This is a genomic window from Kineococcus endophyticus (assembly GCF_040796495.1).
GTDB lineage: Bacteria > Actinomycetota > Actinomycetes > Actinomycetales > Kineococcaceae > Kineococcus > Kineococcus endophyticus.
This window is the reverse complement of sequence record NZ_JBFNQN010000017.1, coordinates 1-114,709: the sequence shown is the minus strand read 5'-3', so window position 1 is coordinate 114,709 and position 114,709 is coordinate 1. Positions and strand designations below refer to the sequence as shown.

112 protein-coding genes, 5 tRNA genes, 1 rRNA gene, 1 pseudogene and 1 riboswitch (1 of these 120 cut by a window edge) are annotated in these 114,709 nt (G+C 74.7%); of the genes and pseudogenes, 35 read left to right on the top strand and 84 right to left on the bottom strand.

What is annotated here, in order from left to right; all coding sequences use genetic code 11:
• Together AB1207_RS21930 and AB1207_RS21925 are read left to right on the top strand one after the other, a co-directional pair.
• Positions 1–710, top strand: partial view of an aldehyde dehydrogenase family protein gene (locus AB1207_RS21930; RefSeq protein WP_367640731.1) — the final stretch only. The gene continues 763 nt to the left of window position 1, outside the view; the window shows 710 of its 1,473 coding nt (coding positions 764–1,473); its start codon lies off the left edge, out of view; the stop codon is at positions 708–710.
• The gene (locus tag AB1207_RS21925) at positions 683–1,993 is read left to right on the top strand and encodes an MFS transporter (RefSeq protein WP_367640729.1); all 1,311 of its coding nucleotides are present in this window, start codon (positions 683–685) and stop codon (positions 1,991–1,993) included. Before AB1207_RS21930 ends, AB1207_RS21925 begins: the two co-directional genes overlap by 28 nt.
• A gap of 33 nt (positions 1,994–2,026) precedes the next feature.
• Here the strand turns inward: AB1207_RS21925 and AB1207_RS21920 are convergent, their stop codons facing one another.
• Positions 2,027–2,665, bottom strand: coding sequence for a GNAT family N-acetyltransferase (locus AB1207_RS21920; RefSeq protein ID WP_367640728.1), 639 nt, complete (start codon positions 2,663–2,665; stop codon positions 2,027–2,029).
• 258 nt (positions 2,666–2,923) lie between these two features.
• Between AB1207_RS21920 and AB1207_RS21915 the strand changes: the two genes are divergently transcribed.
• Positions 2,924–3,595 carry a hypothetical protein gene (locus tag AB1207_RS21915; protein ID WP_367640726.1) on the top strand — a complete coding sequence of 224 codons (672 nt, stop codon included), beginning with the start codon at positions 2,924–2,926 and terminating at the stop codon, positions 3,593–3,595.
• 205 nt (positions 3,596–3,800) lie between these two features.
• Positions 3,801–4,502, top strand: coding sequence for a pentapeptide repeat-containing protein (locus tag AB1207_RS21910; protein WP_367640724.1), 702 nt, complete (start codon positions 3,801–3,803; stop codon positions 4,500–4,502).
• A 3-nt stretch (positions 4,503–4,505) separates the two neighbouring features.
• On the opposite strand, the gene AB1207_RS21905 is transcribed toward AB1207_RS21910, so the two are convergent.
• Complete coding sequence (locus AB1207_RS21905; RefSeq protein WP_367640723.1) at positions 4,506–5,180, bottom strand: MBL fold metallo-hydrolase; 675 nt, start codon at positions 5,178–5,180, stop codon at positions 4,506–4,508.
• Between the two features lie 81 nt (positions 5,181–5,261).
• Between AB1207_RS21905 and AB1207_RS21900 the strand changes: the two genes are divergently transcribed.
• Positions 5,262–6,863 (top strand): DUF349 domain-containing protein, encoded by a 1,602-nt coding sequence (locus AB1207_RS21900; protein ID WP_367640721.1) that lies wholly within the window; start codon positions 5,262–5,264, stop codon positions 6,861–6,863.
• A gap of 95 nt (positions 6,864–6,958) precedes the next feature.
• On the top strand, positions 6,959–7,591 hold the full coding sequence (locus AB1207_RS21895) for a hypothetical protein (protein WP_367640720.1): 633 nt from the start codon (positions 6,959–6,961) through the stop codon (positions 7,589–7,591).
• Here the strand turns inward: AB1207_RS21895 and AB1207_RS21890 are convergent.
• The 7 genes from AB1207_RS21890 to ruvA all read right to left on the bottom strand — a co-directional run bounded on the left by AB1207_RS21890 (position 7,563) and on the right by ruvA (position 15,956).
• Positions 7,563–10,013 carry a RelA/SpoT family protein gene (locus AB1207_RS21890; protein WP_437179002.1) on the bottom strand — a complete coding sequence of 817 codons (2,451 nt, stop codon included), beginning with the start codon at positions 10,011–10,013 and terminating at the stop codon, positions 7,563–7,565. The two genes, AB1207_RS21895 and AB1207_RS21890, sit on opposite strands and share 29 nt — an antisense overlap.
• 89 nt (positions 10,014–10,102) lie before the next feature.
• Positions 10,103–10,654: an adenine phosphoribosyltransferase gene (locus tag AB1207_RS21885; RefSeq protein ID WP_367640768.1), complete on the bottom strand. Its 552-nt coding sequence runs from the start codon at positions 10,652–10,654 to the stop codon at positions 10,103–10,105.
• 2 nt (positions 10,655–10,656) lie between these two features.
• The gene (gene secF / locus AB1207_RS21880) at positions 10,657–11,655 is read right to left on the bottom strand and encodes a protein translocase subunit SecF (protein ID WP_367640718.1); all 999 of its coding nucleotides are present in this window, start codon (positions 11,653–11,655) and stop codon (positions 10,657–10,659) included.
• On the bottom strand, positions 11,655–13,610 hold the full coding sequence (gene secD / locus AB1207_RS21875; protein ID WP_367640716.1) for a protein translocase subunit SecD: 1,956 nt from the start codon (positions 13,608–13,610) through the stop codon (positions 11,655–11,657). Before secD ends, secF begins: the two co-directional genes overlap by 1 nt.
• Before the next feature lie 100 nt (positions 13,611–13,710).
• Positions 13,711–14,097, bottom strand: coding sequence for a preprotein translocase subunit YajC (yajC, locus tag AB1207_RS21870; RefSeq protein WP_367640715.1), 387 nt, complete (start codon positions 14,095–14,097; stop codon positions 13,711–13,713).
• Positions 14,098–14,256: 159 nt separating this feature from the next.
• Positions 14,257–15,345 (bottom strand): Holliday junction branch migration DNA helicase RuvB, encoded by a 1,089-nt coding sequence (ruvB, locus tag AB1207_RS21865; protein WP_367640713.1) that lies wholly within the window; start codon positions 15,343–15,345, stop codon positions 14,257–14,259.
• The gene (gene ruvA, locus AB1207_RS21860; RefSeq protein WP_367640711.1) at positions 15,342–15,956 is read right to left on the bottom strand and encodes a Holliday junction branch migration protein RuvA; all 615 of its coding nucleotides are present in this window, start codon (positions 15,954–15,956) and stop codon (positions 15,342–15,344) included. The genes ruvB and ruvA overlap by 4 nt, the downstream gene beginning before the upstream one ends.
• 112 nt (positions 15,957–16,068) lie before the next feature.
• Between ruvA and AB1207_RS21855 the strand changes: the two genes are divergently transcribed.
• Positions 16,069–16,773, top strand: a complete 705-nt coding sequence (locus tag AB1207_RS21855) for a dienelactone hydrolase family protein (RefSeq protein ID WP_367640710.1) — start codon at positions 16,069–16,071, stop codon at positions 16,771–16,773.
• On the opposite strand, the gene ruvC is transcribed toward AB1207_RS21855, so the two are convergent.
• Genes ruvC through pdxT form a run of 3 tightly spaced genes read right to left on the bottom strand, consistent with a single transcriptional unit; the run spans position 16,704 to position 18,814 of the window.
• Positions 16,704–17,324, bottom strand: coding sequence for a crossover junction endodeoxyribonuclease RuvC (ruvC, locus tag AB1207_RS21850; RefSeq protein WP_367640708.1), 621 nt, complete (start codon positions 17,322–17,324; stop codon positions 16,704–16,706). The two genes, AB1207_RS21855 and ruvC, sit on opposite strands and share 70 nt — an antisense overlap.
• Positions 17,325–17,382: 58 nt before the next feature.
• Positions 17,383–18,144: a YebC/PmpR family DNA-binding transcriptional regulator gene (locus tag AB1207_RS21845; protein ID WP_367640706.1), complete on the bottom strand. Its 762-nt coding sequence runs from the start codon at positions 18,142–18,144 to the stop codon at positions 17,383–17,385.
• 43 nt (positions 18,145–18,187) lie between these two features.
• Positions 18,188–18,814: a pyridoxal 5'-phosphate synthase glutaminase subunit PdxT gene (gene pdxT, locus AB1207_RS21840; RefSeq protein ID WP_367640705.1), complete on the bottom strand. Its 627-nt coding sequence runs from the start codon at positions 18,812–18,814 to the stop codon at positions 18,188–18,190.
• A gap of 74 nt (positions 18,815–18,888) precedes the next feature.
• Between pdxT and AB1207_RS21835 the strand changes: the two genes are divergently transcribed.
• On the top strand, positions 18,889–20,853 hold the full coding sequence (locus AB1207_RS21835) for a beta-propeller domain-containing protein (RefSeq protein ID WP_367640704.1): 1,965 nt from the start codon (positions 18,889–18,891) through the stop codon (positions 20,851–20,853).
• Positions 20,854–20,862: 9 nt separating this feature from the next.
• On the opposite strand, the gene AB1207_RS21830 is transcribed toward AB1207_RS21835, so the two are convergent.
• The 11 genes from AB1207_RS21830 to AB1207_RS21780 form a co-directional block, all read right to left on the bottom strand.
• A complete protein-coding gene (locus AB1207_RS21830; protein WP_367640703.1) occupies positions 20,863–21,396 on the bottom strand; it encodes an NUDIX hydrolase in 534 nt (177 codons plus the stop codon).
• Positions 21,393–22,310: a pyridoxal 5'-phosphate synthase lyase subunit PdxS gene (pdxS, locus tag AB1207_RS21825; RefSeq protein WP_367640702.1), complete on the bottom strand. Its 918-nt coding sequence runs from the start codon at positions 22,308–22,310 to the stop codon at positions 21,393–21,395. Before pdxS ends, AB1207_RS21830 begins: the two co-directional genes overlap by 4 nt.
• 48 nt (positions 22,311–22,358) lie before the next feature.
• Entirely contained in the window at positions 22,359–22,910 is a 552-nt protein-coding gene (locus tag AB1207_RS21820; RefSeq protein WP_367640700.1) for a hypothetical protein, read from the bottom strand.
• Positions 22,907–24,043, bottom strand: coding sequence for a glycosyltransferase family 4 protein (locus tag AB1207_RS21815; RefSeq protein WP_367640698.1), 1,137 nt, complete (start codon positions 24,041–24,043; stop codon positions 22,907–22,909). Before AB1207_RS21815 ends, AB1207_RS21820 begins: the two co-directional genes overlap by 4 nt.
• Positions 24,044–24,046: 3 nt before the next feature.
• Positions 24,047–24,958, bottom strand: a complete 912-nt coding sequence (locus AB1207_RS21810; RefSeq protein ID WP_367640697.1) for a phosphatidylinositol mannoside acyltransferase — start codon at positions 24,956–24,958, stop codon at positions 24,047–24,049.
• Positions 24,955–25,578, bottom strand: a complete 624-nt coding sequence (gene pgsA / locus AB1207_RS21805) for a phosphatidylinositol phosphate synthase (protein WP_367640696.1) — start codon at positions 25,576–25,578, stop codon at positions 24,955–24,957. The genes AB1207_RS21810 and pgsA overlap by 4 nt, the downstream gene beginning before the upstream one ends.
• A 20-nt stretch (positions 25,579–25,598) precedes the next feature.
• On the bottom strand, positions 25,599–26,183 hold the full coding sequence (locus AB1207_RS21800; RefSeq protein WP_367640695.1) for an HIT family protein: 585 nt from the start codon (positions 26,181–26,183) through the stop codon (positions 25,599–25,601).
• A complete protein-coding gene (gene thrS / locus AB1207_RS21795; protein ID WP_367640694.1) occupies positions 26,180–28,162 on the bottom strand; it encodes a threonine--tRNA ligase in 1,983 nt (660 codons plus the stop codon). The genes AB1207_RS21800 and thrS overlap by 4 nt, the downstream gene beginning before the upstream one ends.
• 39 nt (positions 28,163–28,201) lie before the next feature.
• Entirely contained in the window at positions 28,202–28,795 is a 594-nt protein-coding gene (locus AB1207_RS21790; RefSeq protein ID WP_367640693.1) for an MOSC N-terminal beta barrel domain-containing protein, read from the bottom strand.
• A gap of 17 nt (positions 28,796–28,812) precedes the next feature.
• Positions 28,813–28,884 (bottom strand) — tRNA-Val (locus AB1207_RS21785).
• A gap of 72 nt (positions 28,885–28,956) precedes the next feature.
• Positions 28,957–29,610 (bottom strand): TIGR02611 family protein, encoded by a 654-nt coding sequence (locus AB1207_RS21780; protein ID WP_367640692.1) that lies wholly within the window; start codon positions 29,608–29,610, stop codon positions 28,957–28,959.
• A 301-nt stretch (positions 29,611–29,911) separates the two neighbouring features.
• Here AB1207_RS21780 and AB1207_RS21775 point away from each other — a divergent pair, with 301 nt between their 5' ends.
• From AB1207_RS21775 to AB1207_RS21750, 6 genes are all read left to right on the top strand, one after another.
• Entirely contained in the window at positions 29,912–30,340 is a 429-nt protein-coding gene (locus AB1207_RS21775; protein ID WP_380175476.1) for an SsgA family sporulation/cell division regulator, read from the top strand.
• Positions 30,341–30,475: 135 nt separating this feature from the next.
• A tRNA-Gly gene (locus AB1207_RS21770) sits at positions 30,476–30,548 on the top strand.
• A gap of 31 nt (positions 30,549–30,579) precedes the next feature.
• Positions 30,580–30,653, top strand: a tRNA-Cys gene (locus tag AB1207_RS21765).
• 34 nt (positions 30,654–30,687) lie between these two features.
• Positions 30,688–30,762, top strand: a tRNA-Val gene (locus AB1207_RS21760).
• Positions 30,763–30,955: 193 nt separating this feature from the next.
• The gene (locus AB1207_RS21755) at positions 30,956–32,200 is read left to right on the top strand and encodes a glycosyltransferase (protein WP_367640691.1); all 1,245 of its coding nucleotides are present in this window, start codon (positions 30,956–30,958) and stop codon (positions 32,198–32,200) included.
• A 38-nt stretch (positions 32,201–32,238) separates the two neighbouring features.
• Positions 32,239–33,171, top strand: a complete 933-nt coding sequence (locus tag AB1207_RS21750) for a hypothetical protein (protein ID WP_367640690.1) — start codon at positions 32,239–32,241, stop codon at positions 33,169–33,171.
• Between the two features lie 12 nt (positions 33,172–33,183).
• Here the strand turns inward: AB1207_RS21750 and AB1207_RS21745 are convergent, their stop codons facing one another.
• Complete coding sequence (locus AB1207_RS21745) at positions 33,184–34,344, bottom strand: YihY/virulence factor BrkB family protein (RefSeq protein WP_367640688.1); 1,161 nt, start codon at positions 34,342–34,344, stop codon at positions 33,184–33,186.
• A 187-nt stretch (positions 34,345–34,531) separates the two neighbouring features.
• On the opposite strand from AB1207_RS21745, the gene glgX reads away from it, so the two are divergent.
• The 5 genes from glgX to AB1207_RS21720 are packed head-to-tail and all read left to right on the top strand — an operon-like array spanning position 34,532 to position 42,665.
• On the top strand, positions 34,532–36,673 hold the full coding sequence (glgX, locus tag AB1207_RS21740) for a glycogen debranching protein GlgX (RefSeq protein ID WP_367640687.1): 2,142 nt from the start codon (positions 34,532–34,534) through the stop codon (positions 36,671–36,673).
• Positions 36,674–36,690: 17 nt separating this feature from the next.
• Positions 36,691–39,120: a malto-oligosyltrehalose synthase gene (treY, locus tag AB1207_RS21735; RefSeq protein ID WP_367640686.1), complete on the top strand. Its 2,430-nt coding sequence runs from the start codon at positions 36,691–36,693 to the stop codon at positions 39,118–39,120.
• A gap of 47 nt (positions 39,121–39,167) precedes the next feature.
• Positions 39,168–40,907, top strand: coding sequence for a malto-oligosyltrehalose trehalohydrolase (gene treZ, locus AB1207_RS21730; RefSeq protein ID WP_367640685.1), 1,740 nt, complete (start codon positions 39,168–39,170; stop codon positions 40,905–40,907).
• Positions 40,904–41,560: an NUDIX hydrolase N-terminal domain-containing protein gene (locus AB1207_RS21725; RefSeq protein ID WP_367640684.1), complete on the top strand. Its 657-nt coding sequence runs from the start codon at positions 40,904–40,906 to the stop codon at positions 41,558–41,560. Before treZ ends, AB1207_RS21725 begins: the two co-directional genes overlap by 4 nt.
• 43 nt (positions 41,561–41,603) lie before the next feature.
• Positions 41,604–42,665: a HoxN/HupN/NixA family nickel/cobalt transporter gene (locus AB1207_RS21720; protein ID WP_367640682.1), complete on the top strand. Its 1,062-nt coding sequence runs from the start codon at positions 41,604–41,606 to the stop codon at positions 42,663–42,665.
• A 12-nt stretch (positions 42,666–42,677) separates the two neighbouring features.
• Here AB1207_RS21720 and zapE read toward each other — a convergent pair whose 3' ends face one another.
• Entirely contained in the window at positions 42,678–43,739 is a 1,062-nt protein-coding gene (zapE, locus tag AB1207_RS21715) for a cell division protein ZapE (protein ID WP_367640680.1), read from the bottom strand.
• Positions 43,740–43,892: 153 nt separating this feature from the next.
• Between zapE and AB1207_RS21710 the strand changes: the two genes are divergently transcribed.
• From AB1207_RS21710 to AB1207_RS21695, 4 genes and pseudogenes are all read left to right on the top strand, one after another.
• Positions 43,893–44,807 carry a sulfurtransferase gene (locus AB1207_RS21710; RefSeq protein ID WP_367640679.1) on the top strand — a complete coding sequence of 305 codons (915 nt, stop codon included), beginning with the start codon at positions 43,893–43,895 and terminating at the stop codon, positions 44,805–44,807.
• A 53-nt stretch (positions 44,808–44,860) separates the two neighbouring features.
• Positions 44,861–45,283, top strand: coding sequence for a SufE family protein (locus AB1207_RS21705; protein ID WP_367640764.1), 423 nt, complete (start codon positions 44,861–44,863; stop codon positions 45,281–45,283).
• 71 nt (positions 45,284–45,354) lie between these two features.
• Positions 45,355–45,945 (top strand): annotated as a pseudogene (gene ribA, locus AB1207_RS21700) (GTP cyclohydrolase II); the annotation flags it as partial.
• Between the two features lie 3 nt (positions 45,946–45,948).
• A complete protein-coding gene (locus tag AB1207_RS21695) occupies positions 45,949–46,701 on the top strand; it encodes a RibD family protein (protein ID WP_367640677.1) in 753 nt (250 codons plus the stop codon).
• Between the two features lie 22 nt (positions 46,702–46,723).
• Here the strand turns inward: AB1207_RS21695 and AB1207_RS21690 are convergent, their stop codons facing one another.
• Genes AB1207_RS21690 through AB1207_RS21680 form a run of 3 tightly spaced genes read right to left on the bottom strand, consistent with a single transcriptional unit; the run spans position 46,724 to position 49,533 of the window.
• Positions 46,724–47,152 carry a PPOX class F420-dependent oxidoreductase gene (locus AB1207_RS21690; RefSeq protein ID WP_367640676.1) on the bottom strand — a complete coding sequence of 143 codons (429 nt, stop codon included), beginning with the start codon at positions 47,150–47,152 and terminating at the stop codon, positions 46,724–46,726.
• Entirely contained in the window at positions 47,149–48,672 is a 1,524-nt protein-coding gene (locus AB1207_RS21685; RefSeq protein ID WP_367640675.1) for a cryptochrome/photolyase family protein, read from the bottom strand. Before AB1207_RS21685 ends, AB1207_RS21690 begins: the two co-directional genes overlap by 4 nt.
• Before the next feature lie 48 nt (positions 48,673–48,720).
• Complete coding sequence (locus AB1207_RS21680) at positions 48,721–49,533, bottom strand: MBL fold metallo-hydrolase (protein WP_367640673.1); 813 nt, start codon at positions 49,531–49,533, stop codon at positions 48,721–48,723.
• Between the two features lie 41 nt (positions 49,534–49,574).
• Here AB1207_RS21680 and AB1207_RS21675 point away from each other — a divergent pair, with 41 nt between their 5' ends.
• The 3 genes from AB1207_RS21675 to AB1207_RS21665 are packed head-to-tail and all read left to right on the top strand — an operon-like array spanning position 49,575 to position 51,314.
• A complete protein-coding gene (locus tag AB1207_RS21675; RefSeq protein WP_367640672.1) occupies positions 49,575–50,081 on the top strand; it encodes a hypothetical protein in 507 nt (168 codons plus the stop codon).
• A gap of 1 nt (position 50,082) precedes the next feature.
• Entirely contained in the window at positions 50,083–50,514 is a 432-nt protein-coding gene (locus AB1207_RS21670) for a DUF2243 domain-containing protein (protein WP_367640671.1), read from the top strand.
• Positions 50,511–51,314, top strand: coding sequence for a cytochrome c oxidase assembly protein (locus AB1207_RS21665; protein WP_367640669.1), 804 nt, complete (start codon positions 50,511–50,513; stop codon positions 51,312–51,314). The genes AB1207_RS21670 and AB1207_RS21665 overlap by 4 nt, the downstream gene beginning before the upstream one ends.
• On the opposite strand, the gene AB1207_RS21660 is transcribed toward AB1207_RS21665, so the two are convergent.
• The 3 genes from AB1207_RS21660 to gcvP are packed head-to-tail and all read right to left on the bottom strand — an operon-like array spanning position 51,311 to position 55,789.
• Positions 51,311–52,378 carry an SPFH domain-containing protein gene (locus tag AB1207_RS21660; RefSeq protein ID WP_367640668.1) on the bottom strand — a complete coding sequence of 356 codons (1,068 nt, stop codon included), beginning with the start codon at positions 52,376–52,378 and terminating at the stop codon, positions 51,311–51,313. The two genes, AB1207_RS21665 and AB1207_RS21660, sit on opposite strands and share 4 nt — an antisense overlap.
• Positions 52,379–52,397: 19 nt before the next feature.
• Positions 52,398–52,892, bottom strand: coding sequence for an NfeD family protein (locus tag AB1207_RS21655; RefSeq protein WP_367640666.1), 495 nt, complete (start codon positions 52,890–52,892; stop codon positions 52,398–52,400).
• Between the two features lie 26 nt (positions 52,893–52,918).
• Positions 52,919–55,789 (bottom strand): aminomethyl-transferring glycine dehydrogenase, encoded by a 2,871-nt coding sequence (gcvP, locus tag AB1207_RS21650; protein WP_367640664.1) that lies wholly within the window; start codon positions 55,787–55,789, stop codon positions 52,919–52,921.
• Positions 55,790–55,868: 79 nt separating this feature from the next.
• Positions 55,869–55,965: riboswitch (glycine riboswitch) on the bottom strand.
• Positions 55,966–56,067: 102 nt separating this feature from the next.
• On the opposite strand from gcvP, the gene AB1207_RS21645 reads away from it, so the two are divergent.
• Both AB1207_RS21645 and AB1207_RS21640 read left to right on the top strand, forming a co-directional pair.
• Positions 56,068–56,850, top strand: a complete 783-nt coding sequence (locus tag AB1207_RS21645; protein WP_367640663.1) for a ParA family protein — start codon at positions 56,068–56,070, stop codon at positions 56,848–56,850.
• Positions 56,851–56,971: 121 nt separating this feature from the next.
• Positions 56,972–57,661, top strand: coding sequence for an SMI1/KNR4 family protein (locus AB1207_RS21640; protein ID WP_367640662.1), 690 nt, complete (start codon positions 56,972–56,974; stop codon positions 57,659–57,661).
• Between the two features lie 188 nt (positions 57,662–57,849).
• Here the strand turns inward: AB1207_RS21640 and AB1207_RS21635 are convergent, their stop codons facing one another.
• The 9 genes from AB1207_RS21635 to clsA form a co-directional block, all read right to left on the bottom strand.
• Positions 57,850–58,461 carry a MerR family transcriptional regulator gene (locus tag AB1207_RS21635; protein ID WP_367640660.1) on the bottom strand — a complete coding sequence of 204 codons (612 nt, stop codon included), beginning with the start codon at positions 58,459–58,461 and terminating at the stop codon, positions 57,850–57,852.
• Positions 58,462–58,621: 160 nt separating this feature from the next.
• Positions 58,622–59,101, bottom strand: coding sequence for a bifunctional nuclease family protein (locus AB1207_RS21630; RefSeq protein WP_367640659.1), 480 nt, complete (start codon positions 59,099–59,101; stop codon positions 58,622–58,624).
• Between the two features lie 70 nt (positions 59,102–59,171).
• Positions 59,172–59,855, bottom strand: a complete 684-nt coding sequence (gene ftsR / locus AB1207_RS21625) for a transcriptional regulator FtsR (protein ID WP_367640762.1) — start codon at positions 59,853–59,855, stop codon at positions 59,172–59,174.
• 41 nt (positions 59,856–59,896) lie between these two features.
• The gene (locus AB1207_RS21620) at positions 59,897–60,412 is read right to left on the bottom strand and encodes an FHA domain-containing protein (RefSeq protein ID WP_367640657.1); all 516 of its coding nucleotides are present in this window, start codon (positions 60,410–60,412) and stop codon (positions 59,897–59,899) included.
• Between the two features lie 206 nt (positions 60,413–60,618).
• On the bottom strand, positions 60,619–61,002 hold the full coding sequence (gene gcvH, locus AB1207_RS21615) for a glycine cleavage system protein GcvH (RefSeq protein WP_367640656.1): 384 nt from the start codon (positions 61,000–61,002) through the stop codon (positions 60,619–60,621).
• Between the two features lie 40 nt (positions 61,003–61,042).
• Positions 61,043–61,795 carry a DUF881 domain-containing protein gene (locus AB1207_RS21610; protein WP_367640654.1) on the bottom strand — a complete coding sequence of 251 codons (753 nt, stop codon included), beginning with the start codon at positions 61,793–61,795 and terminating at the stop codon, positions 61,043–61,045.
• Positions 61,795–62,127 carry a small basic family protein gene (locus AB1207_RS21605; protein WP_367640653.1) on the bottom strand — a complete coding sequence of 111 codons (333 nt, stop codon included), beginning with the start codon at positions 62,125–62,127 and terminating at the stop codon, positions 61,795–61,797. Before AB1207_RS21605 ends, AB1207_RS21610 begins: the two co-directional genes overlap by 1 nt.
• Positions 62,128–62,138: 11 nt before the next feature.
• On the bottom strand, positions 62,139–63,026 hold the full coding sequence (locus AB1207_RS21600; RefSeq protein ID WP_367640651.1) for a DUF881 domain-containing protein: 888 nt from the start codon (positions 63,024–63,026) through the stop codon (positions 62,139–62,141).
• Entirely contained in the window at positions 63,023–63,607 is a 585-nt protein-coding gene (gene clsA, locus AB1207_RS21595) for a cardiolipin synthase ClsA (protein ID WP_367640650.1), read from the bottom strand. Before clsA ends, AB1207_RS21600 begins: the two co-directional genes overlap by 4 nt.
• 151 nt (positions 63,608–63,758) lie before the next feature.
• Here clsA and AB1207_RS21590 point away from each other — a divergent pair, with 151 nt between their 5' ends.
• Positions 63,759–64,514, top strand: coding sequence for an SDR family NAD(P)-dependent oxidoreductase (locus AB1207_RS21590; protein ID WP_367640649.1), 756 nt, complete (start codon positions 63,759–63,761; stop codon positions 64,512–64,514).
• 285 nt (positions 64,515–64,799) lie between these two features.
• Here the strand turns inward: AB1207_RS21590 and AB1207_RS21585 are convergent, their stop codons facing one another.
• From AB1207_RS21585 to AB1207_RS21560, 6 genes are all read right to left on the bottom strand, one after another.
• The gene (locus AB1207_RS21585; RefSeq protein WP_367640648.1) at positions 64,800–65,222 is read right to left on the bottom strand and encodes an Hsp20/alpha crystallin family protein; all 423 of its coding nucleotides are present in this window, start codon (positions 65,220–65,222) and stop codon (positions 64,800–64,802) included.
• Between the two features lie 109 nt (positions 65,223–65,331).
• Positions 65,332–69,531, bottom strand: a complete 4,200-nt coding sequence (hrpA, locus tag AB1207_RS21580) for an ATP-dependent RNA helicase HrpA (RefSeq protein WP_367640647.1) — start codon at positions 69,529–69,531, stop codon at positions 65,332–65,334.
• A 106-nt stretch (positions 69,532–69,637) separates the two neighbouring features.
• A complete protein-coding gene (locus AB1207_RS21575) occupies positions 69,638–71,041 on the bottom strand; it encodes an NtaA/DmoA family FMN-dependent monooxygenase (protein ID WP_367640646.1) in 1,404 nt (467 codons plus the stop codon).
• Positions 71,042–71,057: 16 nt separating this feature from the next.
• The gene (locus AB1207_RS21570) at positions 71,058–72,152 is read right to left on the bottom strand and encodes an ABC transporter substrate-binding protein (protein WP_367640644.1); all 1,095 of its coding nucleotides are present in this window, start codon (positions 72,150–72,152) and stop codon (positions 71,058–71,060) included.
• Positions 72,153–72,189: 37 nt separating this feature from the next.
• Entirely contained in the window at positions 72,190–72,963 is a 774-nt protein-coding gene (locus tag AB1207_RS21565) for an ABC transporter permease (RefSeq protein ID WP_367640643.1), read from the bottom strand.
• Positions 72,960–73,802, bottom strand: a complete 843-nt coding sequence (locus AB1207_RS21560) for an ABC transporter ATP-binding protein (RefSeq protein WP_367640642.1) — start codon at positions 73,800–73,802, stop codon at positions 72,960–72,962. Before AB1207_RS21560 ends, AB1207_RS21565 begins: the two co-directional genes overlap by 4 nt.
• A 96-nt stretch (positions 73,803–73,898) precedes the next feature.
• On the opposite strand from AB1207_RS21560, the gene AB1207_RS21555 reads away from it, so the two are divergent.
• The 3 genes from AB1207_RS21555 to AB1207_RS21545 are packed head-to-tail and all read left to right on the top strand — an operon-like array spanning position 73,899 to position 76,015.
• On the top strand, positions 73,899–75,065 hold the full coding sequence (locus AB1207_RS21555; protein WP_367640640.1) for a glycerol dehydrogenase: 1,167 nt from the start codon (positions 73,899–73,901) through the stop codon (positions 75,063–75,065).
• Positions 75,066–75,067: 2 nt separating this feature from the next.
• Positions 75,068–75,406 carry a YnfA family protein gene (locus tag AB1207_RS21550; RefSeq protein WP_367640639.1) on the top strand — a complete coding sequence of 113 codons (339 nt, stop codon included), beginning with the start codon at positions 75,068–75,070 and terminating at the stop codon, positions 75,404–75,406.
• Between the two features lie 42 nt (positions 75,407–75,448).
• Positions 75,449–76,015 (top strand): TetR/AcrR family transcriptional regulator, encoded by a 567-nt coding sequence (locus AB1207_RS21545; RefSeq protein ID WP_367640637.1) that lies wholly within the window; start codon positions 75,449–75,451, stop codon positions 76,013–76,015.
• A gap of 79 nt (positions 76,016–76,094) precedes the next feature.
• Here the strand turns inward: AB1207_RS21545 and AB1207_RS21540 are convergent.
• The 24 genes from AB1207_RS21540 to xerD all read right to left on the bottom strand — a co-directional run bounded on the left by AB1207_RS21540 (position 76,095) and on the right by xerD (position 97,837).
• A tRNA-Pro gene (locus AB1207_RS21540) sits at positions 76,095–76,168 on the bottom strand.
• A gap of 42 nt (positions 76,169–76,210) precedes the next feature.
• Entirely contained in the window at positions 76,211–77,713 is a 1,503-nt protein-coding gene (gene der, locus AB1207_RS21535) for a ribosome biogenesis GTPase Der (RefSeq protein WP_437179001.1), read from the bottom strand.
• Positions 77,710–78,474, bottom strand: a complete 765-nt coding sequence (locus AB1207_RS21530; protein ID WP_367640635.1) for a lysophospholipid acyltransferase family protein — start codon at positions 78,472–78,474, stop codon at positions 77,710–77,712. The genes der and AB1207_RS21530 overlap by 4 nt, the downstream gene beginning before the upstream one ends.
• On the bottom strand, positions 78,471–79,217 hold the full coding sequence (gene cmk, locus AB1207_RS21525) for a (d)CMP kinase (RefSeq protein WP_437179004.1): 747 nt from the start codon (positions 79,215–79,217) through the stop codon (positions 78,471–78,473). Before cmk ends, AB1207_RS21530 begins: the two co-directional genes overlap by 4 nt.
• 100 nt (positions 79,218–79,317) lie before the next feature.
• Positions 79,318–80,430: a prephenate dehydrogenase gene (locus AB1207_RS21520; protein WP_367640631.1), complete on the bottom strand. Its 1,113-nt coding sequence runs from the start codon at positions 80,428–80,430 to the stop codon at positions 79,318–79,320.
• A 15-nt stretch (positions 80,431–80,445) separates the two neighbouring features.
• Entirely contained in the window at positions 80,446–80,808 is a 363-nt protein-coding gene (gene aroH / locus AB1207_RS21515; protein ID WP_367640630.1) for a chorismate mutase, read from the bottom strand.
• Positions 80,809–80,855: 47 nt separating this feature from the next.
• Positions 80,856–81,851: a pseudouridine synthase gene (locus tag AB1207_RS21510; RefSeq protein WP_367640629.1), complete on the bottom strand. Its 996-nt coding sequence runs from the start codon at positions 81,849–81,851 to the stop codon at positions 80,856–80,858.
• The gene (gene scpB, locus AB1207_RS21505) at positions 81,848–82,600 is read right to left on the bottom strand and encodes an SMC-Scp complex subunit ScpB (RefSeq protein WP_367640758.1); all 753 of its coding nucleotides are present in this window, start codon (positions 82,598–82,600) and stop codon (positions 81,848–81,850) included. The genes AB1207_RS21510 and scpB overlap by 4 nt, the downstream gene beginning before the upstream one ends.
• Positions 82,601–82,641: 41 nt before the next feature.
• Positions 82,642–83,547, bottom strand: a complete 906-nt coding sequence (locus tag AB1207_RS21500; RefSeq protein ID WP_367640628.1) for a segregation and condensation protein A — start codon at positions 83,545–83,547, stop codon at positions 82,642–82,644.
• 52 nt (positions 83,548–83,599) lie between these two features.
• The gene (locus AB1207_RS21495) at positions 83,600–84,496 is read right to left on the bottom strand and encodes a LysM peptidoglycan-binding domain-containing protein (protein ID WP_367640627.1); all 897 of its coding nucleotides are present in this window, start codon (positions 84,494–84,496) and stop codon (positions 83,600–83,602) included.
• Positions 84,493–85,641: a hypothetical protein gene (locus tag AB1207_RS21490; RefSeq protein ID WP_367640625.1), complete on the bottom strand. Its 1,149-nt coding sequence runs from the start codon at positions 85,639–85,641 to the stop codon at positions 84,493–84,495. The genes AB1207_RS21495 and AB1207_RS21490 overlap by 4 nt, the downstream gene beginning before the upstream one ends.
• Positions 85,641–86,240 (bottom strand): hypothetical protein, encoded by a 600-nt coding sequence (locus AB1207_RS21485; protein ID WP_367640623.1) that lies wholly within the window; start codon positions 86,238–86,240, stop codon positions 85,641–85,643. The genes AB1207_RS21490 and AB1207_RS21485 overlap by 1 nt, the downstream gene beginning before the upstream one ends.
• Positions 86,237–86,713 (bottom strand): pilus assembly protein TadG-related protein, encoded by a 477-nt coding sequence (locus tag AB1207_RS21480; RefSeq protein WP_367640622.1) that lies wholly within the window; start codon positions 86,711–86,713, stop codon positions 86,237–86,239. Before AB1207_RS21480 ends, AB1207_RS21485 begins: the two co-directional genes overlap by 4 nt.
• Entirely contained in the window at positions 86,710–87,126 is a 417-nt protein-coding gene (locus tag AB1207_RS21475; protein WP_367640620.1) for a TadE/TadG family type IV pilus assembly protein, read from the bottom strand. Before AB1207_RS21475 ends, AB1207_RS21480 begins: the two co-directional genes overlap by 4 nt.
• On the bottom strand, positions 87,123–87,530 hold the full coding sequence (locus tag AB1207_RS21470; RefSeq protein ID WP_367640618.1) for a TadE/TadG family type IV pilus assembly protein: 408 nt from the start codon (positions 87,528–87,530) through the stop codon (positions 87,123–87,125). Before AB1207_RS21470 ends, AB1207_RS21475 begins: the two co-directional genes overlap by 4 nt.
• Positions 87,527–87,778 (bottom strand): hypothetical protein, encoded by a 252-nt coding sequence (locus AB1207_RS21465; RefSeq protein ID WP_367640616.1) that lies wholly within the window; start codon positions 87,776–87,778, stop codon positions 87,527–87,529. Before AB1207_RS21465 ends, AB1207_RS21470 begins: the two co-directional genes overlap by 4 nt.
• A 63-nt stretch (positions 87,779–87,841) precedes the next feature.
• Positions 87,842–88,804 carry a type II secretion system protein gene (locus AB1207_RS21460; protein WP_367640614.1) on the bottom strand — a complete coding sequence of 321 codons (963 nt, stop codon included), beginning with the start codon at positions 88,802–88,804 and terminating at the stop codon, positions 87,842–87,844.
• The gene (locus AB1207_RS21455) at positions 88,801–89,676 is read right to left on the bottom strand and encodes a type II secretion system F family protein (RefSeq protein WP_367640612.1); all 876 of its coding nucleotides are present in this window, start codon (positions 89,674–89,676) and stop codon (positions 88,801–88,803) included. Before AB1207_RS21455 ends, AB1207_RS21460 begins: the two co-directional genes overlap by 4 nt.
• A complete protein-coding gene (locus AB1207_RS21450) occupies positions 89,673–90,995 on the bottom strand; it encodes a TadA family conjugal transfer-associated ATPase (protein WP_367640611.1) in 1,323 nt (440 codons plus the stop codon). Before AB1207_RS21450 ends, AB1207_RS21455 begins: the two co-directional genes overlap by 4 nt.
• On the bottom strand, positions 90,992–91,831 hold the full coding sequence (locus tag AB1207_RS21445; protein WP_367640610.1) for a hypothetical protein: 840 nt from the start codon (positions 91,829–91,831) through the stop codon (positions 90,992–90,994). The genes AB1207_RS21450 and AB1207_RS21445 overlap by 4 nt, the downstream gene beginning before the upstream one ends.
• A 3-nt stretch (positions 91,832–91,834) precedes the next feature.
• A complete protein-coding gene (locus tag AB1207_RS21440; RefSeq protein WP_367640608.1) occupies positions 91,835–92,605 on the bottom strand; it encodes an SAF domain-containing protein in 771 nt (256 codons plus the stop codon).
• A gap of 148 nt (positions 92,606–92,753) precedes the next feature.
• A complete protein-coding gene (locus AB1207_RS21435) occupies positions 92,754–95,363 on the bottom strand; it encodes an AMP-binding protein (RefSeq protein WP_367640607.1) in 2,610 nt (869 codons plus the stop codon).
• A gap of 198 nt (positions 95,364–95,561) precedes the next feature.
• On the bottom strand, positions 95,562–96,428 hold the full coding sequence (locus tag AB1207_RS21430) for a ParA family protein (protein ID WP_367640757.1): 867 nt from the start codon (positions 96,426–96,428) through the stop codon (positions 95,562–95,564).
• 338 nt (positions 96,429–96,766) lie between these two features.
• On the bottom strand, positions 96,767–97,837 hold the full coding sequence (gene xerD, locus AB1207_RS21425; protein WP_367640606.1) for a site-specific tyrosine recombinase XerD: 1,071 nt from the start codon (positions 97,835–97,837) through the stop codon (positions 96,767–96,769).
• Between the two features lie 115 nt (positions 97,838–97,952).
• Here xerD and AB1207_RS21420 point away from each other — a divergent pair, with 115 nt between their 5' ends.
• Both AB1207_RS21420 and AB1207_RS21415 read left to right on the top strand, forming a co-directional pair.
• The gene (locus AB1207_RS21420) at positions 97,953–98,498 is read left to right on the top strand and encodes a PAS domain-containing protein (RefSeq protein ID WP_367640756.1); all 546 of its coding nucleotides are present in this window, start codon (positions 97,953–97,955) and stop codon (positions 98,496–98,498) included.
• Positions 98,495–99,421 carry a methyl-accepting chemotaxis protein gene (locus AB1207_RS21415; protein WP_367640604.1) on the top strand — a complete coding sequence of 309 codons (927 nt, stop codon included), beginning with the start codon at positions 98,495–98,497 and terminating at the stop codon, positions 99,419–99,421. Before AB1207_RS21420 ends, AB1207_RS21415 begins: the two co-directional genes overlap by 4 nt.
• 12 nt (positions 99,422–99,433) lie before the next feature.
• Here the strand turns inward: AB1207_RS21415 and AB1207_RS21410 are convergent, their stop codons facing one another.
• From AB1207_RS21410 to AB1207_RS21350, 13 genes are all read right to left on the bottom strand, one after another.
• Positions 99,434–100,108, bottom strand: a complete 675-nt coding sequence (locus tag AB1207_RS21410) for an NUDIX domain-containing protein (RefSeq protein ID WP_367640603.1) — start codon at positions 100,106–100,108, stop codon at positions 99,434–99,436.
• The gene (gene pyrG, locus AB1207_RS21405) at positions 100,105–101,823 is read right to left on the bottom strand and encodes a CTP synthase (RefSeq protein WP_367640601.1); all 1,719 of its coding nucleotides are present in this window, start codon (positions 101,821–101,823) and stop codon (positions 100,105–100,107) included. Before pyrG ends, AB1207_RS21410 begins: the two co-directional genes overlap by 4 nt.
• A 60-nt stretch (positions 101,824–101,883) precedes the next feature.
• On the bottom strand, positions 101,884–102,960 hold the full coding sequence (locus AB1207_RS21400; RefSeq protein ID WP_367640600.1) for a glycosyltransferase family 4 protein: 1,077 nt from the start codon (positions 102,958–102,960) through the stop codon (positions 101,884–101,886).
• 14 nt (positions 102,961–102,974) lie between these two features.
• Positions 102,975–104,600 (bottom strand): murein biosynthesis integral membrane protein MurJ, encoded by a 1,626-nt coding sequence (gene murJ, locus AB1207_RS21395; protein ID WP_367640598.1) that lies wholly within the window; start codon positions 104,598–104,600, stop codon positions 102,975–102,977.
• Positions 104,601–104,607: 7 nt separating this feature from the next.
• Positions 104,608–105,462, bottom strand: coding sequence for a hypothetical protein (locus AB1207_RS21390; protein WP_367640597.1), 855 nt, complete (start codon positions 105,460–105,462; stop codon positions 104,608–104,610).
• Positions 105,459–106,436: a copper transporter gene (locus AB1207_RS21385; protein WP_367640596.1), complete on the bottom strand. Its 978-nt coding sequence runs from the start codon at positions 106,434–106,436 to the stop codon at positions 105,459–105,461. The genes AB1207_RS21390 and AB1207_RS21385 overlap by 4 nt, the downstream gene beginning before the upstream one ends.
• Positions 106,437–106,482: 46 nt before the next feature.
• Positions 106,483–107,700, bottom strand: a complete 1,218-nt coding sequence (gene steA / locus AB1207_RS21380; protein ID WP_367640595.1) for a putative cytokinetic ring protein SteA — start codon at positions 107,698–107,700, stop codon at positions 106,483–106,485.
• A 13-nt stretch (positions 107,701–107,713) separates the two neighbouring features.
• A complete protein-coding gene (recN, locus tag AB1207_RS21375; RefSeq protein ID WP_367640754.1) occupies positions 107,714–109,537 on the bottom strand; it encodes a DNA repair protein RecN in 1,824 nt (607 codons plus the stop codon).
• Positions 109,538–109,545: 8 nt separating this feature from the next.
• Complete coding sequence (locus AB1207_RS21370; protein ID WP_367640594.1) at positions 109,546–110,502, bottom strand: NAD kinase; 957 nt, start codon at positions 110,500–110,502, stop codon at positions 109,546–109,548.
• The gene (locus AB1207_RS21365; protein ID WP_367640593.1) at positions 110,499–111,311 is read right to left on the bottom strand and encodes a TlyA family RNA methyltransferase; all 813 of its coding nucleotides are present in this window, start codon (positions 111,309–111,311) and stop codon (positions 110,499–110,501) included. Before AB1207_RS21365 ends, AB1207_RS21370 begins: the two co-directional genes overlap by 4 nt.
• A 1-nt stretch (position 111,312) precedes the next feature.
• Positions 111,313–111,534: a hypothetical protein gene (locus AB1207_RS21360; RefSeq protein ID WP_367640592.1), complete on the bottom strand. Its 222-nt coding sequence runs from the start codon at positions 111,532–111,534 to the stop codon at positions 111,313–111,315.
• 81 nt (positions 111,535–111,615) lie between these two features.
• The gene (locus tag AB1207_RS21355) at positions 111,616–112,776 is read right to left on the bottom strand and encodes an HAD-IIA family hydrolase (RefSeq protein ID WP_367640591.1); all 1,161 of its coding nucleotides are present in this window, start codon (positions 112,774–112,776) and stop codon (positions 111,616–111,618) included.
• Positions 112,773–113,189 carry a tetratricopeptide repeat protein gene (locus AB1207_RS21350; protein WP_367640589.1) on the bottom strand — a complete coding sequence of 139 codons (417 nt, stop codon included), beginning with the start codon at positions 113,187–113,189 and terminating at the stop codon, positions 112,773–112,775. The genes AB1207_RS21355 and AB1207_RS21350 overlap by 4 nt, the downstream gene beginning before the upstream one ends.
• A 78-nt stretch (positions 113,190–113,267) precedes the next feature.
• Between AB1207_RS21350 and AB1207_RS21345 the strand changes: the two genes are divergently transcribed.
• Positions 113,268–114,476 carry a DUF1015 family protein gene (locus tag AB1207_RS21345; protein ID WP_367640588.1) on the top strand — a complete coding sequence of 403 codons (1,209 nt, stop codon included), beginning with the start codon at positions 113,268–113,270 and terminating at the stop codon, positions 114,474–114,476.
• Positions 114,477–114,588: 112 nt separating this feature from the next.
• Here the strand turns inward: AB1207_RS21345 and rrf are convergent.
• Positions 114,589–114,705, bottom strand: a 5S ribosomal RNA gene (gene rrf / locus AB1207_RS21340).
• Positions 114,706–114,709 lie beyond the last annotated feature (4 nt).

The following is a 114,709-nucleotide window of genomic DNA, read 5'->3' as shown; positions in this document are numbered from 1 at the left end:
GCCCGCAGGTGGTGTTCGCCGACGCCCTCGACGGTGCCGGCGCGGCCGAGACGGACAGGGTGCTCGACGCGGTCGCCGAGGCGGCGTTCCTGTCCGGTGGCCAGAACTGCACCGCCGGTTCCCGCGTCCTCGTCCAGGCCGACGTCGCCGAGCAACTGCTCGACGGCCTCGCCGAACGGGCGGCCGCGCTGATCGTCGGGGACCCCGCCGATCCGGCCACGCAGATCGGCCCGCTCGTCAGCGCCGCCGCGCGCGAACGCGTGCGCGGTCTGGTCGACCGGGCCCGGGCCGCCGGTGCCGTCGTGCACACGGGCGGCAACTCCCTGCCGGGCCCCGGCTTCTTCTACCCGCCGACGGTCCTGGCAGGGTTGCCGGCCGACGCCGAACTCGAGCAGGAGGAGGTCTTCGGGCCGGTCGTCAGCGTCTCCACGTTCTGCACCGAGGCCGAGGCGGTCCAGCGGGCGAACGACACCCGGTACGGCCTGGCCGCCTCGCTGTGGACGCGGGACGGTGACCGCGCGCTGCGCGTCGCCCGGGCCCTGGACGCGGGCGTCGTCTCGGTGAACTCCTACAGCGAGGGGGACATCACGACCCGGTTCGGTGGGTTCAAGCAGTCCGGCTTCGGGTCCCCGGAGAAGTCGCTGGACGCGTTCGACCTGTGGACCCGGCGGAAGGCCGTCTGGTGGCACGTCTCCCCCGGCGCGCGCTGAGCCCCGTCCCGGCGGTTCCGGCCGCCGGGACGGACGGTGCCACCGGCACCGCCGGAGATCCCTGGAAGCGGTGGACCGGGGCCCTCGTCCTGGCCTGGCTGGGCCTGTGGGTCGCCCAGTTCGCCCCGCTGCAGGTCCTGCTGCCGCAACTGACGGCACGGCTGGACACCGGCAGCGACTGGCTCGGGGTCGTCCGCGACTTCGGCGTCGTCGCGGGCGCGGGCGGGCTGGTCGCCGCGCTCGCCCTGCCGCTGGTGGGGCGGGCGCTGGACAGGACCCCGTCCGGCGCCACCCACCGCGGCTGGTACGTCGCGTCGGTCGCGCTGTGCGCCCTGGGGCTCGTCGTCCTCGGCGTCCAGTCGACGCTGCTCGGCGCGGCCGTCGCCTGGAGCCTGACCCTGCTCGGGCTGTGCGCCGCCGGGACCGTGCTCACCGTGGCCGTCACGCGCCGCGTGCCGCCCGGACAGCGCGGGACGGTCTCGACGGGCGTCGCCGCCGCGAACGCCCTCGGCATCGTGCTCGGCACCGCCCTGGCCGCGTCCGCCGGCCAGGACGCCCGGACGGGCGGGCTGCTCCTGGCGGGCGCGGTCGTCGCGGCCTGCGTCCCCTACGCCGTGGCCAGGCCGCCCCGGCCGCTGGCCCCGGCCCTCGCCCTCGCGGTCGACCCGGGGACGGCGCAGCCCGCGCTCGAAGGGTCCGGCCGCGGATCCTCCCGGCCCCTGCTGGCGGGGTTCGGGGTCCGCGGGCTGCTCGTGCTGGGCAACGCGCTCGGCACGACGCTGCTGCTGTTCTTCTTCACGTACCGGCTGCGGCTGGCGGACGCCGAGGAGTTCCTCGTCCAGGTCGTCCTCGTCTACGTCGTGGCCACCGTCCTGACGGCCGCGGTGTGCGGGCCCCTCTCGGACCGGTGGCGGGCGCGGCGGCGCTTCCTCGTCGCCTCCGTCGTGCTGCAGGCCGGCGCGGCCCTGGCCCTGGCGCTCGTCCCGGACCGGACGACGGTCCTCGTCGCCGGTGTCGTGCTCGGCATCGGCTGGGGCAGCTTCATGGCCGTCGACCAGGCGGTCGTGGCGACGGTCGCGGCCCGCACCGAGCGTCCGGCGGCGGCCGTCGCGCTGCTCGGCATCGCGGCGTCGTTGCCGCAGAACCTCGGTCCGCTGGCCGCGGCGCTCATCGTCACCGGGACCGGGGGGTTCGCGCCGCTCTTCGTGGTCGCGGCCGCGGTCGTCGGGGCGGCCGGACTCCTCGTGGCCGCCCTGCCCCGGGAGCGGGTCACCGACCGGTGACCCGCCCCACCGGTTGGACGGCGGGCCCACCGGCTAGACGGCGGGCCGCCACATCGACGACGGGCTGACCCCGGCACCGAGGCCGCGGATGGCCGCGAGGTGGCGGAAGCCGAAGGTCTCGTAGAGCGCCCGGCTGCGCGGCGTGGACGCCTCGAGGTAGGCCGCGTCGCCCCGGGCGTCGAGCTCGCGCAGCCGGGCGTCGAGGAGCCGGGACCCGACCCCCAGCCCGCGAGCGCCGTCGCCGACCCCGATGGCCGTCAGGTACCAGTGGGCCGGCCGGGGCCGGTGCTCGGCGAGCACGGACTGGTTGCGCAGGGCGCGCCGGATGCCGCGCAGGCCGAGGCTGGCCAGGAACAGCGGGAGCCGGCGCGCCTGGGCCAGCAGGTGTCCCGAGCCGCCGGGGGCCTCCCAGGCCGCCGCGCCGAGGACGCGACCGTCGGCGTCGACGGCGACGTCGACGGCCCCGTGACGGGCGGGGCCGGACAGCAGGACCGCGCGGAAGAAGCCCTCGAGGCGGGACCGACGGTCCCCCTGCCCCTCGACGAAGGTCGCCATGACGGGGTCGGCGGCGAAGGCGGTGGCGAGGACGCGGCTGACCGCGGGCAGGTCGGCGGTCCCGGCGGGGCGGACGGTGACGGCGGCGCTGCCGGTGGGGGTGGGCGTCTGGGTCACGGGAGCTCCCGGTGGGTCGGCGGGCGGGGCCCGCGGGGACGAGGTGTCGTGGGGGGGTACGAGGACGACAGTACCCGCGATCTGGTCAAGTGACCAGATCCGGTCACCTGACCAGACGAGCGCTCATCCCACCGGGTTGTCACCGGACGACCAGGACGGTTCACTGCTGGGAGCGCTCAGACGCCGAACAGGGGTGGACTGCGGTCGCGACCGTGAGGACAGGCGTCCAGCAGGGGGCGCCGACGAGGGAGGTCGGCGGTGCCGGACGCGCTCAGTCGAGAACACCACCTGCGCCGCAGGGCCGAACGGGTCCGCGAGGCGCTGGAGACGCTGTGGGGTGACGAACTGCCCGACGCCCCGGATCCCGTCCTGACCGTGCTGGTGGACGCCGTCGCGGTCGACGACCAGCAGGGCGTCGAGGACCGCGTGGTCGTGCAGGGCGACGGCCTGGCGTACGAGGCCCTGGCCCGCGTCCTGGCCGACGTCCGCTCCACCTCCACCCTCCACCTCGTCCCGCCGGCCCTGAGGGCCCGTCTCGCGGGGATGCTCCCCACCGCCGGACGCGTCGTGGACCTGCGCGTCTCCGGCGAGGCGGCCCTGCCCAGCGAGACCACCGGCGCCTGGGAGTACGACGCCGAGGAGGACTCCGTCGCCTGGGACGCGCGCAGCGGAGCGCTGTACGGCCTGGGGCAGGAGGCCGGACACGCCTCGCTGCCGGAGTGGCTGCAGCGCACGGTGCACGGCGAGGACCGTTCGCTCGTCTCCTCCGCCCTGCGCTCCTCGGCCTCCACCGGGCTGCCCTACGACGTGCGCTTCCGCGTCGCGCCGCCGCGGCACGGGGTGGTCGTCGCCCGGGGCCGGGTCCTGGCGTCCGCCGACGGCCGGGTGCGCGTCCTGGGCTTCGCGGCGGAGGACCTCGCCGTCCACTAGTGGTCTGACCGGAGAGTTCGTGACCACAGGCGCGTCCTGAGTGCGTGCATCGCAAGGCGTGGAAGCGAGGGGATGGCAGCGTCATCTCGAGCGACCACAACGCAGCGAGGTGCGTGCTCAGGGCGCGAAGGGGGGCATGAACTTTCCGGTCAGACCACTAGCGGTGCACTGACCGTCCGGCGGGCACCTGTGCCAGGCTGCCGCCGTGCCGACCCCCCGCCGGGTCCCCGCCGGGCCCGACGCCAGCCGCTACGCCCCGGGCCTGCCGGACCCCGACCTGCCCGCGGACGAGGAGGAGCTGCAGCACCGGACGCAGCCGCCGCTCACCGGCGGCGACCACGACGGCGAGCTGTTCCCCGCCGACCTGGACCTGTCCGGGGTCGACGCCCGCGACGCGCGGTTCCTGGGCTGCGTCGTGCGCTGCGCCCGCGCCGACGCCCTGCAGCTGGCGGGCGCCCGGTTCGTCGACTGCCGCATCACCGGTCTGGGCGCGACCGAGGCGCCGTGGCGGGCGGGGACGTGGCGGGACACGGTCGTGGAGGGCTGCCGCATCGGGGCACTGGACCTGTCGACCGCCTCGTGGAACCGCGTGCTGGTCCGGGGCGGGCGCGTCGACTTCGCCAACCTCCGCGGGGCCGAGCTGGTCGACGTGACCTTCGACGGCGTGGACCTGCGGGACCTCGACCTGGGCTCGGCCAACCTGCGGCGCGTGCGGTTCTCCGGCTGCCGGATCGGCCGTCTCGACGTCACCGGCGCCCGGCTGGAGGCGGTCGACCTGCGGGGCAGCGACATCACCGATGGCCTCGACGGCGTGGGCGACCTGCGCGGGGCCGTCGTCAGCTCGAGCCAGCTCCTCCAGCTCGCCCCGCTGATGGCCGCCCACCTGGGCGTGGTGGTCGAGGACTGACGCTCAGCGCAACGCCAGCAGGTGGGGGTTGCTCACCCGCTCGCGGCCGACGGTCGTCGCGGGTCCGTGCCCGGGCAGCACGTCCACGTCGTCGGCGAGGGTCAGGACCTTCTCGACCAGGCTGCGGCGCATCGCCGACGGGTCCCCGCCGGGCAGGTCCGTCCGGCCGATGGACCCGGCGAACAGGACGTCGCCGGACAGGACGAGGTCGGGGCGGCCGGGCCGGTCGACGGTGAACAGGACCGATCCCTCGGTGTGCCCCGGGGCGTGCGTCACGGTCAGCTCCAGCCCCGCACCGGACCAGCGCTGGGCGTCGTGGACGGTGACGACCTCCTCGGGGTCGGCCCACGTGACCCGGCCCGTGGTGGCCTCCAGCGCCGCCCGCAGCGGTCCGCCCAGGGTGCTCAGCGGGTCGTGCAGCCGGTAGGCGTCGTCCGCGTGGATGGTGGCGGCGACGCCGTGGGCGCCGCACACCGGCGTGACCGACCACGTGTGGTCCACGTGGCCGTGGGTCAGCAGCACGGCCACGGGCTTGAGCCGGCGCCGCCGCAGCACGTCCGCGAGGCGGTCGGCCACCCCGACGCCCGGATCGACGACGACGCACTCGGCGCCGTCCTCGGGAGCCAGCACGTAGCAGTTCGTCCCGAAGACGGACGCCTCGACGCGGTCGACGATCACCCCACGAGCCTAGTGACCCGCAGCGACGACGACGCGGCGCGCGGTCACGGGCCGCGCCGTTCGGGGGGTCGGGGACCTAGAATGAGGCAGGTGACCGAGCAGCCGCAGGAGCCGGCGTCCTCCCAGGACGTGGCGGACACCCCCCAGACCACCGAGACCACCCCCGACGCGCAGGCCGAGGCGCCCGTCGAGGCGCCCACGGACACCCCCGTCGAGGCGCCTGTCGAGGCCCCCGCCGAGGCCGAGGGCGACGCCTCCGAGGAAGCCTCGGCGACGGAGGAGGCCGCGCAGGAGCGACCGGCGACGCCGGCCCCCGCGCCGCGCCCGACGCCCGGTGCGGTCCGGCCCACCCCGCGTCCGGTGCAGCCCCCGGCCCCGCCGGTCGCCGCCGCGCCGGAGGCGACCGAGGTCGGTCACACCACCTCCGTGGACCGCGAGGCCGCCGCGGCGTTCGGCCGGGTCGACGAGAACGGCACCGTCTGGGTGCGGCGCGCCGACGGCGAGCACGAGGTGGGCGCCTACCCCGACGCCACGCCCGAGGAGGCCGTCGCCTACTTCGTGCGCAAGTACGAGGAGCTCGTCGCGCAGGTCGACCTCTTCGACCAGCGGCTGCGCAGCACCGAGCTCGGCGGCAAGGACATCGTCGCCGGCGTCAGCGGCCTGCGCACCGCCCTCGCCGAGACGCGCGCCGTCGGCGACCTCGACGCGCTCGCGGCCCGGGTCGAGGCCCTGGCGACCGTGGCCGACGAGGCCCGCGCCGCGGCCGACCGCGCCCGCGCGGCCCACCGCGAGGAGTTGCGCACCGCGCGTCTCGCCATCGTCGAGGAGGCCGAGGGCATCGCCGGGCAGGACCCGGAGAAGGTCCAGTGGCGCGCCTCGGGCGAGCGGTTGCGGACCCTGTTCGAGGACTGGAAGACCGCGCAGCGCGAGGGCCGCCTCGACAAGCGGTCCGAGGACGAGCTGTGGAAGCGCTTCAGCCACGCCCGCAGCGCGTTCGACAAGATGCGCCGCCACCACTTCGCGGCCCTGGGCGAGCAGCGGAACTCGATCCGGTCCGACAAGGAGAAGCTCGTCGTCGAGGCCGAAGCGCTGTCGACGTCGACGGACTGGCGCGGTACGACGAACGCCTACCGCGCGCTCATGGACCGCTGGAAGGCGGCGGGCCGGCTGGGACGCAAGGACGACGACGCCCTGTGGGACCGCTTCCGCGCAGCGCAGGACGTGTTCTTCGCGGCCCGCACCGCGGCCAACGAGGCGGTGGACGAGGAGTTCAAGGACAACCTCGTCGTCAAGGAGCAGCTCCTCGTCGAGGCCGAGGCGCTGCTGCCCATCAAGGACCTGGCAGCGGCCAAGAAGGCCCTCGCGGGCATCCAGGACCGCTGGGACGCCGCGGGCAAGGTCCCCCGGAACGACCTCGGCCGGGTCGAGGGCCGTCTGCGGGCCGTCGAGACGGCGGTCCGGGACGCCGAGCAGGCGCGGTGGTCCCGCACGAACCCCGAGGCGCAGGCCCGCGCGGGCGGGCTCGCGAGCCAGCTCGAGAACGCGATCCGCGACCTCGAGGCCGACGTCGAGAAGGCCCGCGCCTCCGGCGACGCGCGTGCCCTGTCCCGTGCCGAGGAGGCCCTGCGGGCCCGTCGCGCGTGGCTCGACGCGGCGCAGGCCACCCTGCGCGAGGTGCGCTGACCCGCGGCACCCGCGCGCGACGTCCGCGAGACCCCCGTCCACAGCCGTGGGCGGGGGTCTCGCGCGTGGGGGCCCGGGCTGCTGGACTGACCGGTGTGCGCACCCCGTGGCTGACCGCCGTCCTCGCCCGCGGAGGACAGGTCGATCCCGGCCTGCCCTGGCGCGCCGGGCCCGCCGAGTCGTGGGAGGACGAACTGCGCCGGGGCCACGTGCGGCGCGTCGTCGGGGACGTGCTCGTCGCCGGTGACGTGGGCGTGGACGCGGTCGCGGACGCCCCGGTGCGCGCGCAGGCCCTGGCCCTGCTCCTGCCGCCGCGGGTCGTCCTGCTGGGCGTCGCCGCGTTGTGGGTGCACCTCGGGCACCCCCTGGCCGCCCCGTCGGTGCTGCAGGTCGCCGGCAGCCGGTCCGGCACGACGGTCGAGGTCGGTGGCCTCACGGTCCAGACCAGCCGGGTCCGCCCGTCCCCCGGCGAGGTCTCGACGGTCGGCGGGCTCCGGGTGAGCACGCCCGCCCGGGCCCTGCTGGACGCCGCCACCGCCCACCCCCAGCGCGCAGGACGCTGGCGGTCGGCGCTCACGACGGCGGGTCTGCTCGACGAGGACGCCGTCCACGACGCCAGTGGCGCCGCCCGCGGACGCATCGGCGTGCGGGTGGCGCGTCAGGCGTTGTCGTTGCCGCGCAGCGCGCCTCCGCGGCCGGTCAGCCCTTCTGCGGCCGCGACGCCATGACGCGGTAGGCGTCGAAGACCCCGTCCACCTTCCGGACCGCCCCGAGGACCTGGTTCAGGTGGCTCGGCTCGGCCATCTCGAAGGAGAACTTCGACAGGGCCACGCGGTCCCGGCTCGTGCTGACGGTCGCCGACAGGATGTTCACGTGGTTGTCGGACAGCACGCGCGTGACGTCCGAGAGCAGCCGGGCCCGGTCCAGCGCCTCGACCTGGATCTGGACGAGGAACAGGCGCGTCTGCCCGGTGGGCATCGCCGAGGCCCACTGCACGTCGACGATGCGCTCGGGTTCCTGGCGCAGGGTCACGACGTTCTCGCAGTCGTCCCGGTGCACCGACACCCCCGCACCCCGCGTGACGAACCCGACGATCGGGTCGTTCGGCACGGGCGTGCAGCACTTCGCGAGCTTGACCCAGACGTCGTCCGCCCCGGCGACGACGACACCGGCCTCACCGCTGCTGCGGCTGGGACGGTTCCGGCCCGGGGTGGTCGCCTCGGCGAGGTCCTCCTCGACGGCGGCCTCCCCACCGACGGCCGCGATGAGCTTGTCGACGACGTGCTGGGCCGAGACGTGCCGCTCCCCCACCGCGGCGTACAGGGCCGAGACGTCGGGGTGGTTGAGCTCGCGGGCGACGACGACGAGGGAGTCGTGCGACAGCAGGCGCTGCAGCGGCAGGTGCTGCTTGCGCATGGCGCGGGCGATCTCGTCCTTGCCCTCCTCGATCGCCTCCTCGCGGCGCTCCTTGGAGAAGTGCTGCTTGATCTTGTTGCGCGCCCGGGGGCTCTTGACGAAGGTCAGCCAGTCCCGGCTGGGCGCCGCACCGTCCGCCTTGGACGTGAACACCTCGACGAGGTCGCCGTTGTCGAGGGTGGAGTCGAGCGGGACGAGCCGGCCGTTGACCCGGGCGCCCATCGTGCGGTGCCCGACCTCGGTGTGGACGGCGTACGCGAAGTCGATCGGCGTCGAGCCGGCCGGCAACTGCTGGACGTCGCCCTTGGGCGTGAAGACGAAGACCTGGTTCGCGCCGATCTCCCAGCGCAGGTCGTCGAGGAAGTCGCCCGTGGCGGACTCCCGCTGCCAGTCGACGACGGACTTCAGCCAGTCCATCTCCGTCTGCGGCCGCGTGCCGGCCGCCACGGCGTTCGGGTCGTCCTTGTACTTCCAGTGCGCCGCAACGCCGTACTCGGCGCGCTGGTGCATCGTGTACGTGCGGATCTGGATCTCGACGGGTTTGCCCTCGGGTCCGATGACCGTCGTGTGCAGCGACTGGTACATGTTGAACTTGGGCATCGCGATGTAGTCCTTGAACCGGCCGGGGACCGGGTTCCAGCGCGCGTGCAGCGCACCGAGGACGGCGTAGCAGTCGCGGACCGAGTCGACCAGGACGCGGACCCCGACGAGGTCGTAGATCTCCGCGAAGTCGCGGCCGCGCACGATCATCTTCTGGTAGATCGAGTAGTAGTGCTTGGGCCGGCCCGTCACGGTGGCCTTGACCCGCGCGTCCTTGAGGTCGTCCTCGATCTGGGCCCGCACGCCCTGCAGGTACTCCTCGCGGGCGGGGGCCCGGTCGGCGACGAGCCGGACGATCTCGTCGAACACCTTGGGGTAGACCGTCGCGAACGACAGGTCCTCCAGCTCCCACTTGATGGTGTTCATGCCGAGCCGGTGCGCCAGGGGCGCGTAGATCTCGAGCGTCTCGCGGGCCTTCTTCTCCGCCGACGTGGCCGAGACGTACCGCCAGGTGCGCGCGTTGTGCAGCCGGTCGGCCAGCTTGATGACGAGGACGCGGATGTCCTTGGCCATCGCCACGACCATCTTGCGGACGGTCTCGGCCTGGGCCGCGTCGCCGTAGGTGACCTTGTCGAGCTTGGTGACGCCGTCGACGAGCAGCGCGATCTCGTCGCCGAAGTCGGCGCGCAGCATCTGCAGCGTGTAGTCGGTGTCCTCGACGGTGTCGTGCAGGAGGGCGGCCGCCAGCGTCGACGGCGTCATGCCCAGCTCGGCCAGGATCGTCGCCACGGCGACGGGGTGGGTGATGTACGGGTCGCCGCTCTTGCGGCGCTGACCGTCGTGGGCGCGCTCGGCGCGCTCGAACGCCTTCTCCACCACCGACAGGTCGGCCTTGGGGTGCGTCGCGCGCACGGTGCGCAGCAGGGGTTCCAGGACCGGCGAGACGCTCTGCTGGCGGTGTTGGCCGAAGCGGGCCAGGCGGGAGAGCATGCGCCCGGCCGTGACCGGGCCGGTGTACTGCTCCTGGCCGCGGCGGCGCTCCGGACCGTTCGGCCGGGCACCCCCCGCGGGCCGCTGGGCGGGCTGGGGGGCGGGGACCACGGCCCCCTGCGCAGGCGGTGTCCTCGTCGCGTCCGGCGTGTCGTCGGGCGTGGCGGGGGCGCTCGTGGCGTGGGTGTCCGTGCCGTCTGCCATGGCGTCCTCCGTGTCGTCCGGACGTCCAGTCTAGGTCGGGCCCGGGTGCCCCGTGCGCCACCTCACCGGTCCGCCGGGCGCCCGGTTCCTCAGTCCTGGGTGTGCAGGGCCACGACGGCCCGGTCCCCCAGCCCCGCCCGGCCGTTCAGGAACGCCAGCTCCAGGAGGACGACGAGACCGACGACGTGCGCGCCGGCCTCCTCGAGGAGTTCGCAGGCCGCCCGCGCCGTCCCGCCCGTGGCGAGGACGTCGTCGACGACGAGGACCCTGGCCCCCGGCCGCACGGCCGAGGCGGCCAGCTCCAGGGAGGCGCTGCCGTACTCCAGGGCGTAGTCGCGGCGCAGCACGGGCGGCGGCAGCTTGCCCGCCTTGCGCACCGGCCAGAACCCGACACCGGCCCGCTCGGCGGCCGGGGCGGCGAGCATGAAGCCCCGGGCCTCGATGCCGGCCACGGCGTCAGCCCCCGTCGCCGTCGCGAGGTCGGCGAGGACGCGCGTGACCGCCCCGAACGCCGCCGGGTCCGCCAGCAACGGGGTGATGTCCTTGAAGACGACCCCGGGCTCGGGGAAGTCCGGGACGTCGCGGAACCCTCGGACGACGAGCTCGGCGGTGCGGGCGGCGGTCTCGTCGGGCAGGTGCAGGGTCACGCCTGCGGCTCCGCGGCAGCGACGGTGTCCTCGGTGCGGGCCGGGCCGGTCGCCGCCGCGTCGAGTTCCTTGACGCGGGCCTCGCGGCCGCGGAGCACGACGAGCAGCGGCGTCGCCACGAAGATCGAGGAGTACGCGCCCACGAGCATCCCGACGAACAGCGCGAGGCTGATGTCCCGCAGCGTGCCGGCCCCGAGCAGCAGGTCCCCGATGAAGAGGATCGCCGCGACGGGCAGCAGCGCGACGACCGTCGTGTTGACCGACCGGACGACGGTCTGGTTGATCGCCAGGTTGGCGGCCTGCGAGAACGACCGGTCCCGCTTGAGGAACGCCTCGGTCGTGTTCTCGCGCACTTTGTCGAAGACCACGACGGTGTCGTAGAGCGAGTACCCCAGGATCGTCAGGAACCCGATGACGGAGGCCGGCGTCACCTCGAAGCCGACGGCCGCGTAGACGCCGGCGGTGATGACGAGGTCGTGGAACAGCGCGACGAGCGAGGCGAGCGCCATCGTCCAGGCGCGGAAGTACAGCGTCATGACGATCGAGACGAGGACGAGGAACACGATCAGACCCGTGACGGCCTTGTTCGTGACGTCGGCGCCCCAGCTCGGACCGATGCTCGAGGAGGTCACCTCGCTCGCCGGGACGTCCATCCGCTGGACCAGTTCGCCCTTGACCGCGTCCAGCTGGCCGGAGGAGAGCGCCTCCGTCTGCACCCGGACACCGTCCTGACCGACGCTCGTGACGGTCGGCACCGTCCCGGGCAGCACGGCCTCGACGGCCTCGCGGGCCGCGTCCTGGTTCGCCGAGCCGCTGACGCGGAACTCCGACCCGCCCTCGAACTCGATGCCGAACGTCAGGCCCGGCTTCCACAGCAGCACCGCCGAGACCAGCACGAGGGCTGCGGCGATGAGGAACCACAGCTTCTTGCGGCCCACGAAGTCGAAGGAGGACTCACCGGTGTAGAGCCGGTTGCCCAGTTCTGCCATGCCCATCAGGACTCGTCCCCGTTCGCGTCGTCCCGGTCGTCACGGGGTGTCTCGCCCGCTCCCCCGCCGCTGCGGGCCTTCTCGCGCTCGGCCCGGCGCAGTTCGGCGACGGTCGGCCGGTGCTCGCCGTGGTGCAGGGCGTGCCGGGCCACGACGGACCCCAGGTGCTCGGGGTCGAACCCGGACAGCTTGTGCCCGCCGCCGAAGAACTTCGTCTTCGCCAGGACCGCGACCACGGGGTGGGTGAACAGCACGACGATGACGAGGTCGATGATCGTCGTGATGCCCAGGGTGTAGGCGAACCCGCGGACGTTGCCCACCGCGAGGATGTAGAGGACGACGGCCGACAGCAGGCTGACCGCGTCGGAGATGATGATCGTCCGCCGGGCGCGGCGCCAACCGGCCTCGACCGCGGAGGACAGGATGCGCCCGTCGCGGATCTCGTCGCGGACGCGTTCGAAGAACAGGATGAAAGAGTCCGCCGTGACGCCGATGGCCACGATGAGGCCGGCCACCCCGGCCAGGCTGAGGCGGAAGCCCTGCAGCCAGCTCAGCAGCAGGATGACGCCGTAGGTCAGCGCCCCGGACAGCACCAGGCTGGCGACCGTCACCAGGCCCAGGGCGCGGTACTGCACGAGCATGTAGGCGACGACGAGGACGAGGCCGACGACGCCGGCGATGAGGCCGTTGCGCAGCTGGTCCGCCCCGAGCGTCGCGGAGATCTGCTCCTCCGTCTGCACCGTGAAGGACACCGGCAGTGCACCGAACTGCAGCTGCTGGGCGAGCGCGTCGGCGGAGGCCTGGGTGAAGTTGCCCTCGATGTCGACGTCCGCGCCGAAGCGCTGGTTCACCGTGGGTGCCGTGACGACGAGCCCGTCCAGGACGGCGGCGAACTGGTTGCGCGGCGACTCGAGCGTGGAGATGCGGGTCGTGAGCGCGGAGAAGCGCTCGGCACCGGCGGCGTCGAACTTGATGCGGACGACCCACGCCCCGGTGGTGAAGCCCTGGTTGTTCGTGGCCTGGGCCGCGGTGGCGCTGACGAGGTCGGTGCCCTCGAGCTCGGCCGGGCCGAGGACGTACTTGTACGCGCCGTCCTGGTCGCACGTCACGAGCACCTTGGCCGGGTCGTCGACGATGCCGCCCTGCCGCTGGGCCGGGTCGGAGCAGTCGAGCGCCTGGAAGCGCTGCACGAGGTCGGGGATCGACAGCCACGCCTGGTCGCTGGCGTCGGTGGGCGAGGCGGTGGGCGTCCCGGTGGGCTGACCCGGACCCGGGGTCGGGGTCGGGGTCGCGATCTCGGCCAGGCTCGGCGCGGTCGTCGTCGCCTGCGGCTCCGCCGGCGGCGTCGTGGCCGCCTGCAGGGCGGCGGGCGCCGCCGCACCGTCGGCGCTCTGGGTGGGCGCGGGTGTCGTGGCCGCTCCGCTGGCCGTGCCGCTCGGGGTGGCCTCACCGGACGGGGTCGCTCCCGGGGTGGCCTCGCCGGACGGCGTCGCGCTCGGGGTCGGCACGGGCTGCTGCGCTTGCTCCACGGGGACGGCGGCCAGCACGACGCGCATGCGCAGCTGCGCCGACTGGGAGATGAGGTCGAGCTGCTGGCGCGTGGCCTCACCGGGGATGGAGACCGAGATGTTCTGGCCGCCCTGGACCTGCACCTCGGTCTCGGACAGCCCCGTGGCGTCGACGCGCTGGCGGATGATCTCCGCCGCCCGCTGCACCTGCTCGGCGGGGACGGCCCCACCGGTGGCCGAGCGCGGCGTCAGGACGACCTGCGTCCCGCCCTCGAGGTCGAGCGCCAGACCCGGCGACCACTTCGCCGAGCTCCAGATCGAACCGGCCCCCACCGCCGCGAAGACGGCGACGACGACGAGCACCAGGGCCACCAGGGTGCGGCCGGGGTGGGGTCGACGGATCGGTGCGCCGCGGCGCACGCGTGGGGGGCCGGTGGGCCGGTCGTTGGACACTCAACACCTCGGGACAGGCGCCGTCCGGGTGGCGGGACCACCACCCGGTCAGCGCAAGCTTGTCACTGCTCGTGGACGACTGCTGTCATACCAGTAATCGCTATGCGCGAGGGGTACCGGTTCCGCTCTCGCCGGGCGTGTCCCCGTCGCGCTTGGTCAGGTCGAGCCCCTCGAGGGAGTCCGGCGCGCGGTCGGCCTCGCTCAGCGGAGCCTCCTCGACGGGAGCCACCGGGGTGACCACGCGGGCCACGGCGCGCGGCGTCCAGCGGGTCTGCAGGCCGGGAGCGATCTCGATGACCACGTGCTCGGCCGTGCGCTCGACGACCGTCCCGAACATGCCGGAGGTCGTCATGACCTCCGCACCCGGGCCGATGTCGTTCTGCATCTGCTGCTGGGCCTTCTGCTGCTTGCGCGTCCGGCTGAACATGAAGACCAGCAGCGCGGCCATGATCAACAGGAAGAACAACGAGCTGCTGCTACCACCCACGGGAAACACCTCTCCGCACCGGTGGGATCGACGACTCACCGGCACCTGTGTCGGCCCTGTGCCGACTCGGCCGACCCAACGCCACAGGCCCCTGCCGGGTTCCGCGGGACGGGGGCAGGAGCACGGCGCGGGACCGACTCGCCCGGGCAGTCTAGGGGTTCACCCGGTCGGCCCTTGCGTCCCAGCACTCCCGGGAGCGTCGCCCACAGCGTCCTCCAGGGGCAGCTGCCAGGCCGCGCCGACGGGGGCGTCGCGCGGCGGGGTCAGCCCCAGGTGCGCCCACGTGTCGGGCAGGGCGATGCGCCCGCGCGGCGTGCGCCCCAGCAGGCCCTCGCGCACGAGGAAGGGCTCGGCGACGGTCTCGACCGTCTCGGCCTCCTCCCCCACGACGACGGCCAGCGTCGACAGCCCGACGGGTCCGCCGCCGAAGCGGCGGCACAGCGCGTCGAGGACGGCGCGGTCGAGCCGGTCGAGCCCGCGCTCGTCGACCTCGTAGACCTCCAGCGCCGCACGGGCCGCGTTGCGGTCGACGATGCCGGACCCGCGGACCTGGGCCCAGTCCCGCACCCGTCGCAGGAGGCGGTTGGCGATGCGGGGCGTCCCCCGGGACCGGCCGCCGATCTCGGCCGCGCCCTCGGCCGTCAATTGCACGCCCAGCAGGGAAGCGCTGCGCCGCAGCACCTGCACGAGCTCCTCGGGCGTGTAGAAGTCGAGGTAGCCCGTGAAGCCGAACCGGTCCCGCAACGGGGCGGGCAGCAGCCCGGCCCTCGTCGTGGCCCCGACGAGGGTGAACTTCGGCAGCTCCAGCGGGATGGCCGTCGCCCCCGCGCCCTTGCCGACGACGACGTCGACGCGGAAGTCCTCCATCGCGATGTAGAGCATCTCCTCGGCCGGACGTGCCATCCGGTGGATCTCGTCGAGGAAGAGGACCTCCCCCTCGTCGAGGGAGCTGAGGACGGCCGCGAGGTCCCCCGCGTGCTGGATGGCCGGACCGCTGGACTGGCGCAGCGGGGCGCCCATCTCGGAGGCGACGATCATCGCCAGCGTCGTCTTGCCCAGACCGGGGGGCCCGGAGAACAGGACGTGGTCGCTCGGCGCCTGACGCGCCTTGGCTGCGTCCAGGACGAGCGAGAGCTGCTCGCGGACGACCTTCTGCCCGACGAACTCGTCGAGGCCGTGCGGGCGCAGGGCCGACTCGGCGGCCCGTTCCCGCTCGTCCGCACCCGTGGTCACCAGCCGGTCGCTCATCCGCGACCCGACAGGTGGCGCAGGGCCGCGCGCAGCGCACCGGGCACGTCGGCGTCCGCCGCGGTGCCGTCGGGATCGTCCGAGAGCACGGCGTCCACGGCGTCCCCGGCCTGCTTGACCGGGTACCCGAGCCCGACGAGCGCCTCGACGACCTTGTCCTTGCGGGGGTCGCCCCCACCGACGACGGGAGCGGGGGCCGGAGCACCCGCGGGCGGGCCGAGCCGGTCCCCCAGCTCCAGGCAGATGCGCTGCGCGGTCTTCTTGCCGATGCCGGGGACGCGCACGAGGGCGGCGTGGTCGTCGGCGGCGACGGCGGACCGGATCCCGTCGGGCCGGTGCACGGCGAGCATCGCCAGGGCCATCTTCGGACCCACCCCGGAGGCGGTCTGGACGATCTCGAAGACCTCCTTCTCGTCGGCGTCGGCGAAGCCGAACAGCGTCAAGGAGTCCTCGCGCACCACGAGCGTCGTGTGCAGCAGCGCCTCCTCGCCGACCCGCAGCCCGGCGAGCGTCGCCGGCGCGGCCAGGACGAACATCCCGACACCGCCCACCTCGACGACCGCCGAGTCCAGCCGCACCGCGAGCACCCGCCCGCGCACCGACGCGATCACACGACCTCCAGACCCGAGACGAACACTCCGGCGCAGGGCGCCGGCTCCAGTACGAGACGCTAGACGGACCCTCCGACACGACGGACCCGGCACGCCGGTGCAGAGTGCTGCCGTGAGCCACGAGCAGAACGAGAACGCCCTCCAGAACGTCACCTTCGACAGCGCCACGGAGTCGGGCCACGCGCACGGCTACCTGCGCGTCCCGGAGTCCGGCAGCGGCCCCGGCGTCATCGTCATCCAGGAGTGGTGGGGCCTGACCGACCACATCGCAGCCATCGTCGACCGCTTCGCCCGCGAGGGCTTCGTCGCCCTGGCCCCCGACCTCTACGGCGGCCGCACGACCCACGACTCCGCCGAAGCCGCGCAGCTCATGACGGACCTGCCGGCCGAGCAGGCCGCCCAGGACCTCGCCGGCGCCGTGACCTACCTGCTGGACCGGCCCGAGGTCACGTCCTCGACCGTGGGCGCGGTCGGCTTCTGCATGGGCGGTGGCTTCGTCCTGCGCCTCGCGGCCCAGCAGGGCGAGCGGGTCGGCGCGGCCGTGCCCTGGTACGGGCTGCCGGGCGAGGACACCGACTTCTCGGGCCTGCGCGCGGCCGTCCTCGGCCACTACGGCGAGGAGGACACCTCGGTGCCGCTGGACGCCGTCCGTGCGACGGCGGAGCGCATCCGCGAGCAAGCGGGGGTGGACGTGACGCTGCACGAGTACCCCGCGCCGCACGCCTTCTACAACGACGAGCGCCCCAACTACCGGCGCGAGTCCGCCGAGCTGGCCTGGGAGCGCACGACGAGCTTCGTGCGCGAGCGCCTCGCCTGAGCTTCCGCTTCGGCGTAGGCGTTCCGCCGGCCCGTCACGAGGGCGGAGTGCGCGGCGGCCTCCAGCCGGGAGGTCGCCCCACCCCGCCACAGGTGGCACAGGGCCAGGGCCAGGGCGTCGGCGGCGTCGGCCGGTCGCGGGGGGCTGTCGAGGCCGAGGATGCGGGTGACCATCGTCGTCACCTGCTCCTTCTCGGCCCGGCCGTCCCCGGTGACCGCCGCCTTGACCTCGCTCGGCGTGTGCATCGCGACGGGCAGCCCGCGGCGGGCGGCCGCGACGAGCACGAGCCCCGCCGCCTGGGCGGTCCCCATGACCGAGCGGACGTTGGCCTGGGCGAAGACGCGCTCGACGGCGACGACGTCCGGGCGGTGGGCGTCCAGCCAGGTCTCGAGCCCCTCGCTGATCGCGAGCAACCGGGACTCGACGGGGTCGGTGGCGGGCGTCCGGACGACGCCGACGCCGACCATGGCGGCCCGCCGGCCCGTGCGGACGGCGTCGACCACCCCGATCCCGCACCGGGTCAGGCCCGGGTCCACCGCCAGCACGCGCACGGCCCCCACGATCGCACGGAGTGATCGTGGGGGCCGTGAGGTGCTGCGGGACGGAGTGTCAGGCGTCCTCGAGGGCCGCCATGACGTCGTCGGAGACGTCGTAGTTGGCGAAGACGTTCTGCACGTCGTCGCAGTCGTCGAGGACGTCGATGAGCTTGAACACCTTCGTGGCTCCGTCGGCGTCCAGCGGCACCTGGACGCTGGGGACGAAGCTGTTCTCGGCCGAGTCGTAGTCGATCCCCGCCGCCTGCAGCGCCTCGCGCACCGCCACGAGGTCGGTGGCCTCGCAGACGACCTCGAAGGTGTCGCCCTGGTCGGTGACCTCCTCGGCGCCGGCCTCGAGGACCGCGAGGAGGACGTCGTCCTCGCTGAGGTCGGTCCCCTCCTTGCCGATGACGACGACGCCCTTGCGGCTGAACATGTACGAGACGCTGCCGGGGTCGGCCATCGAGCCGCCGTTGCGCGTCATCGCCGTCCGGACCTCCATGGCGGCCCGGTTCTTGTTGTCCGTCAGGCACTCGACGAGCAGCGCGACGCCGTTGGGGCCGTAGCCCTCGTACATGATCGTCTGCCAGTCGGCACCGCCGGCTTCGGCCCCGGACCCGCGCTTGACGGCGCGGTCGATGTTGTCGGCGGGCACCGACGTCTTCTTCGCCTTCTGGATGGCGTCGTAGAGCGTCGGGTTGCCGGCCGGGTCACCGCCACCCGTGCGCGCCGCGACCTCGATGTTCTTGATGAGGCGAGCGAAGCTCTTGGCGCGCTTGGCGTCGACGACGGCCTTCTTGTGCTTCGTCGTCGCCCACTTGGAGTGGCCGGACATGTGGTTCCCTCCGCCTCGCTCGAACTGCTCGAAAAGGTGTGCCTCAGTCCCGCTCCTGCACCATCGCCACGAAGTGGCGGTGCACCCGGTCGTCCCCGGTGATCTCCGGGTGGAAGGCCGTGGCCAGCAGAGCGCCCTGCCGCACGGCGACGATCCTACCCGCGGCGGGCCCGGAGCCCACCCGGCCGAGCACCTGCACGTCCGGTCCGGCCTCCTCGACCCACGGGGCGCGGATGAAGACCGCGTCCACGGGCGAGCCGCCGTCGGTGACGCCGGTCAGGGGCAGGTGCTCCTCCCAGGAGTCCACCTGGCGGCCGAAGGCGTTGCGGCGCACGGTGACGTCGAGGCCGCCGAGGGTCTCCTGGCCCTGCGCCCCGTCGAGCAGGCGGTCGGCCAGCAGGATCATCCCGGCGCAGGAGCCGTACACGGGCAGGCCGTCCGCGATGCGCGCGCGCAGGTCGTCGCGCAGCTCGAAGACCCGCAGCAGCCGGTCGATGGTGGTGGACTCCCCGCCAGGGAGCACGAGCCCGTCGACGGCGGCCAGTTCGGACGGGCGGCGGACGGTGACGGCTCGTGCGCCTCCGGCCTCGAGGGCGGCGACGTGCTCGCGGACGTCGCCCTGCAGCGCGAGGACGCCGATGGTGGGCCGGGTGGAGGTGGTGCTGCTCACCCGGGCAGCGTAGGGGCGGGAACCGGCCGCCCCGTCCCGGCGTCACACCGCCCCGCCGAACCCCGGAGCGTCCCGTGACCTCGCACCGACCCCTCCTGCGCCGCAGCGCCGCCGCCGCGGCGGCCCTCGCCCTGACGACCGGCCTCGCCGTCGCCGTCGCCCCCGGCGCCGGGGCCGCCGGTGGGCTGACCTCCTTCGACGACTGCGCCGCCCTCGGCCGCTGGGCCCGGGAGGCCATCGGGCCGCAGGTCACGAGCTGGGGGTACGGCGGTGGTGGCGTCCCGGCCTCGGGGGCCTCGGGGACCGTGGCCACGCAGGACAGCGCCGCGTCCGCCGGTGCGGTCGGCGCCGGTGACGGGGGTCTGAACGTCCAGGAGGCGGGGGTCGGGGAGCCGGCCACCGCCTTGGCCCAGGACGGCCGGCTCGTCACCACGGCCGGCGCCGACCTCGTCGTCCTCGACGTCACCGGTCGCACGCCGCGCCGGCTGGGGGCGGTGTCGCTCCCGGGCGCGCAGGACGCCTCCGGCCAGCAGCCGCAGCTCCTGCTCGCGGGTGACCGGGCGGTGGTGCTCACGCAGCGGTGGCCGCAGACCGCCGTCGACGCCTCGTCCGTCGGCTCCAGCGTCGTGGCCACCGTCGTGGACCTGTCCGCCCCCCGGTCCCCGCGGGTCGTCGGGCACCGCGAGTACGCGGGCCGGTACGTCGACGCCCGGCTCTCCGGCGGTGTCGTCCGGCTCGTCCTCGGGACCGACCCGGTGCTGCCGTGGGTGCAGGACGCGCCCTCGGAGCAGGCGGGCCTGCTGGCCAACCGGGCTGTCCTCGCGCGGGCCCTCGACACGCAGTTCCTGCCGCAGGTCGTCGAGCGGGCCGCGGACGGTTCCGTCGCCGGTCTGCGCCCGGCCGTGGCGTGCTCGGCCGTGACGCACCCCGACGTCCAGTCCGGCTCCGGCGTCGTGGCGGTCGTCTCCGTCGCGCCGGCGGACGTCACCTCCGACGCGGACGTGCAGACCGACGCCGTCGGCGTCACCGCGTCCACCGACGTCGTCTACGCCAGCACGGACCGCCTGTACCTGGCCACGACGGCGGGCGGGTTCGGGAGGCCGACGCTCATCGACAGCACCGCACCCGCGACCCCCGCCGCGGCCACGACCCAGGTCCACGGCTTCGCCTACGACGGTCCCCGCACGAGGCACACCGCCTCGGGCGAGGTCGCGGGCCGGGTCCTGGGCCGGTGGGCGTTCTCCGCGCGCGACGGGTTCCTGCGGGTGGCGACCACGACGGGACCGGCGTGGGCGGCCGACGGCGGGGTGCCGGACTCGAGCAGCTCCGTGCTCGTGCTCGGTGAGGACGACGGCCGGCTGGACGTGGTCGGCCGCGTCGACGGGCTGGGGGTGGGGGAACAGGTCCGGGGCGTCCGCTACGACGGCGACCGGGCCTACGTCGTGACGTTCCGCCAGACCGATCCGCTGTACGTCCTGGACCTGGCGGACCCGGCGTCGCCACGCCTGTCCGGGGAGTTGAAGGTGGACGGGTACTCCGCCTACCTGCACCCGGTCGGCGACGGCCGCCTGCTCGGCGTGGGGCAGGACGCCGACCCGACCTCCGGCGCCGTCCGCGGCCTGCAGGTCTCGGCGGTCGACGTCCGGGACCCCGCGCGGCCGCAGCGGACGGGGAACCTCGTCGTGCCGGGGTCGAGCTCGGCGGTCGAGTGGGACGCGCGGGCCTTCGTGTTCGACCCGACCGCCGGCGTCGCCGTCCTGCCCGTCGACACCCCCGACGGACCGTCGTTGCGCAGCGTCGCGGTCGCCGGGGACGGGACGGTCCAGGCGCTGGGCGAGCACCTCCTCGCCAGGACCTCGGCGACGTCGTGGGGGTCGGTGGAACAGGTGGTGCAGATCGGCGGCGGGCGGATCGCGGTGCTGAGCACCGCGCAGGACTGGCGCACCGACCAGGACCTGGTGTCCGAGCGCCGGGTCCAGGTGCTCGACGCCCGCAGCCTCGACGGCGCCGCCGGGCTGGTCCTGTCCCGGCAGGGGTGAGCAGAGCGGTCAGGTGATGGGGAGCGGTGGTCCCGTCCAGAGCGCCGGCAGCTCGCCCACGAGCCGGGGCAGGTCGACGGGGTAGAACACCGCGCCGGACCCGGCGAGCTCGGCCGGGACCCACCACCGCGACTCGCTGACGGACGCACGCTCGAGGTCGGTCCAGCCGGTCCGGTCGACCTCGAAGCCCTCGGCGACGCGGTGGACGAAGAACTCCTCGGTCTGACGGCACTGCGCGCCGAGGAACGGGAAGTGCGCCGTGCGCGACCAGACCGGTCCGTCGAGCTCGGCGGGGTCGACGTCGAGCCCGGTCTCCTCGCGCAGCTCCCGCGCGGCCGCGGTGCGGGGGTCCTCCCCCGGCTCACGGCCGCCGCCGACGGTGAACCACCAGTCGGTGCCGGGCCGGGTGGGGTCGGAGCCGCGCAGCAGCAGGACGCGTCCCGCGTCGTCGAGGACGACGACGCGGGACGCGCTGCGGGTGCGGACCCCGTCGGGGCCGTGTCCCCACTCCGGGCCGAGCAGGTCCGGCTCCGGGGTCGTCACCAGCCGCGCTGGGCCAGGCGGTGCGGCTCGGGGATGGCCTCGACGTTCAGGCCGACCATGGCCTCGCCCAGACCGCGGGAGACCTTCGCGACGACGTCGGGGTCGTCGAAGAAGGTCGTCGCCTTGACGATGGCCTCGGCGCGCTGGGCCGGGTTGCCGGACTTGAAGATGCCGGAGCCGACGAAGACGCCGTCGGCGCCGAGCTGCATCATCATCGCCGCGTCCGCGGGGGTGGCGATGCCCCCGGCGGTGAACAGCACGACCGGCAGCTTGCCCGTCTCGGCGACCTCCTTGACGAGGTCGTAGGGAGCGGCCATCTCCTTGGCGGCGACGTAGACCTCGTCGGGGGACATCGACCGCAGCCGGTTCACCTCGGCGCGGATGGTCCGCATGTGGGTCACGGCGTTGGAGACGTCGCCCGTGCCGGCCTCGCCCTTGGAGCGGATCATCGCCGCACCCTCGGTGATGCGCCGCAGCGCCTCCCCGAGGTTGGTCGCCCCGCAGACGAAGGGGACGGTGAAGGAGTGCTTGTCGATGTGGTGGGCGTAGTCGGCCGGGGTGAGGACCTCGGACTCGTCGATGTAGTCGACCCCGAGGGACTGCAGCACCTGCGCCTCGACGAAGTGCCCGATGCGGGCCTTGGCCATGACGGGGATGGAGACCGCGGAGATGATCGAGTCGATCATGTCGGGGTCGGACATCCGGGAGACGCCGCCCTCGGCGCGGATGTCGGCGGGGACCCGCTCGAGGGCCATGACGGCGACCGCGCCCGCGTCGGCGGCGATCCGCGCCTGGTCGGCGGTGACGACGTCCATGATGACGCCGCCCTTGAGCATCTCGGCCATGCCGCGCTTGACGCGACTGGTCCCCACGGCCGGTCCGCTGGTTGCCCCGGTGCTGACTTCACTGCTCACGTGCGCGTGCCTCGCGATCGGTCGGACGGAGTTCAGGCGGGCGCAATCCTACGACCCGGGTCCGTCGCCGTCCCCGTCGAGGAAGTCCGCCGTTTCCGGGACCCTGGCCCGTCCCGCGAGGTGGGCCCAGCGCACGATGCGCTTGCCCCGCAACCGCCGCGTCTGCACGACGGCGTCGTTGTGGAAGCGCCGCGCCAGCTGGACGCGGCGGGCCGCGTCCACGACCCGTCCCAGCCCCTCGCCGTCCTCCGGCGGCAGGGCCACGGCCAGCGCGCGGGTGAGGTCGGACTCCACGCGCCAGCGGTGCGCGTCGTCGGCGTCGTTGGCCTCGCGCAGGGCGGCCGGGGTGCGGGGCGCGTCCAGGCTCGTCGTCGCGGCGTCGGCCAGCAGCAGCGCCGAGGCGGGGTCGAGGCGGTCGGAGCTCTCCAGCGCGAACTCCAGGGCCGCGCTGGCCCGGCGCGTCAGCTCCGCGTCGAGGGCGGCGCGGCTCGTCTCCACCCGGCGGTGCAGCCGGTCGACGCGTTGCGCCGTGGCCGACAGCCAGCCCGCGAGCGCCGCGAGGACGAGCAGGGCGGCGAGCACCCACGTCAGGGCGGTCACCGGCTCGTCCCCCGGTGCCCGACGACCGTCTCGTAGACGCGCAGGACCTCCTGCGCGACGACGGACCAGTCGTAGCGCGCGGACGCCGCCTGCCCGGCGGCGGCGAGGGCGGCGCGGCGGGCGGGATCGGCGAGGAGGGCCAGCACCTCCCGCGCAGCGGCCGCGGCGTCACCGGCGGTGAAGAGCGCGCCGTGGGCCCCGTCGCCGAGCACCCGGCGGAAGGCGCCGAGGTCGGCCGCCACGACGGCCACGCCGGCGGCCATCGCCTCGACGAGCACGATGCCGAAGCTCTCCCCACCGGTGTGCGGGGCGAGGTAGACGTCGGCGCTGGCCAGCAGCGACTCCTTGGCCCGGTCGTCGACGGCGCCGAGGAACTCCACGGCGTCCCGGTCGGCGGGCGCCAGCAGCTCGCGGGCGGCGGCGACGTCCCCGCGACCGGCGACGAGGAACCGCGCGCCGGGGACGACGGCGCGCACCAGCGGGACCGCCTCGCACAGCAGCGGCAGCCCCTTGCGGGGCTCGTCGAGCCGGCCGACGAAGGCCACGACGGGCCGCTGCGCTGTCCCCGTCCACTCCGGCCGGCGGGGTGCCTGCGCGAAGGCGCGGGTCACGACGCCGTTGGGCACGACGACGGCGTCGCCGCCGACGTGCTCGACGACCGTCCGCCGCGCGTCCTCGCTGACGGCGATGCGCGCGGAGATCTTCTCCAGGCTCGGGCGCAGCAGCGGGAAGGCGGCCTGCATGGCCCGTGAGCGCAGGTTGGCCGTGTGGAAGGTCGCGACGAGCGGGCCCGTCGTGGCCCGGGTGGCGGCCCACAGCGCGAGCAGCGACGTGCTGGGCGACAGGGGTTCGTGCACGTGCAGGACGTCGAAGGACCCCTCCACCAGCCAGCGCCGGACGCGGCCCGCGGTGACGGGCCCGAAGGACAGCCGCGCGACGGACCCGTTGTACGGCACGGCGACGACGTTGCCGCCGGGGTCGGCGAACGGCGGCAGCGTGGACTCGTCGTCGGCGGGGGCCAGGACGCGGACGTGGTGGCCGAGGCCCAGGAGGTGCTCGGCGAGGTCGCGCACGTGGAACTGCACGCCACCGGGCACGTCGAAGGAGTACGGGCAGACGATGCCGATCCGCACGCCTCAGCCCTGCCCGAAGACGGGCTGCAGGACGTGCCACTCGTCGGGGTGCGCGACGACGACCGCGGCGAGGGCGTCGGCGCACGCCTGAGTCATCTGGGCCACGGCGCGCCGGCGGTGCTCGCGGGACGTCTCGTCGGGGCGCCGGTCCGGCACCGGCACCTGCGGGCCGACGTCGATGACGAGGACCCGCCGGCCGCCGGCGACCTCGTGGAACAGGCCGAAGGGGAACAGCGGGGCGCCCGTCGCCAGGGCCAGGGCGGCCGGGCCCTGTGCCATCCGCACCCGTTCCCCGAGGAAGTCGACCTCGACGCCGGCCGCGGAGAGGTCGCGGTCGGCCAGCAACGGGACGAAGGCGCCGGCGCGCAGCCGCCGCAGGAGGGTGCCGAAGGTGGCGGGGTCGCCCAGCGGGAGCACCTCGACGCCGAGGGAGCGGCGGAAGGCGAGGAACTCCTCGTAGACCTCCTCGGGCCGCAGGCGCTCGGCGACGGTGACGACGGGGGCGAGCTCGGTGGCCGACCAGGCCGCCGCGTGGTCCCAGTTGCCCAGGTGGCCGAGGAACCCGATCGCGCCGCGGCCGTCCGCCAGCGCCGCGCGCAGCTGCTCACCGTGGTCCATCCGGACGGTGCCGACGGTCCGTTCCCGGGTCCACCCCGGCAGCCGGAACGCGTCGAGCCAGTACCGGGCGTAGCTGCGCAGGCCGTCGCGCACGAGGACGTCCAGCTCCGCGGGCCCGGCGTCCGGACGGGCGTGGGCGACGTTGCGCCGCAGCTGCTCCACCCGCGGTCCACCGCGGCGGGCCAGCCGGTCGGCCACGCGCCGGCTGGCGGTGACGGCGACGTCCTCGGGCACCACGCGGGCGAAGCGCCAGGCCGCCCGGAAGGCGCCGACGACCAGCGGTTCGCGCAGGCTCACGCGTCGGCCGGCGGCACCGCGAGGGCCTGGCGCCGCACCACCGCCATGCGCTGCACGACCGTGACGGCGCTGGCGAGCGCGAGCAGCGCCAGCACGACCTGGAGGAAGACGAGGGGGACGCCCAGACCCACGAACCCCGCCCCGACGAGGACCGCGACGATGCGTTCGCCCCGTTCGGCGAGGCCGACGTTGGCGGTGAAGCCGAGCCCCTCGGCTCGCGCCTTGACGTAGGAGACGGTGCTGCCGAGGACGAGGCACGCCAGCGCCAGCCCGGCCGTCAGGTCGGACTGCCCGCCACGGGCGAACCAGACGACGAGCCCCCCGAACAGGGCGGCGTCGGCGACGCGGTCGAGGGAGGAGTCCAGGTAGGCGCCCCACTTCCCCGAGCTCCCGCGGATCCGCGCCATCGTCCCGTCGATGGTGTCCGACAGGACGAAGAGCGTGGCCCCGAGCGACCCCCAGAACAGGTGGCCGGTGGTGTAGAGCCCCAGGCCGCACGCGACCACCCCGACGGTCCCCGCGATGGTGACCATGTCGGGCGTGACCCCGCAGCGCAGCAGGAAGCGCGCGACGGGGGTGAAGATCTTCGTGGCGAAGGCGCGGCCGTAGGTGTTGAGCATCGTGTCGAAGGGTAGGGCGCTCAGCCGGTTGCGTCGGTGACCCACGCGGCGGCCAGGCGCGCTCGCGTGTCCTCGAGCAGTTCGGGCATCGCCTTCGTCCGGCCCACGACGGGCAGGAAGTTCGCGTCGCCCTGCCACCGCGGCACGACGTGCTGGTGCAGGTGCGCGGCGATGCCCGCCCCCGCGACCTCGCCCTGGTTCATGCCGAGGTTGAACCCGGCGGGCGCGGACGCGGCGCTCAGCGTCCGGACGGCCGCCCGGGTGAACGCGGTGAACTCGGCCAGCTCGTGGGCCTCGAGGTCGACGTAGGCCGAGACGTGCCGGTACGGGCAGACCATGAGGTGCCCCGGGTTGTACGGGAACAGGTTGAGCACGGCGAACACGTGCTCCCCCCGCCGCACGACGAGGCCCTCGGCGTCACCGAGCCCGGGGGCCCGGCAGAACGGGCAGCTGCCGGACTCGGCGTCGGCGGGTTTGTGCTCGCCCTGGATGTACGCCATCCGGTGCGGCGTCCACAGCCGGCCGAACCCGTCGGGCTCGCCCGCGAACCCCTCCGCCGGTTCGACGGCGGGGTCCGCGGGCACGTCCGGGGAGGACTCGCTCACACCTGCACCCGGTCGCGGACGGCCGCCGCGATGCGTTCCACGGCGTCGGCCACGGGCACGCCGTTCTCCTGGCTGCCGTCGCGGAACCGGAAGGACACGGCGCCGTTCTCGACGTCCTCGGCGCCGGCGATGAGCAGGAAGGGGATCTTCTGCTTCGTCCACGTGCGGATCTTCTTGGGCATCCGGTCGTCGGTGTCGTCGACCTCGACGCGCACGCCCGCGGCGCGCAGCCGCTCGGCGACCTCCACCAGGTGCGGCACGTGGGCGTCGGCGACGGGGATGCCCACGACCTGCACGGGTGCGAGCCACGGGGGGAACGCACCGGCGTAGTGCTCGACGAGGACGCCGAAGAAGCGCTCGAGCGAACCGAACTTGGCCGAGTGGATCATCACCGGCTGCTGCTTGGAGCCGTCGGCGGAGGTGTACTCCAGACCGAACCGCGCCGGCTGGTTGAAGTCGTACTGGATGGTCGACATCTGCCAGGTGCGGCCGATGGCGTCCTTGGCCTGCACGGAGATCTTCGGGCCGTAGAACGCGGCGCCGCCGGGGTCGGCGACCAGTTCCAGGCCGGTCTCCTTCGCCGCCGTCTCCAGGACGGCGGTGGCGGTGGCCCACTCCTCGTCCGAGCCGATGAACTTCTCGGAGTCGCCGCGGGTCGACAGCTCGAGGTAGTAGTCGTCGAGGCCGAAGTCCTTGAGCAGCCCCAGGACGAAGTCGAGCAGGTGCTTGATCTCGCCGGGCGCCTGCTCGGCGGTGACGTAGCTGTGGGAGTCGTCCTGGGTCAGCCCGCGCACGCGCGTGAGGCCGTGCACCACACCGGACTTCTCGTAGCGGTAGACCGACCCGAACTCGAAGAACCGCAGCGGCAGTTCCCGGTAGGACCGCCCGCGCGAACGGAAGATCAGGTTGTGCATGGGGCAGTTCATGGCCTTGAGGTAGTACGTCGAGTTCTCCAGCTCCATGCCGGGGAACATCGTGTCCTCGTAGTACGGCAGGTGCCCGGACGTCTCGAACAGGCCGCCCTTGGAGATGTGCGGGGTGCCGACGTAGGAGAACCCCTCCTCGATGTGCCGGCGGCGGACGTAGTCCTCCATCTCCCGCTTCACGACCCCGCCCTTGGGGTGGAACACGACGAGGCCGGAGCCGATCTCGTCGGGGAAGGAGAAGAGGTCGAGCTCGGCACCGAGGCGGCGGTGGTCGCGGCGCTCGGCCTCGGCGACGCGCTCCTGGTAGGCCCTCAGCTCGTCCTTGGACGGCCAGGCCGTGCCGTAGATGCGCTGCAGCTGGGGGTTCTTCTCGCTGCCGCGCCAGTAGGCGGCAGCGCTGCGGAGCAGGCTGAACCCGTTGCCAACGAGGCGGGTGGTCGGGATGTGCGGCCCGCGGCACAGGTCGCGGAACGCGACGGAGTCGTCCCGGCGGACGTTGTCGTAGATCGACAGACCCCCCTCGCCGACCTCGGCCGAGGCCCCCTCGGCCGCCTGGTCGGCGGTGGACTTCAGGCCGATGAGCTCGAGCTTGTACGGCTCGGCGGCCATCGCCTCGCGCGCCTCGTCGTCGGAGACCTCGCGGCGGACGAACCGCTGACCCTCCTTGACGATGCGCTGCATCGTCTTCTCGACGGTCTTGAGGTCGTCGGGGGTGAAGGGACGCTCGACGTCGAAGTCGAAGTAGAAGCCGTCGCGGATGGGCGGGCCGATGCCGAGCTTGGCCTCGGGGAAGTGCTGCTGCACCGCCTGGGCCATCACGTGCGCGGTCGAGTGGCGCAGGACCGCCAGCCCGTCCTCGGATGAGACGAGCACGCCCTCCACGACGTCACCGTCGGCCAGCACGTGGGACAGGTCGCGCAGTTCACCGTTGACGCGGGCGACGACGACGTCGCGCTCCTCGGTGAACAGCTCGGCCGCCGTCGTGCCGGCGGTGACCTGCTGCGTCTCCTGGCCCGCGGCGCCGGATCGGGTGATGGACAGCTGGGCGGACACCGTGGGCCTCCGAGGTTGGCGTGGATGGACTCCCGGACTCTATCCGGGCGGGCCCGAGCCCTCCTCGACGACCACGTCCACGTCCACCACCACGTCCACCACCACGTCCACCACGTCCACCACGTCCCCGACCCGCAACGCCCCCGGTTCCACGACCCGCGCGAAGACCCCGCCGCAGTGCCGCGGGACCCCCACGACCTCCAGCAGGGCCGTCCCGGTCCGCAGCAGGGTCCCGGACGGGAGCGGCGCGTCGAGGTCGAGGACGAGGTTCGCGCGCGAGGTGTCCCCCGCCGCCGGGTCGGCGCGCTGGGCCAGGGTGACGACGTGGACGGCCTCGACCTGCCGCGCCCCGCCGGGGACGGGGGCCAGGCGGGCCCCGTCGACGCCGAGGAAGGTGGCGAGGTCCTGCCCGCCGGGGACGAGCAGGGCGGGCGGCCCGTCGCCGGTGAGCCCGAGCTCGCGCAGCCGGGGGACGCTCTTGGCGGCGAGCACCTGCCCGCCGGCGTCGACGACGGCGTGGGACCGGTCGCCGACGAGACCGTCGAGGCCGACGCGGGCGGTGTCCGGGGACAGTCCCCCGGCGGACTTCACGGGGAAGAGGTGGATCTCGCGCAGGGCGCCGGTGACGGACACCCCACGAGTGTGCTGGGTGGGCGATACTGGGTTCGAACCAGTGACCCCTTCGGTGTGAACGAAGTGCTCTACCACTGAGCTAATCGCCCGGTCGTCGCGCTGAACGCGACCGGCCTGAGAACCATACCGGACCTGCGGGGCTGGTCACGACCGCCCCGCGGTCAGCCGCGCGCCAGGCCCGGGACCCACTGCAGCTGCGCGGAGACGACCTCCGGGGTCCAGGCGGGCAGCCCCTGCCAGGCGAGGTAACCCCAGGCCAGCGCGGCCACGGCGGCCGCCGTCCCCGCGCCGAGCGCCGCGCGGACGGCCAGGGAACGGGCGGCGATCCAGCGCACCCAGCGGTGGAGCTGGCGCTCGCCGAAGTGCTTGACCCGCTGCGCCGAGGAGAACTCGCTGCCCAGGACGGCGAGCCCCATGAAGACGACCAGCCAGCCGGGGCCGGGCAGCGGGACGAGCGCCAGACCCACGACGACCACGAGCGTGCCGAACGCCCCGACGACCGCGCGGTACAGCGCGTTGCGGCGGGCGTCGGCACGGATCAGCTCGCGCCGGGCGTGCAGGGCCGCGCGCACCCGGCGGGCCCGGTGCTGGTGGGCGGTGCGGGCGGCCGGAGCTCCCGCGGCCGGCGCCTCGCCCGCCGACCCCGTGCGCGCCACGTCGGCGTCGACCTGCCGTCCCACGGCCTGCCCGGCGCGGGGCGGGTCGGGCAGCCGGGGGCCCGGCAGGTCGTCGCCCGTCCGCGGCTGCGCGCCGGGCCCGTCCCCGTCCGCGCCGGCTCCCGTGCCGTGGCCCTGCGTGTGCACCGCTCCCACCACGCCTCCCTGCTGCTCGTCCCGCGCTCGCGTCCGGCCCGTCCCCGGCTCCACGCACCTCCAACGTCCGGGGGCGGCGCTGCGCTCCCGCTCCCTGGGGACGTTCTGTGCGCGTGCCTCGTGAGCCGGGTCACACCACCCTTCTCGGGGCGTCGATGTCCGCCCGTGGACGGGCCGGGGAACCGCCGGCGACACGCGGGCGTCCGAGTTGCGTCGTTCGAGTGTTTCGACGGCGCATTTGGTGGGAAACTCGTCAGCACGGTCGCTGGAGCCCGTCAGCGGCCAAGAGCACACGGAGGTCGACGTGCCTGCACTGCCGCACCGCAAGACCGAGGTCGACGTCGACGTCTCCTTGCGGCTCCGGACGACCAGCGGCCCCGGGCTGCCGGTCCCCGCCAGCCTCCACTACGGCGCCGACGACCCGTACGCGATCCACGCCGTCTTCCGCGGCGGCGACGCCGACGTCGAGTGGGTCTTCGCCCGCGACCTGCTGCGCGAGGGCCTGAGCGAGCCGAGCGGTGCGGGGGACGTGCAGGTGCGTCCCTGCACCGAGTCCGCCGACGGTCGCCCGCGGATCGTCCTTCGCCTGTCCTCCCCCGACGGCAACGCCGAGCTCGAGGCCGACGAGGCCGACGTGCGCCGCTTCCTGCGGCGGGCGGACGCTCTCGTCCCGCCCGGCCGGGAGAGCCGGCACCTCGACCTGGACGACCTGATCGCCCGCCTCGTCTCCTGAGAACGCCTGCAGCGCAACGCCTCCCCCCGTCCGGACCACGCCGTGGCGGGGGTGATTTGGCCGAGCCCGCGATGTCGGCTAATGTTTTCAACGCCACGGGGAACCGGCCGGGAACGGCGGGGAAACCGGAAGCACGCGGACGTAGCGCAGTTGGTAGCGCATAACCTTGCCAAGGTTAGGGTCGCCGGTTCGAGTCCGGTCGTCCGCTCGGGGTTCGGCTTGCGGGGCGCGAGCCTCACGGTGGAGTGGCCGAGAGGTTAGGCAGCGGCCTGCAAAGCCGTCCACACGGGTTCGAATCCCGTCTCCACCTCCACTCGGCACCGGGTAGCTACCGGCGCGGAGGACGAGGGCGATTGGCGCAGCGGTAGCGCGCTTCCCTGACACGGAAGAGGTCACTGGTTCGATCCCAGTATCGCCCACCACCCGAAAGGGCCCGGGACCAGCGATGGTCCCGGGCCCTTCGTGCATCCCGGGGGTCCTCCCCGCGCTCCGGCACCCTGCCGTCGCAGAGCGTCACGAGGCGTCACCCAAATGGACGGATCGGCTGCAGCGGAACGGGTTAACAAATCGGCAACACGCCCACACGGCGTCGTCGCGGCTCGTACCGTGGTCGTCATGCCTCTGGTCCCGCGCTCCGTGCCCCGGCGCCGGGGTGACCTCCGCGTCCTCTTCGTGCAGGGACACCTGCGCGAGAACGGCGGGCTGCGCGTCGTCAACGCCCTGGCCGACCGCTTCGTGGCCGACGGCGTCCGCACCACGCTCTTCGCCCTCGAGGACGTCGGCCCGGACGAGCAGGTCGGTCTGCCCGGCGCCGCCGTGGCCGTCCACCTCGGGGCGTCCGCGTCCCTGCCCGCCGCCCGCCGGCTCCCGCTCGCCCTCGCGCGGCTGGTGGACGTCGCCCGCGACCACGACGTCGTCGTGTCCGGTTCGGAGATCGGCCACGGCCTGCTGGCCGCTTCCCTCGCCGCCCGCACGCTGGGCAAGCCCTTCGTCGTGCTCGCCCAGGGGGACCTCGACGCGGCCCTGGAGGCGTGGGTGCCGCCGAAGCTGCGCGCGGTGACGCGGCGGGTGCACCGCCGCGCCGACGCGGCGGTCGCCGTCTCCCCCGGCCTGGTCCCCGGCCTGGTCGCCAACGGCATCCCCGCCGACCGCGTGCACGTCGTCCTCAACGGCGTCGACGTCGACGCCCTCACCGAGCGGGCCACCGAGCCGAGCCCCGTCACGTTCGACGCGGACCGGCCCTCGGTGCTCGCCGTCGGGCGCCTCACGACGCACAAGGGCTTCGACCTGCTGCTGCGGGCCTCGGCCCGCGTGCGCGCGGCCGGCCACGACCACGAGCTGGTCGTCGTCGGGGAGGGCCCGGACCGCGGCGCCCTGGAGGCCCTGCGCACCGAGCTCGGCGCGGACCACGTCCGGCTTCCCGGGTTCGTCGAGAACCCGGCGGCCCTGCTCGCCCGGGCGGACCTGCTCGTGTCGTCCTCCCGCACAGAGGCCATGCCCCTGACGTTGCTGGAGGCCCTCGCCCTGGCCGTCCCCGTCGTCGCCACCGACTGCTGCGAGGGGTCGCGCCTGCTCCTGGACGACGGTCGCCACGGCGCGCTCGTCGCGCCGGAATCGGTCGACGCCCTCGCCGACGCGCTCACCGCGCACCTCACCGACCAGCGCCCGCTGCGGCACGCCGCCGCCGGTGGTCCGTCCTTCGCCCGCGGTCTCGACCCCCGGCGGCTGGCCCGCCGGCACCTCGAGCTGCTCTCGGCGGTGGCCCGCAGGCCACTGCCCTCCTTCGCGCCACTGCCGCTGGGGACGGCCGACCCGCGCACGCGGTCCGGCCAGGACCCGACGCTCGGCACGAACGCCTGACCGACCTGCACCACCCCCGATCCGAGGAGTTCCCTGCTGTGCGCGCGCTCGACCTGCTCCGCCTGTCCACCACGAGCTCGACGCAGCGTGCCCGACCGGCCGGGGCCCCCGGGGGTTCCCTGGTCCGGCGGGCCCGTGGCGCCCTGACGACCGCCGCCACGACGGTGCGCACCGACGTCCCCCGCCGTCTCGACGAGCGGACGACGGAGGCCGCGCTGGCGGGCTTCCTGACCGACTACGTCTCCGACCGCGAGGAGAAGGCTGCGGACGGCAGCGGGCACGCGCTCCGCTTCGCCGCCCGCAACCCGCTCTCCACGGCGGCCGCGGTCGTCGCGGTCCTGCGCTTGCCGACCCTGCCCGCCCGGCTGGGGACCGGCCCCGCGGCCGACGTCCTGCGGCGCACGCTGCTGACCCGTCACCTCGGCGGGCTGCCGGTGGCCTCCACGGGCGTCGCCGTCCTCGACGTCCCGGCGGACCCGGCGGAGTACGTCGTCGGAGCCAACCGGCAGACGCTGCGCCGCAAGGTCCGGGCCGCCCAGAAGAAGGGCGTCGGCTGGCGCGTCGTGGACGACCCCGCCGAGCGGCGCCTCCTCGTCGAGCGCGCCAACGCCGCCGAGCAGGTCCACGCGGACACCCAGTACCGCAACGCGGCGCCGGACAACGCCGACCTGCTCGAGCACGACCTGTGGCTGGTGGCGACCGACGCCGAGGGTGAGCCGATCATGCTGTCGGTCACCCCGGTGGACGGGGAGTGGGGGCTGCTGCGCTACTTCCGCACGCTCGGCGCCTCCCCCGCGCACAGCGACGCCCGGTACCTGCTCATGCCCGCCCTCGTCGACGCGCTCGCCGCGCGCGGCGTCCGGTACCTCACCGACTCCACCCCGCCGCCGCAGCTGTCCAACGGCCTGCGCCACTTCCAGCGCATGGTGGGCTACCGCTACGCGCGGGTGAAGGTCACCGACCGGGCCTGACCCGAGCGTCCCTCACGGGACCCAGCGCCGCCGCTCGGCCGCCTGCACGCGGGCGTCCTCCCGGGCGGCGGCCTTGGTCGGGTCCGGCCACACCCGGTCGACGGCGGAGTTCAGCGCAGCCCCGATGAGCACGGCGATGGCCAGGAAGTAGAACCAGATCAGCACCACGATCGGCGCGGCCAGCGGCCCGTAGATCGACGTCGAGGCGCCGGCGACGGAGAACGACAGCGCGCGGCGCAGCACCCACGAGATCGCCAGCCACCCCAGCAGGGCCAGCAGCGCCCCCGGCACGTCCCTCGTCCACCGGGAACGCACCGGGGTGGCGAGGTGGTACAGGCTGGCCAGGCAGAACACGGAGAGCACCAGGACGACGGGCCAGTACAGCGTCGTCAGCCAGCGCAGGTGCACCGGGAGCCACTCGCCGAGCAGCTGCGGGCCGATGAGCACCAGCGGCACGACGACGACTCCCACGAGCAGCGCCACGAGGTACGTCGACAGCGACAGCAGCCGGGTCCGGACGATCCCGCGGTGCCCCCCGAGCCCGTACATGATCGCGATCGTGTCGACGTAGACGTTGAGGGCGCGCGATCCGGACCAGACGCTGAACGCGAAGGCGAGGACCGTCAGGTCGGCCCGTCCTCCGGTGGTCACCGAGTCGAACGTCGGCAGGATGACGTCGGAGATGGCCTGGGACGTGAAGAAGGCCTCGGTCACGCGCGTCAGCTGCCCCCGGGCGGCGTCGACGTCCTCAGCGCCGAGCCAGCGGCCCAGGTAGCCCAGGCTCGCCACGAGACCGAAGACGAGCGGCGGCAGCGACAGCAGGGCGAAGAACCCGCCCTCGGCGGCCAGCCCCGTGACGCGGAACCGCATGCAGGCCTCGACGGTGCCGACCGTCAGTGCGCGCACGTCGCGCCACGCCTGCCGCAGTGCGTGCCACGCCCGGAGGACGAGCCGCCGCCGGGACGGCCGGACCAGGACGGTCACCTCCGGGGCCGGCTCCTCGCCGGTGCGCTCGAGCGTGGCTCCGTCGGTGTCCACCCCGCTGCCGACCTCGTCGGTGTCCAGGGCGCCGGGGCTCGCGGTCGCGTCCTCCGAGCGGGCCACGTCCATGGTCTCCTCGTCGCTCTCCTCGTGCCGGGGCTGCCCACCCGGACGGGAGGGGTCCTCGGGCACCCGTCCACCGTAACGGGCCACCACGTCCCCGGCGGACCGCCACTCCGGCACCGGCCGGCAGGACCACCCGGCGGGACGAGCGCTCCCGGGAGGTGGCGGGGGGCGTCTACCGACATGATGACCACGCACGACCGCAGCACCACCCACCGACACGACGACCTTCGAGACCGCTGGAGGGACTCCCCCGATGCAGATCTGGCCCGGACGGCCCTACCCCCTGGGCGCCACGTACGACGGCGCCGGGACGAACTTCGCCCTCTTCTCCGAGGTCGCCGAACGGGTCGAGCTGTGCCTCATCGACGCGGACGGGACGGAGCACCGTCTCGACCTCCCCGAGGTCGACGGCTTCGTCTGGCACGCCTACCTGCCGGGTGTCCAGCCCGGCCAGCGGTACGGCTACCGCGTGCACGGCCCGTTCCACCCCGAGAGCGGCGCGCGCTGCCAGCCGGAGAAGCTCCTGCTGGACCCGTACGCCAAGGCCGTCGAGGGGCAGGTCGACGGCGACGAGTCGCTGTTCAGCTACCACTTCGACCGCCCCGGCGAGGTCAACGACGACGACTCGCTCGGGCACACCATGCTCTCGGTCGTCGTCAACCCCTACTTCGACTGGGGCAACGACCGCCGGCCCGGTCACGAGTACCACGAGTCGGTCATCTACGAGGCCCACGTCAAGGGCCTGACGATGCAGCACCCGGACGTGCCCGAGGAGATCCGCGGGACGTACGCGGCGATGGCGCACCCGGCCGTCATCGAGCACCTCACGTCGCTGGGCATCACGGCCGTCGAGCTCATGCCCGTGCACCAGTTCGTCCAGGACACCCACCTCGTGGACAAGGGCCTGACCAACTACTGGGGTTACAACACGATCGGCTTCTTCGCGCCGCACAACGCCTACTCCTCCACCGGGCAGCAGGGCCAGCAGGTGCAGGAGTTCAAGTCGATGGTGCGCGCGCTGCACGAGGCGAACATCGAGGTCATCCTCGACGTCGTCTACAACCACACGGCCGAGGGCAACCACATGGGCCCGACGCTGTGCTTCCGCGGCATCGACAACCAGGCGTACTACCGCCTCGTCGACGAGGACAAGAAGCACTACTTCGACACCACGGGCACGGGCAACTCGCTGCTCATGCGCTCCCCGCACGTCCTGCAGCTCATCATGGACTCGCTGCGGTACTGGGTCACCGAGATGCACGTCGACGGCTTCCGCTTCGACCTCGCCTCGACCCTGGCCCGCCAGTTCCACGAGGTCGACCGCCTCAGCGCGTTCTTCGACCTCGTCCAGCAGGACCCGGTCGTGAGCCAGGTCAAGCTCATCGCCGAACCCTGGGACGTCGGCGACGGCGGCTACCAGGTCGGCGGGTTCCCCCCGCTGTGGACGGAGTGGAACGGCCGCTACCGCGACACCGTCCGCGACTTCTGGCGCGGGGAGCCCAAGACCCTGGGTGAGTTCGCCAGCCGCGTCAGCGGCTCCTCGGACCTGTACGAGCACTCGGGGCGCAAGCCCATCGCCAGCATCAACTTCGTGACGGCCCACGACGGCTTCACGATGCGCGACCTCGTGTCGTACAACGACAAGCACAACGACGCCAACGGCGAGGGCGGGGCCGACGGCGAGAGCCACAACCGGTCCTGGAACTGCGGCGTCGAGGGCGAGACGCAGGACGAGGAGATCATCGCGCTGCGGGCCCGGCAGCACCGCAACCTGCTGACGACGCTCCTGCTGTCCCAGGGCGTGCCGATGATCCTGCACGGCGACGAGCTCGGCCGGACGCAGGGCGGCAACAACAACGTCTACTGCCAGGACAACGAGACCTCCTGGATCGACTGGAAGCTCGACGCCCCCCAGCGCGAGCTGCTGGAGTTCAGCCGCCGCGTCGTCGCTCTGCGCCGGCAGGAACCGGTGTTCCAGCGCCGCCGGTTCTTCGCCGGGGAGGCCGGGCACGGCGGGGAGTCCGAGGTCGGGGACATCGAGTGGTTCGCCAACGACGGCCGCGAGATGACGGACGCCGACTGGGGCGACGCCTCGAACCGCACGGTCATGGTCTTCCTCAACGGGGAGGCCATCCCCGAACCGGACCGCCGCGGTGAGCGGATCGTGGGCGACTCGTTCCTGGTGCTCTACAACCCCTGGCACGAGACCGTCGAGTTCACGCTGCCCGAGAAGGCGTACGGCGACGACTGGCGACCGCGCCTGGACACCGCCGACGACCAGGTCGGCATCGTCTCCATCTTCACCGAGGAGTCGGCGTTCTCGCCGGGCGCCAAGCTGCCCGTCGCCGCCCGCTCCGTGCTCGTCCTGGCCCGTGAACCTCTGGGAGACAAGTGACGTACCGTCCCGCGGTGGTGCCCACCGGCACCTACCGCCTGCAGATCCAGCCCGCGTTCACGTTCGACGACGCGGCCGGGCAGGCGGAGCACCTCGCCGCCCTCGGGGTCTCGCACGCCTACCTGTCCCCCGTGCTGGCCCCGGCGACGGGGTCCACGCACGGGTACGACGTCGTGGACCACTCCCACCTCAACCCCGAGGCCGGCGGGCGGCCCGCCTTCGACCGGCTGACGCAGGCGCTGCGTGCGGCCGGCCTCGGCGCGGTCGCGGACGTCGTGCCCAACCACGTCGCCGTCCCGACGCCCGCCAGCGACAACGCCCAGCTGTGGTCGGTCCTGCGCGAGGGTCCCGGCTCCCCGTTCGCGTCGTGGTTCGACGTCGACTGGTCGGTGCCGGACCGGGCCATCCTCATGGCCGTCCTCGGCCAGCGCATCGGCCAGGTGCTGGCGGCCGGGGAGCTGTCCCTGGACCGTTCCGGTGACGAGCCCGTCCTGCGCTACTACGACCACGTGTTCCCGGTCCGGCCGGGCACGCAGGACCTGCCCCTGGAGGAGCTGGTCGACCGCCAGTGGTACCGGCTGGCGCACTGGCGGGTCGCCGACGAGGAGCTGAACTACCGGCGGTTCTTCGACGTCGACACCCTCGCCGCGGTGCGGGTCGAGGACCCCGAGGTCTTCGACGCGACCCACCGGCTCCTGCTGGACCTCGTCCACGACGGGTCCCTGCAGGGCCTGCGCATCGACCACCCGGACGGCCTGGCCGACCCGCGCGGGTACCTCGAGCGCCTCGCGGCCGCCACCCGCCGGGGTGAGGCCAGCGCCTGGGTCGTCGTGGAGAAGATCCTCGAGGGCGACGAGCTGCTGCCGGTCGACTGGCAGTGCGCGGGCACCACCGGCTACGACGCCCTGCAGCGCATCGGAGGCGTCTTCCTCGACCCCGCCGGCGCCGAACCCCTCTCCACCGCCTACGCCGCGGTGACGGGGACGAGCACCCCGTTCGCGGCCGTCGTGGAGGAGGCCAAGCGCGAGGTCGTCGAGAACGGCCTGTACGCCGAGGTCCACCGCCTGGTGGAACTGCTGGCGGGCATCTGCCACGACGACGTCAACCTGCGCGACCACACCCGCCGCGGGCTGCACGAGGCCGTCGTCGAACTGCTCGTCGCGGTCCACCAGTACCGCGCGTACGTCGTGCCCGGCGAGACCGCTCCCGAGGACGCCGTCGCGGTCCTCGACCACGCGGCGGCCGCCGCCCGCACCCGGCTGCCCGCCGAACGCCACGACACCCTCGCGGTCGTCGTCGACCTCGCGCTCGGCCGGGTCGGCGGGACGGACCCGCGCGCGGCCGAGTTCGTGGTCCGCTTCCAGCAGACCTGCGGCCCGGTCATGGCCAAGGGCATCGAGGACACCGCGTTCTACCGGTGGTTCCGGTTGAGCTCGCTCAACGAGGTGGGCGGCGACCCGACGCGGTTCGGCACCTCGCCCGAGGAGTTCCACGCCTTCGCGGCGCGCCTGGCGCGGGACTGGCCCGCGACCATGACGACCCTGTCGACGCACGACACCAAGCGCAGCGAGGACGTCCGGGCCCGCCTGTCGGTGCTGTCGGAGTTCGCCGACGAGTGGGCCGCCGCGCTCACCACCTGGCGCGACCTGGCCGCCGAGCACCGCAGCGCCGAACTCGACGCCCGCACCGAACTCCTGGTGTGGCAGACGGTCTTCGGCACGTGGGGTACCGGCGGGCCGATCGCCGCCGACCGCATGCTGGCGTACCTGCAGAAGGCCACGCGCGAGGCCAAGGACCACACGACGTGGACGTCGCCCGACGAGGCCTACGAGGCGGCCGTCGAGACGTTCGCGACCGGGGTGCTGGCCGACGAGGCGGTGCTGGAGGCGGTCGGGGAGTTCGTCGCCCGCACCGGTGAGGCCGCCCGGGTCGCCGTCCTCGGGCAGAAGTTCGTGCAGCTGCTCATGCCGGGTGTCCCCGACGTCTACCAGGGCACCGAGGTCGTCGACCTGTCCCTCGTGGACCCCGACAACCGCCGGCCCGTCGACTACGCCGACCGGCGGCGGCGCCTGCGGGCGCTCGACGACGGCTCGGCACCGGCCGACCTGGACGACGAGAAGCTGCTCGTCGTCTCGCGCGCGCTGCGCGTGCGGCGGGACCACCCCGCGGCGTTCGTGGGCGGGGAGTACTCCCCCGTGCCGACGTCCAGCGGGAACGCGCTGGCCTTCGCGCGGGGCGCGGCCGAGGCCCCCGACGTCGTCGCCGTCGCCACCCGGCTGCCGGTGTCGTTGCAGCGCAACGGCGGATGGGGCGAGAACACCCTCACGCTGCCCGAGGGCCGCTGGCGCAACGTGCTGGCGGGCGACGCCGTCGTCGGGGGTGGTTCGGTCCGCATCGCCGACCTGCTGTCCGACCTCCCGGTGGCACTGCTGGTGCGCGCCGGCTGACGAGCCCTCCGGTCGCCGGGCGCCCGCACTTCGGACAGGCTGTGGCCATGCAGTTCGGAGTGTGGGCGCCGCGCGCGCGTGAGGTGGAACTCGTCCTCGACGGGACGGCGGTGGCGTTGCAGCCGACCGGGTCTCCCCGGGAGGGGTGGTGGTCGGCCGAGGCCGACGCGGGGCACGGGGCGCGGTACGCGTTCCGCCTCGACGGCGGCGACGAACGGCCCGACCCGCGCACGGGGTGGCAGCCCGAGGGCGTCCACGCGGCCAGCGCCGTGGTCGACCCCTTGACGTTCACCTGGACCGACGCCGGCTGGGCCGGCCGGGACGTGCACGGGGCCGTGTTCTACGAACTGCACGTGGGGACGTTCACGCCCGAGGGGACCTTCGCCGCGGCCACCGCCCACCTCGACCACCTCGTCGACCTTGGCGTCGACGTCGTGGAGGTGCTGCCCGTCTCGGCGTGGGACGGGCCGTGGAACTGGGGGTACGACGGTGTCGCCCCGTACGCCGTGCAGCACGAGTACGGCGGTCCCGACGGGTTTGCGGCCTTCGTGGACGCCTGCCACGCACGGGGTCTCGCGGTCGCGCTCGACTGCGTCTACAACCACCTCGGTCCCAGCGGGAACTACCTCGGCGAGTTCGGCCCGTACTTCACCGACAAGCACGACACCCCGTGGGGCGCTGCGGTCAACCTCGACGACACCGGGTCGGTCGAGGTCCGTCGCTGGATCTGCGACAACGCCCTGCGCTGGTTCCGCGACTTCCACGTCGACGCCCTGCGCCTGGACGCGGTCCACGCCCTCGTCGACGACTCCGAGCGGCACGTCCTGCAGCAGCTCGCCGACGAGACCGCGGAACTGTCGGCGCAGCTGGGTCGGCCCCTCGGCCTGGTCGCCGAGTCCGACCTCAACGACGCCGTCATGGTGACCCCCACCGCGCAGGGTGGGCGCGGCATGACCGCCCAGTGGGACGACGACGTCCACCACGCCCTGCACGCCTGGCTGACCGGTGAGCGGCAGGGGTACTACGCCGACTTCGGGGACCCCGAGGTCGTCGCGACGACGTTCCAGGAGGCGTTCTTCCACGCCGAGCGGTTCTCCACCTTCCGCGGGAAGGAGTGGGGCAGGAAGGTCGACCGCTCCGCCGTGCCGGGGACCGCGTTCCTGGGGTACCTGCAGACGCACGACCAGGTCGGCAACCGGGCGGTCGGCGACCGGATCGGTCACCTGCTCTCCCCCGCCCGCCAGGCCGCCGGCGCCGCCCTGTACCTGCTCGGGCCGTTCACGCCGATGGTGTTCATGGGTGAGGAGTGGAACGCCTCGACGAAGTGGCAGTTCTTCACGAGCTTCCCCGACCCCGAGCTCGGCAAGGCCGTCAGCGAAGGGCGTCGCGGGGAGTTCGGGCAGCACGGCTGGGACGCCGAGGACGTGCCGGACCCGCAGGACCCCGCGACCCGTGAGGCCTCCGTCCTGCGCTGGGACGAGGTCGGACAGGACGGCCACGCGCGGATGCTCGCCTGGTACCGGACGCTGACGGGCCTGCGCCGGTCCGTCCCGGCCCTGGCGGACGCCGACCTGCGCGCCGTCCGGGTCGACGTGCAGGGCAACGCGCTCGTCCTGCACCGCGGCGACCACCGGGTCGTCGTGACCCTCGGCGGCGGGGCGGACGTCGACGTGGAGGGCACCCCGGTCGAGGTCGTCGCGGCCTGGACCGAGGGGGCGGACCCCGAACTGCTCGGCGAGGGCGTGCGGACACCCTCCGAGGGTGTCGTCGTCCTGCGCGTCGCGTGAGCGACCCCGACGCCCCGGCCGACCGCGTGCGCCGGGCCGCGGTGCGCATCGCGGCGCTGGCCCAGGACGGGCTGGCCTACGCCGTCGGCGACCCGGGCAAGGACTACGACGCGGCCCGCTACCGGGAACTCACCGAGCTCGCGGCCGACCTGCTCGCGGCGGTCTCGACGACCCCGCGGGACGTCCTGCGGGCGGTGCTGGACGCCGACACCGGGTACGCGACGCCGAAGGTCGACGTGCGGGCCGGCGTCCTGGACGAGCGCGAGCGGTTCCTGCTGCTGCGGGAGCGCTCCGACGGTCTGTGGTCGCTGCCCGGCGGCTGGGCCGACCCGGGCGACCGGCCCGGCCCGGCCGCCGAGCGCGAGGTGCTCGAGGAAACCGGCTGGCCGGTCGAGGCCGTCAAGGTCGTCGGGGTGTGGGAGCGCGACGCCCGCGGCAAGCAGCCGCCCATGCCGGTGAGCGTCTTCCACCTGTACTTCCTGTGCCGGGTCACGGGCGAGCGGGTGCCGCCGAGCGAGCTGGAGACCCTCGAGGTCGGCTGGTTCGGGTTGGACGAGCTGCCGGAGCTGTCCGAACGCCGGATCAACCGGTGGGAGCTCGAGCGCCTGCTCGCCCACCACCGCGATCCCACGCTGCCGACCGAGTGGGACTAGTCTCCGCTGTTGCAAGTCATCCGCAACAGGCTGGAGCTCCCTCGTGCGCTGGACCCGCGTCGACACGCGCAAGCTGCTGCGCCTCCTCGGCGTCGTCCTGGCCCTCCACGTCGTCGGGTGGGGCGTGCTCGGCCTCTTCGTCGTCCCGCACGGCTACTCGGTGGGGCAGCAGGTGTTCGGCTGGGGCCTGGGCCTGACGGCGTACGTCTTCGGCGTCCGGCACGCGTTCGACGCCGACCACATCGCCGTCATCGACGGCACGACGCGCAAGCTCACCGGCGACGGCCAACGGCCGTTGTCGGTGGGGTTCTGGTTCTCCCTGGGGCACTCGACCGTCGTGTTCGCGATGGCGGTCGTCGTCGCGACGGGGGCCCGGTTCGCCTCCTCCCTGGTCACCGACGGGTCCGGGGCGCACGACGCGCTCGGGGTGTTCGGCACCTCGGCCGCCGGGGTGTTCCTGTGGGTCATCGGGCTGGTGAACCTCGTGTCGCTGGCCGGCATCCTGCGGACCGCGCGGCGGCGCCGGCGCGGGGAGATCGACGACGCGGCCCAGCAGCAGCGCCTCGCCCTGGACGGGGCGTTCGCGCGGGTCCTGCGCCGCTTCACCGCCCGCATCCGTTCCCCGCGGCAGGTCTACCCGGCCGGCCTGCTCATGGGGCTGGGTTTCGACACCGCCACCGAGGTCGCCCTCCTCGTCCTCGCGGGGACCGCGGCCGTGACCCTGCCCTGGTACGCGGTCCTGGTGCTGCCCGTCCTGTTCACCGCCGGCATGAGCCTGTTCGACACCCTCGACGGCGCGTTCATGAACCTGGCCTACGACTGGGCGCTGACGAACCCGTTGCGGCGCCTGGCCTACAACGGCGTCGTGACGGGGGTCTCGGTCGCCGTGGCGCTCGGCATCGGGACGGTCCAGCTGACGACCGTCCTGCACGAGGAGCTCGGCCTCGGCGACGCCGTGACGACCTGGGTCGCGGGCCTGGACACCGAGTACGTCGGGTACGCCGTCGCCGGGCTGTTCCTCGCGGTCTGGATCGCGGCCCTCGTCTGGTGGCGCGCCACGAACCGTCCGGCGAGCCCGCGGCGCGCGTCCCACGAACCCGTCTGAGGAACTCCCGGGTCAGCCCGCGAGCGCGGCCCCGTCCCGGGCCAGGGCCGACAACCGCGACACGGCGCGCAGGTACTTCTTGCGGTAGCCGCCGCCGAGGAGTTCCTCGGTGAAGACGCTGTCGAACGGCACACCGGAGGCGACCACGGGGATGTCCCGGTCGTAGAGGCGGTCGGCCAGGACCACGAGCCGCAGCCCGACCATCTGGTCGCTCACCGTGCCGACGTCCTGCAGGCACACCGCGGACGTCGAGCCGACCATGGCGCCGTACCGGCTGGGGTGGACGTCGGCGAGGTGGGACAGGACGCGCGAGAACGTGTCGAAGGTCGCTCCCTCGCGGCCGGCCGCCACGCGGCGCACGTCCTCGTCGGACAGGGGCGCCGGGGCGGCGGGCAGCCCGCGGTGGCGGTAGTCCTCGCCGTCCACGCGCTGGACGGCGAACTGGCCCGCGAGCGCCTGGATCTCGCGCTGGAAGTCCTGCGCGGCGAAGCGGCCCTCCCCCAGCGCCCCCGGCAGGGTGTTGGACGTGGCGGCCAGCCGGACCCCGCGGTCGACGAGTTCGCGCATGAGCCGGGACATGAGCACCGTGTCGCCGGGATCGTCGAGCTCGAACTCGTCGATGCACACGAGGTGGTGCGGTGCGAGCGCCTCGACGGCGGGCAGGAAGCCGAGCGCTCCGACGAGGTTCGTGTACTCCACGAAGGTGCCGTAGGCCGCCGTCCGGCCGCCCTCGGTGACGACCTGGTGGTACAGCGAGGACAGCAGGTGGGTCTTGCCGACGCCGAAGCCGCCGTCGAGGTACATCCCGGGCGGGCCGGACGGGGCGCTGCGGCGGCGGAACAGGCCCTTGCGCCCGGAGTCCCCGCGCACCACGGCCTCGCCGAACGCGGACATCCCGGCGACGGCCTCGGCCTGCGACGGGTGCTCCGGCGAGGGGACGTAGGTGGAGAAGCGCACGTCGGCGAAGCGCGGCGGCGGCACCAGCTCGGCGACCAGCTGTTCGGGCGGCACCCGGGGGTTGCGGTCGGCGAGGGAGTCCAGTCCGGCGTCGGGCCGCGGGGGGGAACCGGTCACGACCGGCCAGCGTAGTGAACAGGCGCCGGCGGCGCCCGGCAGGTCTGGCAGGATCACGACGCTGGCGGGAACGAAGACCGCGCCTCCTCGGTTGAACGGGGAGCCGCGGTGGCCCGGACCGCCACCGCCCGCCGACCCGCTGGAGGACCGACCGTGAGCACGCCGCTGGACACCGACGCCAAGCTCGCCGCCTACGCGCACCCGGAGAAGCTCGTGACGACGGCCTGGCTGGCCGAGCACCTCGGCGAGGAGGGCCTCGTGGTCGTCGAGAGCGACGAGGACGTCCTGCTGTGGGACACGGGCCACATCCCCGGCTCGGTGAAGGTCGACTGGCACACCGAGCTGAACGACTCGGTGACCCGCGACTACGTCGACGGCGAGGGGTTCGCCCGCCTGATGGCGGCCAAGGGCATCTCCCGCGACGACACCGTCGTGGTCTACGGCGACAAGAACAACTGGTGGGCCGCGTACGCCCTGTGGGTGTTCACGCTGTTCGGCCACCCCGACGTGCGCCTGCTCGACGGCGGGCGCGCCAAGTGGATCGCCGAGGGCCGCGAGACCACGACGGAGGCGCCGCAGCGCCCCACGACGCAGTACCCGGTCGTCGAGCGCGAGGACACCGGGATCCGCGCGTTCAAGGAGGACGTCCTCGCCCACGTGCAGGCGCCCGGCGGCGGCAAGCTCGTCGACGTCCGCTCCCCGCAGGAGTACACCGGCGAGCGCACGCACATGCCCGACTACCCCGAGGAGGGGACGGTCCGCGGCGGCCACATCCCGGGCGCCGACAGCGTCCCGTGGGCCCGCGCGGCCGCCGAGGACGGCACGTTCAAGTCGCGCGAGGAGCTCGAGGCGATCTACCAGGGCGAGAAGGGCCTGTCCCCCGAGGACGACGTCATCGCCTACTGCCGCATCGGGGAACGGTCGAGCCACACCTGGTTCGTCCTGTCCCAGCTCCTCGGTTTCGGCCAGGTCCGCAACTACGACGGGTCCTGGACGGAGTGGGGCAACGCGGTGCGCGTCCCCATCGCGAAGGGGCCCGAGAAGGGTTCCGTCGGGACGTCCGCGTGAGCGGCTCCCCCGACGACCTCGACCCCGCCCCGACCGCCGGGTTGCCGGCGTCGATGGCGGAGATCGTCGAGGACTTCCAGGCCCTGCCGGACCGGGAGCGCCTGCAGCTCCTGCTGGAGTTCAGCCAGGGTCTGCGGCCGCTGCCGGCCGAGTTCGAGGGGCACCTCGAGAAGATGGAACGCGTCGACGAGTGCCAGTCGCCCGTGTTCATCTCCGTCGAGGTCGACGGCCAGGACGGCGGCGCCCCCGTGCACCTGCACGTCTCGGCGCCGGCGGAGGCGCCGACGACGCGGGGTTTCGCCGGTGTGCTGCAGGAGGGTCTCGACGGCCTGCCCGCGCAGGTCGTGCTGGACCTCCCGGGGGACGTGTGCCACCGGTTGGGTCTGGACCAGGCGGTCTCCCCCCTCCGGATGCGGGGCATGACCGGGATGCTGGCGCGGGTGAAGCGCCAGGTGAGGGTCGCGACCGCGACCTGACGAAGGGAACGCACGTGACAGATCTCCAGGAGTCGAACAGCGAGCTGCTGGGGCACCACCCGTCGTTGCCGGTGGTCCGGGTCGGTGAGGCGACGTTGCCGACGACCTCGGGCACCTTCCGCGCCGTGGCCTACCGCCAGGCGGACGGAGCCGAGCACCTGGCCCTGGTGACCGGGGAGGTCGGGGACGGCCACGAGGTCCTCGTCCGCCTGCACTCCGAGTGCATGACCGGTGACGTGCTGGGCTCGTTGCGCTGCGACTGCGGTCCGCAGCTGCACGCCGCCCTGGACGCCGTCACGGCGCAGGGCCGCGGCATCGTCCTGTACCTGCGCGGGCAGGAGGGCCGGGGCATCGGCCTGGCGGAGAAGATCGCCGCCTACGCCCTGCAGGAGCAGGGGCGGGACACCGTCGAGGCCAACCTCGACCTGGGGCTGCCCGTCGACGCGCGCGACTACACCGGCGCGGCCGCCGTCCTGCGCGACCTCGGGGTCCGCGACGTCGAGCTCATGACGCACAACCCGGTGAAGGTCGAGGCGCTGGAGGCGCACGGCGTCCCCGTCGTGCGCCGGCGGGACCTGCCCGTCGCGCCCACGAGCGACAACCTGCGCTACCTGCGCACCAAGCGCGACCGGATGGGGCACCGCCTGCCCGGGGTGGGCTGAGCGGTGACCGTCGACGCGCGACCCCCTGCGGGGGCGGCCGGGTCGAGGGGGCCCACGGACCGGGACGACTGGGACGCGCTGCTGCGGCTGGCGCGCGAGGACGACCCGGTGCTGGTCGCGGCGGGCCTGCGGGCCCGGGCCGGTGGTGCGCTCGTGGACCGCTACGCGCCGATGCTGCTGGCGGGCCGGCGCGGGGTCGTCGCCCAGCTCGGCCAGAGCCTCGACGGCTGCATCGCGACGGCGTCGGGCGACTCCGCCTTCGTCACCGGGGACGCCGACCGGGAGCACCTGCACCGGTTGCGCGCGCTCGTGGACGCGGTCGTGGTGGGGCCCGGCACGGTGGACGCAGACGACCCGCAGCTGACCGTGCGGGCCGTGAGCGGGCCCAACCCCGTCCGCGTCGTGCTGGACCCGAGGGACAGCCTGCGCGACCGCGCCGTGCTGGCCGACCCGGCGACGGTGCACGTCCGCGGTGACGTCGCGCGCGACCCGTCCGCCGTGCTGGCCCTGCTGCGCGAGCGGGGTCTGCGGCGGGTGCTCGTCGAGGGCGGCGGCGCGACGGTCAGCCGGTGGGTCGACGCCGGCCTCGTGGACCGGCTCTTCCTCACCGTCGCCCCCCTCGTGGTCGGCCGCGGCGGCCGGCGGGGACTGGCCCTGCCCGACGTCGAGCCGCTGCGGGACTGCCTGCGTCCCCCCGCCCGCCGGCACCTGCTGGGCGAGGACGTCTGCTTCGAGCTGGACCTGCGCCCCGGCTGACCCGGTCGACGTCGCGTCGCGGTCAGCCGGTGACGGTGAGGGCCACCGCGACGCGGCGGCCCGTCATCCGACCCCGGCGCTGCAGGAGGGACTCGACCTTGCCGAACACCTGGAACTGCAGTCCGTACTTGTCGGCCAGGACCCGCTCGACCTCCGGCAGCCGGTCGTCGGGCAGCACCTCCGCGGTCCCGTCGACGGGACGCCCGTGCGGTGTCCCGCGCCGGCTGCACGGGGCCAGCAGGACGTGCGGGTCACGACGGATGCGCTTGACCTTCCCCGTGCTGTCCTGGGTCACGAGCACGAGCCGGCCGTCGCCCAGCGGGGCCGCCCACACGGGCGTCGGCACCAGGCGCCCGTCCTTGCGGAACGTCGTCAGCAGGACGTACGAGGTGGCCGCGAGCAGTTCCGCCACCCGGTCGGTCCGGTCGGCCTGGTCAGCACGGTCGGTCACGGTGGACCACTCCCTCTCTCGGCTTCCTGGTGCAGCACGCCGTCGAGGTCGCGCAGCCGGTTCAGGCCGCGCAGGGCCTGCGTCATCCGCCGGTTCCCCTCGAGCTGCTCGCGGTGCCCCGCCAGGAAGTTCCAGTAGCCGGCGGTGAACGGGCAGGCGTCCTCGCCGACCCGCACCTTGGGATCGTAGCGACAGCCCCCGCAGAAGTCGCTCATCCTGTCGATGTACGCGCCGCCGGAGGCGTAGGGCTTCGTGGCCAGCACACCGTGGTCGGCGTGCTGGGACATGCCGACCACGTTCGTCGTCATGACCCAGTCGTAGCCGTCGACGAAGTTGCGCCAGAACCAGTCCGCGAGGTCGGCCGGGTGGTAGCCCCGCTGCAGGCCCCAGTTCCCCAGCACCATGAGTCGCGGGATGTGGTGCACCCACCCCTCGTCGCGGACACCGGCGAGCACGTGGTGCAGGCAGTTCGCCTCGACCGCGTCGGCGTCGAGGTCGGCGAACCACTGCGGCAGCTCGGTGCGGGCGCCCAACGCGTTGCGCCGCTTGTAGTCCTCGCCCAGGTGCCAGTACAGGTGCCAGGTGTAGGAGCGCCACCCGACGACCTGCCGGACGAAACCCTCCACCGAGGCGAGCCGGACGTCGTGGGCGCGGCCGTGCTCCTCGGCCTTGCGGGCGACCTCGACGGGGTCGAGCAGACCGAGGTTCATCGGCGCCGACAGCAGCGAGTGCGACATCCACGGGTCCTGCGCCATCATCGCGTCCTCGTAGACCCCGAACTGCTCGAGCCGGTCGGTGAGGAACCGCCGCAGCCCGCTGAGCGCCTCGCGGCGCGTCACGGCGAACCGCCGGGGTCCGTCCACGCCGGTGAACTCCACACCCTCGTCGCGTTCCCAGCGGTCGAGGTCGGCGCGGACCTCCTCGTCGATCTCGTCCTCGGTCGGCCACCAGGGTTCGCGGACGTCGAGCGCGGTCCGCTTCTTCGGCGGACCCTCGCGGTTGTCGTGGTCGTAGTTCCACGTCCCACCGACGGGCTTCTCGCCGTCCATCAGCAGGCCGTGGTGCCGCCGCACGTCGCGGTAGAAGTCCTCCATGAGCAGGCGCTTCTCGCCGCGCTGCTCGGCCCAGTGCGCGAACTGCCCCTCGGAGACCACGAAACCCCGCGAGGCGAGGACCTCGACGTCCTCGAGCCGCCGGACGAAGCGCCGCGCGACGTAGGAGGTGGGGTCGCAGACGCTGACGGGTTCCCCGCACTCGGCCAGGCCCTCGCGGTAGGTGCGGGCCCGGACGAAGACGGCCTGGTCCCCCAGCTCGGCGGCCCGGTGCCGCAGGGCGGAGAGGATGAGGTGCGCCTTGCGGCGGTGGAAGCGGCCGCGGCGGAACACGTCCACCGACTCCACCAGCAGCACCGGCTGGCGCGGGGCGTCGAGGAAGTGCGGGCCGAGCTGGTCGGCGAACAGCCAGCGCCGGGTCTGCGGGGACCGTTCCGGCAGCGGCGTCGGCTCGTCAGGGGTCGGCACGACCTCACTCTGACGAGCACCGGCCCCGTCGGCACGTCGGAACGGGCCTCAGAACCAGGCGGTCTCGCCCCGCTCGACGCAGCGCACGACCGATCCGAGCCCGCGCCGCCCCATCTCGGCGGTGAAGTCGGACCGGGGCGAACGGAAGACCCCGTAGTCGTCGTGGTGGACGGGGACGGCCGCGACCGGCCGGACGAGCTCGACGAGGTCGGTCCCGGCCACACCGTCCATCGTGACGACCAGGCCCCGCGGCGACCCCGGCGGCAACGTCGTGCCGCCCAGGTGCAGTACGGCGAGGTGCAGGTCGGGGAAGCGGACGGGCAGCTCCCGCAGCTCCGGCACGACGAGCGTGTCCCCCGAGACGTAGACGCGGCGCTGCACGGGTCCCCCCACAGCCCCGAACTCCAGCACGCTGCCCATGACGGGTGGGAGCAGCGCCCGCAGCGGGCCGCGGGCGTGCCGGCCCGGGACCGCCGTGACCCGGACCTGCTGCCCGCCGGCGACGAGGACGCGGTCGTCCCAGGTCCCGAGGCCGTGCACGTCCTCGAAGCCGTACCGGCGTTCGAGGCGGGTGCGCGCGTGCGGCGTCGTCAGGACGGGGACCGTCGCGTCCAGCCCCCGACGGGCGACCCGGTCGAGGTGGTCGCCGTGCAGGTGCGACAGCACGATCCCGCTGAGCGGCGGGAGGTCCTCGACCGCGAGCGCCGGCTCGGTCCGCCGCCGAGACGCCATGCCCCAGCCCAGGTACGCGTACTGGCCGGCGTGCAGGAAGTTCGGGTCGGTGAGCAGCGTCAGCGGTCCCCACCGCAGCAGGACGGTGGCGGTGCCGACGACGGTGAGCGCGAGGCGGGGGCTGTCCACGCCGGGGGGTTACCCGCCCCGGGCCCGGGTAGTCGCCCCGTGTGGACGAACCCGCCCCGCACGACCTGCTGACCGTCTACCTCGGCGACCACCTGGCCGGGGCGAGCGCCGGCCGGGCGCGGCTGGCGAGGGCCGCGCGCGCGCACGCTGGCACCGGGACCGGGCGGGCCCTCGCAGCGCTGCACGCCGAGGTCGTGGAGGACCGGCGAGAACTGCTGCGGTGGATGCGGGTCCTCGGCGTGCCGCGGCGGCGGCACCTGCAGGTGCTGGCCACCGTCGCCGAGGCCCTGGGAACCCTCAAACCCAACGGGCGCCTCGTGCGGAGGTCGCCGCTGCGCACGGTCGTGGAGCTGGAGGGGCTCCTCCTGGGGGTGGAGGGCAAGGCCGCCGGGTGGCGCAGCCTGCAGGAGCTGGCCGACGCCGGTGGTCCGCTCGGGTCCCGGCTGGACGCCGACCGCCTGGACGTCCTCCTCGACCGCGCGGAACGGCAGGCCGACGTCCTGGAGCGGTTGCGCCGCAACGCCGTCCGCGACGTCCTGGCCGGTTGACGTGCGCGGCCGGTCCCTGGTGGCGGGTCTGCTCTGCGGAGTGGGGCTCGCGGGGTTCCTCGACGAGGTGGTGTTCCACCAGCTGCTGCACTGGCACCACTTCTACGACCGGTCCACGAGCACGGTGGGGCTGGTCTCCGACGGCTGGTTCCACGCGGGCAGCTGGCTGGCGACCGTCGCGGGGTTGTTCGTCGTCGCGGACCTGCAGCGGCGGCACGCGCTCGCCGGGCGGCGGGTGGCGGCCGGTGTCCTGCTGGGCTGGGGCGGGTTCCAGCTGTACGACGGCCTGGTGCAGCACAAGGTGTTCGGGCTGCACCAGGTGCGCTACGGCGTGGAGCTGTGGCCCTACGACCTGGCGTGGAACCTGACCGGGGCGCTGGGGGTGCTCGCCGGCGTCCTCCTGCTGGTCCTGCGGCGGCGGCGCCGCACGTGACCTGGACCGCGCTCCTCGTCCCCGCGGTGCTCCTGCCGGCCGCGTACCTCGGCGCCGAGCACGTCCTGCACCGCCGGGGCGACGCCTGGCCCGTGACCCGCAGCGGTGCGGCGCTCGCGGCGGGTGCGCTCCTGGCGGTGACGGCGCTGTGGCCCGGGAGCGGTGACCTCCGCGTCGCCGAGACCGTGCGGCACCTGCTGGCGACGATGGCCGCGCCGGTCCTGTTCGCGCTGTCCGGTCCGGTCGCGCTCACCCTGCGGGTGCTCCGCTCCCGGCCACGGCGAGCGCTGGTGCGGCTCCTGCACGGCCGGTGGGCGCGCGCCGTGACGTGGTGGCCGGTCGCGACGGTCCTCGCGGCGTCCGGCGCCCCGCTGTTCTACCTGGCGCCCGTCCCGCACGGGCTGCACGCGCCGCTCATGGTCCACATGGCCCTCGCGAGCTGGCTGCTCGCGACGGTCGTCGCGGGTCCCGACCCCGCGCGGGGACGACCCGGGACCGTGACGAGCACGCTCGCCCTGCTCGTCGTCGCCGCCGTCCACGGGATCACGGCCAAGCTCTGCTCCGCGGCCGGCGCCGGACCGGCCGCGGAGCTGCTCTTCGTCGGAGGTGACGTCGTGGAGGTGGGGACCGCCGTCGCCGTGTGGTCGCGGTGGTACCGGCGGACCGCGCCGCGTGCCGCGCGCTCGACCCGAGGGACCGTCACCGACGTCCGTACGGGATGTCTGCAGGCCGGCCCCGGGAACGGGGGTCAGGGGGCCCAACAGGGGTCGGCGTGCAGACATCCCGTACGCGGCGGCTAGTCGTCCTTGCTGAGGCGGGTCGCGCCCTCGGCGTCCCGCGCGGCACCGGCGGCCTCCTCGCGGGCGCGCTTGAGCGCCTCGGCCGGGTCCTCCAGGACGACGTCGGGCAGACCGGCGTCGTGGGCAGCGTCGTGGGCGGAGTCGCCGTCCTGGGCCTCGCGGCGGCGCGGCGCGGCGGCGTCGGGGCCCCCGTGGGCGGAGAACATCGACCCGAAACCCTTGAGCGCGTCGTTGAGTTCGCTGGGGACGATCCAGACCTTGTTCGCGTCGCCGCGGGCGATCTGCGGCAGCGTCTGCAGGTACTGGTAGGCCAGCAGCTTCGGGTCCGGGTCGCCGCGGTGGATGGCGTCGAACACCTGGGTGATGGCCTTCGCCTCACCCTGCGAGCGCAGGATCGCGGCCTGCGCCTGACCCTCGGCCCGCAGGATCGAGGACTGCTTCTCGCCCTCGGCCGTGAGGATCTGCGACTGCTTGGAACCCTCGGCGTTGAGGATCGCGGCGCGCCGGTCGCGTTCGGCGCGCATCTGCTTCTCCATCGAGTCCTGGACGCTCGCGGGCGGGTCGATCGCCTTGAGCTCCACGCGGTTCACGCGGATCCCCCAGCGTCCGGTCGCCTCGTCGAGCACCCCGCGCAACTGACCGTTGATCTGGTCGCGGCTCGTCAGGGTCTGCTCGAGGTCGAGAGACCCGATGACGTTGCGCAACGTCGTGACCGTGAGCTGCTCGATGCCCTGGATGTAGTTCGCGATCTCGTACGTCGCCGACTTCGGGTCGGTCGGCTGGTAGTAGATGACCGTGTCGATGCTGACGACGAGGTTGTCGGACGTGATGACCGGCTGCGGCGGGAACGAGACGACCTGTTCGCGCAGGTCGACGTTCGCGCGCACCTTGTCGATGAACGGCACGAGGAAGTGCAGCCCGGCGTCCAAGGTCCGTGAGTACCGCCCGAGGCGTTCGACGATGACGGCCGTGGCCTGCGGGACGATCCGGATCGTCCGGATGATCACCGTCACCGCGAACAGGATGACGAGCACCAGGACGATCAGGGTCACGACGTTGTCCATCAGCGTTCCTCTCGGTCCATCAGGGACCCTCCGGGACCGCCGTCGGCGGTGGGGTCGCGGGCAAGGGGCCGATGACGGCCGTCGCGCCGTCGATCGCGGTGACGACCACGTCGTCACCGGCCGCGAACGCCGGACCGGCCGACCGCGCCGACCACGTCTCACCGGCGAGCTTGACCTGCCCGCCGCGGACCGTGACGTCGGCGAGGACGAGCGCGGGGCGCCCCACGAGCGCGGCCGCGTTCGTCGTGCCGACCGGTGGCATCCGCAACCGCCGCAGCAGGACGGGGCGGATGGTTCCGATGAGCAGGGCGGCGACGAGGGCCGCCAGGACGACCTGCCAGACGAAGCTGAGGCCGAACGCGTCGGCGGCGGCGCCCGCGAGGGCGCCGCCGGCGAGCATGGCGAAGACCAGGTCGATCGCGGTGATCTCCAGGATCCCCAGGACGAGCGCGGCCGCGATCCACAGCAGCCAGCTGCGGTCGAGCAAGGCGTCCAGGAACTCCACGGTGATCACCCCCTGACGGTGATCCTACGCACCCGTCAGTACTCCGACAGCGGCGGGCACGAGCAGACGAGGTTCCGGTCCCCCGCCGCGCCGTCGATGCGACGCACCGGCGGCCAGTACTTCGTGCGCGGGTCCATCCCCGCCGGGTAGACCGCCTCGGCGCGCGTGTACGGGTGGTCCCACTCGCCGACGAGGGACGCCGCCGTGTGCGGGGCGTGCCGCAGCGGGGAGTCCTCCACGGCCCAGCGCCCGTCGGCGATCTCCTGCACCTCGGCGGCGATGGCGAGCATCGCGTCGCAGAACCGGTCGAGTTCGGCGAGGTCCTCGCTCTCGGTCGGTTCGACCATGAGCGTGCCCACGACGGGGAACGACATCGTCGGGGCGTGGAACCCGTGGTCGATGAGCCGCTTCGCGACGTCGTCGACCGTGACGCCCGTGGCCTTCGTCATGGGCCGCAGGTCGAGGATGCACTCGTGGGCGACGAGCCCGCCCGGCCCGCGGTAGAGGACCGGGAACGCGGCGGACAGCCGGGCCGCGACGTAGTTCGCCGACAGCACCGCCTGGACGGTGGCCGCGCGCAGGCCGTCCGGGCCCATGAGCCGCAGGTACGCCCACGGGATCGGCAGGATCCCCGCGGAACCGAACGGCGCGGCCGAGACCATGCCGACACCGCCCGCGTCCGGTGCGGTCGAGGGCAGGAACGGCGCGAGGTGGGAACGCACCGCGACGGGCCCGACGCCCGGGCCGCCACCGCCGTGGGGGATGCAGAACGTCTTGTGCAGGTTCAGGTGCGAGACGTCGGCGCCGAACTTCCCGGGCCGGGCGAGGCCGACGAGGGCGTTGAGGTTCGCGCCGTCGACGTACACCTGGCCGCCGGCGTCGTGGACGAGGCCGCAGACTTCGCGGATGGACTCCTCGTAGACCCCGTGGGTGGACGGGTAGGTGACCATGAGCGCGGCGAGGTCTCCGGCGTGCTGGGAGACCTTGGCGCGCAGGTCGTCGAGGTCGACGTTGCCGGCCTCGTCGCACGCGACGACGACGACCTTCAGCCCGGCCATGACGGCGCTGGCGGCGTTCGTGCCGTGCGCGGAACTGGGGATGAGGCAGATCGTGCGCTCGCCCTGCCCCTGCGCCACGTGGTAGGCGCGGATCGCGAGGAGACCGGCGAACTCCCCCTGCGAACCGGCGTTGGGCTGCAACGAGACGGCGTCGTACCCGGTGACCTCGGCGAGCCACCGCTCGAGGTCGGCGACGAGTTCGGCGGTGCCCGCGAGCTGGTCGGCCGGGGCGTAGGGGTGCAGGTCGGCGAACTCCGGCCAGGAGATGGGTTCGAGCTCGGTCGTCGCGTTGAGCTTCATCGTGCACGAGCCCAGCGGGATCGCCCCGCGGTCCAGGGCGTAGTCGGCGTCGGACAGCCGGCTGAGGTAGCGCAGCATCGCCGTCTCGGACCGGTGCTGGGAGAACACCGGGTGGGTGAGGAACTCCGACGTGCGGCGCAGGGACTCGGGCAGGGCGGGTTCGGCGGCCACCTCGGAGGGGTCCAGGCCGAACCCGCGCAGGGCGGCCGCCACGTGCGCGTCCGACGTCGTCTCGTCGACGGTCATCCCGACGTGGTCGGCGTCGACGCGGCGCAGGTTCACGCCCGCCGCCAGGGCGGCGGCCACCACCTCGTCCGCGCGACCGGGCACCCGGGCCAGGACGGTGTCGAAGAACTCGTCGTGCACGACCTCGACGCCACCCTCGCGCAACTGCTGCGCGAGCGCGGACGCGCGGCGGGCCACCTGCAGCCCGATGGCACGCAGACCCTCGGGGCCGTGCCAGACGGCGTAGCAGCCGGCCATGACGGCCAGGAGCACCTGCGCGGTGCAGATGTTGGACGTCGCCTTGTCGCGGCGGATGTGCTGCTCGCGGGTCTGCAGGGCCAGGCGGTAGGCCTTGTTCCCGTCCGCGTCCACCGAGACGCCCACGAGCCGGCCCGGCAGCGAGCGCTCCAGGCCCTTGCGCACGGCCATGTACGCGGCGTGCGGACCGCCGGCGCCCATCGGGACGCCGAACCGCTGGCTGGACCCGACGGCCACGTCGACGCCGAACTCGGCCGGCGGGACGAGGACGGTGAGGGCGAGCAGGTCGGCCGCGGCGACGGTGACGGCGCCCTTGGCCTTCGCGTCGGCGACGACGGCCGCCAGGTCGCGCACCCGGCCCGACGTCCCCGGGTACTGCACGAGCAGCCCGAAGACGTCCCCCACCCCGGCGAGCGGGTCGGGGGCGTCGAGGTCGACGACGGCCAGCTCGAGCCCGAGCGGGACGGCGCGCGTGCGCAGGACCGCGAGGGTCTGCGGCAGCACGTCGGCGTCGACCGCGAAGACCGCGCCCCGGGGTGCCTTGGACGTGCGCCGCGCCAGCGTCATGGCCTCGGCGGCGGCGGTGCCCTCGTCCAGGAGCGAGGCGTTCGCGATGTCGAGGCCCGTGAGGTCGGTGACCGCGGTCTGGAAGTTCAGCAGGGCCTCCAGCCGGCCCTGGGAGATCTCCGGCTGGTACGGCGTGTAGGCGGTGTACCAGGCCGGGTCCTCGAGGACGTTGCGCCTCACCACGGCCGGCGTGCGGGTGCCGTGGTACCCCAGGCCGATGAGGGAGGGGACGACGCGGTTGCGGCCGGCGAGGGCGCGCAGCGCGGCCGTCACCGACGTCTCGTCGAGGGCCTCGGGCAGGTCCAGGACGCCGTCGCGGATGCCCGCGGGGACGGCGCGGCCGACGAGCTCGTCGAGGGAGGACAGCCCGACCACGTCGAGCATGCGGGCCACGGCGACGGCGTCGGGGCCGATGTGCCGGGCACTGAACGGCAGGGCGGCGGGTTCGGGCGTGAACGGGGGCAGTTCGCGGTCGACGGGCACGGACGGCGAGGTCATGGACGCTCCGGAGGTCTGGCGTTGCGCGGACGGACCTCCCCGTCTGTCACACGCCGCGGACGGCACGTTCCAGAGCGGCCTGCCCCACGTGGTCCTTCCGCCTGAGAGGTTCCGGGGATGTTGCCCCTTCGGCGCCCCGGCCCGGATCGGGTCGGAGTCTCTCCCACACGGGGTGAACGGCCGCCGTCAGTCTACGGGGTCGCGCGCCGAGGTCCCCGTCGGCGGGCACGCGGGGCGTCGAGCCGGGTCCGTGGGCCCGACGGCGCTAGGTTGTGCGCGTGATCACCCTCGCCGTCTGCAGTGCCAAGGGCGGTGTCGGCAAGACCTCCGTCGTGCTGGGTCTCGCGTCGGCCGCCCTGGCCCGCGGCACCAGCACCCTGGTGGTGGACCTGGACCCGCAGGCCGACGCGACGTCGGGGCTGGACGTGACGGCCCAGCGCGCGCACGACGTCGCCGCCGTCCTGACCTCCCCCAAGCGGCGCGTCGCCGAGGACGCCGTCGCGCCGAGCGGCTGGGTCGACGACCACCCCGGGCTGCTCGACGTCGTCAGCGGGTCCGCCGACTCGGCCCGGCGCGACACCCCCGACGCCGACGAGGAGGAGCTCAAGGCGCTGCGCCGCGCACTGCGCAAGCTGGACGACCACGACCTGGCCATCCTCGACACACCCCCCTCCCTCAACGGCCTGACCCGCTCGGCGTGGCGCGCCGCGGACGCGGTGCTCGTCGTCTCGGACGCCAGCCGGTTCTCGGTCGCCGCCGTCGACCGGACGCTGCGCGAGGTGCGGTCGTTGCGGTCCGGCCCGAGCGTCGTGGGCATCGTCGTCAACCGGTTCACGCAGCGGTCCGGCGAACAGCGGTTCCGGTTCGAGGAACTGCGCGGCCTGTTCGGTGACCTGGTCCTCGACCCGCTGCCCGACCGGGTGTCCGTCCCGCAGTCCCAGGGCGCCGGGGTCCCCCTGCACGCGCTGAAGACGCGGACGGCGAGAACGCTTGCGGCTCAGTTCGACTCGCTGCTCGACCGGGTCCTGGAGACGGCGAGGGGAACCGCAGGGAGTTTCTAGACGTCACAACGTGCAGGAAGGTTGCGCTGCGCCTACCGTCAATCGACGGGTCGTGCGCACAATGGTCCTGTTGGTGCCGCCCCCGCTCTCCCCGCGCCCGCCGCGGGTCCAAGGAGGTCTCGTGACGTCGTCCAACATCCCCCTCACCGGGTCCCCGCGCGCTGAAGCCCCCGCGCGCGTCGTCCGCCCCGCGCGGGCCGCCGCACCGCCGACGACCGGCCGTCGCGCCCTCCCGGTCGACCCCGAGGCCGACCGCATCAGCGCTCTGGTGCAACGCCTCCGCTCGCACTGGACGCGCTCGGGCGCCGACATCGCCACGCGGCTGCGCCCGGGCGTGGACGACGCCCAGCTCGACGCGGTCGAGCGCCAGATGGGCCTGCTCATCCCCCGCGCCGCCCGGGCGTGGTGGCGGGCCGTCGACGGGGTCGACCCGGTGCGGACGACGTTCCGGACCAGCTCCCCCACCGTCGGCCCCGGCGGCTGGGTGCCGCTGCGCCTGGAGGAGGCCGTCGCCCGCGCGACCGGTCAGGGTCCGGGCCTGGCGGCACCACCCGCCCTGCTGCCGGTGTTCGCCCGCGACGAGGAGCTCATCGCGGTGCGTCTCGGATCCAGCCGGGCCGTGGTGGAGCAACTCGTCCTCGCCGAGGACGGCGAGGGCTACCAGCACTCCTGGCGCGTCGGTCTCGACGAGCTGCTGAGCACGTGGGCGGACTCGCTGCTGGCCGCCGTCATCTGGCTGCCGGACGCCCACGACTGGGTGACCGACCCCTTCGCCCTGCAGGCGATGCCGCGCGCCGAGCTGCTGGACTGAGCCGAACTGCTGGACTGAGGAGTCGGGGGCTTCCGGGGAAGCCTCCGACCTCGACCGTGCGTGACGGCGCCGCCGGCGGGGATGAGCTCGTCGACGCTACGGGCCGGACCTAGCGACCCTCTGCGTCGACGATCCACCACCCGGCCAGGCGCGGGGTGACGCAGGGTGAGGTCGGGGTGGGGCGGAGGTCAGCCGGCTTCTCGGGCGGCGCGCCGGCGGGACAGCTCGTCGGCCAGCACGACCGCGGGGTCGGCGGGGGCTTCGGCCTGCTCGCGGTCGGTGGGGCGCTCGCTCGGCAGCGAGGCCAGCTCACCCTCCACCTCCCGCCACACCCGGCCGACGGCGATGCCGAACACTCCCTGACCGCCCTGCACGAGGTCGATGACCTCGTCGGCGGACGTGCACTCGTAGACGCTGGCCCCGTCGGACATGAGCGTGATCTGCGCGAGGTCGTCGACACCGCGCTCGCGCAGGTGCGTGACGGCGGTGCGGATCTGGTGAAGCGAGACGCCGGTGTCCAGGAGCCGCTTCACGACCTTCAGGACGAGGATGTCGCGGAACCCGTACAGGCGCTGGGACCCGGAGCCGGAGGCCCCGCGGACGCTGGGTTCGACGAGCCCGGTGCGGGCCCAGTAGTCGAGCTGGCGGTACGTGATGCCGGCGGCCTTGCAGGCCGTCTGACCGCGGTACCCGACCTCCTCGTCGAGGTCCGGGAGGTCCTCGGCGAAGAGCAGACCCTGTGCACGCACGGGTCGGGACACCTTCCGCGACGACCCCGCGACTGCGTCGCCACTGCTCACGCCGGCCTCCTCGTCATCGCCACCCGACGAGGATTCGTCCGGGAGCGTCCTGCACACCGACCGTAGAAGAGCACCCTCGGAGCGTCAACGAGGCGCGCGGCGTGGCGCGACCCGTGACCCTTCTGTGACCCGCCCGGCCCCCGACCCGGCGGGGGGACCGTCAGCGCTCCCCCGAGCCGGACTCGAAGTCCTCGGGGGTGATGTGGTCGAGGAACTCGCGGAACTTCTCCACCTCGTCCTCGTCCTCGTCGGGGACGGGAACGCCCCCCGAGTCCAGCACGCCCTCGGCCCCCACGATGGCGCAGCCCACCCGCAGCGCCAGGGCGATGGCGTCGGAGGTGCGCGAGCTGACCGTCAGACCGCCGTCGAAGGCCAGCTCGGCGTAGTACACGTTGTCCTTGACCGCGACGATCCGGACCTCCTCGACCCGACGGCCGACGGCCTCGATGACGTCCTTGAGCAGGTCGTGCGTCAGCGGCCGCGGCGGGACGACGCCCTGCTGGGCGAAGGCGATCGCGCTGGCCTCGGGCGCTCCGATCCAGATCGGCAGGTAGCGGTCCCCGTCGCGTTCCCGCAGCAGGACGATGGGGTTGTTGGAGGGCATCTCGACCCTGACACCGACGACATCGAGTGCTCGCACCCGTTCACCGTACCCCTCGCCGGAGTCCGGCACCCCGCCGGAACCGGCGCGCGGACGACGTGCCGCCGGGTCAGCGGACGGTGCGTCCGAGGGCACCCGCGACGAGGGCCGTGTGCAGCCGCAGACCGGCGGCGGCGATCTCCCGCGCGACCTGGTCGCGCTGGCCCGTCCGCTGCAGGGGCGCGGCGACCTGGTCGGCCAGCGCGACCTCGCGGTCGGCGGCCGTCCGGAACATCCGCAGGTGCCGGGCCTCGATGCCGTGGGCCGCGAGGGCGGCCGCCGCGCGCAGCACCTCGAGGGCCTCGCCGTCGTACCAGGGGCCGCCGGGGGCCGGCGACAGCACGCCGTACCCCTCGAGGGCGTCGAGCAGGTCGGCCTCCACCCCGGACTCGCGCAGCAGCTCGCCGCGGGTCAGCCGCAGTCCGGCGGCGTGGCCGTCGAAGCGCTCGACACCCGCCGTCACCGGGGGTTCGGTGCCGGGGACCCGTGGCGCCGCGTCCACCGGGTCCGGCACCTGCAGGCCGCGGTCCATCGCCTCGAGGTGCTCGCGGATGACCCTGAGCGGGAGGTAGTGGTCGCGCTGGGCGGACAGGACGTACCGCAGCCGGTCGACGTCGTCGGAGGAGAACTTCCGGTAGCCCGACGGCGTGCGCCCCGGCTCGACGAGCCCCTGCTCCTCGAGGAAGCGGATCTTGGAGATGGTGATGTCGGAGAACTCCGGCGACAGGATCGCCATGACCTCCCCGATGGTCATCCGGGGCCGGCTCGGGTCGAGCGCCCGGGCTCCGGCTGCGCTCACTGCCCCACCCGCGGGCTCGGGTGGTACTCGAGCCGGTACTTGCCGATCTGGACCTCGTCGCCCGCGGCGAGCAGGACGTCGTCGATGCGTTCGCGGTTGACGTACGTGCCGTTGAGGCTGCCGACGTCGCGGACGCGGAAGCCCGGGCCCGTCACCGGGTCCGGCGCGCGGAGGAACTCGGCGTGCTTGCGCGAGACGGTGACGTCGTCGAGGAAGATGTCGCTCGTCTGGTGCCGGCCGGCGGACGTGCGCTCGGCGTCGAGGAGGAAGCGCGAACCCGCGTTCGGCCCGCGGCGGACGACGAGGAGCGCCGACCCCGCGGGGAGGGCGTCGATGGCTTCGGTGTCGTCGGCCGTCAGCCCGCGGTCGGCGCTCTCGTGCACCTCGGGGACCGCGAGCCCGGCGAAGGACATCGTGGAGTCGACGGGTCGCTCCTGGCCCGGACGTCCGGGGGGCGTGCCCTCCTCCGAACCCGTCGGCCCGTTGGTCGGCTCAGAGCCCGGCGCGGACATCGACACCACCTCTCGCTGGCAGAGCACGTGAGCGCCGGCGGGAGGCGGGCGGTCACGTTCGGATCAACAGGGGCAACAGTAGCGGGACCGACCCCGCAGGTCAGCCCGCGTGTCGGCGTGTACCGGCCCACACCGGCCCACACCGGCCCACACCGGCCCACACCGGCCCACACCGGCCCACACCGGCCCACAACGGCGCAGTCGGGTCAGCCGGCGTGCGCGGTGTACGCCTCGGCGTCCAGCAGCGCCTCGACCTCGGACGGGTCGCTGGGGGTGATGGTGAACATCCAGCCCTCGCCGTAGGGGTCGACGTTCACGAGGTCCGGGCGCGTCTCCAGCCCGGGGTTGTGGCCCGAGACCGTGCCGGAGACCGGCGCGGTGATCTCGCTGACGCTCTTGGTCGACTCGACCTCGCCGATCGCGCCGCCGGCGCTCACCTGCTCGCCCTCGGCCGGCAGGGAGACGTAGACGACGTCGCCGAGCTGGTCCTGGGCGTGGTCGGTGATCCCGACGCGGACGGAGCCGTCGGCCTCCACGCGCACCCACTCGTGCTCGCTGGTGTAGCGCAGGTCGGCGGGGACGTTCGACATGGGGCGCAGGACTCCTCACGGGGCGGGGTGCGTCCGCGGTTCACTGCTGCGGCGACGCCGGGCGAGCGTACTGAGGCGCCGAGACGGCGTGCAAGGCGGTCAGCGACACGCCGTCGTCGCCGGGTCGCTGCTGCACGTCGAGGTCGGCGCCGGCCGAGCGCAGCGTCTCCCGGACACCCCCCGGGATGTCCAGGGCGGTGGCCAGCGTGGACGGGTCGCCGATGACCGTCACGACGTAGGGCGAGCGTTCCAGGCGGCCGTCGACGAGGACGCCGCCGGAGCCGTCGGCGAACGCCGTCTGGGCCACCACCCGCGTCTGCCCGACCTGGATCCCCTCGGCCCCGGAGTCGCGCAGTTCCTGCACGAGCTGGATGAGGTTCGTCGACCGCAGCGCCGCGCCGGGATCGGTGATGGTCGCCACGATCCCCGGCCCGTGCGCGGGCAGCGTGCCGGCGAGCAGGCCGTACTCCTGCGCGCGGGCGGCGGCGGCCTGCTCGGCGGCGGCGGCGCGGTCGGAGCCCTCCGTGAGCTCGCGCCGGGTGGCCTCGAGGTCCTGGACCTCCCCCGCGAGGCGGTCACCGCGTTCGGTCGTGTCGTCGAGGATGCGGACGAGGTCGGTCTCACGCAGGTCGGCCAGGCCCGAGGTGTCGGTCTGCCGGACCTGGACGACGACTCCGAAACCCAGTGCGGCGCACAGCACGCCGGCCAGCACCTGCCCTCGCGTCGCCCGCGGGGAGGCGGCGCGCCACAGCCGGCGCCAGGGGCCGGGACGGGGGTCCGTGACCGCAGCCATCAGGCGTTGAAGAGGTGCCGGCGGATGGCGGCCACGTTGGAGAAGATCCGGACCCCGAGGACGACGACGACGCCGGTGGACAGCTGCGAGCCGACGCCGAGCTGGTCGCCGAGGTAGACGATGAGCGCGGCGACGACCGCGTTGGACAGGAACGAGACGACGAAGACCTTGTCGTCGAAGATGCCGTCGAGGACCGCGCGCAGACCGCCGAAGACGGCGTCGAGGGCGGCGACGACCGCGATCGGCAGGTAGGGCTGCAGGACGACGGGCACCTCGGGGCGCAGGAGCACCCCGACGACGACGCCCACGACGAGTCCGACGGCTGCGATCACGTGGCCGAACCCTACTGGCCCGCCGCGGCGGGCCGGGCGAAGCGCAGGTCCAGCCGCGCGGCGGGCAGCTCGAGCGCGTCGGCCGTGGAGACCTGCGTGCGGATGCCGTAGTTGTCGCGCAGGACCTGCAGGTAGCGGCCGGCGACCGAGGTCGCGAACGCCGTCTGCATCGCGGTCGGGTCCCCGACGGCGGAGACGGTGTACGGCGGGGTGAGGGGCCGGTAGTCCACGAGCACCGCCTCCCCCGCCGCCCGGATGGACGACAGGGCCCCGAGGCGCTGGCCGTTGATCGCGACGGCCTCGGCACCGCAGGCCCACAACCCGTTGACGACGAGCTGGACGTCCCGGTCGACGACGCGGCCCGACGTCGCCGCCGCCCCCGTGCCGCCGTCCGGGGTCGCGGCGTCGTCGAGGACGACCGTGAGCCCCGGCCCGGTGACGGGGGTCGCGGCGGCGGCGACCTGCAGCCCGGAGGCCGCGGCGTCGGCGGAGGCGACAGGGGCTCCGCCGAGGGATGCCGCGAGGGCTGCGTTGCCGGCCTGGAGCGCACTGGCGCGGGCGGCGAGGTCGTCGGCGCGGGCGGTGCCGTCCTCGATGCGCTCGGCCAGCTGGGTGCGCCCGCGGTCGGCGGCCGGTTCGGCGGCCGCGGCGCGCAGCCCGGCCGCGGCCAGGAGCACCCCGACCGCGAGGAGCGCGACGACGGTCGCGGTCCGGGCCGAGCGGGTGGGCGGACGGCCGGTCTCGGCCCGGCGCCGCGCGGCGGCCGCGTACCCGGGGTCCAGCGGACGCTCCATGACCTCGGTGAGCAGCCGCGTGCTGGCAGCGGGGTCGCGGTGCGGGTCGACGGGACGCTGCGGCGGGTGCAGCAGCAGCTTCCCCACGGAACGCAGCGAGGTCACCGGCGCTCGGCCCGCCACAGCTGGGCGACCTGCTGGACGTAGAGGATCCCCGCCCACCAGTACAACCCGGTCCCCCACAGGGCGAACGCCCACCCGAGGGCACCGGCGGGCAGGGCCAGGGTCGTGGAGACCTGCCCGAGCAGCAGGAGGGGGAAGGCGTAGAGGAGGCAGAACGTGCCGGCCTTGCCCAGGAAGTGCACCGGCAGAGCGCTGTGACCGAGCCGGGCCAGGACCGGCAGGGTCGCCACCATCGTGAGGTCGCGGGCGACGAGGACGACGACCAGCCACCACGGGACCAGCCCGCGGTACCCCAGGCCCAGCAGGGTCGTGAGGATGTAGAGGCGGTCGGCGAACGGGTCCAGCACCTGGCCGAGGCGGGTGACCTGGTTCCAGCGGCGCGCGAGGTGGCCGTCGAGGTAGTCGCTCGCGCCGCTGACGGCGAGCACGAGCAGTGCCCAGCCGTCCTGCCGCTGGACGATGAGGACCGCGAAGACGGGCACGAGCAGGAGCCGCAGGAAGCTCAGCGCGTTGGGGATCGTCACGACGCGGTTGCTGACGACCTGACCCTGCGCCGTCGCCACGCTCGACCCCGCCCCTCGATCCGCCACTGCTCCCGCTCCCCGCACGGGGACCTGCAGCCTACGGCCCACCGGCCGGCGATCGGTTCGACCGGCGTATCGTCGGAGCGTTTCCCGACACATGTCGGGGATCAGGAACCCGAAGGAGAACCCCGTGCCCACCTACGACCTCGCCGACCGCTCCGCCCTCGTGACGGGAGCCGGGTCCGGCATCGGCCGCGCCGTCGCCCTCGAACTGGCCCGCAGCGGCGCCGCCGTCCTCGTCGCGGACCTGTCCGGCGAGGCCGCCCGACGCGTCGCCGAGGAGATCACCGCGGCAGGCGGCACCGCGGACGCCGTCGCCGCCGACGTCGCCGACCCCGGCGTGCACGCCGGTCTCGTCGAGGCGGCCGGCCGGATGGCGCCCTTCAAGGTGGCCGTCAACAACGCGGGCATCGGCGGGGAGGCCAAGCCCGTCGGCGAGTACTCCACCGAGTCCTGGCTGCGCGTCATCGACGTGAACCTCAACGCGGTCTTCCACGGTCTGCGCGCGCAGATCCCCGCGATGGTCGCCGCCGGTGGCGGGTCCGTCGTCACCATGGCCTCGGTCCTCGGCAGCGTCGGCATCGCCGGGTCGTCGGCCTACGTCGCCTCCAAGCACGCCGTCGTCGGGCTCACGAAGGCGGCGGCGATGGAGTACTCCGCCCAGGGCGTCCGCGTGAACGCCGTCGGTCCGGGGTTCATCCGGACGCCGCTGCTCGACGCCAACCTCGACACCGCGGCCGCCGACGCCCTCGCCGCCCAGCACGCGACCGGGCGGCTCGGGACGGCGGAGGAGGTCGCCGCGCTGACCGCGTTCCTCGCCAGCGACGCGGCCTCGTTCATCACGGGCTCCTACCACCTCGTCGACGGCGGGTACTCGGCGCACTGAGGCGCGCCGAGCACCGAGCGCCGCCACGGGTCGGGGGCGAGCGCTCCCGGCCGGTGGGTCGGCGGACCACCGGCCGCCTCCGCTCCCGCAGGACGCGGAGACGGGAGGGGACGGGGCTGGTCCCGTCCCCGGCGGGGCAGCGGGTCACCGTGCCGGTCCTCGGCTCGAGCCGGGCCACGACGGACCAGAACTCCGCGTCCCAGTCCCGCGTCGCGTCCGGGTCCTCGTCCGGGGCGTCGTCCGGGACCTGCGCGGTGACCGCTGCGAGCACGACCGCCGCCACGGTCAGGCCCCGATCGCCTGCTGCCGGTCCTCGGCGGTCCGCACCGCGATCCGGCGCGGTTTCGCCTTCTCCGCCACCGGGACCCGCAGCGTCAGCACACCGCCGGCGTAGTTCGCGGAGATGTGCTCGGTGTCGAGGTTGTCGCCGAGGATGAGCTGGCGGCTGAACACCCCGCGGGGGCGTTCGGCGGCGATCATCTCCTCGGTGCCCTCGGTCACCGGACGGTGCGCCCGCACCGTGAGGACGTTGCGCTCGACGTCGAGCTCGACGGTCGAGGGGTCGACCCCGGGGAGGTCGAACTCCACCACGAACTCGTCGCCCGAGCGCCAGGCGTCCATCGCCATGACGGCCGGCCGGGCCGACGTCCCGAGGACCTGCTGCGTGAGCCGGTCGAGCTCGCGGAAGGGATCAGTGCGCATCAACATGGCCACCACCTCCAGTGCGAGAGAAGGAGATGCGCTACCAACCGGGAACCGGGCCGGGCCGGTTCCCACGACACTGATGTAGCACTCCCGGAACGGGAGTGCAAGAGGTCTAACCGAACTCCGCGAGGGCCTTCAGGACACGTTCGTCGCTCACCGGGTGGGCCGTCGGGACCCCCTGCGCGAACTTCTGCAGGCGCAGTTCCTCCAGCGTCCAGCGCACGCGGGCGAGGTCGGGCGGGACCTGTCCCCCGGCCCGTCCCTGCGCCCGTCGGACGGCGGCGCGCCACGCGTCGCGGACGCGGGTGAACTCCGCCATCCGCACCCGGTCGCGCTGGGGGTTGTCCGGCATGGTCGCGAGCCGCCGGTCGATGCCCTGCAGGTAGCGCAGCAGGTCCGGCAGGCGGTCGACGCCGGTCTCGGCGACGAAGCCCGCGTGGACGAGCCCGGTGAACTGCTCGCGCACGTCCGCCAGCGACGGCACGAGGGCCAGGCTGCTCGTCCGCGAGATGTTCCGCTCCACGGCGGCCGCCGTCCGCAGCACCCGCAGGGTCCGGTCCACGGTCGTCGCGGTGAGCTCGGTGAACCGGGGGCGGGCGGTCGCGACGAGCGCGTCGAAGGCCTCCCGGGTGCGGACGTCCGCCCCGTGCGCCTCCTTCAGCAGCTGCGCCGCGGCGGCGTGGGCGGCGTCGGCCACCACGGCGGTCGCGTTCCCGTGCGGGGCCCGGGCCAGCAGCAGCTTGGCGTCGTTGGCCAGACCGTCCTGCACGGCCCGCGCCGGCGACGGCAGGGCCAGCAGCAGCAACCGCAGCACCCCGTCGCGGTGGGCGGTGCGCGCCGCGGCCTCGGTGGGGAACGTGCGCAACCCGACGGTCTCCCCCTCGTCGACGAGCGCGGGGAAGGACGTGACGTCGGTGCCGCGGACGACGCTCGTGTGCGTCGAGGGCACGGGGTCGGGCAGGTCGTCCCAGGAGGTCGCGCCGGTGCGCTGGACGTCGTCGGCGGCCGCGGTGAGCGTCTCCTCCACCGTCTCCTCCAGCTGCGCGCGCAGCCGGGGGAAGTCCTTGCCCTGCGCGATGACCGACCCGTCGGCGCCCCGGACCCGGAACGTGGGCCGCAGGTGCGCGGGGACCTTGGACCAGTCGACGTCCTGCTCGTAGATCTCCGTGCCGTCACCGAGGACCGGCAGCTCGCGCTCGAACGCCGCCCAGAACTCCTCCCGACGGGGTTCGACCCGCTCCAGGAACCGCGCGGCCTTGTCCGGCGCCGGGGCGAGGTTCTTGCGCAGCTCCTTGGGCAGCGAACGGACCATCGCCGTGACGAGGTCGTGCCGGAACCCCGGCACCTGCCACAGCAGGTCGCGGTCGTCGAAGCGGTTGACGACCTCGACGGGCACCTCGACGGTCAGCCCGTCGGCCGCCGAGCCCGGGTCGAAGACGTACTCCAGCAGCAGGTCCAGGTCGCCCTGCCGCCAGGTGCGCGGGAACTGCTCCTCGCTCACCGCGTCGTCCTCGGTGACGAGCATCGCCGGGTCGAACGTCAGCAGGTCGGGGTCCTCGCGCCGCGCCTGCTTCCACCAGGCGTCGAAGTGGCGGCCGGAGACGACGTCGGCGGGGACCCGCGCGTCGTAGAAGGCGAACAGGACCTCGTCGTCGACGACGATGTCGCGCCGCCGCGCGCGGTGCTCCAGTTCCTCGGCCTCGGCGAGGAGTTCGCGGTTGCGGTGGAAGAACGCGTGCCGCGTCTCGAAGTCGCCCTCGACGAGGGCGTTCCGGAGGAACAGGTCCCTCGACAGTTCCGGGTCGATGCCGCCGTAGGCGACGGTGCGGCCAGCGACGACCGGGACCCCGTACAGCGTCACGCGTTCGGTGGCGACGACGGCGGCGCGCTTGCGGGACCACCGCGGTTCGGAGTACGTCCGCTTGACGACGTGCTCGGCCAGCGGCTCGATCCAGCGCGGGTCGATGCCGCCCACGACGCGCGCCCACAACCGGGACGTCTCCACGAGTTCGGCGGCCACGACCCAGTCGGGGTTCTTGCGCCCCAGCGCCGACCCCGGCGACACCGCGAACTTCGCCCCGCGCGCCCCGAGGTACTCGACCTGCGGGCGTCGTTGCTCACGCCGTCCACCCCGGTCCCCGGCCCCGGACTTCTCCTCGCGGAGGTCCTTGAGCCCGATGTTGCCGAGCAGACCCGCGAGCAGGGACCGGTGCACGGCGTCGGCGTCGTACCCGGGGTCGGGGAACACCTGCCCCTCGGCGAGCTCGGCCGGTTCCGGCCGGTCCACCTCGAACTGCAGGTCCCGCACGACGCGCCGCAGCTGGGAGAACGTGTCCTGCCACTCCCGGATCCGCAGGAAGTGCAGCATCTCGGACTTCACCCGGCGGCGGAAAGCCGAGCTCGACAGGTCGGCCTGCAGGTGCTGCAGGTAGGACCACAGGTTGAGGTACGTCAGGAAGTCGGACGTCTCGTCGCGGAACCGCGCGTGCAGCTGCGCGGCCCGGTCCCGCTGCTCCAGCGGCCGTTCCCGCGGGTCCTGCACCGACAGGGCCGCGACGACGACGAGGACGTCGCGCAGGCAGCCGTTGCGCTGGCCCTCGAGCACCATCCGGCCCAGCCGCGGGTCGATGGGCAGCCGGGCGAGGTCGCGGCCGGTCCGGGTCAGCCGGGGAACTCCGCGGTCGGTGGGCCGGGGGGTCTCCAGCGCCCCGAGCTCGGCCAGCAGCGCCAGGCCGTCGGCGACCGCGCGCGCCTCAGGGGGTTCGACGAAGGGGAACCGCGCGATGTCGCCCAGCCCGAGCGACGTCATCTGCAGGATGACGGCGGCCAGGTTGGTGCGCAAGATCTCGGGGTCGGTGAACTCCGGGCGGGACTCGTAGTCCGCCTGGGAGTACAACCGGATGCAGATCCCGTCCGCGACGCGCCCGCAGCGGCCGGCCCGCTGGTTCGCCGAGGCCTGCGAGATGCGTTCCACCGGAAGGCGTTGCACCTTCGTCCGGTGGCTGTACCGGGAGATGCGGGCGGTTCCGGCGTCCACGACGTAGCGGATGCCCGGGACCGTCAGGGACGTCTCGGCCACGTTGGTGGCCAGGACGATGCGCCGGTTCCCCGACGTGCGGAACACCCGGTGCTGCTCCTCGGCCGACAGGCGCGCGAACAGCGGCAGGATCTCGGTCCCCCGCAGTTCCCGGGTCTTCACGAGGTCGGCGAGGGCGTCGGCGGTGTCGCGGATCTCCCGTTCCCCCGGCAGGAACACCAGGACGTCCCCGGGCCCTTCGGCCGCGAGTTCGCGGACGGCGTCGAGGATGCCCTCGGTCTGGTCGCGGTCGTCCCCGACGAGGGCGGTCAGGTCGTCGCGGTCGTCGAGGGAGTCCCCGTCCTCCCCGTCGGCCAGGTCGCCGAGGAGTTCCTCGGCCAGTTCCGCGGCCAGCAGCGGGCGGTACCGCACCTCGACGGGGTACGTGCGCCCCGAGACCTCCAGGACGGGCGCCCCGCCGAAGTGCCGGGAGAACCGCTGCGGGTCGATGGTCGCGGAGGTGATGACGAGCTTGAGGTCGGGCCGGCGCGGCAGCAGCTGGGCGAGGTACCCCAGGAGGAAGTCGATCGTGAGGCTGCGTTCGTGCGCCTCGTCGACGATGAGCGTGTCGTACTGCAGGAGTTCGGGGTCGCGCTGGATCTCGGCCAGCAGGATCCCGTCGGTCATGACCTTGACGAGGCTGTCCTCACCGACGGTGTCGGTGAACCGCACGGCGTACCCGACGGTGCCGCCGAGCTCGGTGTGCAGCTCCTCCGCGACGCGTTCGGCGACGGCGCGGGCCGCGATGCGCCGCGGCTGGGTGTGCCCGATGCGGCCGCGGACGCCCCGGCCGACCTCGAGGGCGATCTTCGGCAGCTGGGTGGTCTTGCCCGACCCGGTCTCCCCCGCGACGACGATGACCTGGTGCTCGGCCAGGGCGCGGGCGATGTCGTCCTTTGCCTGGCTGACGGGGAGCTGTTCGGGGTACTCCAGGGCCGGGACGGACGCGGCCCGGCGTGCGGTGCGTGCCTCGGCCGCCGCGGTCAGCGTCTCGAGCTGGTCGAGGTCGGCGGCGAAGGCGTCCGCGGGCCGGCGGGCCAGGGCGGCGAGCCGTCGCCGCAGGCGGTCCTCGTCGCGCAGCGAGACACCGCTCAGCCGCTCGGCCAGGGCCCGCGCGCGCGGGTCGTCGGGCAGGGCCCGGGCCTCAGGGCCCGGACGGCCACCGGGGCGACCGGAACGTCCCCGGGACGAGGAGGAGCGGGAGGAGCTGCGGGAACGCTGCGGGGTGCGCGACATGACCCGCCGAGTCTAGGTCCGCTCCAGCCCCGCCCGCCCCTGGGATTCGCGTGGCCCCACGACCAGCCACTGGTCAGCCACCGGTCAGCCACCGGTCAGCCACCGGTCAGCCACGTCGCCCACCTCCGTGCTCACCGGACCGGGTCGGGGACGCGCCGGGACGCGGGTGGCGGTGCGCGGCGGCGGGGTGCGTGCGGGGCAGGACGGGCGAGCCCGATCCCGTGAGGCGTTCGCGCAGCGTCTCCCCGTCCCGGTACCCGTCGGCGAGAACCCCCCGGGCCCGCAGCAGGGGCAGCACCTCCTCGACGAACTCGAGGGTCGAGGTGGGTTGCAGGACCGGGGACAGCAGGACGCCGTCGAGGTCGGCCCCCTCGGCCAGGGCGCAGATCTCGTCCGCCACCTCCTGCGCCGTCCCCACGATCGGCTGCGCCCCGACGCCGTGGGTGCGCCAGGCGTCCAGGACGTCCCCGACCGTCCGGCCCGCGAAGCGCTCGAGCTGCGTGCGCGACAACTCGGTGCGCAGGTCGGCCATGGGGGTCCCGGGGGGGTGGGCCGACAGGTCGATCCCGGTGAACATCGCGTAGCTCGCCACCGTCGCCTCCGGCGTCTGGCACCGCAGCACCGACGCGTGGCGGCGCCGGGCGTCACCGGGGCTGGCGCCGACGACGCAGGAGACGGCGGCCATCACCTGCACGTCCGAGGCCGCCCGTCCCGCCGCGACCGCCTCGGCGCGAACGGCGGAGGCGTGCCGGCGCAGGTCCGCCGCCGGACCGCTGCCGATGAAGACCGCCTCCCCGTGGCGGCCCGCCAGCCGCCGCCCCGCGGTGGACGCGCCGGCCTGGAACAGCACGGGTGTGCCCTGCGGGGAGTAGGGCGCGTTGCCGTACCCCTGGGAGCGGAAGAACCGGCCCGCGTGCTCCACGGGGTGCACCTTGGCCGGATCGGCGAACCGTCCCCGCTTGTCCCTCGTGAGCGCGTCCGGCTCCCAGGCGCCCTCCCAGTACGCGTAGGCCACCTCGAGGAACTCCTCGGCCATGGCGTACCGCTCGTCGTGGGCGACCATGTCCATGCCGAAGGCCCGCACGGCGGTCTCCGCGGTCCCGGTCGTGACGATGTTCCAGCCGAGCCGGCCACCGGACAGGTGGTCCAGGGTCGCCATCCGGCGCACGAACGCGTAGGGGGGTTCGACCAGGACGGACCCGGTCACCACCAGCCCGAGGTTCCTCGTGGTGGACAGCAGCGCCGAGGCGACGACCACGGGGTCCAGCCGGGGCAGGTCCAGGCTCTCCTGCGTGGCGACGGGCGGCCGGACACCGTCGATCTCCGCCCACCCCCAGGCGTCGCCCAGGAAGAGGAAGTCGAACCCGGCGTCCTCCAGCACCTCCCCGAGGTCCCGCCAGTACCGGAGGTCGTCGAAGCGGTGCCGCTGGTCGTCCTCGTGGCGCCACGTCACGGTGCCCCCGACGTTCGCGGCGACGTTCTCGAACAGTCCGAGCTTCAGCTGCTTCACCGTTCGCGACCTCTCCTCACGGGACCGGCCAGACCAGCTGGCCCTGGGAGTACAACGAAGGCACCAGGTCCGGGACGACGACCTCCGCCAGGTCCGGCACCGCGGGGATCTGGCCCATCTGCACGAGGAACTCCCCCTCGGTGCGGGCCGACGCCTCGTCGATCTGCCCGAGCACCTGCCCCTGCGGGAGCGAGGAGTCGACGAGCTTCGTCTCCGTCTGCCACACCTGCACGTTGTGCGCGGTGTCGTACCCGGCCTGCGAGAGCGAGGCTGCGTCCGCGACGCACTCGTCGGCGTGCTGCTCGCAGTAGGAGTAGGCGCGCAGCTGGGCGCGCAGGAAGTCCTCGACCGCGGTGCGGTGCTCGGCGAGGAACTGCGGGTTGACGATGGTCGTCGCCATGGAGCCGGGGACCCCGTAGTCCTCGGGGTTCCACTCGGTGATCTTCTCGCCCTTGGCTGCGAGCGTGAGGGGTTCGTTGGACTTGTACCCCGTGAGGGACTGCACCTGCCCGCGGACGAGGACGGTGGGGTCGAACCCGACGGTGACCTGCTTGACCTTCGCGACGTCGACGCCGGCCGTGCGCAGCATCGCCTCGATCGTCACCGGCAGCGCGCCCTTCTGCCCCAGCGTGGTGCCCTCGAGCTGCTTGAGGTCGGTGATGTCGGGCTCGGTCATGAGCGTCGCCACGGGCACGTGCCCGAACATCGCGACGGCCTGCACGTCGACGCCGTTGGACACGTTGACGAGGACGTCGCCGTTGCCCGCGATCGAGGAGATCTTCGCGGTGCCCGCGGCGACGAGCTGGGCGTTCTGCGCCGTCTCGCCCGTCCCGGGCTGGAGGTCGACGTCGAGGCAGACGTCGTCGAAGTACCCGAGGGCCTTGGCCGCGATCGGGTCCAGGATGCTGGCCGAGGCCTGGAACTGGTACCCCGTGACGTAGGTGACCTTGCCGGCCGCCTCGTTCTGCCGGCACCGCTCCGCCGAGACCGCCGACCCGCGGGTGCCGGTGGGCGTGGACCCGCCGTCGGGTCCGGTCGCCGACCCGCTGCAGCCGGCCAGGAGCAGGACGGCGGCCGCGCCGACGGCGAGGGCGGTGCGGGTGGTGTTCACGGCGGCTCCTGGGCGGTTCTCGGTCGGGGCGGGTTTCTCAGCGGTTCTGGGACTCGTGCCAGGCCAGGGCCCGGCGTTCCACGGTCGTGACGAGCAGCAGCATGAGGGACCCCATGAGCGCCAGGCACGCGATGGCGGCGAACACGCGGTCGAGCTGGGAGTTCGAGCTGGCCACGCTGATGAGGGTTCCCAGGCCCGACTGCGCCCCCGCGGCCGCGAACTCCGCGACGACGGCCCCGACGAGGGAGAGCGGGAAGACCACGCGCAGCGCGGCGAACACGTACGGCAGGGCGCTGGGGAACCGCAGCCGGACGAGGACGTCGAGGCGGGAGGCGTCCACGGTGCGGAACACCTGCAGCACGTGCCGGTCCACCGACCGCAACCCCGTCACGGTGTTCATGAGGACGGGGAAGAACGTGATGAGCCCGGTCACGATGACCTTCGGCGTCAGGCCGAACCCGAAGGCGACGACCAGAGCGGGAGCGATCGCCACGACGGGCGTGACGTTGAGGACGACCGCCAGCGGGGTGACCCCGCGCCGGACGAGGCCGGACTCGCCCACGAGGACCGCGAGCAGCACCGCGCAGACGGTGCCGGCGGCCAGCCCGAGCAGCGCCTCCTGCAGCGTGGTCCACGCGTTCGCGAGGTAGAGCTCCGGCTGCTCGAGGAACTGCCGGCCCACGCTGGACAGCGTCGGCAGCACGTACGGGTTGTCCCGCGCCACCCAGGTCCACAGCAGCCCGACGACCACGACCGCCACCACCGCGGGCAGCCAGGTCCGCGGGTGCACGATCCGGGCCACTCCCCTCACGCCACCTCCCGGCCCGTGGGGGTTCCGGACACCGGGTCCCACGCCGTCTCCAGCAGTGCGCGCACGCGGTGCTCGTGCTCGTGCATCGCGGCCGTGTCGAGCTGGCCGTGGTGGCGCGGGCGGTCCAGGTCGACGTCCACGACGCCGGCGACACGCCCCGGGGCCGCGGCCATGACGACCACGGTGTCCGACAGGAGCACGGCCTCGGCGATGGAGTGCGTGACGAACACGACCGTCGTCCGCAGTTCCTGCCAGACGTCGAGCAGCTGCAGCTGGGCGGACTCGCGGGTGAACTCGTCGAGGGCGGAGAACGGCTCGTCCATGAGGAGGACGTCGGGTTCGAGCGCGAAGGCGCGCGCGAGCGCCGTCCGTTGCTGCATCCCGCCCGACAGCTGCCCGGGGCGGCGGGTCAGCACGTCGCCCAGGCCCAGCCGGGTCAGCAGCGCGACGGGGTCGGACGCCAGCCCCCGCCGGGCCTCGCTCCGGCTCGCCGAACGGTTCACCTTCTCCAGGACGCGGACGTTGCCCAGGACGTCGAGCCAGGGCAGCAGGGCCGGGACCTGCGGGACGAAGCCGAGCACCTTGGCCGCGCGGGCCTCGTCCGTCGTGCGCCCGCAGATCCGGACGTTCCCGGCGTCGGGGGCCTCCAGGCCGGCGATGAGCCGCAGCAGGGTCGACTTGCCGCAGCCCGAGGGCCCGATGACGCTGACGAACCGCCCGCGCGGCACCTGCAGGTCGACGTGGGCGAGCGCCCGGACGGCGTCCGGCCCCGTCCCGTAGGTCTTGCAGGCGTCGTTGACGGCCACGAAGGGACCGTCGGACGGCGGCTCGCTGGACATGCGGTGACCCTACTCAGCGCCCGGCCCCGGGACTGCGAGGCCCCGAGCGGTGCGCCTAGGCTCCGCAGTCCCAGACCGTGCGATCGAGGAGGATCCGTGTCCGAGCCGACCACCCCACCCGCCCCGCGCGTGCGCAGCCTCCTCAGCCCGGGCCGCTACGTGCAGGGCCCCGGCGCCCTCGCCCGCCTCGGCGGGCACCTCGCCGACCTGGGCTCCACGCCCGTCCTCGTCGCCGACGACGTGGTGTGGGGGCTCGTGGGCCACGACGTGACGGCCTCGGTGCAGGGCGCCGGGCTGCCGGTGCACCGCGACGTCTTCCGCGGCCTGGCGACGGCAGCCACGATCGACCGCCTCGTCGGCGTCGTCCGCGAGCTCGGCGCCGACGTCCTCGTCGGGGTGGGCGGCGGCAGCACGCTGGACTCCGTCAAGGCCGCGGGGCACCTGGCGGGCATCCGCTGGGCCAGCGTGCCGACGGTGGCCTCGACCGACGCGCCCACGTCGGCCCTCGCCGTCGTCTACACCGCCGACGGCGCGTTCGAGGAGTACCGGTTCTTCCCCCGCAACCCCGACCTCGTGCTCGTCGACACCCAGGTCGTCGCGAACGCCCCGGCGGCCCTGCTCGCAGCGGGGGTCGGCGACGCGCTCGCGACGTGGCTGGAGGCGCGCGCGACCGCTGCCTCGGGGTCGACGACGATGGCCGGCGGCGCGCCGACCCTGGCCGGCACCGCGCTCGCGCGCCTGTCGTGGGACGTGCTGTGGGACAACGCGTTGCCCGCCCTGGACGCCGTCCGCGACCACCTGGTGACCCCGGCCGTGGAGAAGGTCGTCGAGGCCAACACGCTGCTGTCCGGGCTCGGGTTCGAGTCCGGTGGCCTGGCCGCCGCCCACGCCGTCCACAACGGGCTGACGGCGGCCCCGCAGGCGCACGGCCTCGCGCACGGGCAGAAGGTGAACCTCGGGTCGGTGACGCAGCTCGTGCTGGAGGGCGCCCCGACGAGCGAGATCCGCGACTTCGTCGAGTTCACGACCCGGGTGGGGCTGCCGAACACCCTGACCGAGGTGGGCCTGGGCGTCGACGACGTGGACGTGCTGCGGGCGGTCGCGCAGGCCGCGACGGTGCCGGGCGAGACGATCCACAGCATGCCGTTCCCCGTCCGCGCCGACGACGTGGTCGCCGCGCTGCGGTCGGTCGAGCGCTTCTCCACCCGGGTGCGCGCCGAGGCCGGCCTGCCCGCCCCCGTCCGCCACGTCGCACCGCACTGACCGTGGACGTGCTGCGCTCCGTCGTGCTCTTCCTCCTGGCGGCGCTGTTGGAGATCGGCGGGGCGTGGCTCGTCTGGCAGGGTCTGCGCGAGCACCGGGGCCTGCTGTGGGTCGGGGCGGGGGTCGTCGCGCTCGGGCTGTACGGCGTCGTCGCCACGCTGCAGCCGGACGCGTCCTTCGGGCGGATCCTGGCGGCCTACGGCGGGGTGTTCGTCGCCGGCTCGCTGGTCTGGGGCGCCGTCGTCGACGGGTACCGACCGGACCGCTGGGACGTCGCGGGAGCGCTCGTCTGCCTCGCCGGCATGGGGATGATCATGTACGCGCCGCGGTCCGGGGCCTGAGCGGTCCGAGGGCCTCTCCGCGCGAGGGTAGGGTCACCGGCCATGGATGCGAGGGCGCAACGGAGCCTCGAACGCCTCTCGGCGGCGGTGCTGGAGCTGGCGGCGGACAAGGCGCCGGAGACCCTCTCGGTGAGTGAGATCGCCCGCGCCGCAGGCGTGCACCGCTCCACGTTCTACGAGCACAGCGACTCCCCCTCGACCCTGCTGCGGGCCGTCCTGCGCGACGAGCTCGACGACGCCCGGCAGCGCCACCTGGAGGGTCCGGCCGACCGCGACTGGTCCCGGGCGGTCGCCGCCGTCACCCGGGAGGTGCTGGACCACCTGGAACGGCACCGGGCCGTCTACCTGCGCAGCCTCGCCAGCCCGGCGGACGGGACGCTGCGCACGCTGCTGGCGGAGCACTTCCGCGCCTCGATCCTGCTGCTGTCCGAGCGCGGTGTCCTGCACTCCCCCGTCCGCGACGTCGACCTCGCGGCCCGGTTCGTCTCCGAGGGGACGGTCGGTGCCGTGTCGGTGTGGCTCGCCCAGGACGAGCGCGACCCCGAGGCGTTCCTCGAGGCCTTCGCCCACCTCGTGCCGCCGTGGTGGCCGCTGCGCGCGGCGGGCTGAGGCCTTGCGCCGCGGGAGGGCGGCGGGAACGAGAAGAGCGGGTGCCCACCTGTCGGTGGACACCCGCTCTGCGATCCGGTCGGGCTGACAGGATTTGAACCTGCGACCCCTTGACCCCCAGTCAAGTGCGCTACCAAGCTGCGCCACAGCCCGAATCGACCCGCCCTCAACGAGCGAGCCGGGTAGAACCTTACCTCATCGCTTGCGCTTCTCCCGCACCCGCACGCTCAGCTCGATCGGCGTGCCGGTGAAGCCGAACTCCTCGCGCAGCCGGCGCTCGATGAACCGGCGGTAGCCGGCCTCGAGGAACCCGCTGGCGAACACGACGAAGCGCGGCGGCCGGGTGGAGGCCTGCGTGCCGAAGAGGATGCGCGGCTGCTTGCCGCCCCGCACGGGGTGCGGGTGCGCGGCCACGATCTGCCCGAGGAAGGCGTTGAGGCGCCCCGTGGGGATGCGGGTCTCCCAGGACTCCAGCGCCGTGTCGATCGCCGGGACGAGCTTCTCCATGTGCCGGCCCGTCTGGGCCGACACGTTCACCCGGGGGGCCCAGGGGATCTGGACGAGCTCCTTCTCGATCTCGCGCTCGAGGTAGTGCCGGCGCTCCTCGTCGGTGAGGTCCCACTTGTTGTAGGCCACGACGACCGCGCGACCGGACTCCACGACGGTCGAGATGATCCGGATGTCCTGCTCGGCGATCGGGACGCTGGCGTCGACGAGGACCACGGCCACCTCGGCCTTCTCCAGCGCCGTCTGCGTGCGCAGCGAGGCGTAGAAGTCGGCGCCCTTGGTGAGGTGCACTCGGCGCCGGATGCCCGCGGTGTCGACGAAGCGCCAGGTGCGGCCGCCGAGCTCGATGAGCTCGTCGACCGGGTCGCGCGTCGTCCCCGCGGTGGGGTGCACGACCACCCGTTCGGACCCGGCCAGCTTGTTGAGCATCGAGCTCTTGCCGACGTTCGGGCGGCCCAGCAGCGCCACGCGACGGGGGCCACCCTGCTGGGCGTACCCGCCACCGACGGCCGAGACCGCGGGCAGGACCTTCACGGCGGCGTCGAGGACGTCGCCCGTGCCGCGCCCGTGCAGGGCCGAGACGGGGTACGGCTCGCCCAGGCCCAGGGACCACAGCGCGGCCGCGTCGGACTCCTGGCGCGGTCCGTCGACCTTGTTGGCCACGAGCACCACGGGACGACCCGAACGGCGCAGCAGCCGGACGACGTGCTCGTCGCTCGCGGTGGCACCGACGGTGCCGTCCACGACGAACAGGACCGCGTCGGCCAGTTCGATGGCCAGCTCGGCCTGGTCGGCGACGGCGAGGTTCAGCCCCTCGGCCTTGGCCTCCCAGCCGCCGGTGTCGACGAGCGTGAAGTCGCGGCCGGCCCAGTTCGCGGGGTACGCGACGCGGTCGCGGGTGACGCCGGGGACGTCCTCCACGACGGCCTCGCGGCGGCCGATGATGCGGTTCACGAGCGTCGACTTGCCCACGTTCGGGCGGCCGACGACGGCCAGCACGGGCAGCGGCCCGGCGGGTTCCTCGTCCTCCAGCGGCATCCCGTCGGCGTCGAGGAGGGCGACGTCCTCCTCGGACAGGTCGTACTCGTCGAGGCCGACGCGCAGCGCCTGCCCGACGTTCTCGTCCAGCTCGTCCGCGGGTGCGGCCTCGTGGGTCTCGAAGGGTTCCTGCGGGTCGTCGGTGGGGGTCACCGGGTGCCTCCTGGCACGTCGTCGGACGCCATCTCGCCGAGCCCGAGCTCGTCGGCGGCGTCGTCATCGGGAAGTTGGACACCGGTGCGCTGCAGGGAGTCCAGCACGTGACCGGAGAGCTTGACGCGCACCTGTTCGACGGCGGCGGCGAGGGCGACCCGGCCGGGGACGCCGGGTTCCTTGACGACCGTGAAGGGTTCGCCGAAGCAGAACGTCAGCCGGCGCCGCACGGGCGGGACGGACCGGCGCGGTTCACCGGGCAGGTGCGCGCCGAGGCACGCCACGGGGACGACGGGCGCACCGGACTGCAGCGCGATCCAGGCGATGCCGGACCGCACGCTCGCCGCGTCGCCCCGCCCGCGGGTGCCCTCGGGGAACACGCCCGCCGCGCCGCCGGCGGCGAGGACCGCGAGCACCGACTGCAGGGCGTCGCGGTCACCGCGGGTGCGGTCGATGGGGACCTGCCCGGCCTGCAGCAGCGACCAGCCCACGAACCGGTTGAGCGCGGACCCCGTGAACATCTCGCTCTTGACGAGGAAGTGCGCCGGCCTGGGGGTGACGCCGAACAGCAGCGGCCCGTCCATGATCGAGGCGTGGTTGGCGGCGAAGAGGACCGGGCCGGTCCGCGGCACGTTCTCCGCGCCCAGGACGCGGGAGTTCCACACGCCGTGCGCGAGGACCTTGCCGACCCCGCGGGTCCAGGCGAACGGCTCGCCCGGGAGGGAACCGCCGGCGGGGGCGGCGTGGGGACGCAGCTTCACGCGGGACCCCCCGTCCGGTCCGCACGCGCCTGGCGCTCGACGACCTCGAGCACGGCCGCGACGGTCCCCTCGAAGTCCAGCGCGGTCGAGTCCACGGTGACGACCCCGTCGGCGGCCGACGTGAAGGCCGTCGTCCGGGAGTCCACGCGGTCGCGCTCGACGATGCCGCGCCGGGTCGCCTCCAGGGCGTCGGTGTCCGCCGTCCCGAGGTCCTGCCGGGCGCGGCGGGCGAGGCGGACTGACTCGTCGGCCGTCAGCAGGATGCGGACGTCGGCGTCGGGCGCGACGACCGTGGTGATGTCCCGGCCCTCGGCGACGATCCCCGGCTCGCGGCCGGGCTCGGGGTCGACGCAGGCGGCCTCGATGAGGGTGCGCTGGCGCAGCACGAGGTCCTGGCGGACGGCCTGCACGGCCGCCACGGCGCTGACGTTCGCCGTCACCCGGTCCGTCCGCACGGCCTCGGTGAGGTCGACCTCGGCGCCGTCCACCACGGCCGCCACGGTCGGCGCCTGCGGGTCCGTCCCCACGACGAGGGCGACCGTCCGCACGTGGGCGGCGACGGCCGCGGCGTCGGACAGGTCGACCCCGGCCTCGAGCACGGCCCACGTGACGGCGCGGTACATCGCCCCGGTGTCGAGGAACGCGACGCGCAGCGCGGCGGCGGCGGCGCGGCTGACGCTCGACTTCCCGCTGCCGGACGGTCCGTCGACGGCGACGACCAGCGCGGTGGTCACGACGGACACCTCCTGGTGGACGGTCGGGGACGCGACGGGGCCACGGGCAGCAGGGGTGGAGGACACCGGACGAGGTTAGTCGACGCAGGGCCCCGTCCCCGAACGCGCGTCAGCGCGGAACCGTCCACCCACGGCCCCGCAGCGCGTCCACGAGCGGCTCGGCGGACGCCGGCACGACGTCGATGCTCGCCAGGGCCACGGCCTGCCCCTCGGAGTGCTCCAGGCGCAGGTCCTCGAGGTTGACCCCGGCCTCCCCGACGTCGGTGAGGAGACGACCCAGGGCACCGGGGCGGTCGGGGACGACGACGACGACCGTGCGGTACCGCGTGGGGGCGCTGCCGTGCTTGCCGGGGATCCGGTCACGGCCTGCGCCACCGTCGGCGATGACCTGGGCGAGGCGGGCGCGGGCACCGGGGGCGACCGGGTCGTCGGCCAGGGCGCGCAACGCGGTGATGACCTCGTCGAGGTCGGTGCGCAGGGCGTCCAGCACGTCGGCGACGGGGGCGGCGTTGCCGGCGAGGATCTGCGCCCACAACGCCGGGTCGCTGCCGGCGATCCGGGTCACGTCGCGCAGCCCCTGGCCGGCCAGGCCCACGGCCGGTTCGGCCGCCTCCCGCAAGCGGGCGGCGACGAGGCTCGCGGCGACCTGCGGAGCGTGCGAGACCAGGGCGACCGCCTCGTCGTGCTCCTGCGCCGGCATCGTCACCGGGACGCCGCCGCAGTCCGCCGCGAGGTCGCGGACCGCCTGCAGCGCAGCCGGTTCCACGGCGTCGTTGGTGGCGATGACCCACGGCCGCCCGGCGAAGAGGTCCGTGCGCGCGGCGATCGCGCCCGACCGTTCCCGCCCGGCCATCGGGTGCGAGCCCACGTAGCGGGTCAGGTCCGCACCCCGGGCGCGCAGCGCGGCGAGGGGCCCGCCCTTGACGCTCGCGACGTCGGTGACCACGGCCGCCGGGAAGCGCCGGAGCTCCTCGGCCACGACGTCGGCGACCACGTCCGGCGGGCACGCGACGAGCACGAGGGCGGGGTCGTCGTCCGGTCCGGCGAACCGGCCGGCCCCCAGGTCGCGGGCCAGGGCCACGGCCGTCGGCGAGGGATCGGCGAGGACCACGTCGACGTGGCGCATCGTCAGGGCCAGGGCCGCCGACGTGCCGAGCAGCCCCGTCCCGACGACGCGGACGGTGCCGGTCGTGCGGGCGGGGGCCGCGGCGTCGAGGGTCACGGGGTCTCGTCCGGACTACTGCGCGATGTCGCGGCGCAGGGCCTGCGCCCCGTTGAGGTAGACGTGCTTGACCTGCGCGCGCGTGAGCGGGGTCTCGACGTGCGCCATGAGGCGGATGACCCGCGGCATGGAGCGCTCGATCTCCAGCTCCCGCGCGCACATGAGCGGGACGTCGCCCATGCCCAGCTCGCGGGCCGCGACGGCCGGGAACTCCGAGACGAGGTCCGCCGTGGAGGTGAAGATCACGCTGATGAAGTCGTCGAGGGTGAGGTCGTTCGCCCGGATGACCTCCGAGACGAGGTCACGGGTGCGGGCCAGCACCTCCTCGCGCTCGTCGACGTCGACCTGCACCGCTCCACGGACCGCTCTCACCGACACGCGCGGAAGGGTACCGACCTCGGGCGCACCGCCGGGAACACCCTCGCTCACAGCCCCGCGACCGCCATGAGCTGCTGGACCTCACCGCGCGTCAGGCGACGGTTCTTCCCCGGCTTGAGGTCGCCCAGGACGATCGGACCCATCTGCACGCGGACGAGCTTCAGGACGGGGTAGCCCTCGGCTTCCAGCAGCCGGCGCACGACGTGCTTGCGGCCCTCGTGCAGGACGACCTCGACGAGCGCGTACCCGGGCTTGGAGTCCACGAGCTTGAAGGAGTCGACCGAGACGGGACCGTCGTCCAGCTCGATGCCGGCGCGCAGGTTGCGCCCCAGCTCGCGCTTGACGGGACCGCGGACCTCGGCGAGGTAGGTCTTCTGGACGCCGAAGGACGGGTGCTGCAGGCGGTGCGTGAGGGCCCCGTCGTTGGTCAGCAGGATGAGGCCCTCGGTGTCGAGGTCGAGCCGGCCGACGTGGAACAGGCGCTGCTCGCGCGGGCCCACCATGTCGGCGAGGTTCAGCCGGTCCTGCTCGTCGTACATGGTCGACACGACGCCCTTGGGCTTGTTCACCATGATGTAGACGAGCTCGTCGTCGATGGTGAAGCGCATCCCGTCGACGTGGACGACCTGGCGGGTGGGGTCGATGCGGACGCCGAGCTCGGTGACGACCTCGCCGTCCACCGTCACGCGGCCGGCGGCGATCATCTCCTCGCACGCCCGGCGGGAACCGGCCCCGGCCTGGGCGAGCACCTTCTGCAGGCGCACGCCCTCGGGGTCGTGGACGTCGGCGCCCGGCCGCCGGATCGGCGCCGGACCGCGGCGCGGCGGCTGCGGCGCGGGCGCGATCTTGTCCGTCATGCGCTGCGCGGCACCGCGACGGTTCACCGCACCGCCGGTGCGCGGCGTGCCGCCCTTCGCGCCGCCGGCCCGGGGCTTGCCGGAACCCTGTCCCTTGCCGGCCTGGGGGCCCTTGCCACGACCCGTCGCGGGTCGCTGAGGGCGGCCCTGCCCTCGGCCGCCGCCGCGGGGTGCCTGCGGGCTCATGACTGGTCCTCCTGCTGCTGGGGTGCTGGGTCGACGTGCTGTGCGGGCGGGACGGGCTGTGCGAGCTCGCCGGGCTGCCCGGGGAGCTCTCCGGGCCCGTCCACCGACCCTCCATCATCCCCCACCGCGGCGGGAGGTTCGTCCACTCCGGGCTCGGGGACGGGCTCGGCGAGGACCTCGGCGGGTTCGAGGTCGTCCAGCGACACCTCGTCGGGCAGGAAGGGAGCCAGCGGCGGCAGCTCGTCGAGGCTGTCCAGACCCATCCGCTGCAGGAACTCCTCGGTGGTCCGGTAGAGCGTCGCCCCCGAGGTCGCCTCGACCCCGGCCTCGCTGACGAGCCCACGCGTGAGGAGCGTGCGCATGACACCGTCGACGCTGACGCCGCGGACGGCCGAGACGCGGGCCCGGCTGACGGGCTGGCGGTAGGCGACGATCGCGAGCGTCTCGAGCGCGGCCTGGGTCAGCTTGGCCGTCTGGCCGTCGAGGAGGAAGGCCTCGACGACGTCGGCGTGCTCGGCGCGCGAGTACATGCGCCAGCCCCCGGACACCTCGCGCAGCTCGAAACCCCGGCCCTGCTCGGAGTACTCCCCCGCCAGCTCGCGCAGCAGGAGGTCCACCTCGTCGGGCTGCTCCCCCGTCGCCCGCGCGAGGGCGCGGACGGCGACGGGTTCGTCGGCGACCATGAGCACGGCCTCGATCGCCGACCGGACGCGGCGGCCGGCATCCTCCTCGGCCCCGGGCTCCTCGATCTCCTGCGTGACGTCCTGCGTGACGACCTGCGTGACGTCGGTCACGACGCGCTCCCCTCCTGGGCCGATCCCTCGAACTCGTCCAACCCCGACGGCACCGCCGCGGCCGCGGCCCCCTGGTTCGCCTCGGCGTCCGGGTCCCACCGCACCGTCAGCGTCCCGAGCGCCTCGGGTTGTTCCAGCCGGACGCGGCGTTCACGGAACAGTTCCAGCACCGCGAGGAACCGCGCGACGATGACCAGGGTTCCCAGTTCCCCCTCGCCGGCGTCGGCCACGAGGTCGGAGAACGTCGCGGTACCGTTGCGCCGCAACCGGTCGACCATCAGGACGGCCTGTTCCCGGATGCTCACGGCACTGGCGTGCAGGTGGTCCAGCCCCACGACGGGGACGGGTTTCGGCGTGAGCGCCCGCGCCGCGACGGCGGCGAACTGCTCGGGGCTGACGGTGAGGACGAGTTCGGGCAGCAGCTTCTCGAAGTGCGGTTCGAGGGCGACGGCCCGCGGGACGCGCCGGGACGCCTCGGCGAACCGGTCCCCGAGGAGCGCCGCCACCTGCTTGTAGGCGCGGTACTGCAGCAGCCGGGCGAACAGCAGGTCCCGCGCCTCGAGCAGCGCGAGGTCCTCGGCGTCCTCGACCTCCGCGGCCGGCAGCAGCCGGGCCGCCTTGAGGTCGAGCAGGGTCGCGGCCACGAGCAGGAACTCGCTGGCCTCGTCGAGGTCCCAGTCCGCGCCGCCGTCCTTCGCGGCCCGCTGCGCGGCACGGATGTGCGCGATGAACTCGTCGGTCACCCGGGCGAGGGCGACCTCGGTGACGTCGAGCTGGTGCTTGGTGATGAGGCCGAGCAGCAGGTCGAAGGGCCCGGAGAAGTTCGGCAACGAGACGGTGAACCCGCGACGGCCGGTCAGCGGGTTGACGTCCGCTGCGGGGGTCGGGGCGGGGGCGCTCACGCGGACACGGTAGCGACCGCCGGTGCCGGGTCGGTGCGCGCGACCGTGCGCCTCACGCCCGGCCGGCCCCTCCGGGACCCCCGGCCGGGTCGGGCGCGGTCTGCGCGACGGCGTCGGCCGGCAGCAGCAGCGTCCAGCCGGGACGGACGAGGTCCGCGTCGACGAGACGCGACCCGTCGGCCTGCACGCGGTCGCGGTTCAGCTCGAAGACCTCCCGGTAGCGCAGGGGGTCCCCGAGCGTGCGCTCGGCGATGTCCCACAGGCAGTCGTGGTGGCGTCCCTGCGGCGGCTGGACGACGTAGGCGACCAGCCCCGCGTCCGCTTCCCCGTCCGTGGCCGACTCCGTGACCGCGACGGACGCCGCGGGCTCCGCCCACGCCGGGTCGGGCGCCTGCCCCGGTGCGGGTGCCTCGGCGGTCGGCCGGGCCGCGCCCGCTTCGTGCCCGCTGCCCCACCCGGGATCCGGGGAGGCCGTCGCCGTGGTGCTCGCGGCGGACGTCGGCGCCGCCAGCGCGGGGGCGGCGACGGGGATCCCACCGGCCGTGACGAGCAGGACCGCGGCGACGAGCCGCCGGGCCAGCAGGTGCGTCGGGCCGCCGAGGGCGGACCGCGGGGCCGGCGCGCCCGTCACCCAGGCGTGCAGCTCGGCGACGACGCAGACCGCGAAGTGCAGCCACAGCAGCCACAGGACGACCGCGAGGACGTCGAGCAGCGCGGTCGCCGACAGTTCCGCGTCCAGCCAGCTGCGCTGCGGGACGGAGGTGGGCAGCGGGTTCCCGACGAGAGCGACGAGGAACCAGGGGACGCCACCGAGGACGGTGAGCAGCAGGACGCCCGCGGCGGCCCCGCGCAGGAGTTCCCCGGTGCGGGCACCGCGGCTCGAGGCGGCGCGCGGCAGCCGGTCGCCGGGACGCTGGGCGCGTTCCCGCGGGGTCGTGGACGTGGTCACGGGGTTCCTCCGGCTCGGACGGGACTGACGGGGACGACGAGGGTCTGGACCTCGGTGACGCGCAGGTCGACGCGCACCGCGCGCCGCACCTCGCGCAGGACGTCCCAGGTGGCGCCCTCGTCGGCGCTGCTCTCGATGCGCCAGGTCTCGGTGCCGGTGACGGCCCACGTGTCCGGTGCCTGCCCCGTCCCGGCCGCCGACGTGCGCTCGTACCGGAACGAGCAGACGTCCGCTCCAGTGCGGTCGCCCTCCCCCGCCCGCAGTTCCCGTCCGGGTCCCGTGCACGTGACGGGACGGCGTCCGGGTTCACCGGGCTGGACCTCCAGGGAGGTGAGCACTCCACGCATCCGGCTGCGTCCCAACGCGATCGTCGGCGCGGTCGCGGCGACGGCGGAGAACCCGACGGTCTGGCCGATGCGCGGGGTGCGCGAGGGGGTGGTGACGAGGATCCCCTCCACGATGCCGCCGCGGGCCTCCGCACGGGTCGCGTACCGGCGTTGCCCCGCCGTGAGTTCCCACCAGAACCGTGGGCGGTTCCCGTCGCGCCGCAGGAGCGTCACGGTGGACGTGAGCAGCGTGGTGTCCCACGCCGGGGCGAGGGTGCCGGCGTCGGGAGCGGGGCTGAGGCACACGCGCAGGAACTGCTCGGGCAGGTCCACGGGCAGCGGGACCACCGGCGAGGGCACGGCGGTCGGCACGACGTCGGGAACCCCCGTGGGAACCCCCGTGGGAACGTCCGTGGGAACGTCCGTGGGAACACCGGCGGGTTCCGGCGTGGTGGTCTGCACGGGGTTCGGCACGGGCACTGCGGGGGGTTGCGACGTCGGGACGGGCCCCAGGTCGACGGGCCGGGCGTCGGCCGGGGTGAGGTCGTGCTCGCTGCCGGCGGGCAGCAACCAGCACGCCGGCACGGGCGCCCCGCCGAGGAGTTCGGCGTAGCTGCGAGCGGTCCCGCCACCGGCGCAGCGCATCCCGTAGGCACCCGCGGCGCTGGACCACAACGCGCAGGAGCCGGCCGTTCCGTGGACGTCGCCGCCGGCCGACCGCGACCGGGCCGCCCCTGTCTCGGCCGCCTGGGCGTTCCCCGGTGCGGCGAGGACGCCCAGCGCGACCGCGAGCGCCATCGCGAGGGTGCGGGCCCGCATCAGAACCGCTCCACGGTGACGTCGGCGGCCGAGCAGGTCCCGCCGTCGGTGGCCAGGTCGTCGACGAGCCAGCGCCCGTCGACCCGGACGACGACGGCCGTCGCGGTGCCGAAGCGCGGGGCGTTCAGCGGGGAGCCGGTGGCGTCGACCTGCCAGCCGCGGTCCTGCAGGCACAGGCGCAGCTCGACGCGGTCGGCTCCGGCGGTCCGCTGCCCGAGAACGCCGGAGGGGTACGGACCGGGCATCCGGTCGCCCAGGTTGGCCGCGAGCAGCGGCAGGGCCCAGACGCGCGCCGCCGGTGTCAGGGTGGCCGTGAAGCCGGGGACCCGCGCCGGGTCGGCGGTGCCGGCGTTGACGGCGAGGGCCTGCTGGCGCAGGTGCTCGTGCAGCGCGTCGACGGGCCCCGGCCCCTCGGCGACGGCCGTGGACGCCGGGGCGGTGGCGGCAGCGGGGTCGGCAGCGATCGTGGCTGTGGCCGTCGGAGGAGCGGCGGCCGCGGTGGGCGGGGCCAGGGCAGCCGGCTGGCCGCAGCCGGTCAGGGCGAGGGCGGAGACCGCCGTCGCGACCGGCCACCACCTCGTGGACGGGGTCCGGTTCACCGGGCGTCCTCCTCTCGGGTTCCTTCGAAGGGTCGGGCGCTGCCGTCACCGGACGCCCGCAGGTCGTGGACGCCGACGATCCCCAGCAGCGAGGCGGGCAGGACGAGGTCGACGTGGGTGCGCACGACGGTGGGGCGCCCCGCGGGGTCCCCGACCGAGGTCGTGCCGCGGAAGCAGGACGCCGGGTCGGCGATGGGCGCACCCGCGGCGGCGGCCGCGGTGCAGTAGGCCGTGACGCGTGCGGCCACCTGGTCCTCCGGCAGCAGCTGCAGGTCGGGCGCGTCGAGGTCGACGGCCGCGGCGCCCGCGCGGGCCGCCTCCTCGGCGTAGGCGACAGCCCGGGCCCGGGCACTCAGCTGCCGGCCCGCGTCGACGACGAGCCCGGCCAGCAGCAGCAGGACCAGCGCCAGGACGGGCACGGCCGGGGCGATCGAGCCGCCGTCACCCCGCAGGCGCCCCCGCACACGATTCACGACAGCTCCCGGTTGGGGTCCAGCGGCGACGAGAACGCACTGCTGACGGAGAGGTGCCCGGGCAACCCGGGCAGGCCCAGGTCGCCCACGGGGACGGTGCACCGCGCCGTCACGGTCACGGGCCGGCCCGCGACGAACTCCGGCAGCGGGTCCACGACGAGGGAGTCGGCGCACGCACCCGGCGCGACGGCGGCGCGCACGACGACGGCGGCCCGCTGCTGCGCGTCCGCCGCCGACCGGGACGTCGTGGCGGCGCGCGCCGCGTCACGCACGCCGGCGTCGAGCGTCGCGCTGGCCGACGTGTACCGGGCGCAGGCGAGCAGGAACGCCAGGAGCAGCAGCAGGACGGGGGCGACGAGCGTGAACTCCAGCGCGATCGACCCACCGTCCCGGGCGCCCCAGGACCCGGTCACCGGGCGCCCGCGAAGCGTTCGACGGTCCCGGACGCGTGCTGGGTCGTGCGCAGGTCCAGGCCGGGCACGAGGCTCACGACGCGACCGCTCACGGTGACGGTGACGCGGTCGCGGGTCCAGGCCGTCGCCGCGTGCGGTTCCAGGAGGGATTCCCGGCCGACCGTGACGGCGAACTGCTCCACGTGGGCGCGGACGACGGGGTCGGCCGCGGTGGCGAACTGCTCGTCCGGCAGGACGCGCAACTGCGCCACCCCCTCACGGGCGGCGGCCAGCGCCACGGACCGGCCGTAGGCCCACAGGCCGACCTGGATCCCGGTGAACACCAGGAGCAGGAACACCGGCGCGATGAACGCCACCTCCAGCGCGGCGGACCCGCGGTCGCGCGGGCCGAGTGCCGGGTTCACGTTCCGCAGGAGGCGCCGACCGCGACGGTCGCGCAGGTCTGCAGGTCCTTGCTCTTGTCCTGGACGATCTTGTAGACCGCGCCGCCGATGAGCGAGGCGGCCACCACGACGACGGCCGCGATGACGGCCCACTCCAGGGCCGAGGCCCCCGCGTCGCGACCGGTCTCCGCCGCGCGCCGCACGCGCTGCACCAAGGAGGCCAGCGGCGCGGTCCGTCGTGTCGCGGGGTTGCGGGTCGTGCGGGTCATGGGGTTCTCCTCCGGGGTTCTGGGTGGTGCGGGTTCGGGTGGCGCGGGTGGTTCGGGTGGGGTTCACGCGGTGGCCAGCAGGTTGTGCACGGCCGGGAAGGCGAGGAACACCATGAAGGCGGTGCACAGGACGAGCTGGGCGACGAGCATCGACTGCGACTTCTCGCCCGCCTCACCCTCGACCTCGGCCATGTCCTTGCGGCGCAACGTCGCCGCCCGCGCGGCGAGGGAACCGCGGATCGTCGCGCCGTCGTCGGCGGCCAGGGCCAGCGCGCCCGCGAGGTCGACCAGTTCGGGAACCGCGAGTTCCGCACCGAGGTCCCCGAGCGCCTGCCACGGGGTGCCGCCGGCCAACCGGGCACCGGCGAGGGCCTGGCGGATCCGGACGAGCGCCCAGTAGTCGCTGACCGACGCCGACCCGAGGAGCGCCTCGGGCAACCCGCGGCCGCCGGCGAGGTTCATGGCGACCAGGTCGGAGAACACCCCGACCACCCGACGGAAGTCGCGGCGGCGGCGTGCCGCCTCCGCCCGCAGGGCGAGGTCGGGCGCGAGGAACCCGCAGGCACCCAGCAGGAGGGCGAGCGCCAGCGGAACCCCGCCCGGCAGCGGGACGCCCCACGTGCGCAGGACCGCCCAGCACACCGGGACGAGCAGCAGCAGGAGCACCCCGGCGACCAGCTTGGTGGCCAGGAACTCCCCCGTCCCCCGGCCGAGGACGGCGAGGTCGGCGCGGGACCGCCGCAACCGCCAGCCGCGGTCCGCGGCCAGCACCTCGAGCCGGTCACCCAGCCGCGCCACCGTCCGTCCCAGGACGGCGGAGAGGCCGAACACCCCGCGGTCGGGCGCGGTCGAGGCGGCGGCTTCGGCGTCGGACAGCACCCGGCGGTGCGCGGAACGCCGGGCGTCGTCCAACCGCGCGATCCGGGCGCCGACGGACTCGCGCGCGGGGACGAGCGCCGCGGTCAGGACGACGAGTCCGGCGCCGGCGAGCGCGCCCGTCGCGAGGGCGGCCTGGAACTCGCTCACCGGGCCACCTCCCGCACGCCCGCCCGGACGGCGAGGAAACGGTCGTGCGGGTCGACGCGGGCGAGCCGACGCAACCAGGCGAGACCGGCGACCAGGAGGACGGCGACGACGACCAGCGCGAACTGGCCGGTCACCGATCCGTAGGGCGCGACGTAGTCGCGGTTGAACACCGCGAGCAGGCCCATGACGCCGAGGACGATGAGCAGGACGATCTGGACGCTGCGGCGGATGCTGCGGCGGCTGGCCTCGATGCGGCGCCGGACGTCGAGCTCCTCGCGCGTGGAGGCCGCGAGCGCGGTGAGCACGTCGCGCAGACCCGGGCCGCGCAGCCGCGCGTTGAGGACGAGGGCCGCCACGACGACGTCGGCGCTGGGGTCGTCGACGTCGTCGGCGAAGCGCAGCAACGCGTCCGGGAGGGGTTCGCGCACCCGGAGGCGGTCGACCAGGAGGTTCAGGGCCGGTCGCAGGGCCGGCGCCGACGTGGCCGCGGTGGCCGGGATGGCCTGTTCGAGGCCGATGGCGCCGGCGATGGTGTCCCGCAAGGACTCCGTCCACGTGGCGAGGGCCTCGATGCGGGCCGTGCCGCGCTGTTCCTGAGCGCTGCCGCCGAGCAACCGGTGCCAGCCCGCCACGAGGAGGCCGATGCCGACGCCGGCGACGACCCAGCGGGTCAGGACGAGGGCGAGGACCCCGGCGCCGACGGCGAGCAGGACCCGCCGCCCGGACACCGACCGCTGCCGGCCGGGGCGGGAACTGGGCGCGCCGGTCCGGCCGTGCAGACCGAGGACGACGCGGAGGACGCCCCCGCCGGCGACCGTCGCGGTGAGGGCGGCGAGCAGTTCGGGCGCGAGGAGTCCCAGAGCACCGCTCACGAGGCCCACCGCTCCACGGCCGGGGCGACGTAGCCGGCGGCGGCGAGGTCGTCGGCGCACTGCAGCGGGGCGTGCGCCCGGGCCGTCCCGTCCGGGCCGGCCAGGAAGACCTCCGAACTCAGCACCCGCCCGTCGACACCCGTCACCTCGCGCACGCTCGCCACCACGCGGCGCAGCCCGCCGCCGAGGTGGTGGGTGTTCTGCTTGTGCAGGAACACGACGAAGTCGACGGCGCCCGCGACGAGCAGGTGGGTGGCCTCGACGGGGAGGCGTTCGGACGCCTGCAGCGCATAGGTGGCGATGCGGTTGAACACCTCCGCGGAGGAGTTCGCGTGGATCGTCGACAGCGAACCGTCGTTGCCCTGGCTCATGGCGTTGAGCATCGTGACGATCTCGTCGCCGAGGACCTCTCCGACGATGACGCGGCTGGGGTTCATGCGCAGCGAGCGGCGGACGAGGTCCGCCATCGTCACCGCGCCCCGGCCCTCGGAGTTCGGCAGCCGTTCCTCGAAGGCGACGGCGTTGGGGTGCCCGGGCTGGGCGTCGAGGCCGAGTTCCAGGGCGCGTTCGACGGTGATGAGGCGTTCGTGCGGACCGATCTCGGCCGCGAGCGCACGCAGGAGCGTCGTCTTCCCCGAGTTCGTGGAGCCCGCGATCATGATGTTCTTGCGGGCGCGGACGGCGGCGCGCAGGAACTGCGCGAGGTCCTCGGTCATGGTCCCGGAGGCCACGAGGTCGGCGAGCGTGGCGGTCGACAGCCGCGCGCGCCGGATGCTGAGGGCCGGGCGGCGGCAGACGCCCATGACGGCCGAGAGGCGCGACCCGTCGGGCAGCCGGAGGTCCAGCTGCGGGTTCGCGGCGTCGAACGGCCGGCTCGCGAGCCCCACCGTCCCGGCCAGGACCTGGACGAGGTCGACGAGGTCCTCGTCGGACTCGGCGACGGGGTCGTGCAGTTCCTCCCGGCCGTCGGCGTAGCTGACGAAGACGCGGTCGCACCCGTTGACGTCGACGTTCTCGACGTCGGGGTCCTCCAGGAGCGGCTGCAGCCGGCCCACGCCGAACAGGGCGGCGCCCACGGCGGAGGCCACGGACTCCTCCCCGGCCGCGGTGAGGGGTTCCCGGCCGGCGGCGAGCTCGGCGCGGGCGTGGTCCTCGAGGACCTGCACGACGAGGGACCGCGCGAACTGGCGTTCGTCGGCGGTCGACAGCGGCGGCCGTCCGGCGGCGTCCTCGCGGCGGCGGAACGCGGTGAGCCGGTCGGCGACGGCCTGCCGGACGTGGCGGACGAGCTCGTGGTCGGGGCGGTGGGCGGTGCTCACGCGGCGCTCTCCTGGTCGGTCGCGGCAGCGGCGGCGGGGGGCGCGACGGGAAGGCCGGCGACGAGGTCGTCGACGACGGTGCGCCCGGCGCGCACGAGCGCCGTCCGTTCGGGACGGGACACGGGCGCCCCGGCGAAGACCCCGGCACCGGCCGGGTCGTGGGGCAGCCGTCCGAGGTCGTCGACCCAGGGTCCGACGGCGCGCAGAGCCTCGACGGCGGAGGCGGCCTCGCCCGCGCGGCGGCCGGGGTCCCCGACGACGACCACGCCGGTGCGGGGCAGCAGACCGTCGCGGCGGCGCAGGGCGCCGCCCAGGAGGCGGAGCCGGTCTCGCGCGTGCAGGACCGCCGCCACATCGGCGCGGACGAGGAGGACGACGCAGTCGCTGGCGCGCAGCAGGTCCAGGTGGACGGGCGCGGCGCCGACGCGACCGGCGTCGACGAGGACGTCGGTGCTGCGGAGGTCGCCGTCCGCCGCCGACGGGCCGGACAACTCGGCCACGGCGGCGGCGAGCGCCGCCCAGCCCCGTCCGGCCGCGGCCGCCTGTTCCGGGCCGCTCAGGCCGAGGACGACGCGGCTGCCGCCCGCGACGGGCTGCGCCTGCTCCACGACCGACGCGGCGTCCAGGCCCCGGCGGGCGGCGGTGAGCAGCGGCAGCAGCCCCCGGGAGGTGTCGAGGAGCCCGCCGTCGGCGGCGAGGACACGGGCGGCGACGTCGCCGCCGGCCGGGTCGGCCTCCAGCAGGAGCGCCGGTCGCGGCCACAGCGCGGTGGCGAGCAACGCGGTGGTCGTCACGCCCGGGGACCCCTTGGCGGACAGGAAGGTCACGACACCCACGGGTCAGCTCCCGGCCAGGTCGACGGTCGGGACGGTCGCGCCGGCGAGCCGGACGAGGGCGACCTGCCCCGCGGCGGCGGCCGCGACCACGGACGCGGCGTCGGCCTCGGGGACCAGGAGGGAGACGTCGCCCGCTCCGGACGCCGTCACGTCGCCGGCCCCGAGCGACGGGCTGTCGGGGGTGCTGCCGCCGACGACACGGGCGGCTTCGAGCAGGACGGTCCCGGCGGGCTGGCCGCTGACCGTCGTGGCCCCGTCGGCGGCGACGAGGTAGGCCCGGACGACGTCACCGGCGACGAGCGGCGCCGTGGGGCGCTGCTCGGGACGCACGACGACGCCGACGACGGCGGACCCCGCGGGCACCGTGCCGCCGGCGAGGAACATCGTCCGGTTGACGAGCGTGTCGGCCGGGATCCGCGTCGTGGCGTGGGTGCCGACGAAGTTCTGCAGCGCGTCGGCCGGGACGACGGCCGCGCCGTCGGCCGCCACGCGGGCGGTGCGCAGGTCCGCAGCCGTGACGAGCTGGCCGGGCGCGATGTCGTCGCGGGCGACCAGGACGTCGACCCGCTCGCCCGTCCGGTGCACCACGACGGCGCTGCCCAGCGCGCCCGCTACGACGAGCACGAGGCCGAGGGCCGTGAGCACCGGCCGGCGCTCCCGGACCGGACCCGGCAGGCGGGGACCGGTCGCGGGGCGGGCCGACGCGATGGCTGCGGGGCCCGCCGGGGCGGCGGGCACCCGGGCGTGCGGGAGCGAGCGGGAGGCGGTGGGCATGTCCTCGACGGTGCCAGCGGCACCTCGGGCGCCGATGACGTTCCGCGAGCGGTTCCGCCGTCCGGAACAGCCCGTTCACCCGGCCGGCGGAACCGGCGGTGACCCGCTGTCCGCGCTTCGGGTGAGGCCCTGCCCGGAACCGGCGAGGTCAGTGCCCGGCGAGTTCCTCCGACGGCGACCGGACCTCGAGCCGCTCGCCGGTCATCTCGCGCGACAACTGCTCGGCGACGGCGTCGACGCGCGGGTCGCGCAGGATCGACATGTGCTCCCCGGGGACCGGGACGATGTCGAAGCTGCCGCTGAGGTGCGGTTCCCACTGCCGGCGCGCGGACGCGTCGACGTCGTCGGCGGCCACGACGACGAGCGTGCGGCCGGGGTAGACGTCCGTCGTGTACCTGCGCTGCAGGAAGTTCCCCTGCCGGAAGAACCGCACGTAGTGCCCGAGGCCCGGGTGCGCCTTGATGCCCGTGAGCGCCAGCGAGAGGGCTTCCTTCGCCTTGGCCTGCAACCCCGGGTACTGCGGCACCGGCACGAGCGCGGGGTTCGGCGGGAAGGAGTCGAGGACCGCGAGGAGTTCGACCTCCTGGCCCGCGCGGCGCAACTGGTGGGCCATCTCGAGGGCGATGAGGCCGCCGAGGGAGTGCCCCGCGAGGCGGTAGGGCCCCTGGGGTTGCTGCTCGCGCACGGTCGCGACGTGCCGGCGCGCCATCCGCTCGACCGACCAGTCCGGCAGGGCCCGGTTCTCCAACCCGTTGGCCTGCAGGCCGAGGACGGGGAACCCGGGCACGAGGCGCTGGGCCAGGGTGCGCAGGGCGAGCGCCGCGCCACCGGCCCCGGCGACGAGGAACAGCGGCCGGCCCTCGCCCTCGGTGCGCAGCGGCACGAGCGTCGGGCGCGCGCTGCGGGTCTGCGACCGCACGGCCACCGCGAAGGAGGCCACGGTCGGTGCGGCCGCCACGATGGACGTGCCACCGGTCGTGTTCACCCCGTCGGCGCCCAGGGACTCGATGCGGCTGACGAGGGCCTCGGCCGCCAGGGAGTCGCCGCCGAGTTCGAAGAAGTCGTCGAAGATCGAGATGCCCTCGAGTTCCAGGACCGCGCAGAACTGCTCGTGGACGACCTCCTCCCAGCTCGAGCGCGGCACCTCGTACGGGGCGCTGCTGCGCGGGGGTTCCGGGAGCTGGGAACGGTCGAGCTTGCCGCGTTCGGTGCGGGGCAGGGCGTCGAGGAACACGACGTGCTCGGGGACCATGTGGGAGGGCAGGTTCTCGCGCACCACCGCGCGCACGGCGGAGGCCTGCGGCCGGGACCCCTCGGGGACGACGTAGGCCACCAGACCCGTGCGACCGGTGCGGGGGTTGGGACGGCCCACGACGAGCGCCTCGCGCACGTCCGGCTGGGCGAACAGCAGCGCGTCGATCTCGCCGGGTTCGACGAGCAGACCGCGGATCTTCACGCTGTGGTCGCTGCGGCCGAGCAGGCGCAGGCAGCCATCCGGACCGAGGGTGCCGACGTCGCTGGTGCGGAACGTGCGGGACCCGTCGGGGTTGTCGGCGAACACCTCGGCCGTCTTCTCCGGGTTCTTCCAGTAACGGCCGCCGAGCCAGCGGGACGTCAGGACGACCCGGCCCGTCCCGGTGTCGGCGAGGGTCCCGTCCTCCAGCTCGACCTGCAGGCGTGCCCCGGGAACGGCCCAGCCCACGGGGGTGGCGCCCTCGGGCGCCTCGTCGTCGCCGCTGATCGCGTACTCGGTCATGAGCCACGTCTCGGTGGAGCCGTAGCGGTTGCGCAGCACGCAGTCCGGGCCGACGGCGCGGCGCACGGCCGACAGCTCGGCGCCGTGCACCGTCTCCCCCGCCATCGTCACGGTCCCCAGGCCCGTCAGGCGGCCCTGCGGCCCCAGCGTCGTGACGACACCGCGCAGGATCGCGGGCGAGGCCAGCAGCACGTCGGCCCCGACCTCGCGCAGGAACGCGGGCAGCTCGGTGACCGACCGGCGGCGGGGGTCGAACAGCTCCAGGCGCGACCCGGCCAGCAGACCCGCCAGCGTCGGGGTCGTGCCGGCGCTGAACGCCATGGGCAGCAGGTGGGCCACGACGCTGCCGGCGGGGTAGGCGCCGGTGGCCTCGGAATTGACCCACGTGTCGTGCAGGATCGAGCGGTGGTCGCAGGCGACGCCCTTGGGCTTCCCCGTCGACCCGGACGTGTAGACGATGACGGCCACGTCGTCGGGCGCGGCCGTGCGCGTCAGCAGGGCCGAGGCGGCCGCGAGGTGGTCCGAGAGGTCTCCGGCCCCCACGTGGGAGTCGGGGTCCACGACGGTCCCCGCGACCTCGGCGGCCGTCGCGCGCCGCTCGGCGTCGCTGACGACGAGCGTCGCGCCGGCGGCGTCGACGTAGTGCCGCAGGCGGACGGCGGGGGTCGTGGGGTCCAGGACCACGACGGGGTGACCGGAGGCGACCACGCCCACGACGGCCGCGACGGCCCCGGCGTCGTGACCGCGCAGGACGGCGACGGGCACCTCCTGGGGATCGCGGTCGTCGGCGCGGTGGTGCGCCAGCACGGCCTCGCGCACGAGGGCGGCCCGCTGCAGCAGCCCGGCCCCGGTGAGCCGGGTGCCCGGGTCGGCCACGACGAACTCGTCGGCGCGCGCCAGCGCGACGTCGACGATGCGCGGCAGCAACTGCCCCTGAGCGTGTTCCTCGGAGAACCTCGTGAACCCAGCGCCCACGACGTCCGTCCCTGCGTGTTCCCCCACGGGTGAGCCCCCTCCCCCGACCGGCCCAGCGGACCGGTCTCGTGGGCGGCACACTAGCCCGTCGCTACCCCGCCGGGCGGCCCTCTGCGGGGGTTCTGCGGAGATCAGGACCGACCGGGGGACAAACTGTCACCGAGCGTTCCGGAGGCTGCACGGGGAGCCATCGGAGGACCCGAAACCCTTACGTTGCGGCAGGTTTCAGGCCGCGTCCCCGCGGGCGACGAGTTCGCGCGCGAGCTGCCGGTAGGCCTCGGCGCCGGGGTGGTTCGCGGCGTAGGACGTGATGGGTTCCGCGGCGACGGTGGCGTCCGGGAACTTGACCGTCCGACCGATCACCGTGTGGAACACGTCGTCACCGAAGGCGTCCACGACCCGGGTCACGACCTCCCGGCTGTGCAGGGTGCGACCGTCGTACATCGTCGCGAGGATCCCGTCGATCTCGAGCGCCGGGTTCAGCCGCTCCTGCACCTTCTCGATCGTCTCCACGAGCAGCGCCACCCCGCGCAGCGCGAAGAACTCGCACTCCAGCGGGATGAGGACCCCGTGCGAGGCAGTGAGGGCGTTGACCGTCAGCAGGCCCAGCGACGGCTGGCAGTCGATGAGCACGACGTCGTAGTCGTTGAGCGCCGGCCGCAGCGCGCGGGCGAGGACGCTCTCGCGCGCCACCTCCCCGACGAGCTGCACCTCGGCGGCGGACAGGTCGATGTTCGCCGGCAGCAGGTCCAGCCCCTCGACCGCGGTCTCGCGGATGACCTCGCGCACGTCCGTTCCGCGCTCCATGAGGAGCTGGTAGACGGTCTTGTCGAGCTCGTGGGGGTTGATGCCCAGCCCGGCCGACAGGGCGCCCTGCGGGTCGAAGTCGACGAGCAGCACCCGGCGCCCGTACTCCGCGAGCGCCGCACCGAGGTTGATGGTGGTCGTCGTCTTGCCGACGCCGCCCTTCTGGTTGCACATCGAGATGACGCGCGCGGGCCCGTGCCGGTCCAGCGGGGCGGGGACGGGGAAGACCGGGACCGGTCGCCCCGTCGGGCCGTTCTGCGGACCGAGCTCGATCTCCTCCTGCACGTTCCGCGGCTCGGGCGCGGTCTCGGCAGGAGCCTGCGCGACAGGAGTCTGCGCCACGGGTTCCTGCGCCACGGGTGCTGCGACCCGTTCGGGAGCGGGTTCCGGGGCGGGCGTGCCGACCGAGGCGACAGGGGCAGCGGGGGTGCTGGGCGTGGGCCGGGCCGTGGGCGGCTGCACCGACTGCTGCACCCGTTCACGGAACGCGTCGACGCCGGGACCGAAGACGGAGGGTCCGGGCACGGGCGGCGTGGTCGGGGCGGACGACGGGAACTCGCTGGTCACGGGACGTGGCACTTCCTCGGGCGGTCGGAGGGACGGGCGGTCGGTCTGGCGCGACCTTAGTCGTCACCGGACGCCGGTGGTGGCGACGGGTCGTGGTCCTCCGGCTGCGCCGCGCTGCCGACGGGGCCCGTGAGCAGCGCGCGGGGGTGCGACTCGGCGTGGACCTCGCGCAGGTTGTCGGCCGTCACGAGCGTGTAGACCTGAGTGGTCGTCACCGACGCGTGCCCCAGCAGCTCCTGCACCACGCGGACGTCGGCGCCGCCGCGCAGGAGGTGCGTCGCGAAGGAGTGGCGCAGCGTGTGCGGCGACACCGCGCGCGTGATGCCGGCCCGGCCGGCCGCGGACTGCAGGACGGCCCAGGCGCTCTGCCGGGACAGCCGACCGCCGCGGGTGTTGAGGAACAGGGCGGGCGCGCCCTTCCCCTGGGCCGCCAGGTGGGGGCGGGCGCGGACCACGTAGCGCTCCAGCGCCGCCTGGGCGAACGAGCCCACCGGCACGATCCGCTCCTTGGACCCCTTGCCGCGCAGGCGGACGACGCCGGTCTCCCCCAGCACCTCGGGCGAGACGTCGTCGACGTCGAGCCCGACGGCCTCGCTGATGCGCGCGCCGCAGCCGTACAGCAGCTCCAGCAGGGCCCGGTCGCGCAGCGGCACGGCGGCCTGCGGTCCGTCGGCGCCGAGGCCGGCGGTCTCCAGGAGCCGCTCGACCTCCTCCAGCGTGAGCGCCGCGGGCAGCCGTCGCGGCGGTGCGGGCGGCCGGACGAGGACCGCGGGGTCGGCGGCGCTGCGGCCCTCGGCGTGCAGGAAGCGGTGCCAGCCGCGCACGGCCGAGGCGGTGCGGGCGGCCGAGCTCGCCGTCAGGGGTGCGCCGCCGTCCTCCCCCGAGCGCAGTGCGACGACGAAGGCGCTGACCGTGGCCTCGTCCACCTCGTCAGGCTCGGTGACGCCGCGGGCGGACAGGAAGCGGACGTACCGGGCCAGGTCCCGGCGGTAGGCGCCGAGGGTGTTCTCCGACAGGCCGCGCTCGACGTGCAGGTGCCCGAGGTAGTCGCGGACCGCACGCTGCAGCGCGGCCGGCTCCGCGCCCGCGGGCGGGACCGGCCGCGGTTCGACGGAGGCGGCGGACACGCCGTCGACCCTAGGGGACCGGGGCCTGCGGACGGTCGGACCCACGCGGAGCAGCGTGCGGACCGCTCGTCACGCTGCGCTCAAGCAGCTGCCCCGTCCGGCCGATGGGAGCACCATGCGCGCTTCTAGAACATCGCCCACGGGCGTCGAGCGGCGGTTCGGTGACGACGAGCTCATCGTCACCAAGACGGACCCGCGGGGTGTCATCACCTACGCCAACGAGGTCTTCCTGCGGGTCTCGGCGCTCACCGAGGCCGAGGTCGTGGGGCAGCCGCACAACATCATCCGGCACCCGGGCATGCCGCGCGGGATCTTCGACCTGCTGTGGGAGACCCTGCGCGGCGGCAGCGAGATGTTCGCCTACGTCGTCAACCTCGCCGCCGACGGCGCCCACTACTGGGTCCTCGCCCACGTCACGCCGAGCGTCGACGCGCAGGGCAAGCTCCTCGGCTACCACTCCAACCGGCGTGTGCCCGACCCGTCGGCCGTGGCCGCCGTGCGCCGCCTCTACGACGACCTGCTGGCCGTCGAGGCGCAGCACTCCCGCCCCGCCGACGCCGTCAAGGCCTCCCGGGCGGCGCTGGCCGCCCAGCTCGCGGCCGCCGGCCAGACCTACGAGGAGTTCGTGTGGTCCCTGACGCCCGAAGGAGCCGCCGCGTGAACCCCCTCCGCCGCCTGCGTCCGGCGCAGCCCCCGCAGCGCGACCACGACGAGGTCCTGCGCGCCCTCGTCGACGTGGCCAGCCGGGCCGCGGCCGGTGACCTCGAGGCGCGCGTCCCGCACCTGGGCGACGACGACCTGCTCGTCGACCTGCGCCGCGCCTTCAACCACCAGCTCGACATGACCGACGCCTTCGTGCGCGACGCGTCCGCGACGCTGGAGGCGGCCAGCGAGGGCCGCTTCCACCGCCGCTTCCTGCTGGGCGGCACCCGGGGCGCGTTCCGGCACGGGGCCCGCGTCATCGACGCCGCCCGCCGGGCGAGCGCCACGGCCGGCGCCGAGCTCGACCAGGCGACCGCGGCGCGGCTCGCACTGGCGGACGAGCTCGAGAGCACGGTGCTGTCGGCCTCGGAGCAGGTCTCCGCGGGCGCCACGAGCGCGGGCTCGGGTGCCGCCGAGCTGGCCCGGACCGCGCGGGACGCCGTCACGGAGGTCCAGCGCGCCGTGGCGACCGTCGAGTCGCTGCGCACCGCCTCGGCCCGCATCGAGGAGGCCGTCCAGCTCATCGAGAAGGTCGCCGCCCAGACCCGGTTGCTCTCGCTCAACGCGACCATCGAGGCCGAACGCGCCGGCGAGGCAGGACGCGGGTTCGCGGTCGTCGCCGAGGAGGTCAAGAGCCTGGCCGAGCAGGCCGCGCAGTCCAACGCCGTCATCGCGGCGCAGGTGGCCGCCAGCATGCAGGCCACCGAGGAGGCCGTCGCCGTCATCGAGGGCGTCGCCCGGCGCATCGAGGGGATGGACGCCGAGGTGGGCGCGATCTCCGACGCCGTCTCCGGGGGCTACGGCTCCGTCGGCCTGTCCGAGGTCGCCGGCCTCCTGCAGCAGCAGGTGACCGGCTTCGTCGCGACGGTCCGGGGTTCCTGACCCGGGAGCTCCTCAGGACGCGGGAGTGCCCAGCCCGGTCGGCCACGGCGTGCCGGCCGGGCGCAGGCTCGCCCAGCCGTCCGCCGCGGCGGCCTGCAGGGCCAGGACCCCGATGACGCTGCCCGGGTTGGCCAGCCGGCCCTCCAGGACGGCCCGGACGGCCTGCGCGAGCGGGACGCGCACGGGCACGAGGTCCTTCTCCTCGTCCTCGCGCACGTGCCGGTCGGCCTCGGGGACCGCGGACAGCCCGCGGGCCAGGTAGATGCGGTTCGCCTCGCTCGACCCGCCCGGGGAGTTGAACCAGTCCGCCACGACGGCCCAGTCGGCGGCGACGAGGTCGGCTTCCTCGGCCAGTTCCCGCTGCGCCGCGAGGAGGGGTTCCTCCCCCGCCACGTCGAGCAGGCCGGCCGGCAGTTCCCACAGCTCCCGGCGGACCGGGTGGCGGTACTGCCGGATGAACAGGACGTTCTCGTCGTCGTCGAGGGCGAGGACGGTCACGGCACCGGGGTGGCGCTGCAGGTCCCGCACGACGGTCCCGCCGTCCGGCAGTTCGACGCGTTCGCGCACGACGTCCCAGACGCGGCCGTGGAACACCGTCTCGCTCTCGGACACCGTCCGCTGCACGGGCGTGTCGGCGAGCTCCGCGCCGTCGACGACGGGGACGCCCAGCTCCTCGGGGAAGCTCACGCGGTCACGTCCGAGAGTTCCTCGCCGGTCACGTCGGCGGGTTCGGGGTCGACGTCGATGAGCTGCCCCTCGCGCTGGCGGCGCAGCGCGGCAGCGACCAGACCCGAGAACAACGGGTGCGACCGCGTGGGACGCGACTTGAACTCCGGGTGCGCCTGGGTGCCGACGTAGTACGGGTGCACGTCGGCGGGCAGCTCGACGAACTCGACGAGTTCGCGGTCCGGGGACGTGCCCGAGAACACCAGGCCCTGTGCCGTCAGCTGCTCGCGGTAGGAGTTGTTGACCTCGTAGCGGTGGCGGTGGCGCTCGGAGATGCGCTCGCTGCCGTAGGTGGCGGCCACGACCGAACCGCTCTGCAGGACGGCCTCGTAGGAGCCCAGGCGCATCGTGCCGCCCATGTCGCCCTCGCCGGACACGATCTCGCGCTGCTCGGCCATCGTGGCGATGACGGGGTGCTGCGCGTCGGGCTCGAACTCCGTGGAACTGGCGTCGGTCAGGCCGGCGACGTTGCGCGCGTACTCGATGACCATGCACTGCAGGCCGAGGCACAGGCCCAGGGTCGGCACACCGTTCTCGCGCGTCCAGCGCAGCGCGCCGAGCTTGCCCTCGATCCCGCGGACCCCGAAACCGCCCGGGACGCAGACCGCGTCGACCCCGTGCAGCTGCTTCTGCGCGCCCTCGGGGGTGGCGCACTCGTCCGAGGGGACCCAGCGGATGTCGACCTTGGCGTCCTCGGCGAAACCGCCGGCGCGCAACGCCTCCGTCACCGACAGGTAGGCGTCGGGCAGGTCGATGTACTTGCCCACCAGGGCGATCTCGACGCGACGGCGGGGGTTGTGCACGCGGCGCAGCAGGTCGTCCCACGTGGACCAGTCGACGTCGCGGAAGCTGAGGTTCAGCTTGCGGACGAGGTAGGCGTCCAGGCCCTCGCGGTGCAGGACCTTGGGGATGTCGTAGATCGACGGGGCGTCGATCGCGGCGACCACGGCCTCGTCGTCGACGTCGCACATCGAGGCGATCTTGCGCTTGACGCTCTCGGGGATCTCCCGGTCGGCCCGGCAGACGATGGCGTCGGGCTGGATGCCGATGTTGCGCAGCTGGGCCACTGAGTGCTGCGTCGGCTTCGTCTTCAGCTCACCGCTGGGGCCGATGTAAGGCACGAGGGAGACGTGGACGAAGAACACGTTGTCGCGCCCGAGGCGCTGGCGCACCTGGCGGGCGGCCTCGAGGAACGGCAGCGACTCGATGTCGCCGACGGTGCCGCCGACCTCGGTGATGATGACGTCGATGTCGTCGCGGGCCTGCGCGCGCATCCGGTCGACGATCTCGTTGGTGATGTGCGGGATGACCTGGACGGTGTCGCCGAGGTACTCCCCGCGCCGCTCCTTGGCGATGACCGCCGAGTACACCTGACCGGTCGTGACGTTCGCCGAGGCGTCGAAGCGGACGTCGAGGAACCGCTCGTAGTGGCCGATGTCGAGGTCGGTCTCGGCGCCGTCGTCGGTGACGAACACCTCCCCGTGCTGGAACGGGTTCATCGTCCCGGGGTCGACGTTGAGGTACGGGTCGAGCTTCTGCATGGCCACGCGGAGACCGCGGGCGCGGAGCAGACGACCGAGGCTGGAGGCCGTCAAACCCTTCCCGAGGGAGCTGGCCACCCCCCCGGTGACGAAGACGTGCTGGGTCTGGGACTCGGGGGTGCTGCGGTTCGCCACGGGGTTCGATCGTACCGGACGCGGCGGGGGTCCGGGATGGGCGGGCCCGAGCGGGTCCCCTCAGCCGCGGGCGGCGCGGTGGACCCGTCGGACCTGCGCGACCGCGTCGTCCTCCGTCGGCAGTTCCGCCGCCCGCTGCCGCGACCGCCGCGCCCGGACGGCGTGCTCGGTGCGGTCCTGGACGAGGCGGCGCACGGCGGCCGCGAGCCCCGCCGCGTCCCCGACGGGGACGAGCACGGCGGCGTCGCCGGTGACCTCGCGGGTCCCGCCCGCGTCGGTGGCCACGAGCGGCACCCCGGCCCGCAGGGCCTCCTGCACGAAGACGGGCTGTCCCTCCCACACGCTCGTGCTGAGGGCGACGTCGGCGGCGGCGAGCAGGTCCGCGACGTCGTCGCGGCGGCCCAGCAGCCGCACCGGCAGGCCCTCGGACCGGATCCGGGCCTCCAGCCGCGCACGCAGCGGCCCGTCCCCCGCGACGGCCACGGGGGCCCCCGCACCCGCTGCGGCGTCCAGCAGGGTGGGCAGTCCCTTCTGGTCGGCCAGCCGGGCCACCGCCAGGACGACCGGCCCGGGTCCGAGGACGTCGCGGCCTCGGGCCGCGTCCCCGGGGGGCAGCGCCGGGGCGGGCACGAGCGCGCGGTCGGCGACGTCCGCCCCGAGGCGGTGGGCCTGGGCGACGAGGTCGGCCGAGACCCCGAGCACGACGTGGGCCCGGCGACACACGACGCCGAGGACGGCCGTGCCCAGTCGGGCCCGCACACCCGAGCCCAGGACGGCGTTGTGCAGGGTGACGACCAGGGGGACCCGTCGACGGGTGCCGCCCAGCGCGAGGGCGGCGACGAACCCGGCCCGGACGCCGTGCGCGTGCACGAGGACGCCCGGGAGGTGGCCGACGGCCCGCCGCAGGGCGGCGGCGGCCCGCAGGTCGCGGACGGGGTCGAGGGAGGCCCCGATCTCCACCGCCGCGGTGGGCACGGGGGCGGCCAGGCGCGCCAGCGTCTCGGCCGGGCCGGCCACCCGGACGTCGACGCCGCCCGCGTGCAGCCGGGCGGCCAACGCGTCCACGTGGCGGACGACTCCCCCGGCGCTGCTGCCGAGCACGAACAGGACCGGGCCCTCGGGCGCCGCAGGGGTCACGTCTCCTCCTCGGGTCACCGGCGCAGGACACGCCGGGCGGTGCCGGTCAGCGTGCGCAGGTCGGCGGGGTCCGCCAGGCGCGCCACGACCAGCCAGACGACGGCGGCGACGGCCGCCAGCAGGACACCCTGCCCGACGGCGGGCCCCACGTGCGTCGTGCGCCACGCCACCGCGACGAGGGCGCCCGCCGCACCGCCCACGACCCCCGCCACGACGGCCGCCACCACGACGCGGGCCAGCCCGCCCAGGGTGCCGGGGACCTGCCGGTGCACCTGGCGCAGCAGGAGGGCCCCGGCCACCGTGAGGCCCGCCGTGTGGGCGAGGGCGAGCGCCGAGACCACGTCGTCGGCCGCCACCGCGCGCGGCAGCAGCAGGACGCCGGCCAGGACCACGGCCCAGCCGGCGACGGTCGCGGTCGCGGCGCTGCGCCCCGCGCCCAGCGTGTAGAGCGCCCGCGTGAGCAGCGCCACGAGGCCGTAGCCGAGCAGGCCGGGGGCGAACAGGACCAGCGCCAGGCCCAGGTCGCCCGAGCGACCCGACCCCACCCGACCGTGGACGAAGACGACGGCCACCGGCACGGCGACGGCCGCGAGCACGGCCGCACCGAGGGAGCTCACGAGCAGGACCGCCCGCACGGCCGGGGCCAGGACGTCGGCGAGGTCGGCCCGGCCGGCGTCCGCGGCCCGCGCGAGCCGGGGGAAGACGGCCGTCGCCACGGGGACCGCCAGCACGGCGTACGGCAGCAGGAACAGCGCCCAGGCGTAGCTCCAGCGGACGACCGCTCCGGCCGAGGCGTCGTTGGAGACCGTCGTGACCGCGACGGTGACCACCTGCTGGGCCAGGAGCACGGCGAGCCCGGACAGGGCCAGCGTCCGCAGGCGCGCCCCGTCGCCGGGGGCCGGACGCAGGGCCGGCCGCCACCGCACCGGCCCGCGCAGCGCGGGCAGGTGGGTCAGCGCCAGGGCGACCACGCCGAGCGTCGTGCCCCCGGCCAGGACGGCGATCCCCGACCGCGGGACGTCGGCCACGTCGCCCCCGACGACGGCGGCCGGGACGAGGGCGCCGAAGAGCAGGTACGTCGCCCCGACGACGAGGCTGGACACCAGCGGCGCGGCCGACGGCGCCGTGAACCGCTGCTGGGCCTGCAGGACGCCGGCGAAGACGACGGCGACCGCGTACAGCGGGACCTGGGGCAGGAAGACCCACAGCATGACCGTGGCCAGCCGCAGCAGCGACCCGCCGCACTGGGCGTCCGAGCCGTCCGCCAGCAGCAGCGCCATGACCGGCCGGGCCGCGAGCGCGGTGATCCCCCCGACGACGACGAGCGCCAGCACGCTGAGGGTCAGGGCGGCGGACGCCGTGCGCGAGGCGGCGGCCCGCTCGGCGGGGTCGTCGGAGGCGAGCCGCGAGGACAGCAGGGGCACCAGCACCCCGGCGAGGGCGCCCCCGGCGACGACCTCGAAGAGGACGTTCGGGACCTGGTTGGCCGTCGTGTACGCCGTGCTGAGGCAGTTGTCGCCGACGGTCTGGCTGAAGGCGAAGATGCGGCCGAACCCCGCGACGCGGGCGAGGACCGTCAGCAGGGCGACCGAGGCGGCCGCAGCCGCGACGGACCGGGCGCCCGTCCGGCGGGGGGTCACCCGCGGCTCACGGACGGCCGAGCCGGTCCAGCTCGCGCAGCAGCGGCTGCGCCTCGATGAGCCGGCTGAAGCTCACCTTCTCGGACGCCAGCGTGAGCCCCACGACGGCGCCCAGGGCCACCGCCCGGCCCGTCCGGTCCCAGCGGGCGAGTGCGGCGACGCCCAGCACGGCGCCGAGCGCGTTCGCGCCGGTGTCCCCGAGCATGCTGCGCCCGGCCAGGTCGTCACGCAGGACGGCGGCGCAGGCACCCGTGACCGCGCCGGCGAGCGGGCGGGCGTGCGCCGCCCCCGGACCGGCGGTCAGGGACAGCCCCGCCACGGAGGCGACCTTCGCGGCCCGGCCGGGTCGCAGGTCGAAGAGGTTGACGAGGTTGGCCGTCCCGGCGACGAGCGCGCCGCCGAGCAGGACGTCGAGCGCGCGGCCCGGTCCGCGTCCGGTCCCGTGCGCGCGGTCGGCGACGGCGGCGGCCGCCAGCCCGGTGGCCCCGATGCCGAGGACCTTCCACGCGCCCGTCGTGAGCCGGCCGCGCCGCAGCGCCGCGAGGTGGCCGAGCAGCCCGCGCGCGCCGCCGGAACGGTCGTCCGGGCGCTCGGCGAGGTCGTCGTAGGCGCCCAGACCCGCGGCCCCGGCGGCGGCGAGCACCCCGGCGGCGCGCCAGCCGGGACGGGCGGCCAGGCAGCCCGCGGCGACGGCGAGGGCGGCGGTGGGCCCTTCCAGGAGGGTCAGCGGACGCCCGGCGTGGTTGGTCCGCTCCCAGCGGGCGGTGCCACCGGGAGGGTTGCGGCGCAGCAGGTCCCCGGCGCGAGCCCCGGCCGTGGCGGCCCCGCCGACGGCGGCCGCCGTCCGCAGCAGGGCCGTCACGACGTGCTCGCCGCGGGCAGCGGTGGGCTGACCTCCGTCGCGGAGTCGGCCGTGCCGTACTGCCCGGCACCCCCGGTGAGCTGCTGGCGCAGGGCGAGCACGACGTTGATGCGGCCGATCGGCGAGTCCAGGTCGTCCACGCTGCTGACCGCGCGGGCGAGGTCGTTGTCCGAGCGCAGGACCGCGACGGGACCGCCGTCGGCCGCGGCGTCCGGCGAGCCGGCGAGGACCGCCCCGGCGCTGGCCCCGTCCAGCTCGCTCAGCAGGGCCGTCCAGGCGGCCGCGGTGGACCGGCGCACGGCGTCGGTGGCGTCGGGGTCGCTCGCCCCCCCGACGACGAGGGCGAGCGTCGCGCGCGTGGGAGCCGTGCCCGTCCCACCCTGGACGTCGACGAGTCCGGCGTCGGACAGGGTGGTCAGCACCGTGCGGGCGCCGTCGTCGGGGCCCTCGGCCTGCGCCAGCTCCGTCGTCACGAGGGCACGCGCGAGCTCGGCGGCGAGCAGGTCCTCCGTGCCGGCGTCGGTGGTCGGGGCCGTCGTGAGCTGCCCGGTGAGCGAGGTGGCGGCCTTCTGCCGGTCGGCGGTCGCGGTCTGGCTGGCGTCGAACCACTTGTCCTGCAGGGTGACCTGCGAGGAGACCGTCGCCCCGGCCGCCTGCAGCTCCTCGACGGTCGCGTCGACCTGGCTGGAGTCGGCGCCGGGGAGCTCGACGACGGCCACGCTGCGGCCACCGAGCTGGCGCGCGACCAGGGCCGGCCCGACGGCCTCGGCCCAGGCGTCCTGCTGGTCGGCCGTCGCCAGCGCCTGGTCCCGTTCGGTGCGCAGGGTGTTCTTCTCGGTGGTCAGCTGGCGCACCTGGTCGGTGATGCCGGTCGAGATGCCCTCGTTGAGCGGCCCGGCGCCCAGCACGATGCCCACGGCGAGCGCCAGGAACACCGACACCAGCGAGACGACGTGGTACCGGAAGTCGATCACTGCTCATCCTGTCGTTCGGCGGTGCGGGCGGGGACGGCGGTGACCCTCACGGCCCCTCACCGGGCAGGACGCCCACGACGGCTGCCCAGGCGTCCTCCAGCCGCGCCCCCGTCACCGCGAGGATCGCCTGACCCGTCGGCGTCACGAGCAGGGCGGCCACGAGGGCGAGCACGCCCGCGAGGACGAGGACGAGGACCTGCACGTCGGAGACGCGCGAGCGGTACAGGCGCGAGACGCCCTTGGCGTCGACGAGCTTGCCGCCGACCCGCAGTCGGGTGAGGAACGTGCTGGCCATGCCGGCGCGCCCCTTGTCGAGGAACTCCACGAGCGTGACGTGGGTGCCGACGGCCGCGATGAGCGTGGCGCCCTTGTCGTCGGCGAGGAGCATCGCGACGTCCTCGCTCGTCCCCGTGGCGGGGAAGACGACCGCGTCGATCCCCAGGGACCGGACGCGCTCGAGCCCGGGGGCCCGGCCGTCGCGGTAGGCGTGCACGACGATCTCGGCGCCGCTGCGCAGGGCCGAGTCCGAGACGGAGTCCATGTCCCCGACGATGAGGTCCGGTCGCCAGCCGGCCTCGAGGATCGCGTCCGCGCCGCCGTCGACGCCGATGAGGACGGGTTTGTACTCGCGCACGTACGGGCGCAGCGTGACGAGGTCCTCCTTGTAGTGGTACCCGCGGACCACGATGAGGACGTGCCGGCCGTCGAGGTCGGTGCGGATGTCGGGGACGCCGACACCGTCGAGCAGCAGTTCCCGCTCGCGGCGCAGGTACTCCATCGTGTTGGCCGCGAACGCCTCCAGCTGCAGGGAAAGACCGGCGCGGGCGACCTCCATGTCCGCCGCGACGACGTCCGCGCTGAGCCTGCGGCCCGTGGCCACGTCGGCGCCGTCGACCTGGAGGCGGTCGCCGACGAGGGTGGCCGTCGTGCCCTCGGACAGTTCCGCCATGAGCTCGGTGCCGACGTCGTCGAGGACGGGGATGCCCGCGTCGACGAGGATCCCAGGGCCGAGGTTGGGGTAGCGCCCCGAGGTGCTGCGGGAGGCGTTGACGACGGCGGCCGGCGCGCACGCCACCAGGGCCTCGGCCGACACCCGGTCGAGGTCGAGGTGGTCGATGACGGCGATGTCGCCCGGCTTCAGGCGTTTCGTCAGCCGCTTGGTGCGCCGGTCGACCCGGACCGTCCCGCGGACGACGTCCGTGTCGAGGGGCCCGCCGGCGGATCCGTGCGCGCTGACGCCACGGTCACGTCGACGCCTCACCACTCGTCCGCTCTCCTCAGCTCCTCGACGTCCGCGCCCCGCCGGTGCCCGGGGCGGACGACGATCGTCCCACGCGGGGGGCACCGCCCCGTGCCGCACGCGCCGTCCGGGTCCGTCCTGCGCGAGGCGTCGACGGTTCCGCCACGGCCTCCGCGCGACTGGACCGCAGCAGCTCCTCGGCGTGCGCACGCTCGGTCCCCGACCCGCGACCGGACAGCATCCGGGCCAGCTCCCCGACGCGGCCCTCGTCGTCGAGGCGGACGACGCCGGACTCGGTGACGCTGCCGTCGTCGGTCTTGACGACGGTCAGGTGGGAGTCGGCGAAGGCCGCGACCTGGGCGAGGTGGGTCACGACGACGACCTGGGTGCTGCGGGCGAGCCGGGCCAGCCGGCGCCCGATCTCCACGGCCGCCCGACCGCCCACGCCCGCGTCGACCTCGTCGAACACCATGGTGGGCACGGGATCGGCGCCCGCCAGGACCACCTCGAGGGCCAGCATCACGCGCGACAGCTCACCGCCGGAGGCCCCCCGGGCCAGCGGGCGGGGAGCGGCACCGGAGTGCGCGGCCAGCAGGAGCTCCACGCTGTCGCACCCCCAGGGCCCCAGCTCGTGGCCGGTGTGGACCGCCACCTCGAGCCGCGCGCTGGGCATCGCCAGCGCCGCCAGCTCCGCGGCGACGCGGTCCTGCAGGTCGGCGGCCGCCGTGCGGCGGGCGGCCGTCAGGCGGCCGGCGAGCCGGCGCAGCTCGTCCTCCAGCTCGTCGCGCTCCTTGGCCAGGGTCTCCAGCCGGCCGTCGTCGTCGAGGTCGAGCAGCCGCTCGGAGGCCCGCTGGGCCCAGGCGAGCACCCCCGCGACACCGGCGTCCGGGTCGTCGGCGTGCCGGCGCACGAGGGCGGAGAGCTGAGCCCGGCGTTCCTGGACGGTCTGCAACCGGAGCGGGTCCGCCTCGAGGGAGTCCGCGTACGCCGCCACGTCGCTGCCGAGGTCGGCGAGGAGGTAGGACACCTCGGCGGCGCGGGCGGCCAGGGCCGCCAAGGTCGCGTCGTGCTCCCCCGCCTGCTCCAGCGCGCGTCGGGCCGCGTCGACGCGGGTGTCCGCGCCGCCCTCGCCCACGACGTCCTCCCCCGCACCCTGCCCGGTGATCGCCGCGTGGGCGGTCGCCGCCGCCGTCCGCAGCACCTCGACGTGGGCGAGCCGCTCGGACTCCTCGCGCAGTGCGGTGTCCTCGCCGGGCTGGGGGTCCACGCGTTCGACCTCGTCCAGGCCCAGCCGGAGCAGCTCGGCCTCGCGGGCGCGTTCGGCTTCGTGGCCGGCCACGTGGTCGTGCTCGGCGCTGACGGCCCGCCAGCGCGTGTGGACGCGCTGGTAGGCGGCGAGGTCCTCGGCGACGACCGGACCGGCGAACGCGTCGAGCACGCGCAGCTGCTGCGCCCCCGACCGCAGCCGCAGCTGGTCGGTCTGCCCGTGCACCGCGATGAGGTGCTCGGAGATCTCCGCGAGCACCCCGACGGGGGCGCTGCGGCCCCCGACGTGGGCCCGGCTGCGCCCGCCCGCGGACAGCGTCCGCGCGAGCAGCAGCTCCCCCTGGTCCAGCTCCCCGCCGGCCTCCCGGGTGCGGGCGGCGACCGCACCGTCCTCGGCCACCTGCAGCCGGCCCTCGACGACGGCGCTCTCGTCGCCCGCGCGCACCGCCCCGGCGTCGGCGCGCTCACCCATGAGCAGCCCGAGGCCGGTGACGACCATCGTCTTGCCGGCGCCCGTCTCCCCCGTGATGACGGTCAGCCCTGGCCCCAGCGGCAGCCGGGCGTCGCGGATGACGCCGAGGGAGCGGATGTGCATCTCCTCGATCACGATCGAGCCCCTCCCGCGTCGCGCGGTCCCCGCCAGCCGGTCACGGGCAGGCCGAACTTGGCGACGAGCCGGTCGGTGAAGATCCCCGTGCTGAGCCGGGCCAGCCGGACCGTCTGCGGGGAACGGCGGACCTCGACCCGGGACCCCGCGGGCGCCGCGAAGGTCCGGCGGCCGTCGCACCACAGGACGCCGCCGTCACCGGTGCCGGGCAGCACCTCGACGCCCACGACCGACGTGGGGGCGATGACGAGCGGGCGCGCGAAGAGCGCGTGGGCGCTGATGGGCACGACGAGCAGAGCCTCGACCTCGGGCCACACGACGGGGCCGCCCGCGGAGAACGCGTACGCCGTCGACCCCGTCGGCGTGGCGGCGATGACGCCGTCCCCGCCGAAGCTGCTGAGCGGCCGGCCGTCGACGTCGACGACGAGCTCGAGCATGCGCTCGCGGTTGGCCTTCTCGACCGACACCTCGTTGACGGCCCACGAGGACGCGAGGACGACGCCGTCGTGGACGACCCGGACGTCGAGCGTCATGCGCTCCTCGACCCGGTAGTCCCCCGCGGCGACGCGGGCGACCGTCCCGACGATCTCCTCGCGCTCGGCCTCGGCGAGGAAGCCGACGTGCCCGAGGTTCACGCCCAGCAGCGGGGTGTCACCCCCGCGGACGATCTCGGCGGCGCGCAGGATCGTGCCGTCGCCGCCGAGGACGATGACGAGCTCGGCGGTGTCGACGGCCCCCTCCAGCTCGCACTGGACGACGCGGTCCCGGTCCTCCCTGCTCAGGGCCGACGCCTCGTCGGGGGTCATGACGGTCTGGATGCCCGCCTCCGCGAAGCGGTGCACCACCTTCGTCAGCGCCGCCACGGCCTCCGGGCGCCCCGTGTGCGCGAGGACGAGGACGCTGCGGCCGGACTGCGGGACGACGCACCCGGCGGGTGCCTGGCCGGCGCTCACGCGAGCCCCGCCTGCGGCCCGGCCGCGATGGCCTCCGTCAGCGCCCGCTCCTCCAGGGCCGGGGCACCGGCGGCGAGGTGGAGGAAGTACTCCACGTTGCCGCTGGGACCGGGCAGCGGGCTGGCCGCGACACCGCGCACCCCCAGGCCCTCGGCGAGGGCCGCCGCGGCGACGTGGCGGACGGCGTCGGCGCGCAGGTCGGCGCTGCGGACGACGCCGCCGGCGCCGAGCGCTTCGCGCCCGACCTCGAACTGGGGTTTGACCATGAGGACGTGCTCCGCGCCGGGGGTGACGCACCGGACGAGCGCCGGCAGCACCAGGGTGAGGGAGATGAACGAGAGGTCGGCGACCACGAGGGAGGGGGCCGGCGCCACGACGTCGGGCTCCAACGTCCGGACGTTGGTGCGCTCCAGGACGGTCACGCGCTCGTCCGTGCGCAGCGACCAGGCGATCTGCCCGTACCCCACGTCCACCGCGACGACGTGACCGGCACCGCGCCGCAGCAGGACGTCGGTGAAGCCCCCGGTGCTGGCGCCGGCGTCGAGGCAGCGGCGCCCCGTGACGTCGACGCCGAACGCGTCGAGCGCGCCCACGAGCTTGTGCGCCCCGCGCGAGACGTACTCCTCACCCTCACCCGCGTCCTCGACGACGATGGCGGCCGCGAGGTCGACCTGCGTGGCGGGTTTGGCGGCGGTGGCCCCGCCGACGCGGACGCGACCGGCGCTCACGAGCTCACCGGCGTGCTCCCGGGACCGGGCCAGCCCCCGGCGGACCAGCTCGGCGTCGAGCCGCAGCCTGCGAGCCGCCACGTCAGGACTCCGCGCCGGCCAGTCGTTCCCGCAGGGCGCGGTCGACGGCGGCGTAGACCTCGACGTGGTCGTGGACGCCGAGCGCGTCCAGACCCTCGAGGCGGTCGAGGACGTCCTGCAGGGCGCGGTCCTGCTCCGGCGAGGGGTCGGCCTGGGAACGGGGCGGGCCGGGCACCCGCGGAGGAGTGGGGACGGGGGTCCTCGGGCCCGCGGGTTCAGTCACGGGCGTCACGCTACAAGCCACCCCGGACATCGCCCGACAGGCTGTCCACACCCGCGTGTTCGACGCCGTGTTCGAGCGTCCTCAGCCCGTGTGGACCGCTCGCGCACCGTCCGACGACGGCTCCGCGACCGTGGCGGCGACCGCGTCGACGGCCGCCTCGAGCGCCTCCCCCGCGAGGCCGTCCGCCAGGTCCGCGAAGGCCCAGCAGGCCTCCGCGGCCGCGCGCAGGACGTCGAGCCCGTCCGCCCCGGCCGCCGCCGAGACCACCGCGAGCCGGCCCGTGGCCACCTCGACGACCGCGTCCCGGCACGTCGCCGTGACCGTCCCGCTCGCCCTGCGCACCGCGACGCCCGGGTGCGGATGCGTCAGCGACCGCAGGTCGTGCCCGACGTGCGTGGGTCGTTCGTGCGCCGCCGCGCTCAGCAGCTCCCGGACGCCGGTGACTCCCGTCAGGACGAGCAGTCCGTCCAGGCCCGCCGTCCGCGCGCCCTGCAGGTCGGTGTCCAGGCGGTCGCCGACGACGAGCGCACTCCGCGCGCCGAGACGGTTCACCGCGGCGTCGAACAGCGCGCGCTCCGGCTTGCCGCACACGACGTCCGGAGCCCGACCCGCGGCCCGCGCGACGAGGTCGACGAGCAGCCCGTTGCCGGGAGCGGGGCCGCCGGGCGTCGGGACGGTGGCGTCGAGGTTGGTGGCGACCCACGGCAGCCCGGACCGGACCGCGTGCGTGGCCTCGGCGAGCTGCTGCCAGCCGAGGTCCGGGGAGAACCCCTGGACGACGGCGACGGCTTCGCGGCGGTCGTCCGTGGGCCGCAGGCCGACGTCCGTCAGCGCCTCGCGCAGACCTGTCGTGCCGACGAGGAGGACGGCCGACCCCGCCGGGAACTCGCGCGCGAGGTGGTCCGCCGCGGCCTGCGCCGAGTTGACGACGTCCTCGTCCGTCGCCGGGACGCCCAGGTCGCGCAGGTGGGCGGCCACCGTGGCCGGCGGCCGCGAGGCGTTGTTGGTGATGAAGCCGAGCCGGTGCCCGCTCTCGGCCGCCGCCGAGAGCGCCTCGGGCGCGTGCGGGACGGCGTCGGGCCCCACGTAGACGACGCCGTCGAGGTCGAGCAGGAGGACGTCGTGGTCATCCAGCAGCGTCCCGGTCGTGGCGAGGAGGGCGGTCGCCACGTGGGCGGGCACGTGGGTGGGCACGTGGGTGGGCACGTGGGTGGGCTCGTGGGTGGGCTCGGGGGTGCTCACGGGTTCTCCGGGCTCTGCCGCGCCCGGATCGTGGCGCGGACCTGTCGCAGGCGGTCGGCGTACTCCGGTCGGTCCGGGCGCATGGCGTGGGCCATGGCCAGGTGCTCGGCTGCCAGCCCGAACCGTCCGAGTCGGCTGAGGCTCAGCCCCAGACCGAAGTGAGCGTAGTCGTCCGCGGGCCGGGCGGCGGCGAGGTCCCGGAACGCCTCCGCCGCTCCCGGGATGTCGCCGGAGTCGTACCGGGCCCGCGCCAGCGCCTCGAGCACGACCGTGGACCCCGGCTCCTCGGCGTGCGCCCGCGCGAGCAGGGTCGCCGCAGCGGCCGCCTCGCCGGCGGACAGGAGTGCCAGGCCGCGGTGCAGCCACTCGTAGGGTCCGCCGGACGGTCGGCCGGTCGGTTCCGGGCCGGGCACGGGACCTCCTCTGGGATCGGTGACGGGGTCCGCCGAGCCGTCGAGGCGGCGGACGTCCCCGACCGTAGGATGCGACGGGTGGACTCGGCACGCACGGGGGCGCGCGCCCCGGCGGGCGGGTGGCCGACCCCGACGACCTTCGACGTGCACGGTGACGACCACCGCGACGCGTCGGGGACTCCGCTGCTACGGCCCTTCCCGGGGCTGCGCTACGTCCCCGACGTCGCCGGCCCCCTGGACCGCCTGCTCGCCCCTCCCCACACCGAACTGGACAAGACCCGGCGGGCCGCCTTCCTGGCGTCCTCCCCCTACGTGGTCACCCACCTCGAGCGACCGGAGTACGGCGGCTCGACCTCGCCCCTCGTCCTGGACTGGCTGAACCGGGGAGTCCTCCTGCAGGACCCGGCCTCCTTCTACGTGGTGCGGCAGCCGGGGGTGTCCTCAGGAGCGCGGCACTTCCTCCTCGGCACGCTGACGGTGACCCGGGACGACCCGCGGGTGCACCCGCACGAAGGCGTCTTCGAGCAGGCCGTCGTGGCCCGGTTGCAGCGCCTGGAAGCCACCATGGTCGACTCCGAACCCGTCCTGGTCGTGGACAGCGACCCGTGGCCCGTGCCGTGGACGGACCCCGCGCCCCTGGGGCACCACGTCCTGGGCGCGGGTGGCGTCGACGTCTGGCGGATCCGCGACCCCCAGGTCGTGGAGGCCCTGGCTGAGGCGTCCCGCACCCACCGGTTCCTCATCGCCGACGGGCACCACCGGTACGCCGCCGCCGTGCTGGCCGCCCACCGCAGCGGGCGGCCCCAGGACCTGCTCGTCGCCGTCGCCGCGGAGTCCGCCGAACCGGTGGACCTCCGTGCGCTGCACCGCATCGTGCCCGCCCGGGCAGCCCAGTCGGTGCTCGACGCCGCGACGAGGAGACGCCGTCTCGTCGGCGATCACTCGGTGCTCGCACGGGTGCAGGCATCGTTGGGGGCTGATCAGGCCGTCGTCGTCCAGTCGTCGGGGGCGGAGGTGGTGGAGGGGCCACCGGCCGACGGCGCGTCCGGGGCCGGCGCCTTCGTGGACGCCGCCATCCGCGCGGGCGGGACCCCGAACGACCTCGTGCAGTACCAGGGCGACCTCGACGTCGTCCTCGACGCGGTCGGTGGACACGCTGCCGTTCTCCTGCCGCACCCCACCGTCAGGCGCCTCAACCGCCTCGTGCAGGCGGGGGGTCTCATGGGACGGAAGACGACGTGGTTCCGCCCCAAGCCCCTGGCCGGGACCGTGCTGCGCCTGCGCTGACCTAGCCCACTGTCGGGGCTCACTGCGCACAGCGCCCACAACGCAGAAGAGGGGAGCAGCACCGCCACAGCGGTGCCACTCCCCTCAACCAACCTCACTGCAAAGAGTGAGTGGCCGGCGGTGACCTACTCTCCCACCCAGTCTCCCGAGCAGTACCATCGGCGCTGGTGGGCTTAGCTTCCGGGTTCGGAATGAGACCGGGCGTTTCCCCACCGCTATGACCACCGGACCAC

Bases quoted from the DNA above. Each gene is read 5' to 3' on its own strand.
- treZ (WP_367640685.1), top strand. From the start codon at position 39,168: ATGCAGTTCGGAGTGTGGGCGCCGCGCGCGCGTGAGGTGGAACTCGTC.
- AB1207_RS21420 (WP_367640756.1), top strand. From the start codon at position 97,953: ATGCGCGCTTCTAGAACATCGCCCACGGGCGTCGAGCGGCGGTTCGGT.
- AB1207_RS21440 (WP_367640608.1), bottom strand. From the start codon at position 92,605: ATGCCCACCGCCTCCCGCTCGCTCCCGCACGCCCGGGTGCCCGCCGCC.
- AB1207_RS21560 (WP_367640642.1), bottom strand. From the start codon at position 73,802: ATGTCCAGCGAGCCGCCGTCCGACGGTCCCTTCGTGGCCGTCAACGAC.
- AB1207_RS21585 (WP_367640648.1), bottom strand. From the start codon at position 65,222: ATGTTGATGCGCACTGATCCCTTCCGCGAGCTCGACCGGCTCACGCAG.
- AB1207_RS21465 (WP_367640616.1), bottom strand. From the start codon at position 87,778: ATGACCCGCACGACCCGCAACCCCGCGACACGACGGACCGCGCCGCTG.
- ruvB (WP_367640713.1), bottom strand. From the start codon at position 15,345: ATGAGCGACCGGCTGGTGACCACGGGTGCGGACGAGCGGGAACGGGCC.
- hrpA (WP_367640647.1), bottom strand. From the start codon at position 69,531: ATGTCGCGCACCCCGCAGCGTTCCCGCAGCTCCTCCCGCTCCTCCTCG.
- glgX (WP_367640687.1), top strand. From the start codon at position 34,532: ATGCAGATCTGGCCCGGACGGCCCTACCCCCTGGGCGCCACGTACGAC.
- AB1207_RS21845 (WP_367640706.1), bottom strand. From the start codon at position 18,144: ATGTCCGGCCACTCCAAGTGGGCGACGACGAAGCACAAGAAGGCCGTC.
- pgsA (WP_367640696.1), bottom strand. From the start codon at position 25,578: ATGCTCAACACCTACGGCCGCGCCTTCGCCACGAAGATCTTCACCCCC.
- AB1207_RS21610 (WP_367640654.1), bottom strand. From the start codon at position 61,795: ATGGCTGCGGTCACGGACCCCCGTCCCGGCCCCTGGCGCCGGCTGTGG.
- secF (WP_367640718.1), bottom strand. From the start codon at position 11,655: ATGGGCATGGCAGAACTGGGCAACCGGCTCTACACCGGTGAGTCCTCC.
- AB1207_RS21660 (WP_367640668.1), bottom strand. From the start codon at position 52,378: ATGGACAACGTCGTGACCCTGATCGTCCTGGTGCTCGTCATCCTGTTC.
- AB1207_RS21705 (WP_367640764.1), top strand. From the start codon at position 44,861: ATGGCGGAGATCGTCGAGGACTTCCAGGCCCTGCCGGACCGGGAGCGC.
- AB1207_RS21510 (WP_367640629.1), bottom strand. From the start codon at position 81,851: ATGAGCCCGCAGGCACCCCGCGGCGGCGGCCGAGGGCAGGGCCGCCCT.
- AB1207_RS21890 (WP_437179002.1), bottom strand. From the start codon at position 10,013: ATGGCAGACGGCACGGACACCCACGCCACGAGCGCCCCCGCCACGCCC.
- AB1207_RS21490 (WP_367640625.1), bottom strand. From the start codon at position 85,641: ATGCGGGCCCGCACCCTCGCGATGGCGCTCGCGGTCGCGCTGGGCGTC.
- recN (WP_367640754.1), bottom strand. From the start codon at position 109,537: ATGCACATCCGCTCCCTCGGCGTCATCCGCGACGCCCGGCTGCCGCTG.
- gcvH (WP_367640656.1), bottom strand. From the start codon at position 61,002: ATGTCGAACGTCCCCGCCGACCTGCGCTACACCAGCGAGCACGAGTGG.
- gcvP (WP_367640664.1), bottom strand. From the start codon at position 55,789: ATGACCTCGCCGTCCGTGCCCGTCGACCGCGAACTGCCCCCGTTCACG.
- ftsR (WP_367640762.1), bottom strand. From the start codon at position 59,855: ATGACCATCGGGGAGGTCATGGCGATCCTGTCGCCGGAGTTCTCCGAC.
- AB1207_RS21900 (WP_367640721.1), top strand. From the start codon at position 5,262: ATGAGGCAGGTGACCGAGCAGCCGCAGGAGCCGGCGTCCTCCCAGGAC.
- AB1207_RS21755 (WP_367640691.1), top strand. From the start codon at position 30,956: ATGCCTCTGGTCCCGCGCTCCGTGCCCCGGCGCCGGGGTGACCTCCGC.
- AB1207_RS21545 (WP_367640637.1), top strand. From the start codon at position 75,449: ATGGATGCGAGGGCGCAACGGAGCCTCGAACGCCTCTCGGCGGCGGTG.
- AB1207_RS21620 (WP_367640657.1), bottom strand. From the start codon at position 60,412: ATGTCCGCGCCGGGCTCTGAGCCGACCAACGGGCCGACGGGTTCGGAG.